This window comes from Methylophilus sp. 42, assembly GCF_000384155.1.
Classification (GTDB): Bacteria; Pseudomonadota; Gammaproteobacteria; order Burkholderiales; family Methylophilaceae; genus Methylophilus.
The window spans coordinates 921,195-1,035,439 of the sequence record NZ_KB913031.1 but is presented as its reverse complement, the minus strand read 5'-3'; the positions used below and the strand labels follow the sequence as shown (position 1 = coordinate 1,035,439).

Annotated in this window: 121 protein-coding genes and 2 tRNA genes (2 of these 123 cut by a window edge); 49 read left to right on the top strand and 74 right to left on the bottom strand. The window is 51.7% G+C overall.

All coding sequences use genetic code 11. The features are described 5' to 3' along the window. The 5 genes from MET42_RS0105065 to MET42_RS0105045 form a co-directional block, all read left to right on the top strand. Positions 1-140 carry the 3' end of an ATP-binding protein gene (locus MET42_RS0105065; RefSeq protein ID WP_019881726.1) on the top strand. The gene continues 718 nt to the left of window position 1, outside the view, so 140 of the gene's 858 nt are visible here — the last part of the coding sequence; its start codon lies beyond the left edge, outside the window; its stop codon occupies positions 138-140. Positions 141-212: 72 nt separating this feature from the next. Then, positions 213-1,163 carry a Nudix family hydrolase gene (locus MET42_RS0105060; protein WP_019881725.1) on the top strand — a complete coding sequence of 317 codons (951 nt, stop codon included), beginning with the start codon at positions 213-215 and terminating at the stop codon, positions 1,161-1,163. Between the two features lie 243 nt (positions 1,164-1,406). Next, a complete protein-coding gene (locus tag MET42_RS0105055; RefSeq protein ID WP_019881724.1) occupies positions 1,407-1,940 on the top strand; it encodes a hypothetical protein in 534 nt (177 codons plus the stop codon). Between the two features lie 133 nt (positions 1,941-2,073). After that, on the top strand, positions 2,074-3,057 hold the full coding sequence (locus MET42_RS0105050) for a heme-binding protein (RefSeq protein ID WP_019881723.1): 984 nt from the start codon (positions 2,074-2,076) through the stop codon (positions 3,055-3,057). 151 nt (positions 3,058-3,208) lie between these two features. Continuing rightward, positions 3,209-3,439 carry a VF530 family DNA-binding protein gene (locus MET42_RS0105045; RefSeq protein ID WP_019881722.1) on the top strand — a complete coding sequence of 77 codons (231 nt, stop codon included), beginning with the start codon at positions 3,209-3,211 and terminating at the stop codon, positions 3,437-3,439. Positions 3,440-3,478: 39 nt separating this feature from the next. Here the strand turns inward: MET42_RS0105045 and MET42_RS0105040 are convergent, their stop codons facing one another. From MET42_RS0105040 to MET42_RS0105025, 5 genes are all read right to left on the bottom strand, one after another. Continuing rightward, a complete protein-coding gene (locus MET42_RS0105040) occupies positions 3,479-3,922 on the bottom strand; it encodes a copper chaperone PCu(A)C (protein ID WP_019881721.1) in 444 nt (147 codons plus the stop codon). Between the two features lie 21 nt (positions 3,923-3,943). After that, on the bottom strand, positions 3,944-4,105 hold the full coding sequence (locus tag MET42_RS14560) for a DNA gyrase inhibitor YacG (RefSeq protein WP_369751528.1): 162 nt from the start codon (positions 4,103-4,105) through the stop codon (positions 3,944-3,946). A gap of 26 nt (positions 4,106-4,131) precedes the next feature. After that, complete coding sequence (zapD, locus tag MET42_RS0105035; protein WP_029512330.1) at positions 4,132-4,905, bottom strand: cell division protein ZapD; 774 nt, start codon at positions 4,903-4,905, stop codon at positions 4,132-4,134. 69 nt (positions 4,906-4,974) lie between these two features. Next, positions 4,975-5,574, bottom strand: coding sequence for a dephospho-CoA kinase (gene coaE, locus MET42_RS0105030; protein WP_019881719.1), 600 nt, complete (start codon positions 5,572-5,574; stop codon positions 4,975-4,977). A gap of 11 nt (positions 5,575-5,585) precedes the next feature. After that, positions 5,586-6,425, bottom strand: coding sequence for an A24 family peptidase (locus tag MET42_RS0105025; protein ID WP_019881718.1), 840 nt, complete (start codon positions 6,423-6,425; stop codon positions 5,586-5,588). Positions 6,426-6,673: 248 nt separating this feature from the next. On the opposite strand from MET42_RS0105025, the gene MET42_RS0105020 reads away from it, so the two are divergent. Beyond that, positions 6,674-7,090, top strand: a complete 417-nt coding sequence (locus tag MET42_RS0105020) for a hypothetical protein (RefSeq protein ID WP_019881717.1) — start codon at positions 6,674-6,676, stop codon at positions 7,088-7,090. Between the two features lie 40 nt (positions 7,091-7,130). On the opposite strand, the gene MET42_RS0105015 is transcribed toward MET42_RS0105020, so the two are convergent. The 7 genes from MET42_RS0105015 to recA form a co-directional block, all read right to left on the bottom strand. Then, positions 7,131-8,060, bottom strand: a complete 930-nt coding sequence (locus tag MET42_RS0105015; protein WP_019881716.1) for a polyprenyl synthetase family protein — start codon at positions 8,058-8,060, stop codon at positions 7,131-7,133. A 229-nt stretch (positions 8,061-8,289) separates the two neighbouring features. Beyond that, positions 8,290-8,366 (bottom strand) — tRNA-Arg (locus tag MET42_RS0105010). A gap of 120 nt (positions 8,367-8,486) precedes the next feature. After that, positions 8,487-8,580 (bottom strand) — tRNA-Ser (locus MET42_RS0105005). Positions 8,581-8,870: 290 nt separating this feature from the next. Next, the gene (locus MET42_RS0105000; RefSeq protein WP_019881715.1) at positions 8,871-10,100 is read right to left on the bottom strand and encodes an aspartate kinase; all 1,230 of its coding nucleotides are present in this window, start codon (positions 10,098-10,100) and stop codon (positions 8,871-8,873) included. Between the two features lie 25 nt (positions 10,101-10,125). Then, positions 10,126-12,777, bottom strand: a complete 2,652-nt coding sequence (gene alaS, locus MET42_RS0104995) for an alanine--tRNA ligase (protein WP_019881714.1) — start codon at positions 12,775-12,777, stop codon at positions 10,126-10,128. Further along, positions 12,752-13,240, bottom strand: coding sequence for a recombination regulator RecX (recX, locus tag MET42_RS0104990; protein WP_019881713.1), 489 nt, complete (start codon positions 13,238-13,240; stop codon positions 12,752-12,754). The genes alaS and recX overlap by 26 nt, the downstream gene beginning before the upstream one ends. A gap of 5 nt (positions 13,241-13,245) precedes the next feature. Further along, the gene (gene recA / locus MET42_RS0104985) at positions 13,246-14,274 is read right to left on the bottom strand and encodes a recombinase RecA (protein ID WP_019881712.1); all 1,029 of its coding nucleotides are present in this window, start codon (positions 14,272-14,274) and stop codon (positions 13,246-13,248) included. Between the two features lie 272 nt (positions 14,275-14,546). Between recA and MET42_RS0104980 the strand changes: the two genes are divergently transcribed. Then, positions 14,547-14,906, top strand: a complete 360-nt coding sequence (locus MET42_RS0104980; RefSeq protein WP_019881711.1) for a hypothetical protein — start codon at positions 14,547-14,549, stop codon at positions 14,904-14,906. Between the two features lie 6 nt (positions 14,907-14,912). Here MET42_RS0104980 and MET42_RS0104975 read toward each other — a convergent pair whose 3' ends face one another. The 5 genes from MET42_RS0104975 to mog are packed head-to-tail and all read right to left on the bottom strand — an operon-like array spanning position 14,913 to position 17,832. Continuing rightward, complete coding sequence (locus MET42_RS0104975) at positions 14,913-15,416, bottom strand: CinA family protein (RefSeq protein WP_019881710.1); 504 nt, start codon at positions 15,414-15,416, stop codon at positions 14,913-14,915. Then, positions 15,413-15,922, bottom strand: a complete 510-nt coding sequence (locus MET42_RS0104970) for a phosphatidylglycerophosphatase A (protein ID WP_019881709.1) — start codon at positions 15,920-15,922, stop codon at positions 15,413-15,415. The genes MET42_RS0104975 and MET42_RS0104970 overlap by 4 nt, the downstream gene beginning before the upstream one ends. After that, positions 15,906-16,853: a thiamine-phosphate kinase gene (gene thiL / locus MET42_RS0104965; protein ID WP_019881708.1), complete on the bottom strand. Its 948-nt coding sequence runs from the start codon at positions 16,851-16,853 to the stop codon at positions 15,906-15,908. Before thiL ends, MET42_RS0104970 begins: the two co-directional genes overlap by 17 nt. Then, positions 16,846-17,202: a hypothetical protein gene (locus MET42_RS0104960; protein ID WP_019881707.1), complete on the bottom strand. Its 357-nt coding sequence runs from the start codon at positions 17,200-17,202 to the stop codon at positions 16,846-16,848. The genes thiL and MET42_RS0104960 overlap by 8 nt, the downstream gene beginning before the upstream one ends. A gap of 30 nt (positions 17,203-17,232) precedes the next feature. Further along, positions 17,233-17,832 carry a molybdopterin adenylyltransferase gene (gene mog, locus MET42_RS0104955; RefSeq protein WP_029512327.1) on the bottom strand — a complete coding sequence of 200 codons (600 nt, stop codon included), beginning with the start codon at positions 17,830-17,832 and terminating at the stop codon, positions 17,233-17,235. Between the two features lie 171 nt (positions 17,833-18,003). On the opposite strand from mog, the gene MET42_RS0104945 reads away from it, so the two are divergent. After that, positions 18,004-18,720, top strand: coding sequence for a PDZ domain-containing protein (locus tag MET42_RS0104945; RefSeq protein ID WP_019881704.1), 717 nt, complete (start codon positions 18,004-18,006; stop codon positions 18,718-18,720). Between the two features lie 97 nt (positions 18,721-18,817). Continuing rightward, positions 18,818-20,788, top strand: coding sequence for a site-specific recombinase (locus tag MET42_RS0104940; protein ID WP_019881703.1), 1,971 nt, complete (start codon positions 18,818-18,820; stop codon positions 20,786-20,788). 57 nt (positions 20,789-20,845) lie between these two features. Here MET42_RS0104940 and MET42_RS0104935 read toward each other — a convergent pair whose 3' ends face one another. Next, positions 20,846-21,097, bottom strand: coding sequence for a sulfurtransferase TusA family protein (locus tag MET42_RS0104935; protein WP_019881702.1), 252 nt, complete (start codon positions 21,095-21,097; stop codon positions 20,846-20,848). A 77-nt stretch (positions 21,098-21,174) separates the two neighbouring features. Further along, the gene (gene yjgA, locus MET42_RS0104930) at positions 21,175-21,735 is read right to left on the bottom strand and encodes a ribosome biogenesis factor YjgA (protein WP_019881701.1); all 561 of its coding nucleotides are present in this window, start codon (positions 21,733-21,735) and stop codon (positions 21,175-21,177) included. A 73-nt stretch (positions 21,736-21,808) separates the two neighbouring features. Between yjgA and pmbA the strand changes: the two genes are divergently transcribed. After that, positions 21,809-23,131, top strand: coding sequence for a metalloprotease PmbA (pmbA, locus tag MET42_RS0104925; protein WP_029512326.1), 1,323 nt, complete (start codon positions 21,809-21,811; stop codon positions 23,129-23,131). An 81-nt stretch (positions 23,132-23,212) separates the two neighbouring features. Here pmbA and MET42_RS0104920 read toward each other — a convergent pair whose 3' ends face one another. The 6 genes from MET42_RS0104920 to panC form a co-directional block, all read right to left on the bottom strand. Continuing rightward, the gene (locus MET42_RS0104920; protein ID WP_019881699.1) at positions 23,213-24,292 is read right to left on the bottom strand and encodes an MlaA family lipoprotein; all 1,080 of its coding nucleotides are present in this window, start codon (positions 24,290-24,292) and stop codon (positions 23,213-23,215) included. A 220-nt stretch (positions 24,293-24,512) separates the two neighbouring features. After that, entirely contained in the window at positions 24,513-25,946 is a 1,434-nt protein-coding gene (locus MET42_RS0104915) for a deoxyribodipyrimidine photo-lyase (protein ID WP_019881698.1), read from the bottom strand. Positions 25,947-25,948: 2 nt separating this feature from the next. Continuing rightward, on the bottom strand, positions 25,949-26,416 hold the full coding sequence (gene rlmH / locus MET42_RS0104910) for a 23S rRNA (pseudouridine(1915)-N(3))-methyltransferase RlmH (RefSeq protein ID WP_019881697.1): 468 nt from the start codon (positions 26,414-26,416) through the stop codon (positions 25,949-25,951). 21 nt (positions 26,417-26,437) lie between these two features. Next, a complete protein-coding gene (rsfS, locus tag MET42_RS0104905; RefSeq protein WP_019881696.1) occupies positions 26,438-26,809 on the bottom strand; it encodes a ribosome silencing factor in 372 nt (123 codons plus the stop codon). 14 nt (positions 26,810-26,823) lie between these two features. Then, positions 26,824-27,204 (bottom strand): aspartate 1-decarboxylase, encoded by a 381-nt coding sequence (gene panD, locus MET42_RS0104900; RefSeq protein WP_024929679.1) that lies wholly within the window; start codon positions 27,202-27,204, stop codon positions 26,824-26,826. A 105-nt stretch (positions 27,205-27,309) separates the two neighbouring features. Continuing rightward, the gene (panC, locus tag MET42_RS0104895; protein ID WP_019881694.1) at positions 27,310-28,164 is read right to left on the bottom strand and encodes a pantoate--beta-alanine ligase; all 855 of its coding nucleotides are present in this window, start codon (positions 28,162-28,164) and stop codon (positions 27,310-27,312) included. A gap of 171 nt (positions 28,165-28,335) precedes the next feature. Between panC and mscL the strand changes: the two genes are divergently transcribed. After that, positions 28,336-28,749, top strand: coding sequence for a large conductance mechanosensitive channel protein MscL (mscL, locus tag MET42_RS0104890; protein ID WP_019881693.1), 414 nt, complete (start codon positions 28,336-28,338; stop codon positions 28,747-28,749). A gap of 74 nt (positions 28,750-28,823) precedes the next feature. Here the strand turns inward: mscL and MET42_RS0104885 are convergent, their stop codons facing one another. Together MET42_RS0104885 and MET42_RS0104880 are read right to left on the bottom strand one after the other, a co-directional pair. Beyond that, a complete protein-coding gene (locus MET42_RS0104885; protein WP_019881692.1) occupies positions 28,824-29,216 on the bottom strand; it encodes a hypothetical protein in 393 nt (130 codons plus the stop codon). 65 nt (positions 29,217-29,281) lie between these two features. Next, positions 29,282-30,142 carry an HlyC/CorC family transporter gene (locus tag MET42_RS0104880; RefSeq protein WP_019881691.1) on the bottom strand — a complete coding sequence of 287 codons (861 nt, stop codon included), beginning with the start codon at positions 30,140-30,142 and terminating at the stop codon, positions 29,282-29,284. 197 nt (positions 30,143-30,339) lie between these two features. On the opposite strand from MET42_RS0104880, the gene MET42_RS0104875 reads away from it, so the two are divergent. Beyond that, positions 30,340-33,990, top strand: a complete 3,651-nt coding sequence (locus MET42_RS0104875; protein WP_019881690.1) for a DUF748 domain-containing protein — start codon at positions 30,340-30,342, stop codon at positions 33,988-33,990. 57 nt (positions 33,991-34,047) lie between these two features. Here MET42_RS0104875 and MET42_RS0104870 read toward each other — a convergent pair whose 3' ends face one another. The 3 genes from MET42_RS0104870 to MET42_RS0104860 all read right to left on the bottom strand — a co-directional run bounded on the left by MET42_RS0104870 (position 34,048) and on the right by MET42_RS0104860 (position 36,249). Continuing rightward, a complete protein-coding gene (locus MET42_RS0104870; protein ID WP_019881689.1) occupies positions 34,048-34,686 on the bottom strand; it encodes a site-2 protease family protein in 639 nt (212 codons plus the stop codon). Between the two features lie 73 nt (positions 34,687-34,759). Then, positions 34,760-35,371, bottom strand: coding sequence for an L-threonylcarbamoyladenylate synthase (locus MET42_RS0104865; protein WP_019881688.1), 612 nt, complete (start codon positions 35,369-35,371; stop codon positions 34,760-34,762). Between the two features lie 14 nt (positions 35,372-35,385). Then, entirely contained in the window at positions 35,386-36,249 is an 864-nt protein-coding gene (locus MET42_RS0104860) for a 3',5'-nucleoside bisphosphate phosphatase (protein ID WP_019881687.1), read from the bottom strand. A 126-nt stretch (positions 36,250-36,375) separates the two neighbouring features. Between MET42_RS0104860 and MET42_RS0104855 the strand changes: the two genes are divergently transcribed. The 13 genes from MET42_RS0104855 (at position 36,376) to MET42_RS0104800 (ending at position 49,721) form a co-directional block, all read left to right on the top strand. Then, positions 36,376-36,921, top strand: a complete 546-nt coding sequence (locus MET42_RS0104855) for a septation protein A (RefSeq protein WP_019881686.1) — start codon at positions 36,376-36,378, stop codon at positions 36,919-36,921. Positions 36,922-36,937: 16 nt separating this feature from the next. After that, entirely contained in the window at positions 36,938-37,237 is a 300-nt protein-coding gene (locus tag MET42_RS0104850) for a YciI family protein (protein WP_019881685.1), read from the top strand. A gap of 1 nt (position 37,238) precedes the next feature. Beyond that, positions 37,239-37,502 (top strand): BolA family transcriptional regulator, encoded by a 264-nt coding sequence (locus tag MET42_RS14330; protein WP_033425676.1) that lies wholly within the window; start codon positions 37,239-37,241, stop codon positions 37,500-37,502. Positions 37,503-37,557: 55 nt separating this feature from the next. After that, complete coding sequence (locus MET42_RS0104845; protein WP_019881684.1) at positions 37,558-38,367, top strand: peptidylprolyl isomerase; 810 nt, start codon at positions 37,558-37,560, stop codon at positions 38,365-38,367. Between the two features lie 162 nt (positions 38,368-38,529). After that, complete coding sequence (locus tag MET42_RS0104840; protein ID WP_019881683.1) at positions 38,530-38,787, top strand: FeoA family protein; 258 nt, start codon at positions 38,530-38,532, stop codon at positions 38,785-38,787. Then, on the top strand, positions 38,784-40,574 hold the full coding sequence (gene feoB / locus MET42_RS0104835) for a ferrous iron transport protein B (protein ID WP_019881682.1): 1,791 nt from the start codon (positions 38,784-38,786) through the stop codon (positions 40,572-40,574). Before MET42_RS0104840 ends, feoB begins: the two co-directional genes overlap by 4 nt. A 127-nt stretch (positions 40,575-40,701) precedes the next feature. Then, complete coding sequence (purL, locus tag MET42_RS0104830; RefSeq protein WP_019881681.1) at positions 40,702-44,613, top strand: phosphoribosylformylglycinamidine synthase; 3,912 nt, start codon at positions 40,702-40,704, stop codon at positions 44,611-44,613. Between the two features lie 79 nt (positions 44,614-44,692). Next, positions 44,693-45,178 (top strand): ankyrin repeat domain-containing protein, encoded by a 486-nt coding sequence (locus tag MET42_RS0104825; RefSeq protein WP_019881680.1) that lies wholly within the window; start codon positions 44,693-44,695, stop codon positions 45,176-45,178. A 169-nt stretch (positions 45,179-45,347) separates the two neighbouring features. Further along, on the top strand, positions 45,348-45,698 hold the full coding sequence (locus MET42_RS0104820; RefSeq protein WP_019881679.1) for a c-type cytochrome: 351 nt from the start codon (positions 45,348-45,350) through the stop codon (positions 45,696-45,698). Further along, the gene (locus tag MET42_RS0104815) at positions 45,698-46,993 is read left to right on the top strand and encodes an NAD(P)/FAD-dependent oxidoreductase (RefSeq protein ID WP_019881678.1); all 1,296 of its coding nucleotides are present in this window, start codon (positions 45,698-45,700) and stop codon (positions 46,991-46,993) included. Before MET42_RS0104820 ends, MET42_RS0104815 begins: the two co-directional genes overlap by 1 nt. Continuing rightward, a complete protein-coding gene (locus MET42_RS0104810; protein ID WP_019881677.1) occupies positions 46,990-48,201 on the top strand; it encodes a PQQ-dependent sugar dehydrogenase in 1,212 nt (403 codons plus the stop codon). The genes MET42_RS0104815 and MET42_RS0104810 overlap by 4 nt, the downstream gene beginning before the upstream one ends. Before the next feature lie 33 nt (positions 48,202-48,234). After that, positions 48,235-48,819, top strand: a complete 585-nt coding sequence (locus MET42_RS0104805; RefSeq protein WP_019881676.1) for a hypothetical protein — start codon at positions 48,235-48,237, stop codon at positions 48,817-48,819. Positions 48,820-48,827: 8 nt separating this feature from the next. Next, entirely contained in the window at positions 48,828-49,721 is an 894-nt protein-coding gene (locus tag MET42_RS0104800; RefSeq protein ID WP_019881675.1) for an SMP-30/gluconolactonase/LRE family protein, read from the top strand. A gap of 173 nt (positions 49,722-49,894) precedes the next feature. On the opposite strand, the gene MET42_RS0104795 is transcribed toward MET42_RS0104800, so the two are convergent. Beyond that, entirely contained in the window at positions 49,895-50,080 is a 186-nt protein-coding gene (locus tag MET42_RS0104795; RefSeq protein ID WP_019881674.1) for a hypothetical protein, read from the bottom strand. Between the two features lie 196 nt (positions 50,081-50,276). On the opposite strand from MET42_RS0104795, the gene MET42_RS0104790 reads away from it, so the two are divergent. The 3 genes from MET42_RS0104790 to MET42_RS0104780 are packed head-to-tail and all read left to right on the top strand — an operon-like array spanning position 50,277 to position 53,157. Beyond that, a complete protein-coding gene (locus tag MET42_RS0104790) occupies positions 50,277-50,954 on the top strand; it encodes a response regulator transcription factor (RefSeq protein ID WP_019881673.1) in 678 nt (225 codons plus the stop codon). 15 nt (positions 50,955-50,969) lie between these two features. Next, the gene (locus tag MET42_RS0104785; RefSeq protein ID WP_019881672.1) at positions 50,970-52,409 is read left to right on the top strand and encodes a sensor histidine kinase; all 1,440 of its coding nucleotides are present in this window, start codon (positions 50,970-50,972) and stop codon (positions 52,407-52,409) included. After that, positions 52,360-53,157: a ferritin-like domain-containing protein gene (locus MET42_RS0104780; protein WP_019881671.1), complete on the top strand. Its 798-nt coding sequence runs from the start codon at positions 52,360-52,362 to the stop codon at positions 53,155-53,157. Before MET42_RS0104785 ends, MET42_RS0104780 begins: the two co-directional genes overlap by 50 nt. A gap of 7 nt (positions 53,158-53,164) precedes the next feature. Here the strand turns inward: MET42_RS0104780 and infA are convergent, their stop codons facing one another. From infA to serB, 3 genes are all read right to left on the bottom strand, one after another. Next, on the bottom strand, positions 53,165-53,401 hold the full coding sequence (gene infA / locus MET42_RS0104775) for a translation initiation factor IF-1 (RefSeq protein WP_019881670.1): 237 nt from the start codon (positions 53,399-53,401) through the stop codon (positions 53,165-53,167). An 80-nt stretch (positions 53,402-53,481) separates the two neighbouring features. After that, positions 53,482-53,688 carry a cold-shock protein gene (locus MET42_RS0104770; RefSeq protein ID WP_019881669.1) on the bottom strand — a complete coding sequence of 69 codons (207 nt, stop codon included), beginning with the start codon at positions 53,686-53,688 and terminating at the stop codon, positions 53,482-53,484. A 245-nt stretch (positions 53,689-53,933) separates the two neighbouring features. Beyond that, on the bottom strand, positions 53,934-54,773 hold the full coding sequence (gene serB / locus MET42_RS0104765; RefSeq protein ID WP_029512324.1) for a phosphoserine phosphatase SerB: 840 nt from the start codon (positions 54,771-54,773) through the stop codon (positions 53,934-53,936). A gap of 149 nt (positions 54,774-54,922) precedes the next feature. Between serB and MET42_RS0104760 the strand changes: the two genes are divergently transcribed. Further along, positions 54,923-55,699 (top strand): elongation factor-1 alpha, encoded by a 777-nt coding sequence (locus MET42_RS0104760; RefSeq protein ID WP_232411324.1) that lies wholly within the window; start codon positions 54,923-54,925, stop codon positions 55,697-55,699. A gap of 108 nt (positions 55,700-55,807) precedes the next feature. Here MET42_RS0104760 and MET42_RS0104755 read toward each other — a convergent pair whose 3' ends face one another. Continuing rightward, positions 55,808-56,293, bottom strand: coding sequence for a PEP-CTERM sorting domain-containing protein (locus MET42_RS0104755; RefSeq protein ID WP_232411322.1), 486 nt, complete (start codon positions 56,291-56,293; stop codon positions 55,808-55,810). A 254-nt stretch (positions 56,294-56,547) separates the two neighbouring features. On the opposite strand from MET42_RS0104755, the gene sucC reads away from it, so the two are divergent. The 7 genes from sucC (at position 56,548) to MET42_RS0104720 (ending at position 62,709) form a co-directional block, all read left to right on the top strand. Further along, on the top strand, positions 56,548-57,717 hold the full coding sequence (gene sucC / locus MET42_RS0104750; RefSeq protein WP_019881665.1) for an ADP-forming succinate--CoA ligase subunit beta: 1,170 nt from the start codon (positions 56,548-56,550) through the stop codon (positions 57,715-57,717). Positions 57,718-57,719: 2 nt separating this feature from the next. After that, on the top strand, positions 57,720-58,601 hold the full coding sequence (gene sucD, locus MET42_RS0104745) for a succinate--CoA ligase subunit alpha (RefSeq protein WP_019881664.1): 882 nt from the start codon (positions 57,720-57,722) through the stop codon (positions 58,599-58,601). 14 nt (positions 58,602-58,615) lie between these two features. Next, a complete protein-coding gene (locus MET42_RS0104740) occupies positions 58,616-59,632 on the top strand; it encodes an ankyrin repeat domain-containing protein (protein WP_232411319.1) in 1,017 nt (338 codons plus the stop codon). Positions 59,633-59,661: 29 nt separating this feature from the next. After that, positions 59,662-61,263 carry an NAD+ synthase gene (locus MET42_RS0104735; RefSeq protein ID WP_029512322.1) on the top strand — a complete coding sequence of 534 codons (1,602 nt, stop codon included), beginning with the start codon at positions 59,662-59,664 and terminating at the stop codon, positions 61,261-61,263. Between the two features lie 78 nt (positions 61,264-61,341). Next, complete coding sequence (locus MET42_RS0104730) at positions 61,342-61,680, top strand: P-II family nitrogen regulator (RefSeq protein ID WP_019881661.1); 339 nt, start codon at positions 61,342-61,344, stop codon at positions 61,678-61,680. A gap of 64 nt (positions 61,681-61,744) precedes the next feature. Continuing rightward, positions 61,745-62,089, top strand: a complete 345-nt coding sequence (locus tag MET42_RS0104725) for a DMT family protein (protein ID WP_198289760.1) — start codon at positions 61,745-61,747, stop codon at positions 62,087-62,089. A gap of 125 nt (positions 62,090-62,214) precedes the next feature. After that, entirely contained in the window at positions 62,215-62,709 is a 495-nt protein-coding gene (locus MET42_RS0104720; protein ID WP_019881659.1) for an FxDxF family PEP-CTERM protein, read from the top strand. 71 nt (positions 62,710-62,780) lie between these two features. Here MET42_RS0104720 and kdsB read toward each other — a convergent pair whose 3' ends face one another. The 9 genes from kdsB to MET42_RS0104675 form a co-directional block, all read right to left on the bottom strand. After that, on the bottom strand, positions 62,781-63,527 hold the full coding sequence (kdsB, locus tag MET42_RS0104715; protein WP_019881658.1) for a 3-deoxy-manno-octulosonate cytidylyltransferase: 747 nt from the start codon (positions 63,525-63,527) through the stop codon (positions 62,781-62,783). Positions 63,528-63,529: 2 nt separating this feature from the next. Then, positions 63,530-63,712, bottom strand: a complete 183-nt coding sequence (locus tag MET42_RS0104710; protein ID WP_019881657.1) for a Trm112 family protein — start codon at positions 63,710-63,712, stop codon at positions 63,530-63,532. Continuing rightward, positions 63,702-64,745 (bottom strand): tetraacyldisaccharide 4'-kinase, encoded by a 1,044-nt coding sequence (lpxK, locus tag MET42_RS0104705; RefSeq protein WP_019881656.1) that lies wholly within the window; start codon positions 64,743-64,745, stop codon positions 63,702-63,704. Before lpxK ends, MET42_RS0104710 begins: the two co-directional genes overlap by 11 nt. Further along, positions 64,745-66,499: a lipid A export permease/ATP-binding protein MsbA gene (msbA, locus tag MET42_RS0104700; RefSeq protein ID WP_019881655.1), complete on the bottom strand. Its 1,755-nt coding sequence runs from the start codon at positions 66,497-66,499 to the stop codon at positions 64,745-64,747. The genes lpxK and msbA overlap by 1 nt, the downstream gene beginning before the upstream one ends. A gap of 89 nt (positions 66,500-66,588) precedes the next feature. Further along, positions 66,589-67,017 (bottom strand): biopolymer transporter ExbD, encoded by a 429-nt coding sequence (locus MET42_RS0104695; protein WP_024929650.1) that lies wholly within the window; start codon positions 67,015-67,017, stop codon positions 66,589-66,591. A gap of 68 nt (positions 67,018-67,085) precedes the next feature. Then, on the bottom strand, positions 67,086-67,691 hold the full coding sequence (locus MET42_RS0104690; protein WP_024929649.1) for a MotA/TolQ/ExbB proton channel family protein: 606 nt from the start codon (positions 67,689-67,691) through the stop codon (positions 67,086-67,088). 84 nt (positions 67,692-67,775) lie between these two features. Next, the gene (locus tag MET42_RS0104685; protein WP_019881652.1) at positions 67,776-70,238 is read right to left on the bottom strand and encodes a DNA internalization-related competence protein ComEC/Rec2; all 2,463 of its coding nucleotides are present in this window, start codon (positions 70,236-70,238) and stop codon (positions 67,776-67,778) included. Between the two features lie 9 nt (positions 70,239-70,247). Next, on the bottom strand, positions 70,248-70,952 hold the full coding sequence (lolD, locus tag MET42_RS0104680) for a lipoprotein-releasing ABC transporter ATP-binding protein LolD (RefSeq protein WP_019881651.1): 705 nt from the start codon (positions 70,950-70,952) through the stop codon (positions 70,248-70,250). Continuing rightward, the gene (locus tag MET42_RS0104675; RefSeq protein WP_019881650.1) at positions 70,945-72,249 is read right to left on the bottom strand and encodes a lipoprotein-releasing ABC transporter permease subunit; all 1,305 of its coding nucleotides are present in this window, start codon (positions 72,247-72,249) and stop codon (positions 70,945-70,947) included. The genes lolD and MET42_RS0104675 overlap by 8 nt, the downstream gene beginning before the upstream one ends. A 204-nt stretch (positions 72,250-72,453) precedes the next feature. On the opposite strand from MET42_RS0104675, the gene MET42_RS0104670 reads away from it, so the two are divergent. Next, entirely contained in the window at positions 72,454-72,657 is a 204-nt protein-coding gene (locus MET42_RS0104670; RefSeq protein WP_019881649.1) for a CsbD family protein, read from the top strand. Between the two features lie 56 nt (positions 72,658-72,713). Here MET42_RS0104670 and ppc read toward each other — a convergent pair whose 3' ends face one another. Next, positions 72,714-75,509 carry a phosphoenolpyruvate carboxylase gene (gene ppc / locus MET42_RS0104665; RefSeq protein WP_019881648.1) on the bottom strand — a complete coding sequence of 932 codons (2,796 nt, stop codon included), beginning with the start codon at positions 75,507-75,509 and terminating at the stop codon, positions 72,714-72,716. Positions 75,510-75,793: 284 nt separating this feature from the next. Here ppc and MET42_RS0104660 point away from each other — a divergent pair, with 284 nt between their 5' ends. After that, positions 75,794-76,015, top strand: coding sequence for a hypothetical protein (locus tag MET42_RS0104660; RefSeq protein ID WP_019881647.1), 222 nt, complete (start codon positions 75,794-75,796; stop codon positions 76,013-76,015). A gap of 8 nt (positions 76,016-76,023) precedes the next feature. On the opposite strand, the gene MET42_RS0104655 is transcribed toward MET42_RS0104660, so the two are convergent. Genes MET42_RS0104655 through rsmD form a run of 5 tightly spaced genes read right to left on the bottom strand, consistent with a single transcriptional unit; the run spans position 76,024 to position 78,107 of the window. Further along, positions 76,024-76,287, bottom strand: a complete 264-nt coding sequence (locus MET42_RS0104655; RefSeq protein ID WP_019881646.1) for a hypothetical protein — start codon at positions 76,285-76,287, stop codon at positions 76,024-76,026. Continuing rightward, the gene (gene gloA, locus MET42_RS0104650) at positions 76,280-76,687 is read right to left on the bottom strand and encodes a lactoylglutathione lyase (RefSeq protein WP_019881645.1); all 408 of its coding nucleotides are present in this window, start codon (positions 76,685-76,687) and stop codon (positions 76,280-76,282) included. Before gloA ends, MET42_RS0104655 begins: the two co-directional genes overlap by 8 nt. 60 nt (positions 76,688-76,747) lie before the next feature. Beyond that, positions 76,748-77,002, bottom strand: coding sequence for a YfhL family 4Fe-4S dicluster ferredoxin (locus MET42_RS0104645; RefSeq protein WP_019881644.1), 255 nt, complete (start codon positions 77,000-77,002; stop codon positions 76,748-76,750). A gap of 38 nt (positions 77,003-77,040) precedes the next feature. Continuing rightward, the gene (coaD, locus tag MET42_RS0104640) at positions 77,041-77,529 is read right to left on the bottom strand and encodes a pantetheine-phosphate adenylyltransferase (protein WP_029512320.1); all 489 of its coding nucleotides are present in this window, start codon (positions 77,527-77,529) and stop codon (positions 77,041-77,043) included. A gap of 38 nt (positions 77,530-77,567) precedes the next feature. Further along, positions 77,568-78,107: a 16S rRNA (guanine(966)-N(2))-methyltransferase RsmD gene (gene rsmD, locus MET42_RS0104635; RefSeq protein ID WP_019881642.1), complete on the bottom strand. Its 540-nt coding sequence runs from the start codon at positions 78,105-78,107 to the stop codon at positions 77,568-77,570. 131 nt (positions 78,108-78,238) lie between these two features. Here rsmD and MET42_RS0104630 point away from each other — a divergent pair, with 131 nt between their 5' ends. Further along, complete coding sequence (locus MET42_RS0104630; protein WP_019881641.1) at positions 78,239-78,436, top strand: PLDc N-terminal domain-containing protein; 198 nt, start codon at positions 78,239-78,241, stop codon at positions 78,434-78,436. A gap of 41 nt (positions 78,437-78,477) precedes the next feature. Here MET42_RS0104630 and MET42_RS0104625 read toward each other — a convergent pair whose 3' ends face one another. Together MET42_RS0104625 and MET42_RS0104620 are read right to left on the bottom strand one after the other, a co-directional pair. Next, positions 78,478-79,788 carry a pitrilysin family protein gene (locus tag MET42_RS0104625; RefSeq protein ID WP_019881640.1) on the bottom strand — a complete coding sequence of 437 codons (1,311 nt, stop codon included), beginning with the start codon at positions 79,786-79,788 and terminating at the stop codon, positions 78,478-78,480. A 64-nt stretch (positions 79,789-79,852) separates the two neighbouring features. After that, entirely contained in the window at positions 79,853-81,253 is a 1,401-nt protein-coding gene (locus MET42_RS0104620; RefSeq protein WP_019881639.1) for a pitrilysin family protein, read from the bottom strand. A 189-nt stretch (positions 81,254-81,442) separates the two neighbouring features. Between MET42_RS0104620 and ftsY the strand changes: the two genes are divergently transcribed. The 3 genes from ftsY to MET42_RS0104605 are packed head-to-tail and all read left to right on the top strand — an operon-like array spanning position 81,443 to position 84,042. After that, entirely contained in the window at positions 81,443-82,429 is a 987-nt protein-coding gene (ftsY, locus tag MET42_RS0104615) for a signal recognition particle-docking protein FtsY (RefSeq protein ID WP_019881638.1), read from the top strand. Between the two features lie 19 nt (positions 82,430-82,448). Continuing rightward, entirely contained in the window at positions 82,449-83,126 is a 678-nt protein-coding gene (gene ftsE / locus MET42_RS0104610; RefSeq protein ID WP_019881637.1) for a cell division ATP-binding protein FtsE, read from the top strand. Positions 83,127-83,151: 25 nt separating this feature from the next. Continuing rightward, positions 83,152-84,042, top strand: a complete 891-nt coding sequence (locus MET42_RS0104605; protein ID WP_019881636.1) for an ABC transporter permease — start codon at positions 83,152-83,154, stop codon at positions 84,040-84,042. Positions 84,043-84,744: 702 nt separating this feature from the next. Here the strand turns inward: MET42_RS0104605 and MET42_RS0104595 are convergent. Both MET42_RS0104595 and MET42_RS0104590 read right to left on the bottom strand, forming a co-directional pair. Next, positions 84,745-86,391, bottom strand: coding sequence for an electron transfer flavoprotein-ubiquinone oxidoreductase (locus tag MET42_RS0104595; protein WP_019881634.1), 1,647 nt, complete (start codon positions 86,389-86,391; stop codon positions 84,745-84,747). Between the two features lie 14 nt (positions 86,392-86,405). Next, positions 86,406-87,344: a LysR family transcriptional regulator gene (locus MET42_RS0104590; RefSeq protein ID WP_019881633.1), complete on the bottom strand. Its 939-nt coding sequence runs from the start codon at positions 87,342-87,344 to the stop codon at positions 86,406-86,408. A gap of 150 nt (positions 87,345-87,494) precedes the next feature. Here MET42_RS0104590 and MET42_RS0104585 point away from each other — a divergent pair, with 150 nt between their 5' ends. From MET42_RS0104585 to MET42_RS0104575, 3 genes are all read left to right on the top strand, one after another. Then, positions 87,495-88,247 (top strand): electron transfer flavoprotein subunit beta/FixA family protein, encoded by a 753-nt coding sequence (locus MET42_RS0104585; protein ID WP_019881632.1) that lies wholly within the window; start codon positions 87,495-87,497, stop codon positions 88,245-88,247. After that, complete coding sequence (locus MET42_RS0104580) at positions 88,244-89,173, top strand: electron transfer flavoprotein subunit alpha/FixB family protein (RefSeq protein WP_019881631.1); 930 nt, start codon at positions 88,244-88,246, stop codon at positions 89,171-89,173. Before MET42_RS0104585 ends, MET42_RS0104580 begins: the two co-directional genes overlap by 4 nt. A 65-nt stretch (positions 89,174-89,238) precedes the next feature. After that, the gene (locus MET42_RS0104575) at positions 89,239-90,021 is read left to right on the top strand and encodes a ferredoxin--NADP reductase (RefSeq protein WP_019881630.1); all 783 of its coding nucleotides are present in this window, start codon (positions 89,239-89,241) and stop codon (positions 90,019-90,021) included. Positions 90,022-90,073: 52 nt separating this feature from the next. Here the strand turns inward: MET42_RS0104575 and MET42_RS0104570 are convergent, their stop codons facing one another. Beyond that, the gene (locus MET42_RS0104570) at positions 90,074-91,495 is read right to left on the bottom strand and encodes a DHA2 family efflux MFS transporter permease subunit (protein ID WP_019881629.1); all 1,422 of its coding nucleotides are present in this window, start codon (positions 91,493-91,495) and stop codon (positions 90,074-90,076) included. 254 nt (positions 91,496-91,749) lie between these two features. Between MET42_RS0104570 and MET42_RS0104565 the strand changes: the two genes are divergently transcribed. Beyond that, positions 91,750-92,400, top strand: a complete 651-nt coding sequence (locus MET42_RS0104565; protein WP_029512319.1) for a tetratricopeptide repeat protein — start codon at positions 91,750-91,752, stop codon at positions 92,398-92,400. 27 nt (positions 92,401-92,427) lie between these two features. After that, positions 92,428-92,982 carry an outer membrane beta-barrel protein gene (locus MET42_RS0104560; protein ID WP_019881627.1) on the top strand — a complete coding sequence of 185 codons (555 nt, stop codon included), beginning with the start codon at positions 92,428-92,430 and terminating at the stop codon, positions 92,980-92,982. Between the two features lie 39 nt (positions 92,983-93,021). Here the strand turns inward: MET42_RS0104560 and MET42_RS0104555 are convergent, their stop codons facing one another. The 18 genes from MET42_RS0104555 to MET42_RS0104470 all read right to left on the bottom strand — a co-directional run bounded on the left by MET42_RS0104555 (position 93,022) and on the right by MET42_RS0104470 (position 111,636). Next, complete coding sequence (locus MET42_RS0104555; RefSeq protein WP_019881626.1) at positions 93,022-93,954, bottom strand: response regulator transcription factor; 933 nt, start codon at positions 93,952-93,954, stop codon at positions 93,022-93,024. Then, positions 93,941-97,381, bottom strand: coding sequence for an ATP-binding protein (locus MET42_RS0104550; protein ID WP_019881625.1), 3,441 nt, complete (start codon positions 97,379-97,381; stop codon positions 93,941-93,943). Before MET42_RS0104550 ends, MET42_RS0104555 begins: the two co-directional genes overlap by 14 nt. A gap of 185 nt (positions 97,382-97,566) precedes the next feature. Next, positions 97,567-98,142 (bottom strand): HupE/UreJ family protein, encoded by a 576-nt coding sequence (locus tag MET42_RS0104545; RefSeq protein WP_019881624.1) that lies wholly within the window; start codon positions 98,140-98,142, stop codon positions 97,567-97,569. 63 nt (positions 98,143-98,205) lie between these two features. Further along, entirely contained in the window at positions 98,206-98,859 is a 654-nt protein-coding gene (gene ureG, locus MET42_RS0104540; protein WP_019881623.1) for an urease accessory protein UreG, read from the bottom strand. Further along, the gene (locus tag MET42_RS0104535) at positions 98,856-99,539 is read right to left on the bottom strand and encodes an urease accessory protein UreF (protein WP_029512317.1); all 684 of its coding nucleotides are present in this window, start codon (positions 99,537-99,539) and stop codon (positions 98,856-98,858) included. The genes ureG and MET42_RS0104535 overlap by 4 nt, the downstream gene beginning before the upstream one ends. Further along, positions 99,532-100,023 (bottom strand): urease accessory protein UreE, encoded by a 492-nt coding sequence (gene ureE, locus MET42_RS0104530; RefSeq protein ID WP_019881621.1) that lies wholly within the window; start codon positions 100,021-100,023, stop codon positions 99,532-99,534. The genes MET42_RS0104535 and ureE overlap by 8 nt, the downstream gene beginning before the upstream one ends. A gap of 2 nt (positions 100,024-100,025) precedes the next feature. After that, positions 100,026-101,729 carry an urease subunit alpha gene (gene ureC, locus MET42_RS0104525; protein ID WP_019881620.1) on the bottom strand — a complete coding sequence of 568 codons (1,704 nt, stop codon included), beginning with the start codon at positions 101,727-101,729 and terminating at the stop codon, positions 100,026-100,028. Beyond that, complete coding sequence (locus MET42_RS0104520; RefSeq protein WP_019881619.1) at positions 101,726-102,049, bottom strand: urease subunit beta; 324 nt, start codon at positions 102,047-102,049, stop codon at positions 101,726-101,728. The genes ureC and MET42_RS0104520 overlap by 4 nt, the downstream gene beginning before the upstream one ends. Positions 102,050-102,205: 156 nt before the next feature. Then, positions 102,206-102,508 (bottom strand): urease subunit gamma, encoded by a 303-nt coding sequence (gene ureA, locus MET42_RS0104515; RefSeq protein ID WP_019881618.1) that lies wholly within the window; start codon positions 102,506-102,508, stop codon positions 102,206-102,208. Between the two features lie 27 nt (positions 102,509-102,535). Continuing rightward, positions 102,536-103,405 carry an urease accessory protein UreD gene (locus MET42_RS0104510; protein WP_019881617.1) on the bottom strand — a complete coding sequence of 290 codons (870 nt, stop codon included), beginning with the start codon at positions 103,403-103,405 and terminating at the stop codon, positions 102,536-102,538. A 158-nt stretch (positions 103,406-103,563) separates the two neighbouring features. Beyond that, positions 103,564-104,253 (bottom strand): urea ABC transporter ATP-binding subunit UrtE, encoded by a 690-nt coding sequence (gene urtE / locus MET42_RS0104505; protein WP_019881616.1) that lies wholly within the window; start codon positions 104,251-104,253, stop codon positions 103,564-103,566. 26 nt (positions 104,254-104,279) lie between these two features. Beyond that, entirely contained in the window at positions 104,280-105,023 is a 744-nt protein-coding gene (gene urtD / locus MET42_RS0104500) for an urea ABC transporter ATP-binding protein UrtD (RefSeq protein ID WP_019881615.1), read from the bottom strand. Then, positions 105,020-106,306 carry an urea ABC transporter permease subunit UrtC gene (gene urtC / locus MET42_RS0104495; RefSeq protein ID WP_019881614.1) on the bottom strand — a complete coding sequence of 429 codons (1,287 nt, stop codon included), beginning with the start codon at positions 106,304-106,306 and terminating at the stop codon, positions 105,020-105,022. Before urtC ends, urtD begins: the two co-directional genes overlap by 4 nt. 115 nt (positions 106,307-106,421) lie before the next feature. After that, positions 106,422-107,339 carry an urea ABC transporter permease subunit UrtB gene (gene urtB, locus MET42_RS0104490; RefSeq protein WP_019881613.1) on the bottom strand — a complete coding sequence of 306 codons (918 nt, stop codon included), beginning with the start codon at positions 107,337-107,339 and terminating at the stop codon, positions 106,422-106,424. A 107-nt stretch (positions 107,340-107,446) separates the two neighbouring features. Continuing rightward, positions 107,447-108,685, bottom strand: a complete 1,239-nt coding sequence (gene urtA, locus MET42_RS0104485; protein WP_024929617.1) for an urea ABC transporter substrate-binding protein — start codon at positions 108,683-108,685, stop codon at positions 107,447-107,449. An 87-nt stretch (positions 108,686-108,772) separates the two neighbouring features. After that, positions 108,773-109,111 carry an FmdB family zinc ribbon protein gene (locus tag MET42_RS0104480; RefSeq protein ID WP_019881611.1) on the bottom strand — a complete coding sequence of 113 codons (339 nt, stop codon included), beginning with the start codon at positions 109,109-109,111 and terminating at the stop codon, positions 108,773-108,775. Between the two features lie 72 nt (positions 109,112-109,183). Continuing rightward, positions 109,184-110,407 carry a formamidase gene (gene fmdA, locus MET42_RS0104475; RefSeq protein ID WP_019881610.1) on the bottom strand — a complete coding sequence of 408 codons (1,224 nt, stop codon included), beginning with the start codon at positions 110,405-110,407 and terminating at the stop codon, positions 109,184-109,186. Between the two features lie 53 nt (positions 110,408-110,460). After that, a complete protein-coding gene (locus MET42_RS0104470) occupies positions 110,461-111,636 on the bottom strand; it encodes a hypothetical protein (protein WP_019881609.1) in 1,176 nt (391 codons plus the stop codon). A 162-nt stretch (positions 111,637-111,798) separates the two neighbouring features. On the opposite strand from MET42_RS0104470, the gene MET42_RS0104465 reads away from it, so the two are divergent. Then, the gene (locus MET42_RS0104465) at positions 111,799-112,410 is read left to right on the top strand and encodes a hypothetical protein (protein WP_232411317.1); all 612 of its coding nucleotides are present in this window, start codon (positions 111,799-111,801) and stop codon (positions 112,408-112,410) included. Positions 112,411-112,591: 181 nt separating this feature from the next. Next, on the top strand, positions 112,592-113,041 hold the full coding sequence (locus MET42_RS0104460) for a hypothetical protein (protein ID WP_019881607.1): 450 nt from the start codon (positions 112,592-112,594) through the stop codon (positions 113,039-113,041). Positions 113,042-113,547: 506 nt separating this feature from the next. On the opposite strand, the gene MET42_RS0104455 is transcribed toward MET42_RS0104460, so the two are convergent. Further along, positions 113,548-114,245, bottom strand: the 3' portion of a protein-coding gene (locus tag MET42_RS0104455; protein ID WP_019881606.1) for a LysR family transcriptional regulator. The gene runs 184 nt beyond the window's last position; only the last 698 of its 882 coding nucleotides appear in the window; its start codon lies beyond the right edge, outside the window; the stop codon is at positions 113,548-113,550.

The window sequence follows — 114,245 nt, the reverse complement described above, 5'->3', positions numbered from 1 at the left end:
TGCAAACCTTTGGCATCACTATGGATGACGCCGCCCGCCACGCCGCCCTGCAGTTTTACCACACGCGTGGCGCCCGTAGTGGCCGTGTCGCCTACCAGTTTGCCAAAGACTACGCAGGCAAGCTGCAACTAGGCGCATAAAACACTGCGCATAGAGGCATTCATCTTTAAACCATTTGCGCTTATCCGCATTGAAACGCATCTAAAAACAATATGACCAAACTCGTACAAGTCGCCGTTGCCATCCTGATCAAACCCAATGGCGAATATCTACTCGCCAGCCGCCCCAATGGCAAAGGTTGGGCGGGCTGGTGGGAGTTTCCCGGCGGCAAAATCGAAGCTGGCGAAACGTCAGAACACGCATTGATCCGCGAATCCCAGGAAGAACTCGGCATCACCCCCACGCAAATACAGCCGTGGATCAAACGCCGCTACGACTACCCGGCCACCCATGATGCCGAAGCCAAAACCGTGCTCCTGCACTTCTTTTTTGTGCATGCATGGCAAGGTGAGTTACAAGCACGCGAAGGCCAGCAATTCGCCTGGCAACATCCGCAAAAGCTCAACGTCACCCCTGTGCTACCCGCCAATGCGCCAATTATGCAAGCCCTGAGCCTGCCACCGGTTTACGCCATCAGCAATGTGCAAGAAATGGGCGAACCCGCCTTCTTGCAAGCGCTAAAACAACAATTAGACCAAGGCCTGCAACTGCTGCAAATTCGTGAACCTCAACTTGATAACGAAGCCCTCGCTCAACTAAGCGAAAAAGTACTGACACTGTGTGCCCCTTACAATTGCCGATGCTTGCTAAATAGCAGCCCAGAACAAGCCCAACAACTTGGCTACCAGGGGGTGCATTTAAACAGCCAGCGCCTGCTTGCACTCACGAAAAAACCGGATCATTTATTAGTCGGCGCCTCTTGCCACGATGTAGAGCAATTGCAACAAGCACAAGCTCTGCAACTAGACTTCGCCCTGCTCTCGCCCGTGCTATCAACAAAAAGCCACCCTGAAGCCACTGGATTAGGCTGGGAGAAGTTTGGTGAAATGCTGAATGGTTTAGAAATCCCAGTCTATGGGTTGGGCGGTATGCACTCAGAACATCTGTCACAAGCACAAGCCTGTGGTGCGCGTGGTATCGCGATGCAGCGGGCACTGTGGTAAACATCAACAGAAGATAAGCACTACTGAATTCGAATTTTTCCACTTAGCTGCTAAAGTAATTTAAGCAGCTGAGTTGACGCATCGATATTTGTATTTTAGGATGCACTAAAACTTAATAAATACCTACAAGTGTTTATTGTGATTAATCAAGCCTCAATCCCAACTGCATCGTTGACGGAAAATAAACCGACAAATTAGGCTCTCTACCTCTAATGAGATACTACAGACAAATTGGAATTACTAATGAAAAAAATTTCAATCTTGCTACTCATAATCTCCTTCTCAAATCCTGTACTTTCCGGTAACTTCAAAACAGGCTCTTACTATGTAAAAGAAACAGTACTTGAAGAGCGATTGGCGCCAAACTCAAAAGGAAAAGTTACAAACAAAATATATCGCCAGCAGAAAGTTGATGTGCTGGAGGTTAAGGGAGGCTGGGGAAGAGTTTCCAGATACTATGATGGTGAAGTCGCAGGTGAAAAAGGACAAGTTGCTCGTTGGGTTCTAATTAGTGGACTTTCACCCAAGCTGCCATCCGACCTTGCTCAACCGACAATTAAATCAGACCCTCGCATATTAAAAGACGCCATACCTAAAGTTGGCGAAAACGGCCTCAACGAAAACGATATTAAAATACTTAATAAAGGCGCTACGAAAATCCTAAATTCAGGACAGTGCGCAATTATTCAATATGCTGATAAAAGTGCCAGCAAACCAAATACTTATTTTGTCAATTGCGGTGGTCCCAATATATTCTTCACTCCCAGTGATTTATAGCCACCACCTCATCCATCAAGCGTACTCACTATGTTAGATGCTAGATCTTCTAAAAGACCTTAAATTTAAACGGCCAGAACGTCGACATCTGACCGATTATTGTTAGTCGACACTATCCAGATAGGAGGAAGGCATGTTGAACAGCAAAGGCATTACAGAAATTCTTTCCGTTGGGCGTTCCATAAAGGCAGCTACCTCTGGTGATCCAGCTCTCGGACCATTATCACTATTACCGGGAGTATGGAAAAATCTTCCAAGCCTACCTGGACGTGGATGGAATCTGATTGCCTTGCCTTTTGCGACACCTCGTGACTCTCAGTTCCCCTTCAACTATCGTTTACTTATGAATCAGTATAACGAGGAGCTAAGATTCTCGCTGATTGACAAAGGCATTCCGAACCGGGGGATTAACAGAACAAATTCTGGCACTGTTGAATCTGACCAACTCTTAGTAGCGCTTGATTATGAACAGTCCATCGTACAAATAGCTGCAGATGATGCGCCCAATAGTAGCTTAGCTGGAAACCCTGGAGCAGCAATTCACCATGAACCTGGTCTCTGGTTACATATACTAAACGAGACAGAAAGTGGTTTAGATATTGCACGTCTAGCAACGATCCCTCATGGAGACTCTGTCCTTGCAATGGGGCGCGCATCCACCATAGATGGCCCCCCCAATATACCCGACATTTCCGGGCTACCAACAGGCGTCCGAGCAGACATTAACAACAACCCATATCTTGGCCCATACAAAGCATTTCATGGTACCAACAAATTCAGAGGTCTTTTCGACCCTGCGACGCCTAACGACTTACTAAGAGAAGCAAACACTGGAGTTAAAATCACTAGAACCACGATTCTTGATGTCGATACAGATATTCCAACAGGCGGAATTTCTAACATACCGTTTATTGTTAAACAGGCTAATGCAACATCAATGCGATCTACGTTCTGGATTCAAGAGTTGTCAGACCTTGATGAGAGCGGGAAACCAAAACTTAGACTGCAATACTCACAAACCGTAATGCTTGATTTCTTCCCCCGCACAGATGGTACTTCTGGATTAATCCGTTGGCCGCACATTAGTATTAACACACTTGAAAAGGTTAGCGATTAAAACAATCTCACTGAACATTTAGGGAGGGAGGCGCCAAAAATACGCCTCTTACTTTAATAGGTTGAGCTTAAGATAAAGAATCTAAAATTCCGCACAAAAATGATCCAAGATCTCGCTAGTACACCAGCAATGAGGAGTCCAAGCCACAATAATGAATACACAACAACCAAATAACCCTTTGCATGGCCTCACGCTTGAGCATGTCGTTGAGCAACTAGTCGAGCATTACGGCTGGGACAAACTCGCACAGAGAGTGAATATCAACTGCTTTAAGAGTGATCCTTCTGTGAAGTCTAGCTTGAAATTTTTGCGGCGGACGCCATGGGCGCGGGCCGAAGTAGAAAGCTTATATCTCGCGACTTTTGCTAAAAGTCACGGCTGATATTGATCGGGGTTTAACCCCTCATGGATTGCCTTTAAATCAGGGCGCGGCTTTTACCGGCATGATGACAAACTGGTCGGTGATCTTGCCTTGTTTGTCTTTGAAGCACAGTCTGAATTTGACTTGCTCGCCTGCTTTAAACGGCGTGGGCAATTCAAACAGCATTAAATGCAAGCCACCTGGCGCTAATTTAACTGGTTTGCCAGCAGGTACTGGCAACTCTTCCATGCTACGCATCTTCATGACACCGTTTTGCATGGTCATGCTGTGCATTTCTACCGTGCCAGCACGCTCTGTTTCTGCATAGACCAGGGTGACATCCTGCGCGCTGGATAATGTAACGTAGGCGGCGCCGACAGATTGGCCTGGATTGGAGGCACGCACCCAGGCATCGCTTAGTTTGACCTCTGCATGTGCAACACCCAGCCAGCCGATCAGGCAAACGCTGGTGACGAGGCGGAATAAGAAGGCTGTTTTTTGCATATTCAGAATCCTGGCAGCCAGTTATTCTGGCTCGTATAAATCTGGCGGGGTGCTATCAGGAATACGAAACTTCTCCGTGGCCCAATCGCCGAGGTCAACCAGTTTGCAACGCTCACTGCAGAATGGGCGGTATGGATTAGCGGTAGAGTACTCTGAAGTTTCGCCACAAGACGGGCAAGCCACCTTGCGGGGTTTAACGGCGGGCTGTGTCAATTGTGTCCAGCCCCGGTAAAGTTACAGACGATCATCTTAAACGGGATGTCCTGCTCGCAACCTTTGGGGCGTTGCACGAAATCCAACTTTTGAAAGCGGATATTGATCGCGTATTTATTGGCACTGACTTCAGGGAAGCATTCGTCGTGGTCGATTTCGATGCGTAACAATTGTGCCGGCTTATGACCGGACAATTGCTGCTGGTAAGCGCCATGATGCGCCACCAGTGACAATACCTGGCCGCTACCGCGCAACAATTGCAGAATCAGTCGAATCGACTCATACATAGGCATCAATTTGGTCAGCCAGTTGTCAAAATCGTCCTTACGACGCTCTACGCCCAGGTACAGCCAATGACGGTAAGAGGGCAAATCAAACTCGCACACGCCACCAGGAATACTGGTGCGCTGTTTGACGCTCATTAACCAGTCATTTTCACGCAACGACTGGCCGAGTTTCTGATGGTCAGAACGCAAAGCGGTGGCACAGCGATCCAGGCTGGACAATGTGCTCGCCAGTGCATTGCGGTCAATATTAGGATTGGTTTGCAGAAAGGATAACTGGACTTTGTGTCTGTCCAGCTCTTGTAGCAGATCGACCTTCAAATCCCCGCGATCAATCAAATCCAGGATTTGCAACATGGAAATCAGCGCGACATGATGACTGATCTCATGCCCAATCTCAATATGGTGCAACATCTTGACGAACAGATCTTCTAGGCGGAGATAAGTTCTGATGCGCTCGTTAAATGGAAACTCGTAGCTCGACACGGCAGCCTTTTCTGTCAGCTGATACTTGAAAAGTATGCAATAAAAGCCTGATTATGAAACCCTTTTCACTCACTGGCAAGTCTTAGAGAAATTTTTATGAAACTCTAGCACTTTTTCCTGCAATTTAGCCAGTGTTTGATCGTTTTCGATCACCGAATCTGCAATGGCTAAACGCTCCTCGCGGCTGCTTTGCGCAGCGATCATGGCCTGTGCCATGCCTTCTGATAGCTGGCTGCGCTGTATCACACGCGCGAGTTGCGTCTGCTCATCGCAATCGACGACCAGCACGTGATCAATCATGCGCCAGTCATCACGGCTTTCTACCAGCAACGGAATCGCCAGCACCACGTAAGCATCGGCATATTGTGCTATCTGCCGGATAGCTTCCAAACGAATGGCCGGATGCATAATTTGATTGAGTTGATCCAGCGCATCTGGCTCAGCAAAGACCAATTCGCGTAATTTTGCCCTATCCAGCTGGCCATCAGCATTAAACATGGCATCACCAAACTGCGCGCGTACCGCCTGCATGGCCGGGCTGCCAGGCGCGCTCATATCACGGGCGATATGGTCTAAATCGACGACGGGCACGCCTAATGCCATAAACGCGTTGCATACTTCGGTTTTACCACTGCCTATGCCGCCAGTCACGGCCACGACTTTGCTCATGATGGTGCTCGTTACGGTATCAGGTAATAGGAAGCCAGCGCTTGCCCGTAAAACAAGGCAGCAATACCCCCCAGCGCTAAAAATGGGCCAAACGGGATCGCGGTTTGGCGTGTTTTGCCTTTAAGCAAGATCAGGCCGATGCCAATCACACTACCCACCACCGAGCTCAGTAAAATGACGGCAGGCAATAACTGCCAGCCAAACCAGGCACCAATGGCGGCCAGGAGTTTAAAGTCACCATAGCCCATGCCTTCTTTGCCGGTAACAAGCTTAAATAGCCAGTAGACTGACCATAACACCAAATATCCTGCCATCGCGCCGACGACGGCTGAAGTCAGGTCGGTAAAGCCGTATTTGATATTCAGCAACAAGCCCAGCCACAACAAAGGCAGCGTAATATCATCGGGGAGCAACTGGGTGTCAAAATCGATAAACGTCAACGCCACCAACGCGAATACAAACACCAGGGCAAATACCGTCAGCATGCTGTAGCCATACTGTACGGCCACCCCCAGCGACAGCAAACCAGTTAATAACTCGACCAATGGATAACGCACAGAAATCGAGGCTTGACAGCCGCGGCAGCGTCCACGCAGAAACAGGTAACTGATGACAGGAATATTTTCAATGGCGGTAATCCGGTGTCCGCAATGCGGGCAAGCCGAGCGCGGGGTCACAAGGTTATATTTGGGCTGCTCCGGTGCAGTTTGCCCTTGCAAATCCAGGCAACTGGCATGCCACTCACGCTCCATCATTCTCGGTAAACGATGGATCACCACATTGAGGAAACTCCCCACCAGCAAGCCAATCAGCAGGCACACGGCTTGTAAAAAATGGGGTTGCGTCTGCATTAAACTTAAAACGGGTTCAAGGATTTCTGACATGATACCGATAACATAGTTAAGGTTGCTGCATGATCGCATCGTTAATGCAAGTAAGCAAGGCTAAAAGACGGCAAAACCTGTTTAAAAGCCGCTTTCCCTGCCTTGAAAACCACTTGCCTGGCACCATTTATGTGTAAGATGGATACTACAGCGCAACCGATCAGGTCTGCAGCTGTGTTTAAGTGACATCCGTTATCAAGTGAAGGAAGTTGCCTATGTCTGATCAAATCAAATTTACGCCACCGACCGAAGCAGGCCTCAATCAGGTCGAGTTAAATCAAGTCGAGCATCCTGCCTGGGATGAGCCCGTCATTTGCCGGGTAGAAGTTGACTTGCCAGGCTGGCTGACAAAACTGACCGGACAATCACACTGGGAAGTCTACAGTGAAGAGGAAGAGGAAAACTGCATCAGCTTTGGCATGCGCTCACTACAAACACGCGGCTTGCACAAAGCGGCCGAGCTGATTGCTGAAAAGGATATGCAGGCAGAAGTGACGTTGTACCACAACGGCTACGCAGTGGTCGACGTCAATGGACAGTCATTGTTTGATGGCGCGCTCACCAACGCCACCAATGATTGTGCACGGCTGAGCTACTACCATATCAGTGGCGAGCCGATCGCATTGAATTAATAAGCTAAACAGTCAGCCTGCTCACAGGCTGGCTGTAAGATTATTGCTGGCGACTGACAGAGAAGTTAGCCAAATCCAGCAAGGCCTGCTTGGCTGCTGTTGGCGCGAATACGGATAAGGCCTCACAGGCCAGCCTGGCTTCTTTTTGCGCGACGGCGCGCACGTAATCAAATGCTTTCACCGCATGCAAAATTTCCAGCACAGCCCCTAACTGAGACACCTGCCCTTCCAGCAGGGCCTGCTTCACCAGATCGGCTTGCGCTGCTGGCGCTTGTTGAATCGCATATAACATCGGCAGCGTCACTTTACCTTCTGCCAGATCATTGCCTAAGGTTTTGCCTATTTTTTCGCTGTCGCCGGTTAAGTCCAGCACATCATCAATCAGCTGAAACGCGGTGCCCAAATGCATGCCATAGGTGGCCAAACCCTCTTCCTGCTCAGCGTTGGCCTGGCACTGCACAGCGCCCAAACGTGTCGCTGCTTCAAACAGCTTGGCGGTCTTAAAATGGATCACCTGTAAATAATCCTGCTCACTGACGCCAATATTGCGCACATTAAGCAGTTGCAATACTTCACCTTCAGAAATCACATTGGTCGCATCGGCCAAGATCTCCATCACGCGCATGTTTTGCAACTTCACCATCATCTGGAAGGCGCGTGAATACAAGAAATCACCCACCAACACACTGGCCGGGTTGCCATAGACATGATTAGCAGTCGACTTACCGCGACGCAGCTCAGACGCATCTACCACGTCATCATGCAGCAAGGTCGCGGTATGAATAAATTCGATAATGGCGGCCAGCGAATGGTGCGCTGGAGTCACCGCGCCAGCCAAATCGCCGGACATTAATACCAGTGCCGGACGCAAGCGCTTGCCACCACTGTGGATGATGTATTCCGAAATTTGATTAATCAGCGGAACTTGAGATGACAAAGACTGGCGAATAACGGCATCCACCTGCTGCATATCGCCTGCAATCCGCGCCAAACAAGCATTTAGAGACACTGAAACACCAATGAAAAAACAAAGTTAAAGCATACCATACCTGCCCCGCCTCTCGCTACGCTCAACGCGGCAGAATATACATACAGACAGCCTTGATCATGCAGCAAGTCCGGCGAATAAGCGGCAAATACATGATGGATGACAGAAAAGAAAAAAGCCTTGCTTCCGAAGAAACAAGGCTTTTTATTTTTGGCGCGCCCGGAGCGATTCGAACGCCCGACCCTTTGGTTCGTAGCCAAATACTCTATCCAACTGAGCTACGGGCGCCAAGGTTTGCTGCTATGCAACAAAAACAGCATTATAACACTATTTTAAGCTTTGTGGCGGTGCAGATTCACATCCAACAACCAATCTACCAAAAACAATACCCGCACGGAGCAAGGTTTTTGGCGGTGAGCGAGGGATTCGAACCCTCGATACAGGTTTAAGCCCATATGCTTCCTTAGCAGGGAAGTGCCTTCGACCTCTCGGCCAGCTCACCTTATTAAAACAATCAAGTCCTAATAAAACCAACACAGCTTATGCTGCTCTCTTTGCAGTATTGCTACTGCATCGAAGGGCGCCATACTACGTGAAAACCCTTCAGAAATCAACGTCAAAAACAAGAATGTTTTATTTCTTTACATAAAGGAAACGTGAAATCAGCGAGCGAGCGGGATGAAGTGCAAGGCGCACGGAACGCAGAAACCGGAATGTACTGTAGTACATGAGGATTTTGAGTACCGCGTAACGCAGCAATTCGCCCGCGCAGCCGCTGATTCGGCGTTTCTATTAAGCGTTTTCTAAACCGAACGCTTTATGCAGCACGCGTACCGCCAGCTCCATATATTTCTCTTCGATCACCACGGCGATTTTAATTTCGCTGGTAGAAATCATCTGAATATTAATACCCTCTTCGGCCAGTGTGCGGAACATCTGGCTGGCAATGCCTACGTGTGAGCGCATGCCGACGCCGACCACAGACACTTTGGCGATTTTATCGTCGCCACTGATTTCACGTGCCTGGATATGCCCTTGCACCTTGTCGCGTAACAAGGCCAGCGTCTTATTCATTTCATTCTTATGCACGGTAAAGGTAAAGTCAGTGGTGCCATCAGCGCCGACGTTCTGGATAATCATATCGACATCGATATTGGCATCTGCCACCGGGCCCAGGATTTGATAGGCGATGCCTGGTTTATCAGGCACGCCAGTCACAGTAATTTTCGCCTCATCGCGGTTAAAAGCGATGCCGGAGATAATTGGTTCTTCCATGTTTTCCTCATTTTCTTCGAATGTGATCAGTGTGCCGTCGCCTTCTTCTTCAAAGCTGGACAACACACGCAATTTGACTTTGTATTTACCGGCGAACTCCACAGAACGAATCTGCAGCACTTTAGAGCCTTGAGATGCCAGTTCCAGCATCTCTTCAAAAGTGATTTTTTCCAGGCGGCGCGCTTCAGGCACTACGCGAGGATCGGTGGTATACACGCCATCCACATCGGTATAAATCTGGCATTCATCGGCTTTTAAAGCAGCAGCCAAGGCCACACCAGTGGTATCAGATCCACCGCGACCCAGCGTGGTGATATTGCCATTGGCATCTACGCCCTGAAAACCTGCCACGACACAGACATAGCCATCATCGAGGTCTTTTTTCAGGTTGTGCTGATCGATGTCCAGAATGCGCGCTTTGTTATAGGCATCATCCGTCAGAATCTTGACCTGTGTGCCGGTATAGCTTTTTGCCTTAATACCAAGCTCCATCAGCGCCAGGGCAGTCATGCCTATGGTCACTTGCTCACCGGTGGACACCATCACGTCCAACTCACGTGGATCCGGATCCGGCATGATTTCCTTGGCCAAGGAAATCAAACGGTTGGTTTCACCGGACATGGCAGACACCACGACCACCACTTGATGCCCCATGGCTTTATAGCGCGCAACACGACGCGCCACATGACGGATACGCTCGGGATTGGCGACTGAGGTGCCACCATATTTTTGTACGATTAATGCCATTATTTCGCTCTGTTAATCAATTGAATTAATTTAGTTTTGCTTCTACCCAGGCCTTCACGCTTGCCAGTGCCTGCGGCAAATTGGCAGGCTCGGTACCACCAGCCATCGCCATATCAGGCTTGCCACCGCCCTTGCCACCGACCTGGCCTGCCACATGATTCACCAGCTCACCTGCTTTCACCTTGGCCGTTAAATCAGCAGTTACGCCTGCTGCCAGGCTGACTTTACCGTCAGCCACACTGGACAAAACAATGACGGCAGATTTGAGTTTATCCTTGAGCTTGTCCATGGTTTCGCGCAAAGCATTGGCATCAGCACCTTCCAGCGTTGCCGCCAGCAGTTTGACGCCATTGATATCCAGGGCTTGTGCCGCCAGGTCATCGCCCTGCGAAGATGCCAGTTTGGATTTCAAGCGTGCAAGTTCTTTTTCCAGCGACTTTACGTTATCCATCACTTGGGTGATCTTGGCAGGCAGCTCATGCGCTGGCGCTTTCAACTCACCAGCCACCTGATTAATCAGGGCTTGTTGCGTCTGCACCAGCTTCAATGCACCCTCGCCTGTGGTCGCCTCCACGCGACGCACGCCAGCAGCCACACCGCTCTCAGCGGTGATTTTAAACAAACCGATATCGCCGGTACGACTGACATGGGTACCACCACATAATTCACGGGAAGTACCGATATCCAGCACGCGCACCTCGTCACCGTATTTTTCACCAAACAGCATCATAGCACCGGTTTGCTGCGCAGACTCAATGTCCATCACACGTGCTTGCGTGGCTGCGTTGGCAAGAATCTCCGCATTCACCAAGGCTTCCACTTTGGCAATCTCTGCATCCGTCATCGGCGCATTATGCACAAAGTCAAATCGGGTTTTTTCCGTATCCACCAGGCTGCCTTTTTGCTGCACGTGTTCACCCAGCACTTCACGCAAGGCTTTGTGCATCAAATGCGTAGCAGAGTGGTTACGCATGGTGTTGGCACGCGCTTGCAAATTGACCTTGGCAGCTAACGTATCACCGACTGACAAGCTGCCGGTTTTTAGTACGCCATGGTGACCAAATACCGCCGCCTGGATTTTTTGCGTATCTTCGACGGCAAAAATACCGTTGGCAGACTTAAGCTCACCGCTGTCGCCAATCTGGCCGCCAGATTCAGCATAGAAAGGCGTATGGTCCAGCACCACCACGCCCAGATCCCCTTCATTCAAGATATGGACTGCGCTACCATCCTTATACAGCGCCAGTACTTTGGCCGGAGTTTCCAGTTTATCGTAACCATGGAATGTCGTCGCCGCGCCATCATATTCAAGATTCAGCGCCATTTTAAATTTACCGGCCGCGCGTGCCTGTTCCTTTTGACGCGCCATGGCAGCATCAAAACCAGCCGTATCCACGGTCACACCACGCTCACGGCAGATATCTGCGGTCAAATCCAGCGGAAAGCCGAAGGTATCATGCAACTTAAACGCCAGGTCGCCATTAAAAATAGCAGGTTTGGTCGCCAGTTCGGCTTCCAGAATCTGCATGCCGTTTTCAATAGTTTCAAAGAAGCGGTCTTCTTCCTGCTTGAGGATATCGGTGATGCGTGCCTGGTTACTCACAAGCTCAGGATACGCCTCACCCATTTCAGCCACCAGATCCGCGACCAGCTTGTGGAAAAACGCGGCTCGACAGCCTAATTTGTAACCATGACGAATCGCGCGGCGGATAATCCGGCGCAGCACGTAACCACGGCCTTCATTGCCGGCAATCACGCCATCGGCAATCAGGAAGGAACAGGCACGGATATGGTCAGCCAGCACTTTGAGTGAGGGGCTATCCAGATCAGCGGTATGGGTTTCGCGGGCTGCTGCTTTAATCAGTGCCTGGAACAGGTCGATTTCGTAGTTGGCATGCACACCCTGCAACACGGCAGAAATACGTTCCAGGCCCATACCGGTATCAACGGAAGGTTTAGGCAGAGGATGCATCACGCCCGCTTCATCGCGGTTAAACTGCATGAAGACGTTGTTCCAGATTTCGATGAAGCGGTCGCCATCTTCATCAGGCGAACCCGGAGGACCACCTGGAATATGCGCACCGTGGTCATAGAAAATCTCGGTACAGGGGCCGCAAGGCCCAGTATCGCCCATCATCCAGAAATTGTCAGACGCATAACGGGCGCCCTTATTGTCGCCAATGCGTACAATTTTATCCGCAGGCACGCCGACTTCTTTATTCCAGATATCGTAAGCTTCGTCATCTTCCGCATAGACGGTGACCATCAAGCGCTCTTTGGGCAAGGCATACACCTCGGTCAACAACTCCCAGGCAAACTTGATCGCATCTCGCTTGAAGTAGTCGCCAAAGCTGAAGTTACCCAGCATCTCAAAAAAGGTGTGGTGGCGGGCGGTATAACCGACGTTTTCGAGGTCGTTATGTTTACCGCCTGCGCGCACGCATTTCTGGGCTGACGCCGCACGTGTATAAGCGCGCTTGTCAAAGCCGAGGAACACATCCTTAAACTGGTTCATACCCGCATTGGTGAACAGCAGGGTCGGGTCACCATGTGGCACCAGCGAACTGGAAGTCACCACCTGGTGGCCTTTGGAAGCAAAGAAATCCAGGAAAGCCTGGCGGATTTGCTTGCTGGAAGGGTTACTTCCGTAACTAACTGTAGTCTTCTGGACTGTCATCTTCTGCGTGTCTATTCAAAATATGTTTAATCACTTGAAACGTAAAACCGCGGCTTTGTAAAAAACGGGCTTGTTTCGCCCATTCTTCACGCGTCGTCGCGGCCGCTTTAAACTTTTTGCGCCAGACTTCTCTGGCGCGTGCTACTTCATTCTCTTGCAAACCGGCAACGGCTTCGGCAATCAGAGCGTCATCCACCCCTTTTTCGCGTAACTCGTTAGCCACCCGTGCCGCACCAAATTTGGTCTGGCGCGCATGCACCATTTGTTCGGTGTAGCGTGCATCACTCAACCAGCCGCGCGCTTGAAAATCTGCGATCAAGGCCGGTATATCATCGGCTTCATCGGCGTAAGCCTTAAGCTTTTGCGCCAGCTCAGCCGCAGAATACTCCCGCTTACTTAATAGCTCCAGCGCACGCTGGCGTAAGGATTTTTCTAACGGCTTTTTTGCTGGGGGTGGTGGCAACGGAATTAATCGTCCTCGCCTCTGGCTGAAGGCATGCTATCGGCCAGCACATTCGAGTTGTCGCGAATCTTGGCTTCGATCTCTGCCGCAATCGCTGGATTTTCACGCAGGAACTCTTTGGCGTTTTCTTTACCCTGGCCGATTTTTTCACCGTTGTAGCTATACCAGGCACCGGCTTTTTCCACCAGCTTGAGGTTGGTGCCAAGTTCAATCACTTCGCCCAGGCGTGAAATGCCTTCGCCGTACATGATGTCAAATTCGGCCTGCTTAAATGGCGGCGCGACTTTGTTTTTAATCACTTTGACGCGGGTTTCAGAGCCAATGACTTCATCGCCCTTTTTAATCGCGCCGGTACGCCGGATATCCAAACGTACAGAAGAGTAGAACTTCAGTGCGTTACCGCCTGTGGTGGTTTCCGGGTTGCCAAACATGACGCCAATTTTCATACGGATCTGGTTAATGAAAATCACCAGCGTATTGGTACGCTTGATATTGCCGGTCAACTTGCGCAGTGCTTGCGACATCAAGCGTGCTTGCAAGCCCATATGGCTATCGCCCATTTCGCCTTCAATTTCAGCACGAGGTGTCAGCGCCGCAACCGAGTCCACCACCACGATATCGACAGAACCAGAACGCACCAGCATGTCTGCAATTTCCAGCGCTTGCTCGCCGGTATCCGGCTGGGAAATCAGCAACTCAGGCACATTCACGCCCAGCTTGGCCGCGTATTGCGGATCCAACGCATGCTCGGCATCGATAAACGCGGCCACGCCACCCAGCTTTTGCATTTCTGCAATGGCGGACAAGGTCAGTGTAGTTTTACCCGAGGATTCCGGGCCATAAATCTCCACAATCCGGCCACGCGGCAAACCGCCTACGCCCAGCGCGATGTCCAGGCCCAGCGAACCGGTGGAGACGACTTGCAAGTCCTCACCGATATCGCCGTCGCCCATGCGCATAATGGAGCCTTTGCCGAACTGTTTTTCAATTTGAGAGAGTGCGGCGGCGAGCGCTTTGCTTTTGTTGTCATCCATGCTGATTGCTTTCTTTGACCAATAAAAATGCGTTGTTTACACAAACGCTATATACTTCAAACAATAACTTCTAATTATTTCATAAATCGACCATCAGTGAAATGGCGAAGCCATGAATTAGGCGAGTGAATGCCAACTGCGAACGCTCACCGGCGACTGTCAGTGAATAACGACAAGATCGCCGATTTGAACGCAGTGGCTGTCAACCGTTAGATGACAGGTGCGTTAAAGCTTCAGGGAGCATTAATTTGTTTTCCGTGTGAGGAGAATTTATGAAAATCGTAAAATATATTTTGACATTCACGCTGGGCAGCCTGGCTGCCTTTGGCGCACAAGCACAGGACAACTGGTCTGTTGGCGTGGTGGTCGGCAATCCGTACCCTCCTGCTTACTACGCACCACCTCCGGTATATTATGCGCCACCACCAGTGGTCGTTTACCGCCATCCGCAAAGTAACTTCTATGGCGTGCCAGCAGTGGCTTATCCGCAACCAGCGCCTGGCTTTATCCAGTTTTCGTATGGAAACGGCGGCTATGGCGGTTACAACTACGGCCCGAGAAACTTTTACGGTGGTGGCTGGAATGGCGGCGGCGGACATGGCCATGGTCACGGCCACCATCATCACCGCTAGTTCTGATTACAAAGCATTAGCTATCTTAAGCAAGCCAGCCAGCAAATAGCTGGCGGCCTGCTCACGCACTTGCGTTCTATCGCCTTCAAAATGACGGGTTTCTATCACCGTAGTATTGCCTCTGTCATCATCACCGCGAGATACCCAGGCAAAGCACACAGTGCCGACCGGCTTGTGCGGTGACCCGCCACCTGGACCGGCAATGCCGGTGATAGCAGCACTGAGGTGTGCTTGACTGTGTTGCAATGCCCCCAGCGCCATGGCTTCGGCCACTGGCTCGCTGACTGCACCAAACTCGGCAATCAATGCAGCAGGAACACCCAGCATTTCAGTTTTTGCCGCATTGCTGTAGGTGACGAAACCACGGTCAAACCAGCCTGAACTACCGGCGATGGCAGTTACCGCTTGCGCCACCATCCCGCCAGTGCAGGACTCGGCGAGCGCCAGTTGCCAGTGTTTTTCTTGCAGCGCCTGCCCCAGGCTAGTGCTTAACTCAAGCAGCATGCTCATGACAAAAACCCTTGCGCGACTTGCAATACCAGCATGGCCATGATTGCGGCCAAGACATCATCCAGCATCACCCCAAAGCCACCTTTTACGCGCTGATCCACCCAGCCGATCGGAAAAGGCTTCCAGATATCAAACAAGCGAAAGCTGGCAAACGCAGCTAGGCCCCAGCCCAAGGTGAAGGGCACCGTGATCAACACCGCGGCCATCGCCACCACTTCATCCCACACAATGGCACCATGGTCACTGACACCTAGTGCGCGCCCTGTCACTTCACAACACCAGACGCCGAGCAAGAACAACACGCCTAAACTTAAGCACTGCTGTGCGAGTGGCAAATTCATCAATAGCCAATACAGTGGAAAGCCCAATAATGTGCCGACGGTACCGGGCGCTTTGGGCGACAAGCCGGTGCCCAGGCCAAAACTCAGGCAATGTAAAGGATGTGAAAACAGCAAGCGCCAACTTGGCGGCTGCGGTGGCTGACGGTCATTAGCCAAAATGCGCATATCCTTTCTGCGATAAGTCGATGCGAGCCTCACCGTTTAACACCTGCAAACCTGCATGCGCAGTCACTTTCCCGATACGGCTCAAGTGCAACCCCAGTTGCGTTGAAAGTGCCTGCAAAGCATCCCTGTGCTGCGGCGCAGCAGTAAAACATAATTCATAATCATCGCCACCGGCCAACACTGCCTGTTGCAACACAGCGTCAGTCACTGACGACAGCGGCAACAATGGCTTGGGCATTGCCGCCCAATCCAGTTCAGCGCCAACGGCAGACGCCTCTAGTATGTGCGCCAGATCTGCCAGCAAGCCATCTGAAATATCCAGTGCGGCACTAGCTATGCCACGCAACGCCAGCCCTAACGCCACGCACGGTTGCGGGTGGTGCATGGCCGTGGCCAGCGCAGCGAGTTCTTCGGCATGCACATCCAGCTTGCCTAAACGATGCTGCAACCATAAGGTAGCTTGCCCCAATACGCCACTGACCCAGATATCATCGCCCGCTTGCGCGCCATTGCGCTGCAATGCCTGGCCTTGCGGCACTTCACCCATGATATTAATCGCGATATTCAATGGTCCGCGCGTGGTGTCACCGCCAATCAGTGACACGCCAAAAGCATCAGCACAGGCAAACAGCCCGTCACTAAACCTTTGCAACCAGGACCCATCAACCTCTGGCAAGGCAATCGACAAGGTGGCCCATTTTGGCTCGGCGCCCATGGCGGCCATATCACTGACATTCACCGCCATCGATTTCCAGCCGATGGCAAATGGGTCAATATCGGCAAAAAAATGTGTGCCTGCCACTGACATATCTGCCGACACCGCTAACTGATAGCCAGGTCGCACGCGAATCAGAGCCGCATCATCGCCCACGCCCAGATCAGCTTGTACCGGCCGGGTAAAATATTTGGCAATCAGCGCAAATTCAGCCACGACGACCCTGCCACCAGCGCAACCACACCGTGGCTATGCCCCAAGCCAGCAAAATACCAACGACATCCGCCAGCCAGTCATAGACGCTGGGCTGCCTGGTGGTAGTGAGTATGCCTTGCAATACTTCCATCAGCGCACCAAATGCGGTCAGCCCGAACAAAGTCGTTTTAGGAAAACGTTGAAATGCCAACAAGCCCCAGAAAGTGACACCACCAAAGGCAATCACATGCTGAATTTTGTCTTTGTAAATCGAGCCATCGTTTGTTGGCGCCATTTCCATCAGCAACAAATAGGTCAGCAAAGCAAAACAACTTATAAAAATCAGCCGGGAAATGGTGTGGTAACGCATGCAATGTCTTTAATTACTGAAGAATTGAGTTTATTTACGAATGGCAGATTTAGGACGAAAAGATTTGACGATGGTTTCGTCAGTTTCCAGATAAGGCATCGGTTTGTCGCTGGTCGCCAGCAAATCCAGGCAATACGGCACTGCCGCAAAAATACCCGGCACCAGCGTATTGCCTTCGTTATCTTTAAGGCCTTCCAGCGTTTCCTGTATCGATTTGGGCTGTCCCGGCAAGTTAATCACCAGGCATTGCTTGCGGATCACCGCCACTTGGCGCGACAAAATCGCCGTCGGCACAAAACGCAGGCTGATTTGCCGCATTTGCTCACCGAAGCCTGGCATGTCACGGTCGGCAATCGCCAATGTCGCCTCCGGCGTTACATCCCTGAGCGCAGGGCCGGTGCCGCCCGTGGTCAGCACCAGGTGGCAACCTTCTTCGTCCACCAGTTGTTTGAGAGCCTGGGAAATAGTCGCTTGATCATCGGCAATCAGGCGGCTGGAGACGGTATATGGAGAAACCAGGGCTTGTGCCAGCCAGGCGGTAAGCGCCGGGATGCCCTTGTCTTCATATACGCCCTGCGAGGCACGATCACTGATAGAAACTAATCCAATGCGCGCGAATTGTTCTTGCATAACCTGGTCTATGTCAATGGTGACTGTGTTAATGTACCAATACATCATAACATTACAACCTGTCATTCGATCATGGAGAATTCGATGAACCCCCTGTGCAAGCCTGGACAGTCCGTTATGCCCGCCCCTTCCTTATCAAGCAAGTGGTCCTTATATGTTAAGCATGCTGCCATGCTGGCAGCCCTCGCCTTCAGCCCTGCCACCTGGGCAGAAGATAACCCTTACAGCAACCATTACCAGGCACAAAATCAGGGTGATTTACACTCGTTGCAAGCGAACCCAGAACCGCAGCTGTTCAGTGGTACGCGCCGCGATGAAGACAATATCAGGATGCTGGAAAACGGCTATGACCTGATGGGGTTCAGTAGCTTTGAAGCGGGCGAAGTCGATGCCGAGCAAGCCCGCAACCATGGCCGTGCTATCCAGGCCGACAGCATCCTGGTTTATATGAAAAAGGCAGGTGGTGCTTCGCCATCATCCAGAATGGAAGTCATCAAAGAAGCGGTTAAAAAAGGGCAATCGTTGACCGAAAAAGATGTGGCGGCAACCGCCGGCAGCTATCGCTATTACGCCACCTACTGGGCAAAACTGCCACCTCCGCTGCTGGGTATCCATGTGATTAAACTGGTGCCTAAACAGGCGACGCAGGGTGAGAATGTGCCAACTAGCACTGCCAGCAGTGAGGGCGTACGCGTGATCGCAGTGATCCATGGCTCTGCAGCTGAAAAAGGCGGTGTGGTGCGTGGCGATCAATTGCTGAGCCTCAACAACGAAAAAGTGGATGATGCGGCCCAACTCTCCAACCTGGTGAGAAAATACCGCGGCAAAGCCGTCAAATTGCAATTGGAGCGTCAGGGAGAGCCACTGGCGACTGATGTACAGTTATAACGGCCACGACTTTAGTAGCCCCCGAGCGATTGCCACCCTACTCCCCATGTAAGCGGCAATCCCTTTGTTAAAAATAGAATTACAGAAAGTGTTGTGCATGTTTCAACCTACCTTCGAGCATCAGGCAGCCCGTGAAGCTGCCGGTGACCTGGACGATATCCAATTCTTGCGGACGCTGTTCGACGATATCCGCCCCAAGGTGTCCACCGACATCGAGAGCGCCAGCAAGGCGTTACAGGCTTTGTGCTTTCTGCTGCAGCAACATCCACAGTATGCCTTGTCATTGCGTAACAGCCTGCTCAGGTTACTGGACGAAAAAAGTGTGATTTCGCTCTATTCCGACCATGGCATCCAGTCTGACCTTGGTTTTTTCACCGAAATCTACCGTCGCCTCTGGCACAAGCTACTGCCCGATGTGCCAGACCCCAAATACCTGAAAGATGTGTTTGGGCAGATATTTCACAAAAACAGTGATGTCGACTGGGTCATTGGCATGCCGGACACCGTCTGGCGCGACTTCATGCAGACGCTAGACATCAGCCAGGGTGACGCGCAGCAACAGCAAAACTGTATCCAGGAAGTCAAAGATGCACTACAGGTGCTGTCATATCGTTTATCTGCTTCTGGACTGGATCCCGAGCTGATTTTACAGCATGAAGACCTGGAGTCGAATGGCTCGCCGTTTATTACGCAGAACATCGAGATTCAACAGTTTCTGGCACTGCCGGCGATTCAGGCAGAAGACATCCAGCATTTGTACAGCGTGCTTAAACGCTGCGAGCAACTGACGTATGAAATCCGCAAATCGAATGCCAAAACCGGGACCAGCATTTCGCTCACGGCACTGATGCAACGGATATTGCAGCAAATTCAACGCATGCAGTTATTGCTGGATATTTTGCATGGCCTGATCCTGAAGCATGATGTTAGCCACGCCATCACACGTTTGCTCAAACAATTGGTGGATGCCGAATGCAAGAAAAACAACCTGTCTGAATACTGGCGCCAAAATACAGAATTACTGGCCCTGCGCGTGACTGAAAACGCCAGCCACACCGGCGAGCATTACATCGCGCAACACCGCAATGAATACTTCAAACTGATGGGCTCAGCCATGGGCGCGGGCATTATTATCGCCATCATGGGCATGATTAAAATCATGATTGCCAGCTACCACCTGCCGCCGCTGACAGAAGCAATATTGTTTAGCCTCAATTACGGCCTGGGCTTTGTCATTATCCATTTGCTGCACTTTACCGTCGCCACCAAACAACCGGCGATGACGGCGGCAACCATCGCTTCCACCATAGATGACCATGGCCACGATAGCAAAAACATCCATAACCTGGTGAATATCGTCGCGCAAACCACCAGCAGCCAGACCATTGCCATTCTGGGTAATGTGGTGGTGGTAATTCCGATGGCGATCCTGATTGACTGGCTGATCATGCAAGCCACCGGCCATCATTTTATTGGCGCCGAAAAAGCGCATGCCTTACTGGATAGTAATAACCCGCTGATCAGCCTGACAGTCATGTATGCCGCGGTAGCGGGTGTCTGCCTGTTTTTATCCGGGCTGATCGCTGGCTACCACGACAATTTAGCCGCTTACAACCGGATTCCGGAGCGTTTAGGCCATTTGCACTGGCTGCAAAATCTTCTAGGCAAAGATCGCCTGTGGCGCATTACCGAATATATCCGCCACAACCTGGGCGCACTGGCGGGTAACTTCTACTTTGGCTGCTTGCTGGGTTTTGCGTCCGGCTTGGGCGTTATGTTGGGCTTGCCGCTGGATATCCGCCACGTCACTTTTGTGGCGGCATTTGCCGGCTACGCTTTGCCAGCCCTGGACTTTCAGGTCAGCCACTACATTATTGCAACCACCATACTCGGCATCGCATTAGTCGGTACCACCAACCTGATCACCAGCTTCGGCCTGGCGATTTATGTGGCGATGAAATCGAGAAAAGTACGTTACCGTCACTGGAAAGCTTTTTGGCTGGAACTGTTGACGGCGTTGTATCGTCAACCTGGCAAGTTTTTACTACCGCCAAAAAAACCGGAATAAACTTGAAACAGCAGGCTGTTTTTTACAGCCTGCTTATAAAACATGATGCGCAGTCTCTTATTCACCCGCCAATACAGCTTCTTTTGCGATCAAAAAATGAAATACGCCATTATCCTTGTTTAAGGACAATAATTTGACCGGGTGATTATTGATCAAATTACGAATATTCTGCTCACTGCCAGCGGCGGTGGTTTTTACCAGCATGACCTGCCCTGGCAACAAGTGATCCAGCGCATCCTTTGTTTTCAACATGGGCAGCGGACTTTCCAGACCCGTTAAATCAAGTTCCAGATCAATATGGCTGTGCATGTTGCCTCCCCTCTTTCATGTCATTAGCAAGTCGTTGACCCAGAGTCGCCACTCGCTAATTCAATCTTGTTTTATGATTAATCGTCCAAAGACTCGTCTTCTGGCATCTCTGCATCAAACGCATCATCTTCGGCACCACTTTTACCCTCCATCACTTCGCGAATCACTTTAAACAGTTCGCGGCTACTTTTGGGTGGCTTGCCTGCGGCATGCTCTTTTTGTGCATTGCGAATCAGGGTACGCATTTGCTGCACATTGGTTTGCGGAAACTCAGCAATAAACAACTCGATCACTTTAACATCCTCAAGCAAGCGCATACGCCAGCGCTCCATGTGATGAAAGCGGGCATTTTCTTCCTTGTGTTTGCCGTCCCATTTTTGCAGTTGCTCGACGATAGGCGCCAAATCAGTGTCACGCATCAAACGGCCAATATATTGCATCTGGCGACGAATGGCGCCATTCGCAGTAATGCGCTTGGCTTCGGCAATGGCATCCAGCAAGGATTCCTCTAATTGAAGTTTCTTCAATCTATCCTTAGGTAGCGCAACCAATTGACGGCCTATTTCCTGCGCAGCATCCGCCTCTGCTTTCAATCTGGTTTTACTGGGTTGGGAATCATCAAAGGTTTCAGATGTCATGGTAAAAGCAATCTCTGCCAAATCGGGTATGATAACAGTTTTAACTGCCAAGCAAGAAACAAGCGCGTACAGCATGCAATCGGATCAACTTCAACAAATCGCCCAAGACATTATTCAACTGACACGTAAAGCAGGTGCCAGCAGTGCCGAAGCAGAGGTCAGTTTTGGCACCGGCCAGAATGTGTCCGTCAGGCAAGGCGAGACTGAAAATATTGAATACAACCGGGACAAAGGCTGTTCAGTCACGGTATATTTTGGCCAGAGAAAAGGCTATGCCAGCACCTCTGACTTGAGTCCTCAAGCCTTGAAAGACACGGTTGAGGCCGCCTGTAATATTGCAAAATATACCGCGCAGGACCCGTTCTGCGGCTTGGCCGATGCCGATTTGATGGCGACAGAATTTCCAGATTTATCCTTGCACCACCCCTGGCAGATTGACGTCGACGCCGCACTGGCATTGGCCAAGCGTTGTGAAGCCGCCGCCCTCGCCGTAGATACACGTATTAGCAACAGCGAAGGTGCCAGCATTTATAGCCAGAGCGGTGCATTTGCTTATGCCAATAGCCATGGTTTTATTGGCGGTTACCCAAGTTCGCGCCATAGCATTAGCTGCTCGGTGATTGCCGAAGCAGATGGCCTGATGCAACGTGATTACTGGTATAGCAGCGCGCGCGATGCGCACGACCTAGCCACACCGGAGCAAGTCGGCCAGACGGCGGGCTCGCGCACCGTCAAGCGCCTGGGTGCTCGCCCGATCAAAACCGGGCAATACCCGGTCTTATTTGAGGCGCCATTGGCAAGCGGCCTGATCGGCACCTTGATTAGTGCGATCTCTGGCGGCAACTTATACCGAAAATCCTCTTTCTTGCTCGACAGCCTGGGGCAGCCCATTGCCAGCGCATTGCTGCAGATTGATGAAAACCCGTTTGTACTCAAAGGTGCTGCCAGCAGTGCCTTTGATAGTGAAGGCGTGGCTTGCCGCCCACGCACACTGGTTGAAAACGGTGTGCTGCAAGGATATTTACTGGGGAGCTATTCTGCCCGCAAGCTGGGCATGCAGTCGACAGGCAATGCCGGTGGTGCGCACAACATCATAGTGCGTTCAACAGGCCATAGCCTTGAGCAACTGTTGCATACCATGGGCACCGGCTTGCTGGTGACAGAGCTATTGGGGCACGGTATGAATATGGTGACAGGTGACTATTCCCGAGGGGCTGCTGGCTATTGGATAGAGAACGGGCAGATTGTGCACCCGGTAGAAGAAATCACCATTGCGGGCAATATGAAAGACATGTTGAAAAGCATTGTTGCGATTGGTAACGATACCATTCCGAACAGCTCAAGACTGACTGGATCGATACTGATTGAGCGTATGACCATCGCGTCTGCGGAATAAATACCGCGGTCACAGTGACAGCAAATAAAAAAGGCTTTGCACAACGCAAAGCCTTTTTTGTATCACCGAAGATGTCGGCTACTATTGCGCGGGCGCCGCAGCATCCAGGGTCAACAATGTTTCATCAACACCCGCAACCATGGCTGCAGTTGCAGCTTCGTTTTCAACCACGGGTTCTTGATCTGCTTGAGACTGATCCAGCATCGGCGGCAATGCCTCAGGCTCGATTTCCGCAGATTCGCTTAACTCGATGACCATTTCAGCAGCGGTCGCCTCAGAAACGACAGACTCAGAGGCATCCACCGCTTGCGCTGGCTGCGCTACCGGTGTACCTTCAGTGACTGCATTCTCAGTCGCAGTGCCTTCGATTGGCGCGGCAGATTGCAACAATACGGCATCCGTGGTGGCTGGCGTTTGTTCTGAATGGTTAGGCGTATCTTCATCTGCAGGCTCAAACTCATCTTCCAGCAACTCTTTAGGTACCAGGCCATCCTGGATCAGGCTGGCACGGCGTTGCAGGTAAGCATCACGCATAAATGCATAGGGATCAATCGACGCGTTATCCACCAAATCGGTCGCATCCAGCAATTGCGTGCGTTTATCCAGCAACTGTACCGCACGTACCTGGTTGTGGGCACGGATCTGGCCAGTATTATGCAAATAGGTAATCGGGTCGGAAGTCACGGTATCAATGAACAAACCGCTGGCATCACGCACGGTGCTCGGCCCAACAATAGGCAGCACCAGATACGCGCCGGAACCTACGCCCCAGTAACCCAGTGTTTGACCAAAGTCTTCCTGGTGTTTTGGCACATTATCCATGCTGGCCACATCAATAAAACCGGCAATACCAAAGGTAGAGTTGATGACAAAGCGGCCAGCATCGGTAAAGGCCTGGGCAAACTTCAGTTGCAACAGGTCATTCACGACGGTGGTCAAGGTGCCGAGGTTGCTAAAGAAGTTGCTGATGCCAGTACGCACAGGCGTAGGCGCAACGGCTTTGTAGGCTTTGGCAACGGGTTTCATGGCATAACGGTCAGCCACATCGTTAAATTTATAAATTCCCCGGTTGATGCCTTCCAGTGGGTCTTTATTGGTTGTGGCGCAACCAGAGACACTCACCAAAACTGCAGTCAGTACGATCGCTCTTAATGTTTTCATATTTGTCATTATGTTTAGAAGCTTTTCAAGCGCATTTAAATTGTTGTATCCCCAACACAGCTTGCAGTGCGTACTTCGCAAATGTGTGTCATCTCAGTTAACGGAAATCTCTTCTAAAAGTTGAAGGGATCATTGTTAAAAAGTCGGTTAAATTAACCAGCAGGCGTGATGCAGACCTCACCTTAGCACGAAGTAAAACGATCTTATTCTACATCAAATGTCATCTTTGCTTCACATTATTTTTGTATAAGCGCAAGGCCTCTTCGCGCTGTTGCGCATGATCCACCACAGCCACCGGGTAGTCGAGCACTAAGCCTTTATCAAACAAGCATTTTTTACGAAATTTCTCTGCCCATGGCGCATGAATTTGCTGATCATCAAGACCAGCAAGCTCCGGCACATATTTACGGATAAATTTGCCTTGCGGATCAAATTTTTCTGACTGCGATTGCGGGTTAAAAATCCTGAAATAAGGTTGCGCGTCACAACCGGTCGAGGCTGCCCATTGCCAGCCACCATTATTGGCTGCAAAGTCAAAATCGATTAACTTTTGCTCAAAATAACGCTCACCCCAACGCCAGTCTATGAGCAGATCCTTGACCAGGAAACTGGCGACTACCATGCGCAAACGGTTATGCATATAACCGGTCTGATTTAACTGCCGCATGGCCGCATCCACAATCGGGAAGCCGGTGCGCCCTTCGCACCACGCAGCAAACCAGTCAGCGTCATTGGTAAAAGGCAGCGCCTCATACTCCGGCTTATAAGAACGACCTTGTTGCAGATCTGGCCGGTGAAACAGAATCTGGAAATAAAAATCACGCCAGATCAACTCACTCAACCAGATCGCCGCCCCCTTATTACCCGCCAGGGATAATTGCCACGCTGCATGCGCCAGTTGGCGGATGGAAATTGTGCCGAAACGCAAATGCACCGACAGATAAGACACGCCTTTGACCGCCGGGTAATTACGCGCGTCATGATACTGGTCGATACGGTGCAGAAAATCCTCGAATAACTGCTGCGCACCAGCCATACCGGTTGGCAAGCGCAATGCGGCAAGATTGGTGCGCTCAAACCCCAGCGATGCCAGCGTCGGCATGGGCGCTGGCGCCACGGGCGCAAGATGACTGATATATTTTTTGACCGGGTAAGCTTTTAAATAAAAGGCATTCAACTTGGCCAGATGGGCATTTTTATACGGGGTGAACACCCCATACGGCTTGCCGGTTTGTGTCATCACCTCATCTTGCTCAAACAGCACCTGATCTTTGAATAAATGCAGGGTTTGACCAGCCTCAAGCAGCGCCTGCGCTACTATTTCATCGCGGGCAATCGCGACCGGCTCGTAATCTTTGTTGGCATAGACTGCGCTGACATTGAGTGCGCGCGCCAGCGCCGGGATTTCTACTTGTGCGCGGCCATGACATACGATCAGGTCACTGCCGTGCGCTTGTAAGGACTGCTTGAGTTCGCGTACGCTTTCCCAGATAAATTCAACCCGGCGATCTTGTTTATCCGTTAATGCATGCAGAATATCCGTATCAAAAACAAAAGCGACAATCACTTGCGTATGCCGCTTCAAGGCGTGATACAGCGCGGCATGATCATCATCGCGCAGGTCGCGACGCAACCAGACCAGGGCTTTAGACATCGTTACTCTCGGTGATAGGGATGACCACTTAGAACCGTGTGGGCGCGATAAAGTTGCTCGGCCAGCATCACACGCACCATGCCATGCGGCATGGTCAATTTAGACAAGCTGAACAGCCATTGCGCTTGCGTTTTGAGTTGTGCATGCAAACCATCGGCCCCACCAACCACCAGTGAAACATCACGCCCCATTTCCTGCCAGCTTTTGAGTTTTTCTGCCAGTTGCAAGGTAGTCACGGTCTGGCCACGCTCATCCAGCGCCACCAGGTAATCTTTACCGGCCACTTCCAGGATACGCTTGGCTTCGGCTTCCTGCACCACTTCACTATTCTTACCGGCCGCACGCTTATCAGGTTTGATTTCGATGATGCGTGTTTCAAGCTCACGCGGCATGCGTTTCAAGTATTCCGCGCAGGCGGTTTCAACCCAGTCGGGCATTTTATGGCCGACCGAGATGATATTGAGTTTCATACCTGGAGGAGTGTCGTGCTTTTAGGCAGCAGACGCTGTACGGCGCGTCTGTGACTCGGTCCACAGTTGTTCAATGTTGTAATAAGCGCGGGTGGTTGGCACCATGACATGCACCACGATATCGCCTAAATCGACCAATACCCACTCGCCTTCTTTTTCGCCCTCTACGCCGCGCGCTTCCAGGCCTTTTTCTTTCAGCTTTTCACGCACATTATCGGCGATGGCCTTGCATTGGCGGGTAGAGTTACCACTGGCGACAATCATGTAGCTGGTCACCGCCGTCATACGGCGCACGTCCATCACAGTGATGTCAAAGGCTTTAATATCTTCCAGCGCGTCGACGACGGCCAGTTTCATCTCTTCAAGAGACAGGGTATCAATGTTTGGTTGCATAGGTGTATTCAAAATCAGGCGGCTTGCGCAGGAATATGGTTTTTTTGCTCGACAATGCGGTTTTGCGCATCGACGTAAACCAGTTGCGGATGGTAGTGAGTCAATTCGGCTTCGGTATACTGGGAATAGCTGGCAATAATAATCAAATCGTCAGGATCCGCTTTGTGCGCCGCAGCACCATTCACCGAAATCACGCCAGAGTGACGCTCGGCACGAATGGCATAAGTTGTGAAACGCTCACCATTGTTGATGTTGTAAATCTGGATTTGCTCATATTCATGAATATTGGCGGCCTCCAGCAAGGCTTCATCAATCGCACAGCTGCCTTCATAGTGCAGCTCGCTATGCGTCACACGCACTCGATGCAGCTTTGATTTCAACATGGTTCTTTGCATTGCGTCCCTTAGCTCGAACTTCCACTCGCGCGGAAAAGGTCGTAATTATAAAGTTATCAATGGCTTAGCGCAAAATAAATTTATCAAAAAACGCATGCAATTGCATCAGGCGCTGACTTCGCAGTTATCGATGAGCCGCGTCTTGCCCAACCTGGCTGCAGCCAGTATCACCCATTCACGGGTCTGCGCATCCGGCAAGGTCAGTGACTGTTGACGCCGAACCTCTACATAATCTACCTGCCAGCCCTGCTGGCTTAACGCTAAACGGGCTTGCGTTTGCAAAGCCGCATAGTCACGCTGGCCAGTCAGCAAGGCTTGTTTCATGACTTGCAACTGCTGATTTAACTGCGCGGCCTGTGTTTTTTCTGCTGCGGTCAAATAGCCATTTCTTGAGCTCATGGCCAGGCCGGAAGCCTCACGTGCAGTTTCCCCGGCGATGATTTCAATCTCAAAATTGAGTTGCCGCACCAATGCGCGGATCACCATTAGCTGCTGGTAGTCTTTTTTGCCAAACACCGCCACTTGCGGTTGCACCATATGAAACAGTTTGGCGACTACAGTCGCCACACCAGCAAAATGGCCAGGACGGCTGGCGCCACACAAATCATCGGCCAACGGCGGTGGTTGAATCACCATCTGCTGGTGCAAATCCTGACCATCAAAGTCGGGGTACATCTCCTCCACTGCTGGTGCAAACACCACATCAGCGCCCACGGATTGCAGTTTGTCACAGTCAGACTGCAAGGTACGCGGATAACTGCCGAAATCCTCATTGGCACCAAATTGCAGCGGGTTTACAAAAATACTGACCACCACCAGGTCCGCATGCTTCTTCGCCAGCGTCACCAGCTGGCAATGCCCCGCATGTAAATTACCCATGGTTGGCACAAACCCCACGCGTTGGTCGCGGCGACTGGCCAGAAATGCGCGCAACTCGCGCAAGCTGTGAAACAACTGCATGTAGACTCTTTTTAATCCATCAAAAACCAGAATGATTCAATATATCACACAGCACCCTATTCAACCGTGACAGGTAAAAGATCAGCGCCCCGGCAATTGACAAGCTGGCAAGTCCGCGCCTATAGTCATCATTTGCAACTATCTACAATTATTAACATCAGGAGTAAGTGAATGAGTGTGATGACCGAGTTTAAACAATTTGCGCTGAAGGGCAATGTCATGGACCTGGCGGTCGGTGTCATCATTGGCGGTGCCTTCGGCAAGATCGTTGATTCCATGGTGAACGACATTATCATGCCGGTCATCGGCCGAATTTTTGGCGGTTTTGATTTTAGCAACCTGTATGTGCCACTCAACGGCCAATCGGCTGACCTGGCCCTGGCAGAAGCCAAAAAACTGGGCGCGGTACTGGCTTACGGTAATTTCATCACCATTGTGCTCAACTTCGTTATTCTGGCATTTATCATTTTCCAGATGGTTAAATTCATGAACAGCCTGAAACAGGCCGAACCAGCGCCTGCGCCAGCAGCGACACCGGAAGATATCGTCTTGTTACGTGAAATTCGTGACAGCCTGAAAAAATAATTTTCTGGCGATAGTGATATGACAAAGGGCGCTGTGGCGCCCTTTGCTTTTTAACTACCCACAAAAATCAAAGATTACAAATCGGCGGGATTCGGTTGTACTTCATACGTCTGACCAGCATTGGCATCAGACCCATCATTATTCAGAAACACCACCACACTGACCTGGTCATCAATCAGATCCAGCTCTGTGGTTGGGTAATAAGCCCCCGCGGCATCTTTATTGATATTGTGATAATGCCAGATAGAAGCCACCACGCGCCCACTGTCTTTTAACTTCACATCTTCCGCGCGCGCTGGCTCGCCCAATAATGCAATTAACTGCGCGCGATTCAACTTGCCCACCGCATCCACAAAGCCCTGCTCGTCCTCAGGCAACTTACCAGCCGCCGCACCTGCCAACACCGCCCCGCTTAAAGACAATAATGCAACAGCCAATACCCCGTTTAACCAAGTTTGTGCTCTCATCATGACTCTCCTTTATATTCAGAAACTCAGGCAATTAAAACAGCAATAGGTTCATACAAGAGGCACTACACAGACTCGATAGGATACGCCTCTTCCGGCAACTGTTCGACCAGTAACACATGTACACGGCGACTGTCGGCATGTACCACGGTGACACTTAGATTATCAATACGGATATGCTCGCCTCGCTTGGGCAAATGACCGAAGTGATTCACCACCAGGCCACCCACGGTAGAAAACTCTTCGTCGCTAAACTCTGTGCCTATGGCTTCATTAAATTCAGGAATCTCGGTCAAGGCTTTGACGCGATAAATACCTGGCTCCTGCTGAATGATATTACCTTCGCCTTCGTCATCATCGTATTCGTCCTCGATGTCGCCGACAATTTGCTCCAGCACATCTTCAATCGTCACCATCCCGGCTACGCCACCATACTCATCGACCACAATGGCAATGTGGTTACGGTTACTGCGGAACTCTTTTAACAACACATTCAGGCGCTTGGACTCGGGAATAAACACCGCCGGACGCAGCATATCGCGCAGCTCGAATGTCTCGTTGGCGTAATAGCGCAACAAGTCCTTGGCCAGCAAAATGCCGATCACATCGTTTTTATTATCTTCAATGACAGGGAAGCGGGAGTGCGCCGTTTCAATGACAAACGGCAGAAAGCTTTCTGGCGGCTGGGCAATATCAATGACGTCCATTTGCGAACGCGGGATCATGATATCCCTGACCTGCATTTCACTGACTTGCAGGACACCTTCAATCATGGCCAGCGAATCGCTGTCCATCAGGTGATTTTCATAAGCCCCATGCAGCAACTCGACCAGTTGCTCGCGGTCTTCTGGCTCGCGCAGAAGAAAATGGCTTAATCGTTCTAAAAGTGAGGGTTTGTGAGACAACTTATCCGGCTCTGAAGCCATAGTTACTGCTGAAAACAGCATCCTGTATAACGCGTTAACTTAAGCATACATGAAAACGGATGGCAATGTCACCTTCATGACATGGGTTGCCTGACTTATTCGTGGCTATCCCTGGCCGTGTGTGGCACGCAAAGATTTGTCACTTTCCGGTGTCAACAAACGATATAAAAGATTTAATTTCTGCTAAATTAACACTTATGTTGAATCGCCTGCCCCCTTCCTTACGTCCCCTGGTGCAATCACTGACTTTCAAGGTGCTTACCGGGCTTACTGTCTTCTACTTTGCATTTGCCTGGCTGGCTATCAATCCGCTGGCAAAATGGCTGTTACCATGGGTAGCCGAACACCAATTGGCCAGTAAAGCCAGTGTAGAAAAAGTCACGTTTGACCCGTTGCGCCTCACCGCAACCATCGAGAAGCTGGCGCTGACCGAAACAAACGGTGCGCCACTGGCGTCGTTTGACAAACTGGTGGTCGATCTTGAAGCCAGCGGCCTGTTCAACTGGGCCTGGAAACTCAAGCAAATTACGCTGACAGCGCCGCGCGTCGATGTGCATATCTCCAAACAGGGCCGCCTCAACTGGGCTGACCTCATTGCAAAACTCAACGAGGACCCAACGCCGCCAAATAAAGACTTGCCGCGTGTCATCATTGAAAATATCGCGATCAGCCAGGGCAATATCGATTACCAGGATGCGCAACACGCCACGCCGCTACAAGCCTCACTCAAGCCACTGGATTTTGAACTCGAAGGCTTTTCCACGCTACCTAAAGACCGTGGCGACTACCTGATTGCCGCCAAACTGCCGTACCAGGGCGCGACCATCAAGTGGAAAGGCAATTTTGGCGTCAATCCACTGGCATCACAAGGCTCACTGGCGATCGAAGGTTTGCAAATCGCCAAAGTCATGCAATGGATAAACACGGCCAAGTTGCCGCTGCAAGTCACGGCAGGTACGTTTACCAGCCAGTTTAACTATGACTTTTCTTTGCCGAATCAACAACCGAAACTGTTGGTCAGCGATGCACAGCTGCGCGTGAACGATTTGGCAGGCACATTGGCGCAAGGCGATCAACTCGCTTTTTCGCAGTTGGAAGTCAAAGCCAAACATCTGACGCTAGATCAACAAAAACAGTTATTGGTCACGACACAAGACATCAACATTCAACTTGATCAACTCAAACTGCATAAACCACAGGCAGACGTTTCAATTGCCAAAAGCAGCCTGGCTTTGCCCAAGCTGGTCTTCGAGCAGGACAAGCAGGCACAACTCACATTTGACAACCTGAACCTGCATATTGAGCAAACTCAGTTACAACAAGCACAAAAAACATTATTTATATTGCCAGAACTGGCGATCGAAAATGTCAGCCTCAATTTGGCCGAACGCCGGGCCAATGTGGCACACATTTTATTAAACAAAGGGCAATTATCGGCGACACAAACGGCTGCCGGGCTTGATTGGCAACATGCGTTTGCCGAACCTGCAGCAGCCACGCCCCCGCCTGCTGAGGCACCTGGGGTGCCAGATGAAAAGGTCGATGAAAAGGCCAGCGCCCCCTTCCAATTTGCGATAGACGACATCGCCCTGACGCACTGGCAGCTCGCTTATACCGACCAGCAATTTGCCAAGCCCTTGCAAGCCACGGTTGGCGACCTCAATCTACAGCTGGCGGTAGATAATACGTCAGGCTTGGCGCTAAAAAATGTGCAACTGGAAGCAACACAACTCAGCGTCCAATCAGATAAAAAACCCGCCGCACAATTAGCCAGATTTGCGCTGAATAATGCGCAACTGGCGCTGGACCAGCAAAAAGTTGATATTGCCGCGATTCAATTACAAGGACTTAAAACAACGGTCATCAGGCAAGCGGATCAACGCCTGAACTGGCAAGCCATGCTGGCACCTGCCCCAGGCAGCCACACGGCGACTGCCAAGACAAGCACACAGGCAGCGGCGCCCGCGAAGCCATGGTCTTACGCCGTGAAGCGGCTGGCCTTGCAACAAGCAGATATTCATATTGAAGATCAATCGACACCGACACCTGTGGTGCTGGACGTGGTGGATGCCAGCGTGGAAGCTAGCAACCTGAGCCAGAATATGGCAAGCTTGCTGCCGGTGAAAGCTGGATTCAAGGTCAAACAAGGCGGTCAGTTCAACCTGCAAGGCAAACTGGCTGCAACCCCTTTTAAAACCGAGTTGCAATGCACACTTACTGACCTGTCACTGAAGCCCTTTGCCCCTTATATCCAGCAAGCTGCCTTACTGCAACTGGAAAACGGTTCTGCCAGCCTGCAGGGTAAACTGCAACAAACCAGCAGCGGGGCAACCAAGTTTGACGGCGGCTTTAGTGTCAACCAGCTGTCCATCCTGGAGGAGGCGAGCCAGCAACCGTTTTTACGCTGGGAGAAACTGCAAGGAGACGGCTTGGCGCTATCACTGGCGCCCAACAAGCTGCAATTAAGCACGCTGACACTGAGCAAGCCGCAAAGTAAATTTATCATTTATCCTGACCGCAGCCTGAATATCACCAAGGTCATGCGCACGGCTACGCCAGACCAGACAGCGGCAACCGCATCGACCACAACGAAGGCGGCGCCAGCCCCCGTGAGTCAAACCACCGCAACGTCAACGCCTGCCAGCACTAGCAGCGACTTCCCGGTTGCAATTGATACGGTACGTATCAATAACGCCGAACTGGAATTTGCTGACTTATCACTGCCACAACCGTTTGGCACGCACATCCACACCCTGGGCGGCGTCATCAACGGCATTTCCAGCGATCCGTCATCGACTGCGCAAGTCGAACTGGACGGCAAGGTAGATGATTACGGTGCAGCGCGCATCCGTGGCTCGTTGCAACCGTTTAAAACCACAGAGTTTACCGATATCAAACTGGCATTCACCAACCTGGAGATGAATCGCCTCACGCCCTATTCCGGTAAGTTTGCCGGGCGCAAAATTGAATCCGGCAAACTCTCTGTAGACTTGGGCTATAAAATCAAACAGCGTGTACTGGCGGGTGAAAACAAGTTTGTCATCAACAAACTCACCCTGGGTGAAAGAGTTGATAGCAAAGACGCGCCCAACCTGCCCCTGGACCTGGCGATTGCTATCCTCGAAGACAGTGACGGGGTAATTGACCTGGACTTGCCGGTCAGTGGCAGCCTGGACGACCCCAAGTTCAGCATAGGCGGTATTGTCTGGAAAGCCTTCACCAATGTGCTGACCAAAATCGTGACCGCGCCTTTCAGTGCGCTGGGCAAACTGTTTGGCGGCGGTGAAAAGCTGGAGGCAATTGTGTTTGACCCTGGCAATGCCACGGTTGCACCACCAGAACTGGAGAAATTACACACGGTAAGCAACGCGCTCGCCAAACGCCAGCAATTAGCGCTGGGCATTGTACCTGGCTACGATGTAGCCGCAGATACACGCGCCATTCAGGAAGCCAGCTTGCGCAAACAAGTGGCAGCAGAAGCAGGTGTACGCCTGGAGCCTGGGCAGGCAGCGGGACCAATTGATTTAAATAATCCCAAAGTGCAATCGGCCATACAAACATTGCATGACCGCCTGAACAATAAAGGCTTGCTCAAACGACTGGCAGCCAAACTGGAAAAAGCGCCCGAAGGTTTTTACGCGCAAGCACAGGAAGCACTGACCACCAGCATCCAGGTCACCGACGCTGACTTGCAAACCTTGGCCAAGGCACGCGCCGACGCCATCCAGAAAGCGTTACTGGCTGCGGGCGTTGGTGCCGAACGGGTTACGGTCACTACCCCAACAACCGTGAAGGCAGACCGCGATCACGTGCCAAGCAAACTGACGCTGGATGCTATCAAGCACTAACTGCAAATAGCATGAAGCCGCTGATTCAGCGGCTTCATCAATACCTCACCAGCGCAGCTACATGACCAGCATGGTCAATACCTGCTGAAAAAACTTGAGCACCGGCGACAATAAAACACCCAGAATGCCGGTGAATAATAAGGCAATAAGAATCAGCATGCCATAACGCTCTATTTGTGCAAACTTGATCGCGGCTTGCATGGGTAACAGGCTGACAGCAATGCGGCCGCCATCCAAGGGTGGCAGCGGAAACAAGTTCAGCACTAGCAAGACCAGGTTAATCTGGATGCCTGCCAGGCTCATCTGTGCTAAAAAAGCCTGGGCGGACTCCGGGAATAATGCAATCCGCGCCAGTATCAATCCCCACACAATGGCCATGGCAAAGTTAGACGCCGGACCCGCCAGTGCCACCCACAACATATCCTGCTTGGGGCGACGCAATTGACCAAAGTTGACAGGCACCGGTTTGGCCCAGCCGAACAGCACGCCCCCTAGGATAATGCTGAGCGCAGGCAGTAAAATCGTGCCAATCGGGTCTATGTGCTTGAAAGGGTTGAGGGTAATCCTGCCCATGCGCTCGGCGGTCAGGTCACCAAAGAACTTGGCGGCATAGCCGTGCGCCGCCTCATGTACCGTGATCGCAAACAGGATGGGCAAGGCGTAAGCGGCAATTTTCTGTACAACAGTGAGTTCCATGTAACACTTCCAGCTAAAGTCAACACTCTGTCACAGCGTCTAAGAATAAATGTCCGGCCAAATCAAGCACCTATCAAGGCCAAGGCGCAACGCCCGCGCGCACTAGCTCGGGCGGGTCTTGCGTCAAATCGACCACCGTAGTGGCGCCCACATGCACAATATCACTGTCGATCACCGCGTCAATCTGATGTTCCAGCGCTTCGCGGATTTCCCAGCCAACAGACATAGGCGCTTCATCGCCAGGCAACTGCAAGGTCATGCTGAGCAAGGGCGAATCCAGCGACTCCAGCAAGGCTTGCGTGACGACATGCTTAGGCACGCGCAAGCCAATGGTGCTGCGCTTGGGATGCTGCAATCGGCGCGGCACTTCGCGGCTGGCCTCTAGCAAAAAGGTATAAGCGCCCGGTGTCATTGCCTTAAGCAAGCGGAACTGGCTGTTATTCACTTTGGCATAAGTGCCAATCTCAGCCAGGTCACGGCAAATCAGGGTAAATGGATGCTCATCATCAACGCCACGCAAGCGGCGGATACGGGTTTGTGCCTCTTTAAACTCCATCAGGCAGACCAGGGCATAACTGGAGTCAGTAGGACAGGCCAGCACTCCACCCTGCTTTAACCACTGCGCAGCTTGCTGGATTAATCGGGTTTGCGGGTTCTCCGCATGAATCACAAAATACTGTGCCATGATTAGAGGATGCGCTAACTCGCTACTGCTTGCAGTTGACTGGCTTCGGGCCAGTCCTGCCACACAGGCACGCAACCGGCGGGCAATGCGGGCAAACGCCCCATATCCATATAAGACATACCCGGGCCGTGGTAATCAGAGCCTTGCGAAGCTTTTAAATCGAAACGATGCGCCAGCTTGGCAAATTGCTCATACTGCGGCGGTTGGTGGCTACCAGTGACCACTTCAATCGCTGCACCGCCCAGATTTCTGAATTCATTTAATAGCAGATGCATATTCACAAACCCCAAGTCATAACGACCCGGGTGAGCCAGCACCGCCACCCCGCCGCTGTCACGAATCAGCTGCATGGCTTCTTCCAGGCTCATCCATTCATGGTTGACATAGCCTGGCTTGCCTTTGACCATATATTTTTTAAACACTGATTTGATGTTTTTGGCATGGCCACGTTTCACCATAAACTGTGCAAAATGGCTGCGCGTCATCACGCTGTTGCCCGAGAGTTCGCGCGCGCCTTCATAAGCATCTGCGATACCTGCCTTGGCCAACCCTGCGGCAATTTGCCTGGCGCGGGCATCACGTCCCTCGCGCACTTTAGCAAAGGCAGCTAACAATTCTGGATGTTGCGGATCGACACGCAGACCGACAATATGCAAGGTACGATTTTTCCAGGTGACGGAAATCTCAACGCCATCAATAAAAGAGACACCCAGTTGCTCGGCCGCAGCGCGTGCCCGTGCCAACCCGCCCACTTCATCGTGATCGGTCAGCGCGAGCACCCGCACCCCCCTGCTCGCCGCATGCGCAACCAGGTCTTCAGGCGACAGCAGCCCGTCTGACAGGGTGGAGTGGCAATGTAAATCAATGGGAACAGACATGATGGATATGGGGCGCCGTTTGAATAAAAAGGATGACAACAAAGCGACTAACTTTACATTTTGACAGAAATCATAGCAAAATAGTGCCCTCACAGATAGCAGGAATTCAGTCACCTGAAGCCAGTCATGCAAGTCATTACCGATTTACTCCCCGTTATTCTCTTTTTTATTGCCTATAAAAAAGCAGGTATCTTTACTGCAACCGCTGTCGCCATGATCAGCACCCTGGTCCTGATGCTGATACTCTGGATCAAACGCGGCAAGATAGACAAGATGCTGGTGATTAACGGCGCGGTGATTACCGTGCTCGGCGGCATCACCTTATTGCTGCATGACAAAACCTATATTATGTGGAAACCCACTGCAATTTACTGGATCGGTGCACTGGTATTGCTCTTCAGCCGCTACGCGCTCAAACGCAACCTGATCGAAAATATGCTGGGCAAAATGATGGCACCGCCGCTGACCATCTGGGACCGACTCAACCTGTGCTGGATTGCTTTTTTGGTAGGCATGGGCATACTTAACCTCTATGTGGCTTTTCATTTCAGCGAAGATGACTGGGTCAATTTCAAACTGTTTGGTGCCACCAGCCTGATGTTTATCTTTATTATTGTGCAAGTGTTTGCGTTAAAAGAACATTGGATTGAACAAAACACCCCGTCTGCCTGACTAAGAGAAAACCACCATGCTTTACATGATTTACGCCCAAGACACTGCGAACAGTTTGCCGCTGCGGCTGGAACATCGCCCGCCACATCTGGCACGCTTGCAACAGCTACAGAATGAAGGACGCTTGCTACTCGCCGGGCCATTGCCCGCCATTGATAGCGTAGACCCTGGCGCAGCCGGGTTTAGCGGTAGCCTGATTGTGGCAGAATTCGATTCTTTACAGGCAGCCACCAACTGGGCCAATGACGACCCTTTCGTGCATGCAGGCGTCTATGGCAAGGTAGAAGTCAAACCATTCAGAAAGACGCTGCCATAACATGTTAAAAGCAGAAATCGAGCAACGTTTGCAGCCGCTGGCACCCACACTTCTTGAGATACAGGATGACAGTGAACTGCATCGCGGACATGCAGGGAACACGGGCGGCGGGCATTTCACGCTCACGGTAAAAAGCTCGCTATTTTCAGGAAAATCACAGATAATGCGGCATCGCATGGTCTATCAATGCTTACAAGATTTAATGCCTCATCGCATACACGCGCTCAGTATTCAGGCCCTATCGACTGATGAGTCATTTAGTTGAAACATTTCTGTTTTTTAATATCGCACCAACTCAAATCGTTATATAAGGATATTGCATGAAATTTTTGAAAGTAATGTTGGCGATTGCTTGCTTAAGCGCACTGCCACATGTATACGCGGCCGATGCCGATGCGGTTGCCACAGTCAATGGCAAACCAATTAAAAAAACCTGGGTAGACTTTATTTTACGTGATGCTGAAGCACGTACCGGCCAGAAAGCCAATGACGGCATGAAAGCCGCCGTGGTCAACGAGTTGGTGGGTTCAGAACTGGCTTACCAGGAAGCGCAAAAAGCTGGCATCGACAAACTGCCTGACTTTATCGCAAGCGAAGAACTGGCACGCCGTAAATTGCTGGTCAACGCATTCCTGGCTGATTTCATCAAGAAAAATCCAGTGACCGATGCCGAGAAAAAAGAAGGCTACGAACAGTATAAAAAAGAGCTGGGCGACAAAGAATATAATGCGCGCCATATTCTGGTAAAAACTGAAGCAGAAGCCAAAGCCATTATTGCCGACCTGAAAAAAGGCACTGACTTTGCGAAAATTGCTAAAGAGAAATCACAAGACCCAGGCTCTAAAGACAAAGGTGGCGATCTGGGCTGGTTTTCACCGGCTGGCATGGTAAGACCATTTGCCGAAGCGCTGGTTGGTTTGAAAAAGGGCGAAACAACGCCTGAGCCAGTACAGTCACAATTCGGCTGGCATGTGATCAAGCTGGTGGATACACGCGCACTGCAAGCACCGCCTTATGAAAAAGTGCAAGAAGGTATTGAGCGTACTTTGCAGCAGCGTAAACTGGAAAAATACATGCTGGGCCTGAAAGACAAAGCAAAAATTGATGTCAGCGGCATTGAGAAGAAGTAATCAAAACCGCTTGTAACAAATCAATAAAAAAGCCAGTTTAGACTGGCTTTTTTATTTGCCGCGCATCGCCTCTGCATGAGGCGATCACCCGCCAGACCCGCACAGAAACATTCCTTTGCCCGTCAATCTGAGATAAAATCAAGAATTATTCTCATTTGTAATATGCACATGCATCTTGACGCCCTCAAACCCGGCCAGTCAGCCATGATTGATCGCATCCATGCTGAACAGGCCTTGTCACAACGCCTGAGCGCTTTGGGTTTCCGGTCTGGCAAACAGCTGGAAGTCATCCGCCAGGCAGCGTTCAATGGCCCATTGCATGTACGCATCGGCTCGACAGACGTCATTATCCGTCTGCAGGATGCCAAAGCCATCCATGTGCACCTTCTCTCCAACCAGACAGAATCCATCACTGCATGAAACGTGTTGCCCTGCTCGGAATGCCCAACACGGGCAAATCCACCCTGTTCAATCGCTTAAGCGGCGCGTCCGCCCGGGTCGGCAACTGGCCAGGGATTACTGTGGATTTAATGAGTGCCAAAATACTGCTGGGCGGCCATATTGCTGAACTGGTAGATTTGCCCGGCCTGTATGATTTGCATGGTTTCTCAGATGATGAGCACGTCGTGCGTCATTTTCTCAGCCACCACCCGGTCGACCTGGTGCTGATTATTTTAAACAGCGCCCAGATTGACCGCCAATTATCGCTCGCTTTGCAAATTCGCGCCCTCGGCTTACCTGCAGTATTGCTGCTGAATATGGAAGATGAAGCCAAACGCGCAGGGATTACGATTGATGCGCAGGCGATGAGTAAGCAACTGGGCATACCAGTACGCACCATTAGCGCCAAATATGGCCAGGGCTGCCCTGAGGCATTGCAACTGGCGGCACAAACCATCCTGCAGCAACCTAATCTGGTCGCGCCAGAAACCATCGCGGGCAAGTTGGAAATGGACAATGTCATAGAGCAGGAAATGCACCAGATTATTGACCGCACCGTGCATTTTCCGCTGCAACTCAACCACTCACTGACCGACCGCCTGGACAAGGTACTGTTACACCCATGGCTGGGCTTGCCACTCTTCCTGCTTTCAGTGTTCCTGCTGTTTCAGTTTATTTTTACCGTTGGCGCCCCACTACAAGAGGGCATGGCATGGCTGTTTGACAGCTTGCGCAGCACGGCGTTAGAACCACTGCTGGCCAGTTTGCCCACCTGGTTAAATGGCTTGCTACTGGACGGCCTGTATACAGGCTTTAGCACCGTAGCCGCATTTGTGCCGATTATTGTTCTGTTCTTTTTAGTCATGAGCATGGTCGAAGATAGCGGTTATTTATCACGCGCAGCTTTTCTCATGGACACCCTGATGGCAAAAATGGGCCTCGATGGCCGTGGCTTTGTCATGATGCTGATGGGCTTTGGTTGTAACGTGCCCGCCTTGATGGGCACGCGCGTCATGCGTAGCCGCCCCATGCGCTTGCTGACCATGCTGACTATCCCACTGTCCCTGTGCTCGGCCAGATTACAGGTATTCCTGTTTATCATTGCCATCCTTTTCCCGCCCTCACAAGCCGCACTGGTACTGTTCTCGCTCTACATGGTCAGTTTCGCCACGATTTTCATTACCGCCGTCCTGTTCAAAGCCAAATTTGCCAGCCGCGAACCGTTTGTACTCGAACTGCCGCCGTATCGCTTTCCTACCCCGCAACAAATCTGGATGCGTGGCTGGCAAGAGGTGAAACACTTTCTGTCACGTGCAACCAAATTTATCGTCATTGGCGTGGTCATGGTTTGGCTGCTCACACACCTGCCAACCACTGCCGTGCCGGCCAGTGCCGAGACTTGGGCGGGCAGCATAGGCCGTTTCTTTGCGCCAGTGCTGGACCCGATTGGCATTGACACCCATCTGGCAATTGCTTTGATCTTTGGCTTTGTCGCCAAGGAAATCGTCGTCGGTTCGCTAGCCGTCATTTACGGCTTGCAAGGCGATGCGCTCAGCCAGCAGATCGCAGCCAATATCGACTGGGTACAAGGCATGAGCTTTATGCTGTTCACGCTGATTTATACGCCCTGCCTATCCACCATTGCTACCCTTAAATCCGAAAGTAAAAGCAGCGGCTTTATGTGGCTATCACTCACCTGGTCATTAGCACTGGCGTGGGTTGTGAGCTTTGCGTTCTACCAAAGTGCCCGCGCGCTGGGTTACTAGTGCCTACCATTCTCAATCGGCCACCTGTGCGTGGCCGATTTTATTTGGGATTCGATTAGCCCTGCGAGACGACGCGCTTTCTGTTAAAATGACGGTTTGAATTTTCATTGAAAAATCCAACCGTCACATGTCCAGTCAAGCGCATTTTTTTAGTCTGCGCGGCAGCGCCGCCCTCTCGCAATTCCGTCTCGATAAACTGTATAGCGCCCTCAACATCAGCGCACCGAATATCGCCCATATTTATACCGAATTTGTGCATTTCGCCTTTAGCGAAACGGCATTGAGTGCCACTGAACAAGACACCTTGCGCCAGATTCTGACTTACGGCCCGCATACGGATATCGAATCACCGACTGGCGAATTGCTGTTGGTGACACCACGCATAGGCACCATTTCACCATGGGCCTCACGTGCCACTGATATTGCCCATAACTGCGGCCTCAGCAGCTTGCTGCGCCTGGAGCGCGGCATTGCCTACTATGTGACAACAAAAAATGGTCAGCCACTCACAGAGACCGAAAAACAGGCCTTGCGCACAGCAATTCAGGACCGCATGACTGAAACAGTGATCTACCGCCTGGCCGATGCCGAAAAACTGTATCACCACGCAGATCCTAAACCGTTATCCAGCGTGGACATCCTGGCCGGTGGCAAAGCCGCGCTCGAAGCTGCCAACAGTGACATGGGGCTGGCTTTGTCGCCAGACGAAGTCGACTACCTGCTGGAAAATTACACAAAAATGGGGCGTAATCCGACCGATGTCGAGCTGATGATGTTTGCCCAAGCCAACTCTGAACACTGTCGCCACAAGATTTTCAATGCCGACTGGGTGATTGATGGCGTACAGCAGGAATTGTCGCTGTTCAACATGATCCGCAATACGCACAAACTGCACCCTGGCCACACCGTTGTAGCCTATTCGGATAACTCGTCGATTGTGCAAGGCCAGAAAACCAAGCGTTTCTACCCTTCTGCCGACCAGAGCTACCAGTTTGTAGAAGACAATATGCACTACCTGATGAAGGTAGAGACGCATAACCATCCGACCGCGATTTCACCGTTTGCAGGTGCTGCGACAGGTGCAGGCGGCGAGATCCGTGACGAAGGCGCCACCGGTATTGGCTCGAAACCCAAGGCAGGCCTGGCGGGTTTCTCGGTGTCTAACCTGAATCTGCCTGACTTCAACCAACCCTGGGAAACCAACTACGGCAAACCAGGCCGTATCGCCAGCCCGCTGCAAATCATGATAGACGGCCCCTTAGGTGGTGCCGCTTATAACAACGAATTTGGCCGTCCCAACATTGCCGGTTATTTCCGTACCTTTGAGCTGGAAACAAGCACCACAGACGGACAATCAGAAGTGCGCGGTTATCACAAGCCCATCATGCTGGCCGGTGGTGTCGGTAATATTTCTGACAGTCATAGCTTTAAAAATAGCATCCCTCCTGGCTCAGCCCTGATTCAACTCGGTGGCCCGGCCATGCTGATTGGCCTGGGTGGCGGCGCAGCCTCCAGCATGGACACCGGTGCCAACACCGAAAATCTGGACTTTGACTCGGTGCAACGTGGCAACCCTGAGTTGCAACGCCGTGCACAAGAGGTGATCGACCGTTGCTGGCAAATGGGCGACAAAAACCCGATTTTGAGCATTCACGACGTCGGCGCTGGTGGTATTTCTAACGCTTTCCCAGAGCTGGTGAACGACGCCAAAGTCGGTGCAGTGTTCCAGCTGCGTGACGTACACAACGAAGAGCCTGGCATGAGCCCGCGCGAATTGTGGAGCAACGAAGCGCAGGAGCGCTACGTACTTGCCGTCACACAAGACCAACTGCCATTATTTGAAGCGATTTGTGAACGCGAGCGCTGTCCTTTCGCGGTGGTGGGTGTGACCACGGAAGAACGCCACTTAACCGTTGAAGACACGCACTTTGCCAACAAGCCTGTCGATATGGAATTGTCCGTGTTGTTGGGCAAACCACCAAAAATGTTACGCGACGTCAAGTCCGTGCAGAAGTCACTGCCTGCCTTTGATACCAGCAATATAGACTTGAACGATGCCGTGGCACGCGTACTGCGTTTGCCGGGGGTGGCCGATAAAACCTTCCTGATTACCATCGGTGACCGCAGTGTGACTGGCCTGATTGTACGCGACCAGATGGTCGGCCCATGGCAAGTGCCGGTCAGCAACGTGGCGGTGACTTGCGCCGGGTTTGAAACCAATATTGGCGAAGCCTTTGCCATCGGCGAAAAAGCGCCACTGGCGCTGATTGACGCCCCGGCCTCCGGCCGCATGGCGATTGGTGAGGCCATTACCAACATTGCTGCCGCCTCGATTAGCGAGATCGGCAACCTCAAACTGTCTGCCAACTGGATGGCCCCTGCTGGCCATGTTGGTGAAGATGCCGCACTGTACGCCACCGTGAAAACGGTAGGGATGGAATTGTGCCCGGCACTGGGCATCAGCATCCCGGTCGGTAAAGACTCCATGAGTATGAAAACCGTGTGGCAAGACAATGGCGAAAATAAAGCCGTTACCGCCCCCATCTCGCTGGTGATTTCTGCATTTGCCAATACGCCAGACGTACGCAAAACACTGACGCCACAACTGCGTACCGACTTAGGCGACAGCGAACTGATCCTGATCGACCTCGGTAACGGCCGTAACCGCATGGGTGGTTCGGCCCTGGCGCAAGTCTACAAGCAACTGGGCAATACCGTGCCGGATGTCGATCAACCAGCGCAATTGAAAGCGTTTTTTGCCGCTATCCAGCAATTGAACAGTGACGGCAAGTTACTGGCCTACCATGACCGCTCTGACGGCGGCCTGTATGTCACCCTGGCAGAAATGGCCTTTGCTGGCCATTGTGGCCTCAATATCGATTTGTCCAGCCTCGGTGGTGACACAATCAGCACCCTGTTTAACGAAGAGCTGGGCGCCGTGGTACAAGTGCGTGCAGCGGATGCTGCCGCGATTGCAGCGCAACTGCAACAAGCGCTGGGCGCCTGTGTACACCGTATTGGCCAGGTCAACGCGGGGCATGACATTGCCATCAGCCAAGGCAACACACAATACAAAGCTTCGCGTATTGAATTGCACCGTATGTGGTCTGAAACCACTTACCGTATGCAAAGCCTGCGTGATAACCCGACCTGTGCGCAGCAGGAGTACGACCGCATCCTCAATGCTGACGACGCCGGTTTGCATGCCAAGCTGACGTTTGACCTCAACGACAATATCGCTGCGCCGTATATCAACACCGGTAAACGCCCGAATATGGCCATCTTGCGTGAGCAAGGCGTCAACGGCCAGACCGAAATGGCCGCGGCGTTTGACCGCGCCGGCTTTAACAGTGTTGACGTGCATATGAGCGACGTCATTAGCGGCCGTGTGTCCCTTAAAGACTTTGCTGGCCTGGTCGCCTGTGGTGGCTTCTCTTACGGTGACGTGCTGGGCGCCGGTGAAGGCTGGGCCAAGTCCATCTTGTTCAACAGCCGCGCCCGTGATGAATTCAGCGCCTTCTTTAACCGTGCCGATACCTTTGCACTGGGCGTGTGTAACGGTTGCCAGATGATGAGCAACCTGCACAGCATTATTCCTGGTGCAGAGCACTGGCCGCATTTCGTGCGCAACAAGTCCGAACAATTTGAAGCACGCGTGGCGCTGGTCGAGATTCTATCCTCGCCATCCATCTTTTTTGATGGCATGGTCGGTAGCCGTATGCCGATTGCCGTGGCACATGGCGAAGGTTTTACGGAATTTACTGATGCCAGCGCTGTCACAAGTGTGCTACAACAGCAACTGGCAACTGTGCGCTATGTTGACCATGCTGCGCAAGCGACCGAGGTCTACCCGTTTAACCCGAATGGTTCGCCACAGGGCTTGACCGGTTTCACTACGCAAGACGGCCGTTTCAGCATCATGATGCCGCATCCTGAACGTGTATTCAGGGCTGTACAACACTCCTGGCGCCCTGATGGATGGCAAGAGGACGGCCCTTGGATGCGCATGTTCAGGAATGCACGCAAGTTTGTGGGTTAAGCGAAACCGACTCACGTGGTTTCGCCATTAAAACAAAGTGGTTATTTTTAAAAATGAAAATCAGGTGTTTGGAGAGATTATGAAATCAGTTAAGTTTTTAGTGGCCTTGTTCTCACTGTCATTTGCCTTACAGGCATTTGCCCTGTCAGATGAGGAGTATATGGAGTTTACCGAGGCACTCACCGGTGGTAACGTGAAAGTGGTCAAAAAGTTTGTTGAAGCTGACCCGACCTTGGTAAAACAGAAATTCTTTGCCTGGGAACCACTGCAAATGGCGGCATCAAAAGGCAAGCTGGACGTGGTGAAATACCTAGTGTCCAAAGGCGCTGACCTGAACTATGTACACCCGGCCAGCCATAATACGGCTTTCCATATGTCTGCATTTATTGGCGATACCGCTACCATGAAATACCTGGCCTCTGCCGGCGCTGATGTGAATATCAAACTCAAAGGCGATGTCTCTCTGGTGCGTTATTTCAAAGAAGAACACGACCAGAAAATGGTCGACCTGCTGACTGAACTTGGCACCAAAAACGATGGCTGTCAGGAAGAAAAATGCTTTTAATCGCTGGCAACTCGCTACGATATTAAACAAAAACGGTCATGAGATTCATGGCCGTTTTTGTTTTAAGGCAATTGTTTTGAGGCTGTGTAACCATAGTCACTCACGCCTCGGCATCCATTTAGAATAATGTGATACATCAATATCACTCACAATCAATCCTGGGGGAAGCATGAAGCAGATATACGCGCGTATTCTATGGGCTTGCATTGCAATATGGTCGCTATCGACGCATGCAGAAGACTCTTCGGCGACTCATACCCTGGCGGCCTCTTGCGCTGCCTGCCATGGGCCCAATGGCAATAGCCTGGGCGGCACACCTACGCTTGCAGCCCTCAATCAAGCCTATTTTGTGCAGCGCATGCAAGGCTTTAAAGATGGCTCGGTGACTTCTACCGTCATGCATCATCACGCCAAAGGGTTAACTACAGAAGAAATAACCGCACTGGCCAGCTATTTCGCACAACAGCCCAGACAAACAGCGCATGCCTTGCCACATCAATCATTCCTGGGGGCACAATAATGCAGCCGGATTCTATCTTGACCACCCATCCCGTCAGCGCAACACGCAGGCAATTTGTGCGCTCAGTGATTTATGGCGGACTCGCCTTTTATGGCCTGCCCGCTTTTGCGCGTGCCAGCAAACCACCCCTAGGCCATGTAGTGATAGTCGGCGCAGGATTTGCAGGCCTCACCGCCGCCAAATACTTACGCGCCTGGAGCATGGGCAACCTCAAAGTCACCATCATTGAGCCCAACCCGCAATTTATCTCCTGCCCGCAAAGCAACCTGGTGCTAGGTGGTAGCCGCACGCTGGATCAATTAAGTTTTGCTTATGATTTATCACGCAAACAACATGGGCTGCACTGGATACAAGACAGTGTGACGTCAGTTGACCTTGTGAATAAACAAGTGCAACTCGCGCGTGGCAATCTCAGCTACGACCGCCTGATACTCGCACCTGGTGTTGATTTCAATTACAGCAAGATTCCAGGCATGTCTGCCCCGGTCGCCGATATTCCACATGCATGGAAAGCGGGCAAACAAACGCTGCAACTGCGGCAGCAACTGGAGAGCATGCCTGATGGAGGCGTGTTTGTGATGACCATTCCAACCGGCGCTTACCGCTGCCCACCCGGCCCATATGAACGGGCCTGCCAGGTTGCGCATTATTTCAAACAGCACAAACCGCGCAGCAAAGTGATTATCCTGGATGCCAATGCCGACATCACCTCCAAAAAAGGCTTGTTTTTGCAAAGCTTCAATGGTGCCTACCAGGGCATCATTGAATACCATAACAATAGCGAAATCCTGCGACTGGATGCTGCCAGCAAAACCATTAAAACTGATTTTGAAACGGTGAAAGCAGACGTGCTGAATGTGATTCCGCCGCAATTGGCCGGCAAAGTCGCGCAAGTGGCGGGCCTGAATAATGTCGATGGTCGCTGGTGCGAAGTCGACTTTGTGACGTATGCATCGAGCCTGCAAGCTGATGTACATATCATCGGCGACAGTATTTCGGCAGGCTTGCCAAAATCGGCGCATATGGCCACCTCGCAAGCCAAAGTGTGCGCTGCCGCCATCATAGACCTGCAAACTGGCAATGCCCCTAACCCGCTGCCTGTGTTCGCAAACACTTGCTACAGTTTTGTCGACAACCAGCAAGCCATGCACGTGGCCAATGTGTATCGTTATGACCCAGCCAAGAAATCCATGGTATCAGCCGAAGGTGGTGGCGTTTCGGCCAAAGCCAGCGTGCAGGAAGGCGAATACGCACAAGCCTGGGCAGAAAACATCTGGGCAGACACATTGACATGACGGCAGCACACGCCCAAACCTCTTCCCCCAATAAAGTTTCGCGCTTACTGTTGATCGCATTGACAGGTTTGTGCATGGCAATTGGTTTGCACTATGCCATGGCACAAACGCCAGAGGTGGATGCTGCTTTATCGACGCTGGAAGTCCCCGCCGGGCTCAAGATAGAGCGATTTAGTGATGTCAGTACTTTAGGCGCTCCACGCATGCTGGCGCTGGACACACAGGGACGGCTATTGGTCAGCTTGTCTGATACCGGCCGTATCGTGCGTTTAAACGCACAAGGGGAAGCAGAAGTCATTGCCCAAGGCCTCAATGCGCCACACGGCCTCACCTTGCTAGGAGAGGACTTGCTGGTGGCTGAACAGACCGGCGTGGTCAAACTGCCCAAACAAGGTGATGGCTGGGGCGCCCCGCAACCGTTTATCCGCAACCTGCCTAGCGGTGGCCATAGCCTGAAAACACTCAAAATCTCGCCGGACGGTTATCTGTTTATCAATGTCGGCTCCAGTTGCAATGTCTGTGTCGAAGATAATCCGATGCGCGCAACAATACTAAGATATACGGCAGATGGCCGCCCTGCTGGCGCGCTGCTGACGGTCGGCCGTCATGCGCAAAGTGCAATCTGGGCCCGTGGGCTGCGTAACAGCCAAAGTTTTGCCTGGCAACCACAAAGCGCAGAGATGTTTGCCACCAACAATGGCGCTGATAATCGCAGTGGGCAGAAAAATGGCCATGTCGATGATGACTTGCCACCAGAGCACCTGAACAAGATTGAAGCAGGCCAGCACTATGGCTGGCCGTATTGCTGGAGCGACCCCGCGCAGCCCGGGCAACTGATGCAAGACCCCAATTTTGTTGGCGAAACAGGTGCTTGCCAACAGGCGCAAGCGCCCGTACTAACACTCCCCGCACACAGTACGCCCATAGGCATCACTTTTTTGCATCAAAGCCGGTTAGCAGGCGACATCCAACAGGATGCGATTGTGGCCTTGCATGGTTCGTGGAACCGCAAACAACCCAGCGGCTACGCCTTGCTGCGTGTACAATTCAGGAACCAACAGCCCGTGGCAAGCGTCCCATTCATTAGTGGCTGGCTGCAAGGCAAACGCGCCTGGGGACGACCGATAGATGTGATCGTCGGTGCCGATGGCTGGCTATATGTGTCAGATGACCTGACCGGCTGGATTTACCGTATTCGCAACCTGTAGCCACCGCTGCAAGGATATTTTCAGGAGTAATATATGAAACGCATTTTGTTGTCTATCAGTAGCGCACTCTGCCTGGGCTGGATCAGCCTTAGCCAGGCGGGTACGCAACCGGCTTTGGTCATTCAGGTGCCAGAGTCTTTTTACCAGCATCCGGTACGCCTGTTGAATCCCTACCTCAACTATTGGCATAACCGTGCCGAAGCAGCTGAAGCTGTCGGCTTGAGCAGCTTTCAGGCGCAAAACTTTACCACCTCCAGTTGTGAGGCCGAAGCCAAAGGCCAGGCGCTGGTAGTGATTGAACCCAATATGTTCTATAACCCGCAAACGGGTGTGTTTTACAGCGAAATCACTGCCAAGGTGTATAACCAGCCTGCCGCAGACAGTGCTCTGGGAAAACCGCTGCTGACAGTCAAGGGCGAAGGCCAATCACGTGGCTGGCTGACTTACAATGTGGAGCACTCGACACATAAGTCTTACCAGCAAGCATTTGACCAGGTGATTCAGCAATTGCAGCAAAATCCTGCTTTCCAGCAATCCCTGGCACAAGCACCGGTACAAACCTACGAGGCTTTGTGCAATAGTATTAATACCTTATCCCAACCTAAAGCCTTTTTCTAGGAGTGTTTATGTTGTTTTTCCAGCCTCGCCGTGTCTTGACCTCTAGCGCAATCTCAAGCTTAGTCGCTGCCTGCTTACTGACGATCACCAGCCACAGCCACGCGCATGGCTTAGCGCCTGTAAGTGGCTTGCTGACGCCGGAATCTGTTGTGCAAGCCGCCGACGGCAAAATCTACGTGTCTGAAATCAATGGCTTTGGCCAGGATGGTGACGGCCAAATTCGCGTCATCGACCATGGTAAAACCTCGGTCTTGGTACAAGGCCTGGATGACCCTAAAGGGCTGGTGCTGATCGGCAATGATTTATATATTGCCGACAAAACGCGTGTATTGCGTGTCGCACTGAACCAATCCCCTGCCAGCGCGGAGGTGTTTTTAGCAGCGACTGATTTTCCCAAAGTGCCACAATTTCTCAACGACCTGAGCGCAGATGCCAATGGCAACCTGTATATCAGTGACAGTGGTGATATTCTGGGCAGCGGCAAAGGCGGCATTATTTATAAAGTCACACCTCAACGTCAGCTGAGTTTGCTGCTAGACGGCACGATCGATGCACGTATTTTAGCCCCAAATGGTTTGCTGGCCGATGCCAAAGGTGAGCATTTGCTGCTGGTCGACTTCACTTCTGGCGTGCTTTACAACTACAACCTGTTGAGCAAAAAACTGGATGAAGTGGCCAGCGGCCTGGGTGGTGGCGATGGCATTGTCAAACAGGCAAATGGCACGATTTATGTCAGTGACTGGAAGTCAGGCAAAGTATTCCGCATTGACCAGCAACATAAAGTCACCCTGATCAAAGAAGGTTACCAATCTGCCGCAGATATTGCGCTGACACAAGATGACCACCATTTGCTGGTGCCGGACATGAAGGCAGGCAAGCTGGATATTATAGATTTACGTTAGACGTTGACTTGGTGGGCTTGCACCAGGACCTGGCGCAAGCCCAAATCCACATATTCCAAATCACACATAAAAAAAACCACGCTTGCGCGTGGTTAAAGTGAGAGGATACACACGAAACCGCTGATTGCTTCAACGCACTGCAGGGAATTCAGTACGCTTAGGCAACTTCGCAGTTACTTGGTTTGCGCAGTTTTTTTGTCAACCTCCTTTTGGGAGTTGACCGCTGGCTGCGCAACAGCGTGTCTGGCTACTTTCAAATGTTTCTGCATTTCAACCTGATCATGTGGCGAGGGGTTGGTCCCGGCCAGGGCATAGGCTGAAAGAATGAATCCCGACATGACTAACAGGGTCTTGATCATGATCGCTCCTTAATCGCTGCTGCTCATTTAATATTCTGTGTTTAATGGCATCGTGGCTTGTATTGCGCTGTCCACCCTTGCACAATACGCTGCTCTCCTTACAGCTAACTTACGTCTGGCTTGCAGCAAACTTACAAACGAAAAACCCGCCAGCATTGAGGTACACTGGGCATATTCAGACCAGCGGATATCAGCGATGCGTTTATTAATTGTGGAAGATGATTTAGTGATTGCGAATGGACTGGTGCGTGCCCTCAGCCAGTCACAATACGCGGTTGATCACGTCACCGATGGCAAACAAGCCTTACGCGCCATTCAGGATGACGTATACGATATGGTGATTCTGGACCTTGGATTACCCACGATGGATGGCATGCAGTTGTTATCGCACCTGCGCCAGCAGGCTAACGCGATTGCGGTGCTGATTTTGACCGCACGTGAGGATGTAGCCACGCGTGTGCAGGCGCTGGATCTGGGCGCTGATGACTTCCTGACCAAACCATTTCACCTCGAAGAACTTGAAGCACGCGTACGTGCACTGATACGCCGTAGTAAACTGGGCAACAACCTGCCATTACAGTGTGGCAACCTAAAACTCGATGTCGCTAATAAACTAGCCAGTATTAATGACCAACTGATTACCCTATCGGCACGCGAACTCAACCTGCTGGAAACACTGATGATGCGTATGGGTAAAATCATTGCCAAAGAGCAAATCATGGAGTCTTTATGCAATTGGGACGAAACCCTGGGTGACAATGCCATTGAGGTGTATATTCACCGCCTGCGCAAGAAAATTGAACCCAGCGGCGCCCACATCCGCACTGTGCGTGGTTTGGGCTATATGCTGGAAGCCGAACATTTAAGCCTTTAATGACTCATTGAATACATGGGACCACGTTCACTCAAAAACCAGCTGCGTTTGTGGCTACTGTTGCCCATGCTGCTGGTACTCGGGGTGTCTGCCGCCCTCTCTTACTCACGCGCCTTGCACTATGCGACACAAGCTTATGACCAGTCGTTGTTGCGTACCGTGCTTGCCTTGGCTGATGAAGTCATTATCGACGCCAACAACGAAGTCAAAATTGAAATTCCCGAAGTCGCCAGCCACCTACTCAGTTACAACGAAGGTGACCGCATTTATATCCGCATTATCGGGCCGCGCGGCAAACTGGTGTTCGGTGAAGCCAATCTGCCACTCCCCACCAAACCGCCCGCGGGCAACCAGCAGATTTATTACAACAGCCTCTACAAAGGTGAAGCCATTCGCGCCGTGACCTTTGGCCTGCCCGAAAGCAAAGCGATCAATGCGCGCAATATCCTGATCACTATGGCAGAAACTACTGGCAAACGCGATGCCATGGTGGCAGAAATGGTGGAAGAAATGCTGCTACCGCAAGTGCTGATGATGCTGTTGGCAGCGATTGTGATTGAACTGGGCATCCACTTTGCGCTAAAACCCATGCAAGACCTCAGGGAATCTTTACATCAGCGCTCCCACCGCGACCTCAGTCCGCTAGACACCAGTTACTCGCCATTGGAGCTGCACCCCCTGTTGCATGCCATGAATGCCCTGCTGTCGCGGGTAAAAGCGGGTTTGCAGCAACAACAGCAATTTATTGCCGACGCCTCGCATCAATTACGCACACCGATTGCAGGCTTGCAAACACAAGCGGAACTCGCTCTCAGAAGCCATCCACCAGAGGCGGTGCAGGAACCATTGAATTACATGCTACGCAGCACAACACGTTTATCACACCTGATTCAACGCTTGTTGAGCATGGCCAGAACCGATGCCGCCAGTAGCCAGCTGATCGTTCAGCCCGTGTCGCTGACCAGTATTATTTATGAAGAGTGCGCGCGCTGGATAGGCCCGGCTTCAGATAAACAACTGGAACTGGAAGTGCTGATTGAAACGCAGCAGGACAAGGTGTTGGGGGATGCCTTGATGCTGTCGGAAATGCTCAATAATTTGCTCGAGAACGCCATCCAGTACACGCCAGAACAAGGCCTGCTTGCCATCCGCTTATGGCAAAGTGAGCAGTCTCTGCTGTTACAAGTGTCTGACAGCGGCGTCGGCATCCCTGCCGACCAGACAGCGCTGATCTTTGAGCGTTTTCACCGCCTAGACCCCAATCAGGGCAACGGTTGTGGGCTGGGATTGGCCATCGTCGCCGAAATTGCAGAACACCACAATGCCAGCATCACCGTCTCGGCCGGGCTGCCTCACCCAATCACGCATCACATCGGCAGCCAATTCACGGTAAAATTCCAACGCTATGACATCCTGCCTGAGAACCCTCGCCCTGCAAGCACTGACCCTCAGTGATCCGCAACAAAAATGCCAGCAAGTGACTTTGCTTTGGGAAACTAATCTCGACTACAACGCCCATCTCACGCTGACCGCGCCAGTACAATCCATTCCAGGCCGGCCGGAAAAGCCTCATCTGGTGCCGCCCAAGCAAGTACAGCGTCGCGCCATGAATACGGCCGAAGGCCGTGCGGCGCTGATACATGCATTAGCGCATATTGAATTCAATGCCATTAACCTGGCGCTGGATGCGGTGTGGCGCTTTGCCGATATGCCGGAAGACTATTACCGTGACTGGCTGCAAGTCGCCAAAGAAGAGGCTTACCACTTCTCGCTGCTACGCGCGCATCTGCAAACACTGGGCTTTGACTATGGTGACTTTGATGGTCACAACAGCCTGTGGGAGATGGTCGAAAAAACGCAATCCGATGTACTGGCGCGCATGGCGCTGGTGCCGCGTACCATGGAAGCGCGCGGCCTGGATGCCACGCCCCCGCTCAAACAGAAACTGTCGCAAGCAGGTGACCATGCCGCCGCCGCGATTCTGGATATTATCCTGCGTGACGAAATCGGCCATGTCGCCATTGGCAACCGCTGGTTTCAATATTTATGTGACCAACGCGGATTAGATATCGTCGCGACGTTTGAAACCTTGCGCCAACAATATCAAGCGCCCAAGCTGCGGCCACCGTTTAACATGGAAGCGCGTAAGCAGGCGGGGTTTAGCGAAATTGAACTGGCCTACTTAAATGCAGAGACCCACTAAATGTTTTTTATGAAGGCTTGCGTGGCGGTAGATGACGGAAAGTAATGCGCCCTTTACCCATATCATAGGGTGACATTTCAATGGTGATTTTGTCGCCAGCCAGAATACGTATTTTATGTTTGCGCATTTTGCCGCCAGTGTAAGCAATCAGCTGATGGCCGTTATCCAGCGTCACGCGATAGCGCGCATCTGGCAATATTTCCGTCACTGCGCCCTGCATTTCAATCAACTCTTCCTTAGCCATGAGGTATCCTTAAAATAAAAAACAAAAAAGCCCGTACAAACGGGCTTTATCCGGGGGTGAATTCACCCAAACGCACGTGCTTAAGCAATCACTTGAATGGCTGACGCTTGTTTACCCTTAGGGCCTGTTGTTTCTTCATAAGAAACACGCTGATTTTCTGCCAGGCTTTTAAAACCAGCAGATTGAATCGCTGAGAAATGCGCAAATAAGTCATCGCCACCTTGATCTGGCGTAATGAAACCAAACCCTTTTGCATCGTTAAACCACTTCACAATACCTGTTGCCATAATAATTCCTTAAAAAATGAATGGGTTTCCCCTAATTAAAGGCGAGGGTCAAGTAGCGGGATTAACGATAGAACCGAAAGATAACACCAGAGAAAACAACAATGCTTGAACTTCGCGTGGGCACACTATGCACGTTAATCGCCACAATAGCAAACGATTTTTTAAGAAAAGTATAAATAAATCAATTATTTATTTAAAAAACCATCCTAGCAGACTGCCTCTCATTGATCGACTGAGCGCAGCAACTAGATGGTCAACAGATTGGCGACGCCATCCAGGCCTACCACATTCAGTGCATACATGGCTTGCTGCTGCACCACTGGTTTGGCGTGATAAGCCACACCGACCGCAGCCACGGCCATCATAGTCAGGTCATTGGCGCCATCACCAATGGCGATGGTTTGCGTGGCATCCAGACCGAGTGCTTCGCGCAGATTCAATAACTCATCGGCCTTGCGCTGGGCATCTACAATATCGCCCAGCACCTGGCCGGTCAATTTGCCATCGACAATTTCCAGCGTATTGGAGACGGCATAATCCAGCCCTAGCGTATCTTTGACATAATTGGCGAAAAAGGTAAAGCCGCCAGACACCACCATGGTTTTAATGCCATGTTGCTTGCAGGTATTAATCCACTCTTGCGCGCCTGGATTAAAGGTTAAGCGCTCCTCGATCACGCGTTGTAGCGCTGTCTCTGGCAAGCCTTTGAGCAAGGACACACGCTTGCGCAAACTGGCAGCAAAATCCAGCTCACCGCGCATGGCAGCCTCGGTGATCTCGGCCACTTGCGGCTTGAGGTTCATCATGTCGGCAATTTCATCAATACACTCAATGGCAATCAGGGTCGAGTCCATGTCCATGACGCACAGACCTATGTTTGGCAGGCGGTGGGCATCCTGCACAATGGCGCAATCAATCTGCTGGCTGGTACAAAATGCCTTCACATCGAGGTATTCCCCCTCTGCGACCGGTAGGTAATACGCATGTTGCGCCACTTGCATAAACTGCGTATGCCCACCGACCAAGCCATGAATATGAGACAAATGTGCCATGCTGATGGCAGGACCTTGAACCACTAAACGCATGATAAAAATCACTAATTAAACAAAAGCGCGATTATACCAGTTGCCTACATAAACGCTGAGAACAGGCTGTTTTTAAGGAGTATTTCTGTTTTTGGAATGCCACAAGCGATGGTATGCTTGCAAGCAAATTAAAAAACCCCGGGAAACGTATGAAACAAGACTCACAAATATTGCCATGGCTGAACCTGCCCAACCTGCCATTGCCACTTAAAGCGCTGTTTATCGGTTACCTGCTAGTGATTGGCGTTGGCTTGTGCATGGCTGGTTTGCAAATCATGCTCACACACGGTATGGCTGATGGCAAATTCGGCTTATCCGTCAACGATATTGTCTACAGCTATTATGGCGACCGCAGCGGTACTAAACTGGCCAGCAAGTTAAATGGCTCCATGTCTGACAAAGCACCGCTGGAAGTGCGCCAGGACATCATCAAATGGGCACAGCAAGGTGCACCAGAAGACCAGTGGGAATCACATTACAAGCAAATCTTTGCCCAGCATTGTATTGTCTGCCACAGCAACATTCCCGGCATTCCCAACTTCACCAAGTATGAAGAAGTGAAATCACGTGCTGAAGTGAATGAAGGCGCCACGATTAGCGGCCTGACCCGTGTCTCACATATCCACCTGTTTGGCATCAGTTTTATTTTCTTTTTTATCGGCCTGATTTTCAGCTTTGCGGTTAACGTGCCTAAAACCGCCAAAATCGTCGCCATCGCCTTCCCGTTTGCGTTCCTGATTGTTGACGTCATGTCCTGGTGGCTGACCAAGCTGTCACCGCATTTTGCCTGGCTGACCATTATCGGTGGTGTTGGCTATAGCCTGGCTTCCAGCTATATGTGGGTAGTCAGCATGTATCAGATGCTGGTGCTGTCACGTAATGGAAAAGTGTATGGCAATGCCTGGGCGCAGGATTTGAACCAGTAACAATCTGGACTAGTGGCGCGATTGAATCGCGTGCCAGCCCACCGCAACAAAAAAGCCGTTTAACGCTAAGCGTTAAACGGCTTTTTTACATACAAGGAGATAAATCAATCAAATCAGTTTGCGACGGCTCACTACAGCCCCCATGACACCCAGGCCTAATATGATCATGCTGTAAGTGTTAGCTTCAGGCACAGGTGTGGTCACCGTATTGATCGTAGAGGTCAAAGCATAGCTACCGCCACCAGTCACGTTAAAACGCAAGCTGTAATCACCAGCTGCCAGGTTGGTGAAATTAAAACTGTAAACATCACCGGCAGACGCAGTGAAATCAGCAAGTGGTTTCAGCAGCGTTCCTGTGCCAGGCGTGTTTAAATACAAGCCAAATACTGCACCAGCATTATTGCTTTCCTGTAATTTTTTACTGAGATCCAAGCTACCAAAAAAATCAAAAATAGTACTTTGGCTAGGAAGATTAATAATGGTCGTTTTATCGAGCGAGGCGCCGTTCACATCGACACCAGAAACATTCAATACCAGCGCATTCGCGTGCATTGATACAGCCATTGCCGAAACTAATAGTAGTTTTTTCAACATGATCACTCTCCAATAATTTTTTATGTATAAAATATTACTACGATAACTATATTGAAAGCGATGACGAATGCCAATAGTCAATATGGGCTAACGCTTTAACGCAGGCATTTTTTGCAAAGTCTTACATACCTGACACCAGCAACGATATACGTATAAAATCGCATACTCGCATCACGGTTTTTTTGCCTGTGGTCTAGCCTTGAGCGCCCATTTGCGCGAAAATAGGCGCTTAATCATAAAAAGCGCTCACGCTCATGAATCTGCACGAATACCAGGCCAAACAATTACTGCAAAAGTATGGTTTGGCAACCCCGGCCGGTCTGGTCGTCCAATCCGAAGAAGCTGCTGCCGCTGCCACCAAAGAATTAGGTGGTGAAGCCTGGGTCGTCAAGGCACAAGTGCATGCGGGCGGGCGTGGCAAGGCAGGTGGCGTCAAGGTCGTGAAATCCGCGCTTGAAGCACAAACAGTTGCCGGTAGTTTGCTTGGCAAGCATCTGGTGACCTACCAGAATGCCCCTGATGGTCAACCGGTGCATCAGGTGCTGGTTGAACAGACGTTGCCGATTGCACGCGAGCTGTACTTGTCCATGCTGGTTGACCGCACGCTGGAACGCGTGGTCATGGTCGCCTCCAGTGAAGGCGGTATGGATATCGAAGAAATTGCTGCCACGCAGCCGGAAAAAATCCTGCAGGAAGTCTGCGACCCGCTCAATGGCCTGGTGGATTACCAGGCCCGCAACCTGGCATTTAGCCTGGGGTTAAGTGGTGAGCAGATTGGCGCGTTTACCAAACTGGCCAAAGGCTTGTACAAACTGTTTAAAGACAATGACCTGGCACTACTGGAAATCAATCCGCTGATTGTCACCGCAGATGGCAAGTTGGTCGCGCTCGACTGCAAAATGACCGTCGATGACAACGCACTGTATCGCCAAAAACCCTTTGCCGAAATCCGCGACTGGTCGCAGGACGACACCAAAGAGGCCGAAGCCCACCACAGTGGTCTCAACTATATTGCCCTGAATGGCAATATTGGCTGTATGGTCAACGGTGCTGGCCTGGCCATGGCGACCATGGACCTGATCAAGCTGCACGGCGGCATGCCTGCCAACTTTCTGGATGTGGGCGGTGGCGCCACGGCAGAGACTGTGACTAAAGCCTTTAAAATTATTCTGGCAGATAGCAATGTTAAAGCCATTCTGGTCAACATTTTTGGTGGCATCATGCGTTGCGACATTATCGCGACCGGCATCATCACAGCCGTGCGCGAAGTCGGCATGACGATTCCTGTTGTGGTTCGCCTTGAAGGCACCAATGTTGAACTGGGCAAGCAAATGCTGCGCGACAGTGGCTTGAATATTATTTCTGCGGAGGGCCTGACGGATGCGGCCCAGCACGCGGTCAAAGCAGTGAGTAAAGGTGTGTAGTCATGGCGATTTTAGTTGATAAAAATACCAAAGTATTGTGCCAGGGCTTCACCGGTAAACAAGGCACCTTTCACTCTGAACAGGCACTGGCCTATGGCACCAAAATGGTGGGCGGTGTGACGCCAGGCAAAGGCGGCCAACAACACCTGGACCTACCTGTATTCAACACCATGCGCGAAGCGGTGAAAGCAACCCAGGCCAATGCCAGCGTGATTTACGTGCCACCGCCATTTGCGGCTGACTCTATCCTGGAAGCGGCAGATGCTGGCATTGAGCTCATTGTGTGCATCACAGAAGGCATCCCGGTACTGGACATGCTGAATGTAAAAGCCGCTTTGCGTGCCAACGGCACCAGGCTGATTGGCCCCAACTGCCCGGGCATCATCACGCCTGGCGAATGTAAAATAGGCATTATGCCGGGCAGCATTCATCAACGCGGTAAAGTTGGCGTGGTATCCCGCTCTGGCACCCTGACCTATGAAGCCGTGCATCAAACGACTGCGTTGGGCTTGGGTCAAACCACCTGTGTCGGCATTGGTGGCGACCCGATCAAAGGCCTGAACTTTATTGAGTGCCTGGAACTCTTTCAGAAAGACCCTGAAACTGAAGCCATTATTATGGTCGGCGAAATTGGTGGTAGCGATGAAGAGGCTGCGGCTGACTTTATCAAGCATCACGTCACCAAACCAGTGGCCGCTTATATCGCAGGCCTGACTGCACCAAAAGGCAAGCGCATGGGCCATGCCGGTGCCATTATTTCGGGCGGCTCAGGTAAAGCGGAAGATAAAATCTCCGCCCTGGAATCCGCTGGCTGCGTGGTTGCCGCCTCCCCTGCTGGCCTGGGTGAAGCAGTACTCGAAGCCATCAAACGCGCGACAACATAAACAAAGGAAACGGCATGAAGCATCGTCCTCAGACCACCCATCGGCTTGGCGCTCTTTGCATGAGCGCCAGCCTGTTGCTGGGGCTATCCTTGCCGCTGCCTGCACAGGCTGCCAAAAAAGCACCCGTTGATGAAACCAGCATAGAACCAAGCGCCAATATTTCCTACCTGTTGATCGCGTCGTCCAAAGGCGACCTTGCCACGGTCAAGGCACTGCTTAAAAGTGGTGCCAACCCCAATGTGACTGACAGTGAAAAAATCACGCCCATCATGTATGCCGCCCGCAAAAACCAGGCTGAAGTCATACGTGAACTGCTGGCCCATGGCGCCGACATCAATGCCAAAGATCAAGGTGGTTGGACCGCACTGATGTTTGCGGCGAAAAAGAATAATATTGACGCGGTGAAAGCATTGCTGGAAAAAGGCGCGGACGTCAAAGTACGCGATCCGGCTGGCTGGAGCGCGCTCGGCCTGGCGGCGACCTCTGGTTATAGCGAAGTCGTGGGCCTCATTATTGAACGTGGCTTTGACGCCAATGTACGTTCTTCAGATGGTAAAACCGTGCTCATGTATGCCGCAAAAAGTGGTGATGTGCCTACCATCACCTCAATTTTAAGCCACGGCGCAGATGCCAACCTCAAAGACAAACTCGGCACCACCGCTTTAATGATCACCGCCAGGGAAGGCTTTACCCCTGCTGCCATTTACCTGCTGGAGCATGGCGCCAAAGTGGATGAAGAGGACGAGCACGAATGGACGGCATTGACCTGGGCGGTCACTAAAAATCAAACCGAAGTCGCCAAAGCATTACTGGAGCATAAGGCGGATGTTGACCACAAAGACAGTGAAGGCACGCCATTGCTGCATTTGGCGGTGAGCAACAACTCACCTGACATGGCGCGCCTGTTATTGGAACATGAGGCCAATGTCAAAACCCGCGACCAATATGGACTCACCGCTTATGTCTACGCACTGAAAGGCCAGAATCCTGCCATGGTAGAGCTGATTAAAGCGGCTGGTGGCAAGTACTGACCACTCAAGCACTCAATAAATAGGGCATCATGAAACTCGCAATTGCTCAAATGAACTGCATGGTTGGTGCCATGCAGCAAAATGCAGAACGTATCCTGGCGCTCGCTAATCAGGCCCATGAGGCAGGTGCAAGACTGTTACTCACACCAGAGCTGGCACTTTGCGGTTATCCGCCTGAAGACCTGCTATTCAGGCAAGATTTTTATGCCGCCAACCAGCGCGCCCTGCAGTGGTTAGAACAACAGTTGCCAACCGATATCGCAGTGGTGATCGGTCATCCACACACGGTCGCAGGCAAACGGTATAACGCGGCCTCGGTGATCCACTCTGGCAGAATCCAGGCCACCTACCACAAACACAACCTGCCCAACTATAGCGTCTTTGATGAAGAGCGTTATTTTGAAGCGGGCGATCTGCCCGTCGTATTTGAATGGCATGGCGTACGTTACGGCATTTTAATTTGTGCCGATAGCTGGGAACCAGCACCGGCGCTGCAAGCCTTGCAAGCGGAAGCACAAGTGCTGTTGACCATCAATGCCTCCCCTTACCACTTACACAAGCAACAAACCCGTTATCAGGTACTGCGTGACCGTATCAAGGAAACCGGCCTGGCGATAGTTTATGCCAATATGGTTGGCGGCCAGGATGAACTGGTGTTTGACGGTGCCTCGTTCAGCATGAATAGTCAGGGTGCGTTAGTACAAGAACTGCCGATGTTTGAAGAACACCTGGGTTACCTCACCCTGCAACAAACGCAACCAATACTGACAGACATCAGCCAACCATTATCGACAGAGGCAACTGTATACAAAGCCTTGGTGCTGGGCTTGCAGGATTACGTCAACAAAAACAAGTTCCCGAGCGTCGTGCTGGGACTGTCCGGCGGTATAGACTCTGCGCTGACGCTGGCGATTGCCGTCGATGCGCTGGGCAAAGAACGCGTCAAAGCAGTGATGATGCCATCAGAATTTACCGCCGGGATCAGCGTCGAAGATGCTGCTGAAATGGCGCACCTGGTAGACGTCGATTACAGCGTATTACCCATCAAGCCGCTGTTTGAAGGCTTTTGTGCCACCTTGGCTGATGAATTCGCGGGCAAAGCATTTGACACCACTGAAGAAAATTTGCAGGCACGTATACGCGGCATGTTACTCATGGCGCTCAGCAACAAATTTGGCAGCCTGGTGCTCACCACCGGCAACAAGTCTGAAACGGCCGTTGGCTATAGCACACTGTATGGCGATATGGCTGGCGGCTTTGCCCTGATTAAAGATGTGCCAAAAACACTGGTATATCGACTGGCCACTTATCGTAATCAGTTAGGCCCGGTGATTCCAGAGCGCATTATCACGCGCGCGCCAAGTGCAGAACTGCGCGCCAACCAGACCGACCAGGACAGTTTGCCAGCCTATGAGGTACTGGATGCCATTATGGAAGCCTACGTTGAAAAAGACCTCAGCGTAGAGGCCATTATCGGCCTGGGCTACACACAGGCTGACGTACAGCGTGTCACGCGCCTGATAGACCGCAACGAATATAAGCGCAGGCAAGCCGCTGTGGGCGTGCGCATTACCGAGCGTGGCTTTGGCAAAGACCGCCGCTACCCAATTACCTGCAATCTGGCTTTTTAATTCGAAATCACTGTGACATTTGAATAAAAAGCACTGCTTGCGTAGAATACTAGACAAAGATTTATCCACGGAGCGCGTATGAAAAAAGTAGAAGCCGTCATTAAACCCTTTAAACTGGATGAAGTACGTGAAGCCTTGTCTGCCATTGGCGTCAATGGTTTGACCGTCACAGAAGTCAAAGGGTTTGGTCGTCAAAAAGGCCACACCGAGCTTTATCGCGGTGCAGAGTATGTGGTGGATTTCCTGCCAAAAATCAAAATTGAAGTTATTTTAGCCACTGACATGGTAGATGGCGCGATCGAAGCAATTATCAAAGCTGCACACACCGGCAAAATTGGCGATGGCAAGATTTTTGTTACTTCTGTCGAACAGGTCATCCGCATCAGAACCGGCGAAACTGGCGAAGCTGCTATTTAATTCAATCAATATATCGTGTGACGCAGCGCAATGCGTCACACAGTGACGTGGCATGGCGCCTGGTATGTCTTACACCCTGATTAAAACCGTACTGTTACTCTCGGCAGCCAACCTGTTTATGTTGTTTGCCTGGTATGGCCATTTGCGCGACCTGCACCAAAAGCCACTGTGGATTGCCATTATTGCCAGCTGGAGCATTGCCCTGATTGAGTATTGCTTTCAGGTGCCCGCCAACCGCATTGGCTTTACCCAGCTCAACCTGGCACAGCTCAAGATCCTGCAAGAGGTGATTACGCTGGTCATCTTTGTCCCCTTTGCGGTGATGTATATGCAGCAACCACTTAAATGGGACTATGTGTGGGCAGGCCTGTGCATGATGGGCGCAGTCTACTTTATCTTCAGAACCTGACGCTCGATAGCGCCATCCCCAAGACCCCAGCCATGTGCTGACCCTAACGGGCTATTTCCCTGCTGACGCCAGGTTGTCATAATCCGTCTCAGCAACATTTTAAAAATATCAATCGGGGAAAAATCATGTTTAAGAATCTGTTAGTCGCAGCATCACTGTTGGCCAGCACCTCTGCTTTTGCCACCACTACAACATTCAGCGGTAATGATCACCCAGGTACCAGCTTATCCCACACTGTAAAAATCAACATTTCTTACCTGGACGGCAGCTTTGATCTGACCGGCGTGTTGGACCCAAGCCTGAGATTGCTGCACGAAAACAACTCCGGTTTGTATCAAGGCCTGACAATCATCAGTGATGCAGACGATACATTTACTTATGCGCCTATCCTGACACCATTGGTAGACCTGGACTTGACCAGATACACATTCAGCGTGTCTAACCTGGCTGCAGGCAACTATACACTGCAGTTCAACCTGATTGCCGGTGGTCATTACGAAGGCAGCTACACCATCAACCCAATCACTGTACCAGTGCCAGAACCAGAAACTTACGGCATGATGTTCGCCGGTTTGGCTTTGATGGGTGCGATTGCTGTACGCCGTCAAAGAAAAAACTAATAATGCGTGCTTAAAAAGCGCCAATAAAAAAGCCTGCTGATGCAGGCTTTTTTATTTTGGTCGGCTGGCAATCAAGCAAGCGACGCAGCAAATACTTCCCTAACCAAGTCTAAATCATCTTGCGTATCGACTCCGCTCGCAGGAGCATGATCCGTGACCGTGACTGCAATCTGGTAACCGTGATACAACACGCGTAATTGCTCCAGGCTTTCAATTTTCTCCAGTGTAGTCACTGGCAGGCTGGCATATTGTTTTAAGAAGCCCACACGATAGGCATAGATACCAATATGGCGATAGGCAGCAGGACTTTGCCTGTATTCCGCATCACGCGGAAACGGGATTGCAGCACGGCTAAAATACAAAGCTTGTTGTTTTGCATTTAATACCACTTTGACCACGTTTGCGTTATCGAAAACTTCTGCCTCATGGATAGGATGGCAGGCGGTGGACATCACGGCTTGCGGGTCATTCGCCAGGGTTTGTGCGACCTCATTAATCAATAGCGGATCTATCAGTGGCTCATCGCCCTGCACATTAACCACGATCACATCGTCCGGCCAAGCCATTTTTGCGACCACTTCAGCAATACGATCCGTGCCAGACACATGATCCTCACGCGTCATGACGGCATTAAAGCCATGCTGCTGAGCAGAATGCATAATGTCTAGATGATCTGTCGCAATCACGACTTCATTCGCCAGACTTTTTGCCGCCTGCGCAGCGACCCGGATTACCATCGGCTTACCAGCGATATTCAGTAAGGGTTTACCCGGTAAACGGGTGCTGGCAAAACGGGCAGGAACAACCACCTTAAACATCGTTATTCGCTATACTCGTGCTCATCCAGGCGGCGAGCTTCGTCTTCGAGCATGACCGGGATACCATCCCGCACCGGATAGGCTAGGCGTGCATTTTTTGAGACCAGCTCCTGCTTTTGCTTGTCGTAAACCAACGGCCCTTTGGTCACTGGACAGACCAGGATTTCCAGTAATTTAGAATTCATTTTTGACTTCCTTTGCATGCTTGTGTTTCAACAGGCCAATGACAGACTCTGCCAGTGATTGATCATGGCCGACAGGACTTAGTTCAGCCGACATGGGCAGAAACCAGGCATTTTCCAAGCCCAGATGCTGACATTTTACGGCATCTTTCTCTGTCATCAGTATGGTTTTTCCGCGCAACGCTATAAAGTCGGCCTGGCTATAGGCATAATGATCTGCCAGCGGACGTTGTTCGCAGTCCAGGCCCATGGGCGCCAGCAGGTCAAAAAAGCGCTGCGGATGCCCGATACCAGCCATCGCCACCAAGGTCTGCTCAGCGTACTGCCCACGCAGTCGCTCAGTGCTGGTCTCGCTGGAAAAATCAGCAACCGACGTCCAGGTACCCATGCGCAAGCCCAACTGGTAAGTGTTCACAGGCTCGGGCGTGGCAGGCAATTGCCCGGTTTCGACCACCAGGTTGACCGAGCGTAAACGACGCAATGATTCACGTAAGGGGCCGGCAGGCAATAATCGCCGATTGCCTATGCCCAATGGCCGCTGCACTACTGCAATTTCAATATCGCGCTGCAAAGCATAGTGCTGCAAGCCATCATCACAGATCAACACATTCACCTCGGGATGTGCCTTGAGTAATGCCAGGCCACCAGCAGCGCGTGTAGGGTCCACCCACACCGGACAGCCCGTACGGCGGGCAATCAATACCGGCTCATCGCCGCACAGTGCTGGCTCGCTTTCAGGAGCAACCTCCCCCTTATGCTGACCACCGTAACCGCGGCTCAAGATTCCAGGCACATACCCGGCAGCACGTAATTGCTGCGCCAGGTAAATCACCAACGGCGTTTTACCAACACCACCAACAGAGATATTGCCAACAATGATCACCGGTACTGGCAAGGCCTGGCTTGAAAATAAGCCGATGTGGTAGCCATAACGCCTGCCCGCTGCCAGTAGCGCAAATAACCACGATAACGGCAACAGCAGGCATTGCGCCCAGCCGTTTATTTGCCATTGCCGCTCAAACCAGGTGCGCAACATTAGTCGTCTTGAAACTGCTTGTGATAAAGCCTGCTGTAATAGCCGTTTTGTGCCAGCAAGGTTTGGTGTGACCCGGTTTCAATAATGTCACCATGATCCATGACAAAAATTCTGTCGGCGTTCTCCACCGTACTCAATCGATGCGCAATCACAATCGTCGTGCGGTCACGCATCAGGCGATCCAGTGCCATTTGCACATGCAATTCTGATTCACTGTCTAACGCAGAAGTCGCTTCATCCAGCAGCAATACCGGCGCGTTCTTTAAAATCGCACGCGCAATCGCCAAACGCTGTCGCTGTCCGCCAGACAGGCGTACGCCACGATCACCAATCTCGCTTTGCAGGCCTTGCGGCATTTGCTGGATAAACTCCCAGGCATTGGCCGCTTTTGCCGCATCTATGACTTCCTGCTCGCTGGCATCGCGCAAGGCACCATAGGCAATATTATTAAAAATGCTGTCGTTAAATAACACAATATCCTGGCTAACCAGTGAAAACTGCGCGCGCAAATTGTCGAGCTGATAGTCCCGCACATCATGGCCATCCAGCAACACGGTGCCGTGCTGTGACTCGTAAAACCGCGGCAACAAATTCACCAGCGTGGTTTTACCGCTGCCAGAGCGCCCAACCAGTGCGACCTTTTCACCCGCGGCGATCTCAAAACTCAAGGCAGACAAGGCATCTTTTTTGGCTTGCGGGTAACGCACGGTGACTTGATCAAAACGCAATGCGCCCTGGGCGCGAGCGACCTGATAGCGACCTTGATCGACTTCGTTATCAATATCCAGCACATCAAATACACTTTGTGCCGCCGCCAGGCCAATCTGCAAATCTTCATTGGCGGCGGTGATGTGTTTGATTGGTGCAATCAGCATCATTAACGCACCGACAAAGGCAGCAAATTCGCCGACTGTAAACTGTGCCAGCGCATAAAAAACCACCAGGCCCAAGGCCACAGCAGACAGAATTTCAATGACAAAGCTATTGAGGCCGGAGATTCTGGCGGTACGTAATTCCAGTTGGCGGTTACGGCTCACCACTTCACCAAAGCGGTCATTCTCGAACGCCTGTGCCCCAAAAATCTTGACGATACGCTGTGCAGCAATGGCCTCCTCTGCCGTTTTGGTAATCTCGCCAACCGCCTGTTGTACCTTTTTAGCATTCGCCCGTAACTTAGGCGTGGTGCGCGCAAGGTACAAACCCATCAATGGGGCAACCAAGGCAAAAATCAGCGTCAGGCGCCAATCCAAATACAGCATGTAACCAATGAGGCCAACCACCGTCAATACATCGCGCAACACGTTAAGCGCAGAGCGTGTAACTACCGTAGACAGGCGTTCAATATCGTAGGTCATTTTGGAGACCAACAAGCCATTGGAGTTGGCATCAAAAAAACTCACCGGCAACATCAGCAATTTGGCAAAAATTTGCTTGCGCAAGACTTCCACCACGCGCCTGGCCACCGTGCGCAGGCTGTACACAGAAAAGAATCCGGCCACGGCCCTGATCGCCATCAGGCCAAACAGCATCACAGGCAGCACATAGGCATCATGATCGACAGACTTGGCAAAGCCTTCATCGGTGACCTTTTTAATCAAGGCCAGGAATAGCGTATTGCTGGAGGCGAGAATGCCGGTAGACACCATGGACAATGCAAAATGCATCTTGTAGTGCCAGGCATAGGCAAACAAGCGCTTGTAGAGCAAGACAGGATTAGTAACGATGACTGATTCAGAAGCGGGCTTACGCGCCATGCGATTTTCTCGGGCAGACTAAAAACAAACAGCCCGCCATGATTGACGGGCTTGTTGAGGGATCACAACCATGTGTGCCCAGTGATACATTAGCGGGAATTCACCTGCGTCGCAAACGTAATATGCGTGTAATTGGCCATACGCGAAGCTTCCATAATATTCACCACGGACTGATGCGTGGCTTTGGCATCGGCATTGATAATAATGGTGGGCTCTTTACCTGTTGGCCCTTCGGAGCCCACTTGCGTCAGCACCGCAGCCAGGTCAGAGACGACTGCACCATTGGCTTCTTTGCCATTCACCAGGTAGCGGCCATTCGCATCCACCTCTACCGTAATGGTCAATGGCTTTTCCTGCGGCGCACTGGCATCGGCAGTTGGCAAGTTAATTTGCAGTTCGCTGGTGCGAGAGAACGTCGCACTCACCATCAAAAAGATGATAATCACCAGTAGTACGTCGATCAGTGGAATAAAGTTGATTTCCAACTCTTCGTTGCGGACACCACGTTTGAAATTCATGAAATTGCCTTTGTTTTCAATATGCGGTGAAGCCGCCGAGCGCAGCAATCACCTTATCCACGATGATCCTAGCCACGGTCACCATGGATGATTTCTACCAGTTTAATCGCTTGCTGCTCCATATCGACCAGGAAGCCATCAATCTTGCCACGGAAATAACGGTAGGCAATCATGGAAGGCACCGCCACCACGATACCAGCCGCCGTGTTGTACAGCGCCACAGAAATACCGCGCGCAAACTGCGCTACGTCATGGCCGCTGTTGGTAAACGAACCGAACAATTCCACCATACCGATCACCGTGCCCAGCAAACCGAGCAAAGGCGCCACAGTCGCAATGGTGCCCAGTGTTGGCAGGTATTGTTCCAGTTTGTGCGCCACCGCACGGCCGGTTTCTTCAATCGCCTCTTTAGTCACTTCACGTGAGTTATTCATATTGGCCAAAGCACTGGCGAACACTTTACCCAACAAGGAGTGCGCTTCCAGGCGGCTCAACGTTTCACGCGTCACACCACCCTGCTTGAGCCAGTTTTGTACTTCTGGCAGCAATTGCTCAGGGGTGACGACCGAGGCTCTTAATGCCCAGAATCGCTCGACGATAATAGCCAAGGCAATCACGGAAGCAATAATCAGAGGCCAGATGGGCCAGCCGGCCGCTAAAATAATTTCCCACACAGCAAACACTCCAGTTGTTTTTAAACTTTCGCTACTTTAGCGTTAACCAGGCCAGAGGGCAAGTTTTGTCCGGTATCTACCCCGTTACAATGCGCCTGCTACAGCTTGATCAGTAGTCTCCCAATAATGCGGCTCGACTGCGCGCCAGCGAATGACTTGTGGTCGTTGGCCGTGCGTAAAATCCAGCACAATGGCGCCATCATGGTCTGAGCGCAGTGTTTGGCTGCCCAATGCCTGATACCTGGCCATCACTTCAGGCTTGGGATGGCCAAAACGGTTGCGGTATCCAACGGTGGCAATCGCTATCTCGGGCTGTACCTGCCGGATAAAGGCAGGGCTAGAAGATGTTTTACTGCCATGATGCGGCATGGTCATGACATTGGAACGCAGCGCCTCAGGCGAAGACTCAAGCAAGACATGCTCGGCATATTGCTCAATATCGCCCGTCAACAACACACTGCCATGCGCTGAAACCACCTGAATCACACAGCTTTTGTCATTATCTTTCACCTCGGACGACCATGCCTGCGTGGGATAAATCACCTTAAAAGAGACTTGGTCCCATTGCCATTGCTGACCAGCATAACACGCGATGTGTGGGATAGCACTTGCCGGGATGCCGCTCGCAGAGTGAATCTGCTGCAACTGCGTAAAGAAACTAGCATCAGATGTCAGCGAGCTCACTATTTGCTTAGCCGCGATGCCCGACAACACAGAGGCCATGCCACCGACATGATCATTATCATCATGTGAGACTACCGCCAGATCCAGCTGCCTGAGCCCTAAATGGCGGAGATAAGGCAAGACGATGCGCTGACCAGCGTCACTTTGTGCGTTATAAACAGGCCCGGCATCGTACAGCATGGCATGTTGTGCCGTTTGTACCAGCACACTCAGGCCTTGGCCGACATCCAGCACGGTGACACGCATCTGACCGGGCGGCAAGCTTGAAGAAACCGGCAAACAGAGCGGCAACCACAACAGCAAACCGGCCCAGCGCAAGGGCCAGCCGCGCGGCATCAGCCAAACCAACGTGCCCAGCATCGCCAGCAGCCATGCCCACATGGGAGGCGTCGCCAAATGAGCCACCGCCCAAGGTAATTGATGCAGCCACACTAATGCGTGCGCACAAACCTGCCACAATCCGGCCGCCCACTGCAGCAAGAAATCGAATGGCAACACCGCCCCGGCAATCGCCAACGGCACCACGCCCAAACTCACCAGCGGGATTGCCAGCCCATTTGCCAGCGGTGAGACCAGAGATAGTTGATTGAACAGCATGACCAGCACCGGCACAAATGCCAGTGTAATGATCCATTGCGTGTGTATTGCTGCCCGCCACCAGCGCGCCGGGCGCAAACGCCCACCCATGGCAAACGCCAGTATTGCCACCGCACTAAAAGACAGCCAAAACCCCGGCGCCATGACCGCCCAAGGATCCAGTAATAGCACCACCCACATGACAACGCAAAGTATCCATGAAAAGGGCAATCTATGTTTGAGGCTCAGCATCGCCAACACCGTGAGCAGCATATAGAGCGTGCGCTGGGTCGGAATAGAGAAACCGGCCAGTGCAGAATAGGCGACTGCCACCAACGCACCGCCTGCACTCGCGGCTAATGTAGAGGGTAAGCGCAGGGCCCACTGCGGCCGTAAACGCCATAACCAGCCGGTACACAAATACCCTAACGAAGCCAGCATCGTAATATGTAGGCCTGAGATCGAGACCAGGTGATTAATGCCTGTATCGACGAATAACTGCCAGTCCGCGCGTGCAATCTGGCTATCATCACCGATCACCAGCGCACGCACTACTGTACTGGCTGGCGTGGTGCCCAAGACCTGTTCGATACGGTCGCCGACACTGGCGCGCCAGCGTGCAATCAATGCGGCAGGCTGCCAGACCAGCGCTTGCAATCTATGCATAGGCGCTTTGGTGATAATCGAACCGCTAGCCCCGATTTGGTTAGCCAGGCACCAGGCGGCATAATCAAATCCATGCGGATTACGCGTGGCGTGTGGCCGTTTAAGCCGGACGCTGAATTGCCAGCGCTCACCCGCTTGCAAACGCGGCATGACGGCGACCGGTTTTGCAGCGTCACCGCGATAAGACTGCTCATATAAATTGAGGCGCACTTTTGCCGGTAGTGGGCAGGAGGGATTAAAACTACGCACTATCGCCACATCTATATGTTGGCCGCGTGCATCACGCTCGGGCACGCTGACAATATCACCCTGTACGGTGATCACCTGCTGCTCGCAAGCAACAGGTAAAGCCGATTGTAATCGCCACCAGGCACGTGCCTGCGCATAGGCAAATGCCAGTGCAGCAATCAGTACGACCAGCCACAAGCTGCGCAGTAATGTTTGAACGGGAAAAGAAAAAGGAACGCCTGAAACACGGGCCGGTATCCGGCCGAATCGGCATAGACTCAGCGTAGTGAGCGCGGCCAACCACCCGGCCCAGACTGTCAGCGACCACAGCTGGGGTTGTTGCTGAAATAGCCAAACTCCAAACAGTAATCCGACTGTGGCGCCTGGCAGCATACGGTCGCGCTAACTGGCAGTCACATCCTGTGGCGAAGATGCCATGGCTTGCAGCGTGCCATCCTGCAAACGATATTGCCGGTGCATGCGCGCTGCCAGTGCCAAGTCATGCGTGACGACCACCAGCGCAGTGCCTTGTTGCGACTGTATTTGCAGCAACAACTCAAACACCTGTTCTGCCGTTTGCCGATCCAGGTTGCCGGTCGGCTCATCGGCCAGGATGCAACGCGGCTGTGTGACCAGGGCACGTGCCAGTGCTGCGCGCTGACGCTCCCCCCCGGAGAGCTCACCAGGCGTATGTTCCAGCCGGTGTGACAACCCAACCAGCGACAAGTAATGTGCTGCCTGTGCCAACGCGTCTGCTCTTGGCATGCGGCGAATCAACAATGGCATCGCCACATTTTCCAGCGCGCTAAACTCGGGCAGCAAATGGTGAAACTGGTAGACAAATCCCAGATACTGGTTACGCATGGCGCTCTTGTCACGTTCGGACAAACTGGTCAGCGGTTTGCCCAACCACTGTACGTCGCCTTGCGTAGGCGCATCCAGTCCGCCCAGCAAATGCAGCAGGGTACTTTTACCGCTACCCGAAGCACCGACAATCGCCACATGGTCGCCCGCCGCCAATTGCAGATTGACGCCGGTCAACACCGAAGTATCCAGGCCTTGATAGGTTTTCGCCAGGCCCTGGCATTGCAATATCAACTCACTCATAACGCAAGGCCTCCGCCGGATTCATGCTGGCCGCACGCGCACTTGGATACAAAGTGGCGACCAGGCTGAGCAAAATAGACAAACCGACAATTGCCGTCACATCTGACCACATCAGTTTGGAAGGTAAATCACTGATGTAATACACATCTTTGGACAAGAACTGTACATTAAATGTGCGTTCTATCCATGGCACCACGGTTTCAATATTCAAGGCCAGTATCACGCCCAGCACCGCACCAGACACCGTGCCTATGATGCCTATCATCGCGCCCTGCACCACAAACATCTTGCGGATGGCTTGCGGCGTGGCGCCCATAGTGCGCAAAATCGCAATATCCGCGCGTTTATCCGTCACCGCCATCACCAGCGTAGACACAATATTGAACGCCGCCACAGCCACAATCAGCGCCAGGATAATAAACATCACACGCTTCTCCAACTGAATCGCTTTAAAGAAGTTGGCATGCTGTTGCGTCCAGTCTGTCACATAATAGTTAGGACCCAGCGCCTGGATCAGCTCACGGCTGACACGATCGGCCATAAACAAATCGTCCAGTTTCAGGCGCAGGCCAGACACCTGGTCCCCCAGGCGATACAATTTGGCGGCATCATCGAGGTGGATCAATGCCAACCCGGCGTCATACTCATACATGCCCACCTGGAAAATCCCGGCCACGGTGAATTGCTTGATGCGCGGTACCAGCCCGGCTGGCGTCACCTGCCCTTGTGGCGCCATCAATACAACCTTTTCACCGACACGCACACCGAGGGCCATAGCGAGGTCTGAGCCAAGGACGATATTGAATTGCCCGGCCTGTAAATCTTTTAACTGGCCAATTTTCATCTGGCTGGAAAGCTCTGACACACTGGCTTCCTGCGCAGGCAATACCCCGCGAATGAGCACGCCCTGCACCGCCTGGTCATAGGTCAGCATGCCTTGCGCCATGATATAAGGCGCGACGCCTTCAATCGGGCTGGCGACGAACTTGGGCGGAATGGACCGAATCTGTTGCTGCAAACTTTGCCAACCCGCCAGGCCGGCCTCAAAACCACGCACTTCGATATGCGAGGCAACGCCCAGAATGCGTTTGCGCAATTCATCCTGAAAGCCATTCATGACTGACAAGACAACAATCAGCGCCATCACGCCCAGCGCAATACCCACCATGCTGGTCAGCGAAATGAATGAAATGAAATGGTTGTTACGCTTGGCACGAGTATAGCGCCAGCCTATCCAGTATTCATAAGGTAAACGTTGCAGCAGCGATTGGCCCAACGCAGAAAGTATGTTCTTCATGCCCGAATCTTAACAGCTTTCAATGGCGCAGCGGAACCCACTCAAGCGTAAAGTCACGCTTAAAAACAGGTTTTCTGACCATGCATGTCAGTCTCCTCTGACCTCAAGTTAGTCCAGGCGCCGACTGAATCCATGCCGTTTTATCTTTAACATGCAACACAGGTTAATGACCTGAACACCATTCTTAAATTGAGGAGATTCGACATGAATAAAGATATTTTCGAAGGCAACTGGAAACAACTCAAAGGCAAAGTGCAGGAACAATGGGGTAAGTTAACCAACGACGACCTGGATGTGATTGAGGGCAAGCGCGATCAAGTCGCCGGTAAAATCCAGGAACGTTACGGCATTACCAAAGACGAAGCCGAAAAGCAAATCAAAACCTGGGAAAGCAAGCATAAGCACTAGGCTTATGTGAAAAAAGGACAAGCCAAGCTTGTCCTTTTTTCGCATACAAGTGACAATCAACCGGTGTTGCGCAAGCTGGTGGCAATGCCGTTAATCGTCAGTGGTATCGCCCACTTCAGTTTTTCATCCGTTTCACCATTACGGTAGCGCTGAATCATTTCTACCTGCAAATGATTCATAGGATCAAGGTAGGGCAAACGGTCACGGATGGATTTTGCAATCACCGGCTGACTGGCCAGGCGTTGCGTGGTGCCCAGTAACAGATTGACGGCATCCGTAGTCAGCTTGTGCTCCTGCGCAATCCGGCTGAAAATCTCTTCGCGCAGGTCGCGGTCTTCGAGCAAATGGGCATAATGGCGTGCCACAATCAGGTCAGTTTTAGCCAGCACCATGTCCACATTCTGGATTAAGGTATTAAACAAGGGCCAATGCGCCTGCATTTCATGCAACATAGCCAGCCGCGCTTCTTTTAATGCAGGATCCTGCTGCAAAAAATGATGAATGGCGCTGCCTAGGCCGTACCAGCCGGGCAAGAGTAAGCGGCATTGCCCCCAGGAGAATCCCCATGGAATCGCACGTAAATCCTCGATGCGACGCGTCGATTTACGCGCCGCCGGTCGACTGCCTAAATTGAGTTCGGCAATTTCGTTAATCGGTGTGGTATTAAAAAAGTATTCGGCAAAACCAGGAGTTTCATAAACCAGGCTACGATAGCTGGTCATGGCGGTGGCAGACAATGTTTCCATCACACCTTCGAAAGCGCGTCGTTTGCCGGACTCCAGTTGGTCAGCCGGGAATAATGTCGCATCCAGCGTGGCGGCAATCAGGGTTTCCAGATGCTGCCGACCGACTACCGGATCCGCATACCGTGTGGAAATAATCTCGCCCTGCTCGGTCAGGCGAATCTGGCCATCCACTGTGCCTTTGGGTTGCGCCATGATGGCCTGGTAAGTAGGGCCACCCCCACGACCCACCGTACCACCGCGGCCATGGAACAGGCGCAATTTGACATTGGCCTGGTTGAACAGCTCCACCAGTGAGATTTCTGCTTTATATAGCTCCCAGTTGGAGGTTAAAAAGCCGCCGTCCTTATTGCTATCAGAATACCCCAGCATGACTTCCTGCTCACTGCCCTGGTAGCGAATCACGTGGCGGATGCCAAGTAGGCTCAGCCATTTGCCCATAATCATGGGCGCATCGCGCAAGTCCGCAATGGTTTCAAACAAGGGCACGATATTCAAATCGACCTGGATATTGGCCGAACCCCACACACCGCGCAACAAACCGGCTTCTCGTTGCAGCAAAGCCACTTCCAACATGTCAGACAATGTTTCAGTATGCGAAATAATATATTGCCGCACCGCATACTCACCAAAGCGCTCGCGCATCTCACGCACCGCCACCAGCACACCAATTTCTTTATGCACCAATTCGGAATATTGCTGGAAGGGTGAAAACAGTAAACGCGGCTGCTTCAGTTCTTCCAGCAAAATGCCGATTTTTTCATCCTCATTAAAGCCCGCATAGTCAAAGTCATGGCCGGCCTTTTGCAATAATTCTGTAATCACCGCTTCATGCACGTCTGAGGACTGGCGGATATCGACCGTCGCCAGATGAAAGCCAAAAGTGCCAATCGCCTTGATCAGCTTGCCCAGCCGCGGGTAGATCAGGGCTTCGCCATGATGGTTGCGCAACGAGTCGGCAATGGTTTGCAAAGGCGCCAGCAAGGCCTCTGGCGTATCGTAAGGGTCAGCCGTCATGTCTTCAGGCAGCACCCAACCACCTTGCGGCAGCAGCGTATTGGCCGTGGCCAGCAAACCATCGTGAATACCGTTTAGCGCCAGGCGATAAGGTTCATCCAGCCGGTGTTGCGATTGGTCACGCGACGCTTTGGTCATTTGCAGCACAGCCTCGTCCACGCCGACCACCCGCGTTGAAACTGCCAGTTCGCGCTTTAATGCCGCCAGTTCCTGTAAATAAAACCTGAATAAAGTAATGGCCTGCAAGCGCACGCTTTCGCGCAACGTCGCCCCGTTCACAAACGGGTTGCCATCCCGGTCACCGCCTATCCAGCTGCCCATACGCAAAAAGCTGGGCAATGCTACATTGGGCAGCAAGTCACACAAGTCGCGCTCAACGTCTTGCAGAATTTCGGGGATGACATGCAAAAACGTACTTTCGTAATAAGTCAGTGCATTTTCGATTTCATTGAGCACACTGAGTTTGGAGTAACGCATCATGCGAGTTTGCCACAACGCCGACACCGCGCCTTGCAACAGCAGGCTATTGCGGGTGCGCTGGCGTTCGGACACCATTTGCGCACGATCTGCCAACAGTTCGGCAATCAGGCGTTCAATATCCAGCACGCTTTTGCGCTGCACTTCGGTGGGGTGCGCGGTGAGCACAGGGGAAATCAGCGCATCCTGTAACAGATGTTTAATCGTATCTGCCGGAATCCCGGCCGCCTTGATTTGCAACAAGGTATATGAAAGCATGCCGGGCGCAGGTGTATTCTGCTGGCAATGCCCTAATTGCTGGCCGTATAAATCCTCAGCCAGGTTCACCAAATGCTTGAAATAGGCCAATGCCCGTACCACACGCACGGTATGCTCCAGACTCAGGCCAGCCAATAACTGCTCCAGGTCTAGCGAGGCTTGCTGGTCATGTGTCTGGTGAAAGCGCAGGGCGGCTTGGCGAATAGACGCAATCTTCTGCGCAACCTCGTCACCTTCAACCTCCAGAATCGCTTTATCGAGCAACTCCCCCAGTAATTGAATATTGTCAGTCAATTGGCTGTCTGCCGAAATCATGGCGGCTGACATCGTTGCGCTGGCCGCAAGTTTTTTTATCATGGTGCCTCTCCTCTAGCTCAGTGCTAGACTAGCAACAAGCAGGCCATATTCAAGGTAACTTTTTTTACTTAAAAATCATGGCGTTAAAGAATAAGAATAGCGCACACGCACCGACATCAGGCGAGGGAGTGCACTGATTTGGCTCTTGTGATTAAAAGTCCGACTGAAAAGCCGAAAAGGGACGAAAAATGGGAACCCGTAAAATGATGCAAAATATTGGCTGTACACATCCATGCATGCGCTGACTGATTACATGCCTGAGTTTGCTCAGGCATAATAAACACATGGCGCTTATCAACCTCGATCATTGGATACAGCAAATACTGACTGTCTGGCAGTCACTGTCTGCGCTGGGTCTGTGGCAGCAAGATGCCTTCTTGCTGTTGGTGTGTCTGCTCGCCTGCCTGTTGCTATTTATCACCGGCACCGTGATTGGCCTGTTTGTGCAGTCGCTATGGGGGATTTTTATTTCCAGCCGCCGCCCTGCTGACGAAGATCATAAGTAAGCAATCAATTATTGCGCAGCAGCAGTGCTCAGCCATTGCTGAATGGCCACCAGCTCTGCGGCCACATCCGGGCCGAAATCTTCATATTGGTGACCACCGGTTCTGGCATACCAGTACTTGCTATTCCAGGTATCGCCTTCAATCTTATGCAGCACGGCGTGAATCCAGTTCGCCGTGGTGTCGCTATAGTCCTGCGCGATATTGTGGGCCGCATCCCAGTTGCCAGCTTGCGCCTGTGTCACAGCCTCTAATAACTGTGCCTGGTTAGACATTAACGGGGTACTCAATCGTCCCCTTCTGGATGAATTCGATTTTATAGCCGTCCGGGTCTTCGATAAACGCAATGACAATCGTGCCGTGCTTCATCGGCCCCGCTTCGCGTACTACCTTGCCACCTTTGGTTTTGACCAGTTCACAGGCTTTGTAAGCATCGTCGACCTCAATCGCCATATGACCATATGCGCCACCCATGTCATAGGCTGTTTTGCCATAGTTGTAAGTCAACTCCAGCACGGTGTTATCGTACTCATTGCCATAACCGACAAACGCCAATGTAAATTCGCCATCCGGGTAATCCTGAGTGCGGATCAACTTCATACCCAGCACCGCGGTATAAAAATCAATCGAACGTTGCAAATCGCCTACGCGCAACATGGTATGTAATACTCGCATTATTGACTCCTTGAAATCCGTGTAACTTCTTTTTTAATGTTGGTTTTAATTATTTTCGTTTTAATGATTGAGTGCAGTGATCCGCACATACTTTTCCATCAGCTGTTCCTGTGTTTCAGGTCGATCCGGGTCTAGCGGAATACAACTGATCGGGCATACCTGCTGACATTGTGGCTTATCGTAATGCCCAACACATTCCGTGCACAAATCAGGGTTGATTTCATAGATTTCTGCGCCTTGCGAAATGGCCTCATTCGGGCACACTGGCTCGCAAACATCGCAGTTAATACATTCATCGGTAATAAATAGCGCCATGACTCTTTAAAATAAGGGATTCTCTATCTGGTATAGCGTTAAGCAGCGACCAGTTTTTGCTTGATCGCAGTTTCGACGCCTGGCGACACAAACTGGTTCACATCACCGCCCAGGCGCGCAACTTCGCGCACCAGGCTGGAGGAGATAAACATAAATTCTTCGGCTGGCGTCATAAACAGGGTCTCAAGTTTTGGATACAGCTTGCGGTTCATGCCTGCCAGTTGAAACTCGTATTCAAAATCACTGGCCGCACGCAAACCACGAATCACCATCTGTCCGCCTTGCGCCTGCACGAACTGCATCAGCAGGCCATCAAAGCCCACCACGCGAATGTTGCTGCCATTAAACACAGACTCGGCCAACGCCACGCGCTCTTGCAGGCTGAACAAAGTCTGCTTGCTGGTACTGCCGGCCACCGCCACAATCACCTCATCAAACAGATTGGCGGCCCTGCGCACAATATCTTCATGCCCCAATGTAATCGGATCAAATGTTCCCGGATACACTGCCACTCTGACTTTACTCATTCACCTTTACCCCGAATATTTTTTAAGGTGTCCTCGACCTATGCTTTTACGGGCTGCAGCAGATGATAAAACACCTGCCCCGCCTTGCCGGACTTGATCACTTGCCAGCCCGAGTCGGATTTTAACGCATATTCCGCCTCCACATACAGCAAACCATCGTCGGCCAGGTGGCTGGCCAACTGTGGCAACAACTTATCCAGCCACTGTTTATGGTAGGGTGGATCGCAGAAAATCACATCATAGCGCTGTTTGTTTTGCGCCAAAAACTGCAAGGCATCCATTTGCCGGATCTCGGCCTGCGTCGCGCCCAATAAGCGCTGGTTTTGCAGCAATGCCTGAAACGGCGCTTTGACCAGCTCCAGCATGGTCACCTGCCTGGCATTACGCGATAGCGCTTCAAAGCCCAGGGCGCCCGTGCCCGCAAACAAATCCAGGCAGGCTTTACCTGTCATCTCCTGCCCTAACCAGTTAAACAAGGTCTGGCGCACGCGGTCAGACGTCGGGCGCAAGCCTTCTGCATCTGGAAACTTGAGTATGCGGCTACGCCAAACGCCGGCATTCAGGCGAACTTGATTCATGAATATTGTTCTATTCGTTAGCAACGACAAAGCATGATTATAAAGGCGTTCTTGCTAGCAGCCACATTTACATGATCATCCATGCAAATGGATCGTGCTATGATTCATGGCAATTAACAAAGGAAAACAGCATGGAATTCTTATTTGGGTTTGGCATATTAGGCAGCCTGATTGCACTGGCACTAGGATTATTTTGGGTATGGATGCTGGTCGATTGCCTGGCCAATCAAAGCGAAGACAAACTGGTCTGGTTTCTGGTGATTTTCTTCCTCAACCTGTTGGGTGCGTTTTTATACTACCTGCTGGCGCGTAAAAAACGCATCGCCTGATACACCCGATAAAAAAGCCGACCATGTGGTCGGCTTTTTCATTATTCGGCCCCGACAATCACGGTGGCAAAACTTTCCGGGTGAACACGTCGCTTAAATGCATCATTCACTTGCTGTACCGTCACCTTGGCCACATGGTCATTAAAACTATCCAGGTAATCCAACGGCAGCTGGTAAAAACCAATCATATTCAGGTACTCCAGAATCTTGCTGTTGCTATCTATGCGCAGCGGAAAACCGCCGATCAGGTTATCCTTGGCCGCAGCCAGCTCTTTTTCCGTCACGCCTTTATCCACAAACTGCTGCACCGTCTCTTTCACCAGTTTAAGTGCTTCATCTGCCTGCGCCTTCTTGGTTTGCAGGCCGATCTGGAACGGGCCTAACTGGCTCATCGGCATAAAATAACTATACACACTGTAGGCCAGGCCGCGCTTCTCACGCACTTCTTCAGTCAGGCGCGACACAAAACCGCCGCCACCCAGAATATAGTTACCCACATACAAAGGGAAAAAGTCCGCGTCACCCCGTTTATTACCCGGCTGTCCCAGCAGGATATGCGCTTGTACCGCCGGATGCGGCAATTTTTTCACGCTGGCCGAGGCAGGCGCTGTCACTGGCGGCACAGGCGCTACCGCAGCGCTTTGCGGCAAACCAGCACTCAGCCGTGCGGCAATCTGCCTGGCTTGCTCGGTGGTCAAATCTCCCATCATGGCAATCACCGCCGACTTGGCCGTGTAATAGGTTTGGTAAAACTGGCGTAATTGCGCCACCGTCAGCGACTGCACAGTGGAAATTTCACCGTTTTGATCCAGGCTGTAAGGATGCATGCCATACACGGACTGCATAAACGCTTTTTGTGCGATGCTGTCAGGCTCGGTTTCGGCCTCCTGCAGGGCCGCGACGATACGCGCCTGCTCGCGCGCAAGCACTGCTGGCGGAAAATCCGGCTGATGCAATACCAATGCAAACGCATCCAGCGCCGCCTGCTGCTCGCTGGTCAACGTGCGTAACTTGAAGCTGGCACGGTCAGCATCAAAACTGCCGCCCAGCACGGCACCAATATCGGCAAAACGATTGGTCAGTGCCTCCTCCTCAAGCCCGCCCGCAACCAACGCCATCAAATGGTGCGTCACCGCCGCCGTACCGCCGGTTTCAGGCTTATCATAGGCACTGCCAGCACGAAAATTAATGCTGACATCCATCATCGGCAGTGAGTGATTTTCAACAAAGTAAACTTCGCTGCCTTCCGCGGTTGTCCAATGCTGAATGTTCAGGGCGGCCAGGACGTTGGCGGCATACCCTTGCAACACCAGCGCCAAGAGGGCCACTTTCAAAAAACCAATTACGTTCATGCTGTTCCTTGATTCGCCTGTGATGCAGGCGCATTAAATAAAACCAGTAAAAAATAAAATCAAATTAGTGCTGATGCGGACGACCAGCCGGTTTCAGATCAGTGGTCATCGGTTGCGGATCCAGGCTGACCAGAGTTAGTTGATCCGGCAATAAATACTTTTTAGCCACCGCCTGCACTTGTTCCGAGGTCACCGCCTGCACCCTGGCGGCATTGCTCTGTAACAATGACAGCGGATAGCGCATGGTTTCCAGTTGCCCGATTTGCATGGCCTGATAGAACACAGAGTCACGTTTATACACATCCGCCGCAATCACTGCGGCTTTCACGCGATGCAATTCAGCAGCCGTCACACCATTATTCTTAAGCTCATCAATTTGCCCCCAAATGGCCTTGATCAAGGCTTCCTGCGAGATGCCATCACTTGGCGAAGCCGCAACTTCAAACGTTGACGTCTGGCCTCGGTTGGTGCTGTCATAGGCGGTATCAATTTCCAGGGCAATGGCCTGCTCGCGCACCAGCTTCTGGTTGAGACGCGAAGCACCGTTGCCACTCAAAATGCTGGATAACACTTCCAGCGCATAAGGCTCCCAGTCCTGCTCGCTATACGCTTCGCCACTTTTGAGCGCTGGCGCATGAAAGCCCATCACAAAATACGGCAGTTTGGCCGGGGCTTTGACTATGGCGCGGCGCTCGCCCAACTGCACAGGCTCTACTTGTGGTTTGCGCGCAGGCAAGGCTTTTGCAACTAGTTTGCCAAAGTTTTTTTCAGCCAGCGCAAACACCTCCTGCGCCTTCACATCACCGACCACGACGATCGTCGCATTATTTGGCGCATACCAGGTACCGTACCACTCGCGCGCATCTGCGGCGGTCATGTTTTCCAGGTCATTCATAAAACCAACCACCGGGCGCCCATAAGGATGTGCCCGGTACACAGACGCTTCAAACTGTTCGTTCACGCGTGACTGTGGCTTATCTTCAGTGCGCCAGCGCCGCTCCTCTTTAACCACTTCAATCTCTTTGGCAAACTCTGCGTCAGTAATTTGCAAATTGGCCATGCGGTCAGCTTCGAGCTGAAACGATAATGGCAGTCGGGACTTTTCCAGTTGCTGGAAATAACAGGTGTAGTCTTTGCTGGTAAATGCATTTTCCTTGCCGCCTGCCGCAGCTACCTGGCGCGAAAACTGCCCGGCAGGGACTTTTTTGGTGCCCTTGAACATCATATGCTCCAGCACATGCGCCACGCCGGTTTTGCCATTCACCTCATCCAGCGAGCCCGCGCGATACCACACTTGCGACACCACTACCGGCGCCCTGTGGTCTTCCTGCACAATGACCTTCAAGCCGTTTTTGAGGGTGGTTTGCACAATCTCGGCATGACCCGGTAACGCGTAACTGCTGATCAGCACAGCCAGCAAACAGGGACGCGTTAAATGCCGCGCTAATTTGAGTGGGGTTTTCATGTTGTCCAGATTCAAAATGGAAGGAGAATAAAAAGGATTCAAAAAGTCTTGTTTGTGACCAGCCAGCGCCTGGGTTAGTTCTAGCGCTGCTTAAACAATCACTGCCTGAACAACCATCGCCTGCGCCTAATCGTGGCAGGAAACGCCGATTCAGCTTAAAATGACGATATTACCGAGTTTTCAGCCGCCATGTTCAATCCATTTGCTAAAAAAACCGAGCCCGTCACGCCCCCCGCAACAGAAGCCACCAGCCTGAGCTGGACGCAGCGCTTAAAAAACGGCCTGGCCAAAACACGCCAGCAGTTGGGTGGGCAACTAAGCGCGCTGTTTGGTGGCGGCAAAATTGATGAAGACATTTACGAAGAGCTGGAAACCATCCTGCTCACTTCTGACGTCGGCGTGAACGCCACGCAATACTTGCTGGAACAACTGCGCAACCGGGTCAAAAAACAGGACTTGCAAGACACCATTGCGTTAAAACAGGCGCTTAAAGACACCTTGCTTGATCTGTTATCACCGCTGGAGTCGCCTCTGGAGGTGCGTGGTCACCAGCCGTATGTGATGATGATGGTCGGCGTTAACGGCGCCGGTAAAACCACCACCATCGGCAAACTGGCCAAATACCTGCAAGCGCAAGGCCATAGCGTGCTGATTGCGGCAGGCGACACCTTCCGTGCCGCTGCGCGCGAGCAATTGCAGGTATGGGGCGAGCGCAATGATGTGTATGTGATTGCGTCTGAAAGTGGTGACCCGGCTGCTGTGATTTACGATGCGGTTAATTCAGCGATCGCTAAAAAAATCGACGTGGTAATTGCTGACACGGCCGGCCGCCTGCCGACGCAATTACACCTGATGGACGAAATCAAGAAAGTGCAACGCGTCATCGACAAGGCATTGCCTGGCGCACCGCACGAAATTTTGCTGGTGCTGGATGCCAACACTGGCCAGAACGCCGTCAACCAGCTCAAAGCGTTCAACGAGGCGCTGGGCGTCACTGGCCTGGCCTTGACCAAACTAGACGGCACCGCCAAAGGCGGCGTGATTGCAGCCATTGCCCACCTCAGCCAGCAATCCGCCAGCAAGATCCCGGTACGCTTTATTGGCGTGGGCGAAAGTATTGATGACTTACGCCCATTTAGCGCCAATGATTTTATTGATGCCCTGATTGATGACTAGCCATGACAGTGTTTAAACTATGATTGTTTTTAATAATGTCAGTATGCGCTATCCCAATAGCGCACACTTGTTCCGCCAGGTCAGCTTCAGCATAGACAAAGGCGATTTTGTGTTGGTCACCGGCCACTCAGGTGCCGGCAAAAGTACCTTACTCAAACTCATGGCGGGCATAGAATTACCTTCCAGCGGCCATATCCTGATTAACCAGCAGGACATCAGCCAGTTGCACCCGAATGCGGTGCCTTACCTGCGCCGCCGCTTTGGCCTGGTGTTTCAGGATCATAAGCTGCTGTATGACCGCAACAGTTTTGAAAACGTGGCCCTGCCGCTGAGCATACAGGGCATTACCGGTGAAGAAGCCGCACGCCGCGTGCGTGCTGCGCTGGATAAAGTCGGCTTGCTGAATAAGGAAAAAGCCATGCCGATTACGCTTTCCGGCGGTGAGCAACAACGGCTTGCCATTGCGCGCGCGGTCGTCAGCCGCCCTTCGATTGTCATTGCTGACGAACCTACAGGCGGATTGGATCAAGCCGCCTCACTGGAAATCATGCAGTTGCTCAAAGCCTTTAATGATGTCGGCGTGACCGTGGTGATTGCCATGCATGACGTGAGCCAGGTCAGCACCATCGCCTATCGCACCTTGCATATCGACCAGCAAACCATCAGCGCCATGCCTGCGCAAACGGCAATGTTATGAGTGCCCCATTAACGAGAATAAGTGCATGAAAAACTGGCTCAATCAACACGCGCTGGCCATAGATTTGGTCCTGCAGCGCTTAAAAAGTCACTGGCTGAATACGCTTACCATCTGCATGGTGATCGGCATCACCGCCACCCTGCCCGGCCTGCTGTTTGTCGGTCTGGATAACCTGCAAGATATGTCGCGCTCAATTAAACAGGATGCGCAAATCAGCGCATTCCTCAAGTCATCCACCAATGCCAACCTGATCCAGCGCCTAATTAACGACGTCCAGGCTTTGCCGCAAGTCAAAGTGGTGCGTTACGTGCCCAAGGAAGATGCCATCAAGCAGTTGGGTGCGCAGTTTTTGCAAAAAGACCTGCTCGTAGACCTGCCACAAAACCCGCTGCCCGATGCACTGTTTATCACCCTGACGGACACGCAACCTGCTTCAGTCAAACCGGTGCAGGACTTGCTGCAAAAACGCGGAGAGGTCGAAGAGCTAGTCATCGACAGCGTCTGGATTGAGCGCCTGCATTCCATGCTGGTGTTGGGCAAACGCATTGCTATCATTTTTGCCAGTCTGCTCGGCATTGCCATGATCACCGTCATCAGCAACACCGTGCGCATGCAGGTACTCACTCACGAAGCCGAAATTGAAGTCAGCCGCCTGATTGGCGCTACGCATAGTTTCATCCGCCGTCCGTTTTTATATATGGGAGGCGCTTACGGGCTGGGGGGTGGCCTGATTGCCATCGCGCTATTGTTCATGATTGTGTGGAACCTGAGACAACCGGTGCAACTGCTGGCGAACAATTACCAAAGCAATTTTCACTTGGTGTTCCACCTGTTTAATGTGGGCGGACTGATGCTGCTCACCACCATTGCGATTGGCTGGATTGCTGCTTTTATTGCGCTGACGCAGAAGCGCTGAACGGTCTTCTTTCGTCTATAGGTGAGTGTGACTTTTCTTTGTTTGCTCAAAGGGAAGGTTGTTTGATGAACTATCTATTTCGCCTTTTCGGCGACCATTCTTTCTTATGCTTGTCCATAAGAAAGAAGGCAAAGAACAAGACACCCCAACTTCCGCTTGATTCCTGTGCTACTCGAATTGCCGGGCGGCAATCAAAAACTCGCTCCTACGGAGCTCAAACAGTTACCCCCCGCCAATCCTGCGTTGCTCGGCGCGGCAGATGGGGACCCCGAAAACCTAATGAGCGCAACGGCAGGTGATTGTAAGAAATGAATTTGGTTTTCTAACTTTCCAAATTGCTACGATGTAAGTTTGGCGAGATAAATCCCATTCCATCACGCTGAGTAGCGGAGACAAAATAAGGAAGAAGGGAGCGACTGTCTGAGCTCCGCGGCAGCTTGCGCAGTGTGCAAGCTGCTAGGGCGAGTTTCGTGACCGCTTGTTTTGTTGAGCAACGCAAGGAAGCCGAAGGCCGTGATGGCTGGGTGTCTTCCTCTTTGGTTACTTTCTGGGGGACAAGCACCAGAAAGTGACTCGCCTAGAGGCGAAAGAAACTTTACATCACTGCGCCAACATTAAAGCCAAAGAGTACCTGTATTCACACGCAAAAAATAAAAAAGGCGTTACCCCTCAGCATATTCGCCGGAGCAACGCCTTTTCCAATCACTGCGAAACGTAATTCGGTCCGCTACCGCCCTCTGGTGGCACCCAGTTAATATTTTGTGTCGGGTCTTTAATATCGCAGGTTTTGCAATGAATGCAGTTTTGCGCATTGATCTGCAAGGCTTTTTCACCGGCCTGCTCAACAAACTCATACACCCCAGCCGGGCAATAACGCTGCTCTGGCCCAGCGTAACGCGGCAAGTTCACACGTACCGGCATATCCGCTACGCCCAGTTTCAAATGGCAGGGCTGATGATCATCATGCGCAATATTGCACAAACTGACCGAACTGAGTTTATCAAACGTCAGCACACCATCAGGTTTAGCGTAGACCGGCTGACGGCTTTGCGACGCCTCAGCCAGCGTGGCGTGGTCGGCGTAATTGTGTTTGAGCGTCCACGGCAAACTGATATTCCAATTCGCCAGCCACATCTCAGCACCTCCCAGCACGGTGCCTGCCCAAGTACCCCAACGGGATAAATACGGTTTCACATTGCGCACCGCATACAACTCTTGCCAGACCCAGGAAGCGCGTAGCTTTTGCACATAACTGGTCAGCACTTCCGGGCTGCCCTGCGCAACAGCTTCAAAGACAGCTTCCGCCGCCAGCATGCCGGATTTCATGGCGTAATGCGTGCCCTTGATTTTGGGCACATTAACCAGGCCAGCACTGCATCCCAGCAAGGCGCCACCCGGGAAGGCCATTTCCGGTAACGATTGCACGCCACCTTCAGAAATCGCCCGTGCGCCGTAGCTCAGGCGTTTGCCATCCTGCAATAAAGCCTTAAGTTTTGGATGTGTTTTATAGGTCTGGAACACATCAAACGGGGACAAATAAGGATTGCGGTAATCCAGGTGCACCACGTAACCGACGGAGACCAGGTTCTCGCCATGGTGATAAATAAAACCACCGCCACCGGTACTGGCATCTAGCGGCCAGCCCAAGGTGTGCTCAATCAGGCCTTTCTGGTGCAACTCAGGCTTCACGCGCCAGACTTCCTTGAAGCCGATGCCATATTTGGCCGGGCTGGAGGCGGTACGCAAGCCGTAACGCGCTTCCAGCTGCTTGGTCAATGAACCACGTGTACCTTCAGCCACCAGCGTATATTTGGCGCGAATTTCGATACCTGGCGTGTAATTCGCCGTTGGCTCGCCTTGTTTGTCCAGACCCATATCACCAGTAATCACGCCTACCATACGGCCATGCTCATCATAGCTGGGCGATTGCGCAGAAAAACCGGTATAAATTTCCACACCCAGCGACTCTGCCTGCCCCGCCAACCAGCGGCAGACTTCGCCCAGGCTGATAATGTAATTACCATGATTACCCATGAGCGGCGGCAAGGCCCACTCAGGCATGTCCCAGGCTTTTTCTTCACCCAGCACGACAAAGGTATCTTTATTCACTGGCGTATTCAAAGGCGCACCTAAGGCCTGCCAGTCTGGAAACAGCTCCTGCAAGGCTTTCGGATCCAGCACAGCGCCCGAAAAAATATGGCTACCGACTTCGGCGCCTTTTTCCAGCACGCACACGCCCAGCTCCTGGCCTTGTGCCTGTGCTAATTGTTTGAGTCGAATGGCTGCGGACAAGCCGGCCGGGCCTGCCCCGACAATCAGCACATCGTATTCCATGACATCTCTTTCCATCTCTGCTCCTTCTGTCAGGCAATGGCCGGGATATCGATCAGGTCGCTACGCGTCGCCCCTTGGGTGAACGCCTGGCAAAATGCCAAAAACTGACGGATGCCACCGGTCTGATATTTTTGCCTGTGCCATAAAAAATAAAAATTGCGGTGAAACTGCAAACTGTGGTTTTCAATCGGCACCAGGCTACCGCGCCTGAACGCGTCCTTAAGTGCCAGCCTTGAAATGCAGCCAATGCCGAGCCCAGACTCCACCGCGCGTTTGATCGCTTCGGTGTGCTCCAGCTCCAGCGTAATATTGAGCCGTGAATAATCCTGCTTGAAGGCACGGTCAAACGTCTCGCGTGTGCCCGAACCTCTTTCACGCACGATCCACGGTTGCAACAATAAATCTGACTTGTGGATGGTTTTTCCTGTTTGCGCAATCTTTGCCAGCGGATGGGCAGGCGCCGCAAAAATCACCAGTTCGTCGGCAATCCACGGTGCGACGGCAATATCCGGGTGATTACACTCGCCCTCTATCATACCCAAATCCAGTGTATGATTTGCAATCTGCTCGACGATAGTACGTGTGTTTTGGACCTGCAATTGGATGTGGCTTTGCGGATATTGCTGCAAAAATTTAGCTACCAGCAAGGTGACCAGGTAATTTCCCACAGTCAGCGTCGCGCCGATTTTGAGATGGCCATAGCCCTGCTGTCCCTGCAACATACGCTCAATTTCGCGCGCCCTGTCCAACAACTCGACCGCTTTGGGCATCAGTTGCTGACCGGCCTCATTGATACGCAAAGACTTGCCGACACGGTCAAACAACTGGATATCAAATTGTTTTTCCAGCTCGATCAGGGCAGTGCTGGCGGCAGATTGCGACAAGGCAAGCTGATCACAGGCGCGCGACACACTGCCCGCGCGACTGATCGCAACAAAAATTTCCAGCTGTCTGAGTGTGTACTTCATTGAAGGATAAAGGATTGCACGACATTTGCGCCGCGTCAAAATCAATCTAAAAAATAGATATATATTATTATAATAATCAATTTAATAAATATTACAAGCTGGCTTAAAATACGCGGTTACGAGTAAAACCCCAACAAAGGCAAACGTTTTATGAAAGCACTGGTAGCGATCAAACGGGTCGTTGATTATAACATTCAAGTCCGCGTCAAAGCGGATGGCTCAAATGTAGATATTGATGGCGTCAAAATGGGCGTCAATCCGTTTGATGAGAACGCGATTGAAGAGGCGATCCGCCTCAAGGAAAAAGGCATTGTGACTGAAATCGTTGCCGTCACCATCGGTGCCGCAGTGAATCAGGACATCCTGCGCCATGCGTTGGCTATGGGTGCTGACCGTGCTACGTTGATTGAAACCACGGACAGCCTGCAACCGCTGGCCGTCGCCAAGGTGCTTAAAGCCATGGTCGAACGCGAACAGCCATCGCTGATCCTGCTGGGCAAGCAAGCGATTGATGATGATGCGGGCCAAACCGGCCAAATGCTGGCCGCTTTATTGAAACTGCCACAGGCCACTTACGCTTCACAAATCACGATTGCCGACAATCAGGCCACCGTGGTCAGAGAAATTGATGGCGGCACGCAAACATTAAGCGTGACTCTGCCAGCCGTGATTACTGCAGACTTGCGTTTGAACGAACCACGCTATGTCAAATTGCCTAACCTGATGATGGCCAGAAAAAAACCGATTGAAACCATTGCACTGGATTCCCTCAACCTTGCACTCACCGACAGCGTGCAGCAACTGAAAGTGGCGGCACCGCCAGAGCGCCCGGCCGGCATCATGGTGAAAGACGTGAATGAGTTATTGAGTAAATTGCGTACGCATGAGGGGATCATTGCATGAGAACACTGATTATTGCCGAGCATGACGGCCAACATTTGAATGAGCAAGTCGCGCGTGCCGTGACAGCTGCACAACAGTGGCAGCAACCGGTAGATGTCCTGATTGCCGCGGCACAAACCGATGCATTGGCTGCCCAGGCAGCCGCCTTGCAAGGCGTGAGCAATGTACTGGTTGCCACGGATGCCGCCCTGCAACACCCGACTGCTGAACACGTGGCTGACCTGATTGTGCCACTGGCCGCTAATTACAGCGTGGTGCTGGCGGCGCACAGCGCGTTCAGCAAAAACGTATTGCCACGAGTAGCCGCCTTGTTGGATGTCAACATGCTGTCCGACGTACTGGAAATCGTCAATACCAATACTTATGTGCGTGGCATTTACGCAGGCAACGTGCTGGCGACCGTGCAAAGCAGCGATGCCATTCAAGTGCTGACCGTGCGCGGCAGCAAATTTGCCGCCGCAGCGGCTGGTGCGACTGCCGAAGTCAAATCTATTAATACGCCAGCAGCCCCACAAGGCAGCCGTTGGGTATCAGAAGCCTTTAATAAATCAGAGCGCCCCGCACTGACAGCCGCCAAAGTCGTGGTTTCCGGCGGCCGTGCATTGGGCAGTGCTGATGCATTTGCACAAGTCATTGCACCATTGGCAGACAAACTGCATGCCGCTATTGGCGCCAGCCGTGCCGCGGTAGACGCAGGCTATGCGCCTAACGACCTGCAAGTGGGCCAGACTGGCGTGGTGGTTGCGCCTGAGCTATATATCGCTGTTGGTATTTCCGGTGCCATCCAACATGCTTACGGCATGAAAGATAGCAAGGTCGTTGTGGCAATTAACCAGGATCCGGAAGCGCAGATCTTCAAGATTGCAGATTACGGCCTGGTGGCTGACTTGTTTGAAGTCGTACCACAACTGACAGCTGCGCTATAATAGTATCTTAGAATAAACCCTTTTAAATTCAATCCCTTTGCCTAGTCGCGAGTAAAAGAAAAGACATGAGTAATAAAAAATATTCCACCGAAACGATTTTGAGCGTTCATCACTGGAACGACACCTTATTCAGCTTTAAGGCCACTCGCGACCCAGGTTTGCGTTTTGAAAACGGCCAGTTTGTCATGATTGGCATGGAAGTAGATGGCCTGCCACTGACACGTGCTTACAGTATTGCCAGCCCGAACTATGAAGAACATCTGGAATTCTTCAGCATCAAGGTGCCAAACGGCCCGCTGACTTCACGCCTGCAACACTTGAAGGTAGGCGATCCGCTGTTGGTCAGCCGCAAGCCAACCGGCACACTGGTGACTCACGATTTGAAACCAGGTAAAAACCTGTACTTCTTCTCGACTGGTACTGGTCTCGCCCCTTTCATGAGCCTGATCCAGGACATCGAAGTCTATGACCGTTTTGAAAAAGTCATCCTGATTCACGGCGTACGCTATGTCAACGAACTGGCCTACGAAGAGTTCATCACTAAAGATTTACCGAATAATGAATTCTTTGGTGAAGAAGTGCGTAACAAACTGATTTACTACCCCACCGTGACGCGTGAGCCGTTCAGAAACCAGGGCCGCCTGACGGACCTGGTGGAAAGTGGCAAACTGTTCGAAGATATTGGCTTGCCGCCATTGAACCCAGAAACGGATCGCGCCATGATTTGCGGTAGCCCGGCCATGTTGGTTGATACGGCCGCGATGCTGGACAAACGTGGCTTCAAAGTTTCACCACGTATTGGTGAACTTGGCGACTACGTGATTGAGAAGGCTTTTGTAGAGAAGTAAAGTTCTTCACCTGGCTGTTATCCCTTGATAACAGCCAGCAGCCCCTGCCTTACTATTCGCGCTTCGCGTCCTTCATCCCCAGCGCAGCAATCATCGCCAGCGCAAACACCACCGATAACAGTAAAAAGCCTTGTGCATAGGCCTCAAAAATGCCTGGCGTCACCATGCCTAACACGCGTTCGCGCCATTCCATAAACACCGCCATCATAGTCACACCAACCACGCCACCTAACTGCCTGGCATAACTGACGACCACCGAAGACTGTCCTAACTGGTGCGGTTCCATTTCATGCAAGGTCGCCAGGTTGAGCGCAGGTAAGATCAGGCCCAGGCCGATGCGGCCAACCACCGTTGCAGCCACAATGTCCCAATACTGCACCTGCCTGGCCGCCAGCGCAAATACCAGGAATGACGCACCAAATACCATCAGCCCTGCCAGCGTGATGCGTCTGGGTGAAAAGCGGTCAGCCATGCGCCCGGCAAATGGAATCGTCAACACCAGCGCCAAGCCGGAAGGGAGCAATAACAATCCTGCATCCGTCGCCGAATAAGCCATCGCATTTTGTAAAAATACCGGAATCAGGTAAGTCGACGCATACAAGCCAAAACCATAAGCAAATGCCACCAGCGTGCCGCGGCTAAAGGTGGGCCGGTTAAATAGATGCAGCTGGATAATGGCGTGTGGCAACTGATGGGCATGGCGCAGGTAACAGATCATGGACACCACAGTCAGTGTCGCCTGCCCCCAGGTCCAGGCCGACGCTAGCCCGCTATGGTGCAAACTGGAGACAAATTCCACCAGGCCGATGGTGGCGGCCGACAGCCAGCCCAGACCCGGCCAGTCGAATGGTTTGATGGGATTTTTGCGCGGCGCGGGTAGCCAGCGCCAGGCGCATAATAATGCAATGAGCGCAAACGGTACGCCAAGCAGAAAAATGGCATGCCAGCCAAACTGGTCGAGTAACCAGCCACTGATAGACGGTGCAACGGCTGGCGTAAACGCAATCCCAACAATCAGAATGCCAGAGGCGCGCCCCTGGATGTTAGGCGGAAACAAGCGCATCAGCGCCATGACGCCCAGTGGCTGTAACACACCAGCGGCCAGGCCTTGCAACAAGCGCGCAATCACGACCTGTACAAATGAATGTGCATAAAAACCACCGACGCTGGCGGCAATCAGTAGCCACAACGTAGTGATGAATACGCGACGCAAACCGAAACGTTCCAGCCACCAGGCTGCTGGTAGCATGCCTATGGTCATGGCCGCCAGAAATGCCGTCATCGCCCACTGTACATGGTCTTGCCCCAGGTGGAAGGTATGCGTCAACGCAGGCACAGCCACATTGAAGCTCGACGTACACAGGACGCCCGCAATCGTGCCAACGCCGATAATCAGCAGCACCATCCATTTATACCGCTCACCATAGCGCTGCGACAGCGCCTCAAACGAAAGAACTTGTGTATTAGCGTACATGATGACTCACGATTTATTGATGGATGATTGTGATCTGACCTCACGCGGACCATAGCATGCATTTTTTGCAGAGTCACCTGCTGAGACCCTGCAAAAAAAGCAGGGTTCGCTTGCCTTTTAAGCGATCACTCCCTCATCTTCTGCCGGAAACAAGTTGTAACCATATGATTTATTTGAATAACGTTCAAACCCACTTATGCCTTGCAGGTTGGCATTCTTATTGCAAAAAAAGCTTATTTAAACTGGGAGCCATTGTGAAACGTTTGATCATGTATACCTGCCTGGCCTTGCTGACCGGTGCCGCGTTTGCCGACGAAGCTCTGGATAACGAATTGGCCGGCCTGCAACATGCCTGGGCAAAAGCCACCTACCACACCAGCAAAGACCAGCAAGAAGCCTCTTTTAAAACCCTGAGTGAACAGGCACACCAGCTGACGGCGAAAAACCCGGAGGCCAATGAGGCGCAGATATGGGAAGCCATCGTCCTCAGTGGCTACGCCAAAAGCATGGGGCCACTCCATCCGGTCAATGCCCTGAAAGCCGCCGAGCAGGCACGCGACTTGTTACTCGCCAGCATTAAAACCAATCCACAGGCACTCAATGGCTCAGCCTACACCACATTGGGTTCATTGTACTTTCGCGTACCCGGCTGGCCGATTGGCTTTGGTGACAAGAAAAAAGGCCATGAATACTTGGAAAAGGCTCTGCAACTGAATCCGACAGGCATAGACAGCAATTACTTTTATGCGGACTACCTGCGCGCGCAGGGTGATTACAACCAGGCGGTGACGTATTACCAGAAAGCCTTGCAGGCACCCTCACGCCCGGGCCGGGAAGATGCGGATGCTGGCCGCAAGCAGGATATCGAAGAAGGCCTGAAACTGGCACAGAGCAAACTTAAATAAGATTTATCAATATCCATTGGAGCAATCATGATGCGTAAACACGCCCTCTTATTTTTAATCAGCAGCCTGACCTTGGCAACACCGTTGTGGGCCAGTGCAGAAGGCTTTTATGCCGGGGCGAACCTGGGGATAGGCATGCCAAACTTAAAAACACCCAACGGGGTCGACAAAGATAGTCAAGCTGTCGCCGGGCTTGTAGCAGGCTACAAATTCAACCCTTATTTTGCTGTAGAAGGCCAATATACTGGTATTGGCAAGGTCACTGACAATGCGCATGGCAGCGTCAAGGCCGATGCCCTCAGCCTGACCGCAGTAGGCACATTGCCACTGAACGATGCTTTTGATGTCTATGGAAAATTAGGGGGTGCTGCCACCAGCAGCAAAGTATCGGGCTTAAGTGCTTATGACGATGCAACCCGCATGGGGGCCACGTATGGCCTGGGCGCAGAGTACCATTTCGACAAGGCTATTGCCATGCGTGTGGGCTGGGATCACTACCAAGCGGAAGTGGACGTTAACGGCGGTGGCAGCAAATCTTTTAATTCCAACGTCACCAGTGTCGGCTTTATCTACAACTTTTAACGCTAAAACTGGCTAAAGCACCCGGCCTTTAGCCAGCGATTAGAACTTGATTTTGGATGCTACCAGTGACGCAGCAGCAGTCCTGGTTTCAACCCCCAGTTTCTGGAAGACATGTTCAAGGTGCTTATTGATGGTGCGTGGACTGGTGCCCAGTATTTCACCAACGTCTTTATTAGTCTTGCCCTTGACGGTCCAGTACAACACCTCTGACTCACGCTTGGTGAGCTGGAACAACTTACCCAGTGATTCAATCTGCGCTTCGTCCGAATGCTCGCGTAACACCACCACCCATTGCTCTTCACTGGTATTGGCCACTGTCAGGCTCAGGCGTGCATTGCCCTGATTCACACTGAGCGTTTGCATGGACTGGCCGCTGGAGAATTGCTGTATACAGCTTTCCAGCCACTGATAAATCATGGGCGGCAAGGTTTGCACAGCACTGTAAGCCTCTTTGGCTGCCCACTCGGCAAAATACTGCTCCAGGTATTGTTTGGCCAGCGGGGTTTGCCATACCAGGCGTTTATCCGTAGGCAAAATCGCAATCGTTGCCTGGCCAAAGGCATCCAGCGCTGAAGTAGCCTGATGCATTTTGGTGGCATTCTGCACATGTGCCTTGAGGCGCGCCAACACCTCTGCCGGGCGTACCGGCTTGGTGACGTAGTCCACACCACCAGCATCGAACGCCATGGTGACGTGTTCGATCTCGGTCAGGCCGGTCATGAAAATCACCGGGATATGCTGGGTTTCTGCCGCGGCCTTAATGCGACGACAAGTAGCAAAACCATCCAGGCCAGGCATCATCGCATCCATTAAGATCACATGCGGCTGCATCAGATGCGCCACTTGCAACGCCATCTCACCGGAGTTGGCGACATAGACCTGGTAGCCGGACTCATCCAGTGCGTCATGCAGATAGGCCAGGTTTTCTGGCACATCATCCACAATTAACACGGTATGGCTATGGCTGGTCATTTTTGGTGTACTCCTCAATCAAGCGTTGCAGTTTAGCAAAATCAAAGCGCTCCATGGCCTGTTGCAGGTCATGAATAAATGTTTGATGTTGCGAATGTTCTCTATTCAGGGTGGCTAATACTTCGCGCACACCTTTGACGTAACCCATACGGGCGAACTGGGCCATATTTTCCAGCAAGATCGCTGGTACAGGGTCAACATCACTCGCAGGCACCACAGGTTTAAGGGCAAGTGCCGACTGGGATGCCGCGCTATCGACATAACGCCAGGTCAGGCCGAGCTGATTGCCTATCCAGTCCAGCACCTCGTCCAGGTTAACCGGTTTGACAAAAAAGTCTTGTGCCGGAATCTTGGCCTGGTTATCCAGGCTGCGGTCATAGGCATTGGCGGAGATAATCGCAATCGGCAGTTTGGATTGATGCACCTGGCGGATGATATAAGCCGCCTCCCAGCCATCCATCACCGGCATGGCCAAGTCCATCAGGATCAAGTCTGCATGCACCATCTGGTACTGGTTAACACAAGCCTGGCCGTTACCTGCTTCATGCACAATAAAACCCAGCGGCTGCAAGGCATCGCGCAATAACTCACGGTCGACCTCTTCATTATCCACTACCAGCACGGTCTTGATCGGCCCTTCGTAACCAATACGCTGCCGCACGGCCTTTTTCGATAAATGTGCTGTTTCACGAATCTGCGGCAAGAATAAGCGAATTTCAAATCGCGTACCACGTCCCAGCACACTATCAAACTGCATTTCGCCGCCCATTAGCTGCGTCAGCAGTTTGCTGATGGTCAGGCCCAAACCGGTGCCACCGATCCCAACCACATCGGCTGCACTGCCGCGCTCAAACGGCTCAAAAATCTTCTCCACCTCATTCGGCGCAATGCCAGGGCCGGTATCCTCAATATCGATCTGTGCAATCTCCCGCGCGTAGCTCACACGGAAAGTCACACTACCCTTGGTGGTGAACTTGACCGCATTGCCCAGGATATTGACCAGAATCTGCATTAGCCGCTTGTGGTCAGCACGCACATACTCCGGCAAGTTGCCGGACTGCTCAAAATAAAATGCCAGGCCTTTGTTTTGCGCCTGGATTTCAAACATGCTGACCATCTGGCTGATAAATTCCGGGAAATGCAGCGGCTTGACATCAAACGTCATTTTGCCGCTTTCAATCCGCGCGATATCCAGCGTGCTTTCAATCAATGACAGCAAGTGTTCGCCGCCACGGCTAATGGTTTTAATCGCCTGCTTGCGGTGGTCGGGGATGCTGTCGTCATTGGTCAGCAGTTGCGCATAACCCAGAATACTGTTGAGCGGTGTACGTAACTCATGGCTGATGCCGGTGATGTAGCGGCTCTTGGCCTGGTTCGCCTCTTCGGCCAAACGGCGTGCTTTTTGCAATTGCGTATCGGTTTTTTTGTGCGACTCGATCTCTTCCAGCAACAAGCCGGTTTGCCGGTTAGACTCTTCCTGTGCCACCCGTCGGCTGGCCGAAGTCAGCACCAGCCACCAGGCCACAATGCCGCCCAAAAACAGCAAGGCGACAAACACCTTTAAATAACCAGAACGGAAATGCTGCATCAGCCCGGGATACTCACGGCCAACAGTCAGGGCATCATGCAGGTAAATCAGGCCTATGGTGGCTCCAAACAAAATCATGGCGATCAGCATGAGCAATAAGAAATGCGCCACCCCACCATTTAAATGCGGCCACAAACGTGGTGGTAAAAACTTCTTGTTGAGCGCCTCCCACTGCGCGCTGAGCCTGGCCTGCGGTTTGCAAGCATCATGGCAACGCGCATCCAGACAACAGCACAAAGAACAAATGGCGCCACCATAAGCCGGGCAATGCGCCATATCACTCACCTCATATTCGCGCTCACAGATCACACATTGTTTGGTGGTCGAGGGTTGCAAATAGGTCGGACGTTGCCTGGCCAGGTAATATTTACCTTTGGTATACCAGGCAATCAGCGGCGACATTAACAACGCAGTTACCAGCGAAATAAAGGTAGAGAATGACTGTGCCAGCACACCCATGATGCCGGTATACGCAGCAATCGACACCGCCGAGGCAATAAACATGGCCCCGACACCCACTGGGTTAATATCGTATAAATAAGCACGCCTGAACTCAATGCCTTTAGGACTTAAACCCAAGGGCTTATTGATCACCAGATCGGCCACCACGGCGGCAATCCAGGCGATGGCGATATTGGCATACAGGCCCAAGATTTCTTCCAGCGCCTGAAATACATTGAGCTCCATCAGCACAATGGCAATCATGACGTTAAACGCCACCCACACAATACGGCCGGGGTGGCTATGCGTGAGGCGGGCAAAAAAGTTAGACCAGGCCAGTGAACCGGCATAGGCATTGGTCATATTGACCTTGATTTGCGACACACAGACAAACAGCGCCGTCACCGCCAGTGCCACCTGATGGTTACTGAAAACATGTTCAAACCCGACCCAGTACATATGGGTAGGGTTCACCGCCGAGCTCAGTGGCATATCGCGGTTATACACCAGGTAAGCGAGCAAGGCGCCTGCCAGCATTTTGAGCATGCCCAGAATGACCCAGCCCGGCCCGGCCATCAGCACGCCCAGGTTCCAGCGCCAGTAATTCTCCTTGTTGCGCACTGGCATAAAACGCAAGAAGTCGACCTGCTCACCGATTTGCGGAATCAGCGCCACACCCACCGCCGTCGCGGTGCCGAACATGACCCAGTTAAAGTGGCCACCATCCGTAGACACGCCGGCAAAGCTACTGAGCCTATGCAACACATCCGGATCCATCTGCAAGATGGCAAAAAACGGCAAAAACATGAGCGCAATCCAGAGCGGCTGCGTGATCATCTGGATACGGCTGATCAAGGTCACGCCGTGCGTCACCAGCGGAATCACAATCAGCGCACTGACCAGGTAGCCGAGATAGAGCGGCAAATGAAAATACAGCTCCAGCGCATAGCCCATAATCGCCGCTTCGAGCGAAAACAGGATAAACGTGAACGAAGCGTAAATAAACGAGGAAATAGTCGACCCGATATAGCCAAAACCGGCACCTCGCGTCAGCAAATCCATATCCAGGCCATATTTGGCGGCGTAGTAGCTGATCGGCAAGCCGGTCAGGAAAATAATCAGGCCGACGGCCAGAATCGCCCACAAGGCATTGGGAAAACCATAGTTAATGGTAATCGTGCCGCCAATCGCCTCCAGCACCAGGAAAGAAATCGCCCCCAGCGCCGTATTCGAGACACGCAAAATTGACCACTTACGGAAAGCCCGTGGCGTATAGCGCAGCGCGTAATCTTCTATGGTTTCGTTAGCGACCCAATTGTTATAGTCGCGACGAATCTTGACGATACGCTGTATCGGCTCGGCATGCGGTGCCTGTGATAGCTCGGAAGGGTTAGACAATCAACAATCCTTAAAAAGACGGGACCGTAAGAGGAAAATAAGCGCCCCAGCGTATGCTAGAGCGTGAGATGAAATCAATCACTACGTTAATTGACGTAGCATAACTAAAGCATGCCACAAATAAAAAATGCGGATAACAAACTTATCCGCATTTTACGTTTGCTGTCTCGCCACAGCCTGTTATTTTAAGCCCAGAGCAAGCTGGCTCCCAAGTAGGCACCTAAGACCAGCATGACTCCGCCCAACCCTCTGGACACCGAGTTCGCCCACGACTGCGGCTGACGCCCTAATGCCCAGCCAACCCCATGCAACAGCGCAGTCGCCACCACCATACCGGCCAACGCAGCCCAGTGATTGCCTAACTCCACACCGTGCAAATACCCATGTGCAGCCGCAATCACCGCAACACCAGCAAGCTGGATGCTACGCGATAGCTTGATCTCTGCCAGCAACAAAGCCCCCATCACCAACACACTAAACGCCACCAGCAACTCAGCCATGGAGACAGATAACCAGGTCATCGCTGTGAGCGCAGCCACCGCCATCGCCAGCACAAATAACACTGGCAATTGCCAGCCTTGCCCTTGGGGCCGACGCGCGGCCCACACGCCAAGTGACAGCATCACCAGCAAATGATCCCAGCCGGTAAGCGGGTGCAGGAAACCCGTCGCAAACCCAGTCGTCAGGCCATGCCCTGGATGCGCCCAAGCCACGCCAGATACCAGGCTAGCTGCGACACCCCAAACAATACTTTTTTTCATTCAATCTTCTCCAACAGAATTAAGTTAGCTATGTATGATGAATTCATAGAGGCAGCGATGTCGCTATAACATCAGGCCCTGCTTTTCTATAAACCTCACAATCTCCTCCAGGCCCTGCCCACTTTTCAGGTTGCTGAACACAAACGGCTTCTCGCCACGCATACGTTTGGCATCCTGGTCCATGACTTCCAGCGATGCGCCTACCATAGGTGCCAGGTCGATCTTATTGATCACCAGCAAATCTGATTTGGTAATGCCAGGGCCGCCTTTACGTGGAATTTTCTCACCTGCAGCCACGTCGATCACATAAATGGTCAGGTCAGACAACTCCGGGCTGAACGTCGCCGCCAGGTTATCGCCACCACTTTCGACAAACACGATATCCAGCGTTTTAAAGCGTTTGCTAAGCTGATCGACGGCTTCGAGATTCATAGAGGCATCTTCACGAATCGCCGTATGTGGGCAACCGCCAGTTTCGACACCGATGATACGTTCTGGCACCAGCGCTTCATTACGCGTTAAAAATTCGGCGTCTTCCTTGGTGTAAATATCGTTGGTGACGACGGCAATGTTATATGCCTCGCGCAAGCGCTGGCACAGCGCCAGGGTCAGAGCGGTTTTACCGGAACCAACCGGGCCGCCGATGCCTACGCGCAAAGGTTCTTTGTAGTCGGTAACGGCGGGCGTGGGGGTGTCGAATTGGGTATGTATTTTCATGATCTAAATAACCTGCTGTATTGTGTTTCATGTTGACAGCCAGCAATGCTGAGCAGCGGGTTGAAATTGCTCATTTCATCCTCAGGCAGTTGCATCGCAGCCTGTATTACTTGCGGCAATTGCTCACCCAAGGCGAGCAGAATGGTCTGGCCAGCGACCTGTCCTAATGGCACGGCTTTCATGGCAGCGCTGGCCTGGTTTTCCAGCCAGCCCCAGGCGTAACCGTGTAACATCTGCTCAGGCGCAATCTGCCAGTGCTGGGCAATGGCCGCATAGAGCGTCGGAAAAGCAGGTGACGCCAGCGTATTCACCTGCGCAACCAGTTCGGCAGACATCGGCTTTAAATCATTCAACAGCCGCCGCAACGAATATCCCATTTGCCGCGTTTCCGCCCAACCTTCAGCGGTATCGCGCCCGGCCTGGTAAAAACTGTCCCAGGCTTGCACTTGCTGCATGTTGCCTGCCTGCCAAGCTTGATATAAACGGTATAACACTGGCAACTCAAAGCGCGCATGATAGACCTGTAAACTGTCGCCTATCCAGCCCTGGGCCGAAGCAACATCTTTCACCTCGCCAGACTCAATGGCCCATTCCAACCCTTGCGAATAGCCATAAGCCCCCACCGGCAGCAACGGACTTGCCAGTTGTAGCAACCGACTCAGTGCCAGTGCACTAGCCATGCGCATGACCATCCTGCCGCGGGCGCAATGAATGTAAGGCATCCTCACCATGCCGGTGGCCGCCACCATAAGCCCCGGCTTCCGGCTCAAATGGTGCATGCACTTCACTCACCTGCATACCTAAACCCAGCAGCATATCCCTGAGCACATAATCCTGCTCCAGGCGCAGCCAACCATCGCCAATCTGCAAGGGCACATGGCGATTGCCTAAATGATAAGCAGCTCGCATTAAATCTCTTGGGGTAGGCGCAATCACGTTATAGACAGGCTCTTGCGCGGCCACAATCTGCACCACCAGACTGCCATCCTCTGATTGAATCAAATCGCCACCGCGTAAAATAATGCCACGGCTTAGAAACAGGGCAGCTTCACGACCAGACACCAGCGCCACACGCAGACGACTTTTCTGGCGTTGATCAAAAGGTAACTCTAATTGATCGTCGATACGGCCGCTGACAGTAATACGTTCGGTTAAATGAATCATGATTAAAACAGGAAATAACGTTGCGCCATCGGTAGCACTTCCGCCGGTTCACACACCAGCGGCATGCCATCAGCCAACACTTCATAGGTTTCCGGGTCGACCTCGATTTTAGGCATCCAGGTGTTATGTATCATGTCTGACTTTTTAACATCGCGTGTGCCTTTCACCACGATAAGCGGTTTTTGCAGGCCTAATGCGTGCACTTCAGGATTATCCAGCCCGGCTTGCGAAATAAAGGTCACTGCGGTTTTCAAACCACCACCATAAGCACCAAACATCGGCCGGTAATGCACCGGTTGCGGCGTCGGAATAGACGCATTCGGATCGCCCATCGCCGCTGCGGCAATCATGCCACCTTTGATAATGGTAAATGGTTTCACGCCAAAGAATGCGGGTTTCCAGACGACTAAATCGGCCAGTTTACCAACTTCCACGGAACCCACTACATGCGAAATACCATGTGTCAGCGCCGGGTTAATGGTGTACTTGGCGATATAGCGTTTAATGCGGAAGTTGTCGTTGCCGGGAGTATCCTCAGCCAACGGGCCGCGCTGGATTTTCATTTTATGTGCGGTCTGCCAGGTGCGGATAATCACTTCACCGACGCGCCCCATGGCCTGTGAGTCAGATGACATCATGGAAAACGCACCGAGATCGTGGAAGATATCTTCAGCGGCAATCGTTTCGCGGCGGATACGGCTCTCGGCAAAAGCGATATCCTCGGCAATGGCTGGATCCAGGTGATGGCAGACCATAAGCATATCCAGATGCTCGTCAATCGTATTGACGGTGAATGGCCGCGTCGGATTGGTCGAAGACGGCAACACATTCGGATGGCTGGCCGCTTTGATAATATCCGGCGCATGGCCGCCACCCGCGCCTTCGGTATGGAAGGTATGAATAGTGCGGCCTTTAAAGGCACCTATGGTGGTTTCAACAAAGCCGGATTCATTGAGCGTATCACTATGAATCGCCACCTGGATATCCATCTCGTCAGCCACACTCAGGCAGTTATCAATCGCTGCGGGCGTCGTGCCCCAATCTTCATGCAATTTAAGGCCGATCACGCCTGCGCGCACCTGCTCACGCAGCGGCTCAGGCAAACTGGCATTGCCCTTGCCAAGAAAGCCTAAATTCATAGGGAACGCATCCGCAGATTGCAACATACGGTGGATATGCCATGGCCCCGGCGTACAGGTGGTCGCAAATGTGCCAGTGGCTGGCCCAGTACCGCCACCTATCATGGTGGTGACACCAGACATCAATGCTTCTTCAATCTGCTGCGGACAAATAAAGTGGATATGCGTATCAATGCCGCCGGCGGTGATAATCATGCCTTCACCGGCAATCACCTCAGTACCTGCACCAATGGCAATGGTCACGCCGGGCTGGATATCCGGGTTCCCGGCTTTGCCAATGGCAGAAATATAACCGCCCTTGATACCGATATCGGCTTTAACAATGCCCCAATGGTCAATAATCAAGGCATTGGTAATCACGGTATCAGCTACTTCCGCCGCCAGGCCCTGGCCTTGGCCCATGCCATCACGAATGACCTTGCCGCCACCAAACTTGACCTCTTCACCATAAATGGTGAAGTCTTTCTCCACCTCTACCCATAACTCGGTATCCGCCAGGCGCACTTTGTCGCCCACAGTCGGGCCAAACATTTCGGCATAGGCACGTTTATCCATTTTAATGGTCATTGCTTACTCCCATCCTTGAGGCTCCCCATCACCCGTGCAGCAAAGCCATATACTTTTCGATCACCAGCCAGTTGCACCAATTGCACGGTACGCGTCTGACCAGGCTCAAACCTCACCGCCGTGCCTGCAGCAATATTTAACCGGCAGCCATAAGCCAGCGCACGGTCAAATGACAAGGCGTCGTTGGTCTCATAAAAATGGTAATGCGAACCAACCTGAATCGGCCGGTCACCCTTGTTCGCCACATCCAGCGTCACGGTTTCGCGCCCTGTGTTTAGTTCGATGTCGCCTGCTGCGACCTGCATTTCGCCGGGAATCATATTATTTTTCCTATTGAACCTTTTAGATGCGTCAGTGAATGATCAAAATGGATGAAGTGCAAGGCGCACGGAACGCAGAAACCGGAATGTACATGTAGTACATGAGGATTTCGAGTACCGCGCAACGCCGCAATTCGCCATTTTCATCATTCACACCTATGGAATGGGGTGATGGACGGTCACTAATTTCGTCCCATCCGGAAAAGTAGCCTCCACCTGTATATCCGGAATCATTTCCGGCACGCCTTCCATCACGTCATCACGCGTCAGCAAGGTGGTACCAAAACTCATAAGCTCAGCGACCGTATTGCCATCGCGTGCGCCTTCCATAATGGCTGCCGTGATATAGGCGATCGCTTCGGGATAATTGAGTTTTAAGCCACGTGCCTTGCGCCGCTCTGCCAAAAGTGCGGCGGTAAATATCAGTAACTTGTCTTTTTCTCTGGGAGTCAGTTCCATCGCTGCGTCTCTTTAATCGTTATTGTTCTAAGTGTTCCAAATGCGCGGCCTGATCGCTGCGCGGCCGTAATACCAGGGTCGCAGCAGCTGCCAGCATTGTTCGAAGTATTGTCTGGCCTGCTGTGAGGCCTGCCCGACGTAGCGGATCGCCAGCACTTCCGGCAAAGCAGTGATGCCGGTCTTGGCATCGGCAGGCACGAGTTCCCTGCACGCCTGCACCACATCAGCAGGCACAGCTCCCGCGCATATAATGAATGTCCCAAACACCACCGCGCCACCCAAACCAATGCGACTGCTCGTCAGCACATCGGCTGCACGCATATGCGCACGTTCGTTCCAGATCAGCCTGCCATCGCGGCGTATCTGTTGCTTTAACTGGTAAACGCCGGTTTGCCAGGCCTCTTGCTGCGCCTGACGGCCCAGGCAGGCAATATCCCAGGCAGCAAGTCTGGCATCGGCAGCCAGGTCTATCTCGGCACTAAAGCGCACTTCAGCCGCGTCGAACAAGATATTCTCTTGCGGCAACCACTCCAGCCCGCTACCTGCTGCCAACGTGAATTTTAAATCCTGCGAAGCCAGCGTGCCATTGGCTTTATACCATTTACCGGCACCCGGTGTCGTCAACAAGGCTTGCGCACCCTCACCCACATTGACCTGTAACTGTAAGGCGTCGCCGCCCGCCACGCCACCAGGCGGGTGCACAATCACCGCATGGCAAATGGCGTCACCCTCGGGATGTAATGATTTTTGCACGACTAGCGGCCCGCTATGCAGGCGATGTGCCAGGTAAGATCGTTGCTCGCGCAAGGCGAAGCCTAATTCGAGTCGCGCCTGCCAGCGCTTGTGTTGAAACTTGCTCAGGGAAGGCAAAGGCGTTGCCGAGTTAATATCATCCATACCGACGCATCATGCCACAGGCAAATCAAGAGTGTTTATTTTTTTATATTTGCCACAGAGGACACAGAGAGCACAGAGAAAAACCAACTTTTTGCCATCTCTGTGAACTCTGTGAACTCTGTGAACTCTGTGCTCTCTGTGGCTAAAACTATCCGAATCTAAACAGACAGGTAACTTTTCACCTTGGCCGCATCGACATTATCACGCGTATCCTCATGAATAAAACGGCCTTTATCAATCACGATAATACGGTCAGCGACCTCCATGGTGAAACTCAATACCTGCTCAGAGACAATGATAGTGATCTCACGCATTTTGCGGATTTCATTCAACACTTTGGCAATGTCTTTAATAATCGATGGTTGAATACCCTCGGTCGGTTCATCCAGCAACAATACTTTTGGATTGGTCACCAGCGCACGGGCGATGGCCAGTTGCTGTTGCTGGCCGCCGGACAAGTTACCGCCCTTGCGTTTGCGCATTTCATGCAAAACAGGAAACAAGGCAAAAATATCATCCGGAATTTCGCCAGAGGAAGACTTCTCCAGCCCCGTTTCGATATTTTCCTGCACGGTCATATTCGGGAAAATCCAGCGCCCTTGTGGCACATAGGCCAGGCCTTTCATGACACGGTCATGCGTGGCAGCACCTTGCAGATCCACCCCATCGACCGTCGCCTTGGTCGCCTTGCTTGGCAAAATGCCCATCAGCGATTTAAACAAGGTGGTTTTACCCATGCCGTTGCGACCCATAATCGCCAGGGTTTCGTTTTTGTTGGCTTTGAAGTTCAGGCCATGAATTACCTGACTTTGGCCATAACTCACCTGCAAATTCTCAATTTCAAACATGCTGTGCTCCTTTAATGGCCCAGTAATTAATGACCCAAGTAAACTTCAATGACTTTTTCGTCAGCCTGCACCTTTTCCATCGGCCCTTCAGCCAGAATCTTGCCTTGGTGCAATACAGTGACTTTGTGCGCGATTTTTTTCACAAACTCCATGTCATGTTCAATCACAATCACCGAACGGTTCTGGCAGATGCGGTTGAGCAAGTCGGCCGTCTGGTCACGCTCTTTCGCACTCATGCCCGCCACTGGTTCGTCCAGCATCAACAACTCTGGTTCTTGCATCAGCAGCATACCGATTTCCAGCCATTGCTTCTGGCCGTGGCTGAGCAAGGCAGATTCCATATCGAGAAACTCGGTCAACATAATGTCTTCTGCAACTTTACGCACACGGTCTTCAACCTCTTTGGTGCGTTTGAAGGTCAGGCTACCAAACACGCCACGGCCCTTGGGATAAGACACTTCCAGGTTCTGGTACACCGACAGGTTTTCGTAAATCGACGGGTTCTGGAATTTGCGGCCAACGCCGGAGCGTACGATTTCATGCTCTGACAGCTTGGTCAGCTCGGTATTGTTAAATTTGATCGAACCAGAGGTCGATTTGGTTTTACCGCAGATCAGGTCCAGCACGGTCGTCTTGCCAGCACCATTCGGGCCCACCAGCACACGCAGCTCATTTTTGTCGATATACATGGTGAGGCTATCCACCGCTTTAAAGCCATCGAAGGAGACGGTTAAATCTTCTACAGCCAAGACGAAGTCTGTATTACTCATGCTTCTGCTCCTCTCAATTTGTTACTCTCGATTGCAGGGCTTGCGTCTGCTTTCTTGCGTGTCACTTTTTTGCTGACCACACTGGTAGATTCAGTGGCCAGGGATGCTTCAGTGGCTGTGTCGGTAAGGACTGCTTGCGCTTCTACCTCAGAAGTACTTACCTCAGGCTTTTTTACAGGCTTGGCTTTTTCTTTGAACCAGCCGTATTTAGTCGCATATTTATCCCAGATACCCGCCAGACCGCTCGGGAAGAACATCACCACGGCGATAAACAAGCCGCCCATCAGGTATAACCACATTTCAGGGTAATTCTCGGAGAATACGGTTTTACCGTAGTTCACCAGTAAGGTGCCGTAGACTGCACCGATCAGTGACGCACGACCGCCAACAGCACAGAAGATCACCATTTCAATCGAAGGCACGATCCCGACGAAAGAAGGTGACATAAAGCCCACTTGCAGGGTAAACATGGCACCACCCACCGCAGACATCATCGCAGCCAGGCAGAAGATAAAGATTTTAAAATTGGAGACGTCGTAACCGGAGAAACGTACGCGCTCTTCTTTATCACGCATGGCCAGCAACAACATGCCGAACTTGCTGCTCATGATGTATTTGGACAAGAAAATCGCACCGAACAACAACAGGCCATTCACAAAGTACAGGATGTATTTAGCAGAGTCAGTACGGATATCCCAGCCCAGCATGGTGCGCAAGTCAGTCATGCCGTTGACACCACCGGTATAGCCTTGCTGGCCGACAATCAGGATACTCAGGATCAAGGCAACCGCCTGGGTGATGATGGAGAAATACACCCCGCCCACCCGGCGTTTGAACATGGCGTAACCAATGATGTAGGCGAATAATGCCGGGATCGTCAGCACGGCAAAGATGGTAAACGGCAAGCTCTTGAACGGCTCCCAGAACCATGGCAAGGCCGTGAGCTGGTTCCAGTCCATAAAGTCAGGGATGCCTGGCGTAGACTGGATTTTGGTACTCAGCGGATCAGAAGCCTCCAGCTTCAGGAACATCGCCATGGCGTAACCACCGAGGCCGAAGAAAATGCCCTGGCCTAAACTCAGGATACCGCCGTGCCCCCACAACATGACCAGCCCCACCGCAACAAACGCGTAAGTCAGGTATTTACCGATTAGATTGAGGCGGAAGATATCTACGCCCAGTGGCAATACAACGAAGATGATGGCAGCCAGCACAGCCAGGCCGATCACCCCCTCCTTACCGCCCAGTACAGGACTGGCTTTCATTTTTTCCCATAATGTCATCAAGATTTCTCCTCTGTTGATGCGTTGATTCTATTGCGGCAGGTAGAAACAATTAATACGTTCATTTACTTATGGCAACGCGTGAAAAACCTGTTCACACGTTGCCATCACCCTGCTATTTACGCAGTTTGGAGGCAAATAAGCCCTCTGGTTTCATCATCAAGATAGTGACGATAACGAGCAAGGTAGACACTTTGCCCATAGAGCTGGTCATAAAGAACTGCAGGACAGATTGCGCCTGGGCGATACCGAAGGCGGAGGCGATCGTCCCGACAATGCTGGCTGCACCACCAAATACCACCACCATAAAGCTGTCGACGATGTACAAGGTACCTGTGGTCGGGCCGGTAGAAGCAATGGTGGTAAAGGCCGCACCGGCGATCCCGGCAATGCCGCAACCCAGGGCAAAGGTCACACGGTCAACTTTGGCGGTGTTAATCCCCACCGCGCCCGCCATGGTGCGGTTTTGCACCGTGGCACGCACGCGTAGGCCCCAGCGAGACTTGAACATGAACATATAGACGCCAAAGGTCACTAGCGCAGCCAGCACCATCACAAACACGCCGTTAATCGGGATATCAATGTCAGGTGTCGGCTGGAACGAACCCAGCATCCATTCAGGCAGCTCAGCACTGACTTCTTTGGCACCAAATGAAGAGCGGAAAATTTGCTGCATGACCAGGCTCAAACCCCAGGTAGCCAGCAAGGTATCCAGCGGCCGCTTGTAGAGGTGCCGGATCATAATGAATTCAATAAAGTAACCAACCGCGAAGGCCAGTACAAAGGCAATCGCAATCGCAAACACGAAGTAATAATTCGTGAAGCCATACGTCGCAGCCACTTTGGAAATCAGTACCGTGGTATAGGCACCTATCGTCATAAACTCACCGTGGGCCATGTTAATCACACCCATCTGCCCGAAAATAATCGCGAGACCCAGAGCCATCAGTAGCAACACTGTAAACATGCTCAGACCCGAAAAGCCCTGCATCACCACAATATTGCCTATCTCAGCCATTGAATAACCAAACATATCGGTCTCCTTTAAATGCTACTTCTCTAAAATATTGTTTACTACTTGCGCCAAACGGTAGCCGGATATTCTCCGGCTACCGCTCAAGCTTTTAAGCCACTACCGGTTTATTGGTAGCCTTTTGGAAATGGATCTGGTTTGATGTAGTCAGAGGTGTAAACCACTTTGGCCTGGCCATCCTTACCCCATTGACCAATACGCAGCTTGGTCGTCAGGTGATGGTTAGCCTCAACAGTCACAGGACCTTCAGGTGCATCTTTGAACTCGTAGCCAGGCAATGCCGCTTGTACTTTATCGACATCGAAGCTACCTGCGCGCTCAACTGCCGCTTTGTACAACCATGGACCCAGGTAAGCCGCTTGTGTCACGTCGCCGATCACAGCATCTTTACCCCAGCGTTTTTTGAATGCTTCAACAAATTTCTTGTTGGAATCATTGTCTTGCGACTGGAAGTACTTCATCGCTGAGTAGAAACCAGCCAGGTTTTCACCGCCAATACCCAACACTTCATCTTCAGTCACGGAGATAGTCAACATGGTTTGCTTGCTAGAGTTCAAACCAGCTGCGTTCAACTGTTTGAACCAGGCCACGTTACTGCCTCCCACCACCGCTGCGTAGATCACGTCAGGTTTTTTCAGTTTGATTTTGTTGATCACAGAACCAAATTGCGTGTCGCCCAGCGCGATGTACTCTTCACCTACCACTTTGCCGCCCAGATGTTGCTCGATATGTTTACGGGCAATTTTCATCGAGGTACGTGGCCAGATGTAGTCAGAACCAATCAGGTAGAAGGTTTTGGCTTTTTTCTCTTTAGCAATCCAGTCCAGACCTGCCAGAATTTGTTGTGTGGCTTCCTGACCTGTGTAGAACACGTTTTTGGATTGTTCCAGGCCTTCATAGAAGGTTGGGTAGAACAGCAAGCCGTTGTCTTTTTCAAACACTGGCAAAGCAGCTTTACGTGAAGCGGATGTCCAGCAACCCATCACAGAAGCCACTTTGTCTTTTTCCAGCAACTTCTTCGCTTTTTCAGCAAAGGTTGGCCAGTCAGAGGCACCGTCTTCCTGCACGATTTCAATCTTGCGACCCAGGATACCGCCCATGGCGTTAATCTGCTCGATGGCCAGCTTTTCAGCCTGGATAGACCCTGTTTCACTAATCGCCATGGTACCGGTGGCGGAATGCAGAATACCTACTTTTACCGTCGTGTCAGTCACTGCCAGGCCGGTGGTGTTTACTTTTGCCGTTGGAAAATCTGCAGCAAAAGCATGACCGCTGATGAGGCCTGCGGCCATCATAGCTCCCAGCAATGCGCCTTTCATAAAACCTCGTCTGTTTAAGGTACTCATTACATCTTCTCCTTTATGGATAAATCAATTAAGTTAATTGCTATTTCTGCTTACATACATGTGAATACTGGCGAGTGTCCGATCGGACTAATGTCCGATCATCCACGGTCTTGCTGTTTTCTTGGTTTGCATTTGCATCGCAGGTTTGCCGTTATCCGGATTCACCTTGGTCGTGGTCTTACAGGTATGTGACCCGGTACAACCACAACTGGAGCGGCGACCGCTGCGAGGCTCATGCGCAGATTTCTCGTTACGTTCATATGCGGAGCGTTGCTGCTTGCCCAGAATGGCCAGTTTGGGCACAGAAAGAATGCGCGGACTTTCGGCACCGCAACACTCACACTCTGCTGGCAAACTGGATTCACTCATTTTGCGTAGCGCGGTAAACACGCCACAACTGTCACACTCATATTCGTAAAGAGGCATCTGTACCCTTTCTTTGCCGGTTTGCCTGGGCAAACCTGGCCTGATGAAAACGTTTTCTTGTTAAGTACTGGCTTACGTACTCGGCGCCACGTTAATACCAGGTGGCACTTCAATCTTCGGTCCATCGGCATTTGGCCGGATATCAAACTCGAAGATTTCGGTCGGGATCCACAAAGTGGCGCAGGCGTTAGGAATATCCACGATGCCGCTGATATGCCCTTCTACTGGTGCCGTGCCGAGAATCGCTACTGCCTGCTCGCCGCTGTAACCAAATTTCTTCAGGTACTCGATCGCGTTCAGGCAAGCCTGACGATAAGCAACATGTACATCCAGGTAATGCTGCTTGCCCGCTTCATCCACTGAAATACCTTCAAAAATCACGTAATCACGGTAAGTCGGTGTGATCGGGCTAGGCTGGAAAATCGGGTTTTTGATCGCATATTTCTTCACACCGTCTTTGATCAGGCTGACTTTGATATCCAGGTAACCGGCCATCTCAATCGCACCACAGAACGTGATTTCACCATCGCCTTGTGAGAAGTGCAGGTCACCCATGGAGAGACCGCCATCCTTCACATAGACCGGGAAGAATATTTTCGAGCCTTTGGTCAGGTTCTTGATGTCGCAGTTACCACCGTGGTCACGTGGTGGCACGGTACGTGCACCCTCCGCCGCCGCCTTTGTGGCAGCTTCACCAGATAAACGGCCCATCACAGCAGATTTAGGCTCAGGTGGCAGTGCCAGTGCCGGCACGCGGTCCGGATCCGTGGCAATCAACGCAGCTTCACGCTCATTCCATGTCTCCAGCAATTCACGTGATGGCAGGCAGCCAATCAAACCCGGGTGCATGATGCCGGCATAGCGTACTTTCGGCACATGGCGGGAAGTGGTGTATACGCCGTGAAAATCCCAGATCGACTTGCTGGCTTTAGGGAAATGGTCAGTCAGGAAACCACCGCCATTCTCCTTGGCAAACAAGCCGTTAAAACCCCATTGCTGGTCGTCAAAGGTACCTACGTCCAGAATTTCTACTACCATCAGGTCACCCGGTTCAGCGCCTTCGACGCCGATTGGGCCGCTCAGGTAATGCACCTGAGTCAGGTCCACATCACGGATATCATCGGCGCTGTCATTGTTGCCAATCTGGCCACCGGTCCAGTCCATACACTCGACGCGGAACTCATCGCCAGGTTTTACCATGGCAATCATCGGCAGATCTGGATGCCAACGGTTATGAATCTGACCGTCCTGCTCCCAGGGCTTTTTATCCAAATCCAGCTTCACTATTGTTTTCATGTCACTCATCTCCTAATAAGAAAAGTTAGGTGAGAAAGGGTTATCAGTCTTGATTAGAATTGCATCTGCAAAGCGACTTTGAAGTCGTTGGTATCAGATGTGGTTGAAGTGTCAGTCTTACCGTAGCTGGCAGTAATCATGGCGTTGTATGGCGCGATCACATAGCTGGTACCGATCTCTACACGCTTGGTATCTGCGCCAGTACGGGTATTGGATGTACCGGTTGTCACACCATCCGCGTCAAACTTTTGATAGCGGACAAAAGGTTTGAATTTGCCCCAGCCGATTTCGTCCTGGAACAAATAGGCAACCGCAGCGGAGTAAGCTTTACCTTGTTCACCCAGAATGGCATTGTCGGTGTCGTAGTAGTAATAGGCAGCTTCAGCTGAGAATGTGCCTGGACCGACATCTTTCTTCTCTAACAAGAAGTCAACGCTGTAGGAGCTGTAGTCACCTACCGCGCCCAAGCCGCTGACCACACCGTCTTTTTTCACACGACCGGCCACACCAACAGACAGAATGTCTTTGGCACCAAAGTAGCTGCCTGTGCCGTAATAACCTGGTTCTGCGTCCCAGAAGTTGTATTGCACACGGCCTGCATACATTAATTTGTCTTTAGTACCCGCAGTTTCTGATTGCGCACCCACACCGCTCAAACGGAAGATGTTGTCACCTTCAAAAGCACCGAAGGACACTGCCAGATGGTCTTCCAGGAAGCTGGTCACCACTGCCACACCTTCATCACGGCCAATCACACCACCGTTGAAGCCATAACGTGAAGCGATGCCGCTCCAGTAGCCGCCACCCATGGAGTAGTAAGGACCCGCCATGTTGGCGCGATCACTTGGTGACAGGAAACGACCAGCCCAAATCGCCACTTCTGGTGTTAACTGGAACTGTACGTTGGCATCAATCACTTGAATGGTGTCACTGCTACCACCACCTGGTGCTGCAATGTTTTTCTCTGTATTCAACATGCCTTTGATGTACTTGTTGAACGAACCAGATAAATAAATACGGGCACTGTCTAAAGAAAAATCGTTAGAACGGTCTTTACCGTTAGCTGCACCGTCTTCTACTGAAGAATAACCGCCGATAAAACCAAAGCCAGCACTGATATACTTGTCCTCACCAAAAGTAATCGTGGCACCCGCGTTTGCCATTTGTGCACCCAGGCCGCAAGCCATTGCTACTGCTGTATGCAAGGCACATTTTTTCAAGTTCATCATTTAAAACTCCCTTTCTCGTTAAATTCAAACAATCACAGTTGATCAAAACTTGCGCTCAGCTTAACGAGAGGGGGGTGTAGGACAAATACGTCAATTTGCGTAGTGATAGTGACTGCGAAACACAGCTAGACTGCACATAACAAATTGATAACGGGACAAGCAATGCGTCTTTTAACTTACCTTCTTTTAACTGCTTTATTGGCGGGATGCGGCGAAGTATCTTATAAGCGTGGCGGCTCGCAACAAGACATAGACCGCGCGCACCAGGCTTGCCGCGGCAGCGGTGACCAGCTTGCTGCCTGCCTGGCCGAACACGGCTGGCAAAAACCGCAAGTAGATGCGCTAGACCCGCTATTTGCCACCATAGAAGTGACAGATAACAAGCAGGCCAGCCAGGCCAAACCGAGTCCATTTATAGAATTACCGGCGGATACCCTGCAAAAACCTGTTCCGCCAACTGTTGCAAAAACACCACAAGCAGCGCCGCCAGGGCAGAGTAGCAAACCAGCCATGAGCAATACGACAGCAGTTGATGAGGCGCCAAAAAGTGTGGCGAGTCACTCGACTGCCAATGATGGGCCGGATGTCACCTATCCCATCAACTCGTGGTGGAAGATGGGTGCTTTCCCCAATCAGCTGAAACAGGATCAGCTATCTTGTGAGAAAAAACTGGGACCGGACTATTTGCCGGATTACAAAACACAAACCTACAAACGGGCGTTTGTCGTGTGTATGCATGACCTGGGGTGGATGGCCATTCGCAACCTGAAATAAGCCGCCACCAACACATGTTCATCGATCGTTTTTTACTGTTAGCGTCGTCAGCAGATTCCGACATGACTATCAGAATCATGAGACTGTCATCAAATTATCCAGTTTTCTAAAATGCGCATACGCGTGAAATTTAATGCGTAAGTATCAGGCAACAATGCCTTATTTAGAGGGATAAACGATGATGAAAAAATTAGCGATGGGTGCAGTATTAATGGCTAGCGCAGTCACGGCCTTCGCAGAGGTTGGCGTCGCAGTGAGCGTAGGTCAACCAGGATTTTATGGGCAGATTGTGCTGGGGAATGCCTATCCGGCGCCACAACTCGTCTATGCCCAACCAGTGATTATTCAGCCACCGCCAGTGGCCGTCGTGCAACAGCCCATGTATTTGCGTGTGCCGCCTGGCCAAATGAAAAAATGGGGCCGTTATTGTGGTAATTATGGCGCCTGTGGCCGCCAGGTCTACTTTGTGCAGGACAGTTGGTACCAGAACGTGTATGCGCCTCGCTATAACGCCTATGGCGGGCCAGGTGGCAGACATGATGACCATGATCACGGTAACTGGCATGACGATGATCGTGGACACGGGCATGGGAATGGACACGGCAATGGTCGCGGCCGTGGGCGTGACTAAATAACACATGCCTGTCTGCACGCAGGCAGGTCGCATAGCAATGCGGATTCTTTGAAATTGTAAGGCGCCCGTCAGCTATTGCTGTTATGGTATGAAATCCAGAAATGCGCCAGTTCAAAGGCTGGCGCAGCTCTGCCAGATTTAAACGTCACAACTGATTGAAAAGCTATTGCTTGTTAACCACATGTTTAAAAAGCATGTAGCACAGGCAATTGCCCCTTGTTCAGCACGTTGTTTAACCAAGGAACAAGGACTTTGCAGCATCTTTTATTGAAACCATCATTGACCACGACAGTCAGCGATATTTCATGCCCGCCTTATGAATATCCGCCCGTATTCCCCAACCCCTTTCCTGCCCCGCCGCTGAAATAATCGTTTTAAGTTTAGACGCAGATTGGTCAAAGTTTACTCGACGCCGCAAAAATTCAGCGAATCATAGAGTTAGGCGCGTTACCAAGAAGCAATCCACTGTGTTATCCACAGTAATTGTGGAATGGAAAAGCTGATTACTTTAAATGCTCGACTAAATAATCCACAAACGAAGCCAGTTTAGGTGTCGTCTGCCGCTCTTTGGGATAAACCGCATTCACTGGCCGAGAGGGTGGCGTAAACGCTTTGAGCACTTCTACAAGTTGCCCTGTGTGTATATCGTTTTCCAACAGCACTTTTGGCATCATGATAATGCCGATGCCTTTTAATGCCGCCTCCCTCAATGCCTGCCCATTATTGGAGTCAAATCTAGAGTGACTGAAACTCTGGTTAGTCAGAGCTTTTTCAACCACCCTCCAGCCGCTTTGACTGCGCCAATTGGTAAAACCCAAACATTGATGACTTTTCAGATCTTCTGGTTTTGTTGGCGTACCATGCCTGCTCAGATAGGCAGGAGAGGCGCATATCGACAATTCAAACGTAGACAGTCTACGGGCGATGAGTGACGAATCTGACAGTTCGCCAATCCTGATTGCCACATCGAAGTGTTCATCAATAATGTCTACAAACCGGTCTGAAAGGGATAACTCCACACTCACATCCGGAAACTGATTTAAATAATCACACACAATTGGCGTCAGGGTAATAGACCCAAACCAGAGTGAGGCGGTGACTTTCAGTAAGCCCTTAGGTTTACCGCTTAAAATGGCCGTACCGGCTTCTGAATCTTCGACTTTCTTCAGAATCTCCTTACAGCTTTCGTAATAGGCTTTTC

Bases quoted from the DNA above. Each gene is read 5' to 3' on its own strand.
- urtB (WP_019881613.1), bottom strand. From the start codon at position 107,339: ATGTTTGGTTATTCAATGGCTGAGATAGGCAATATTGTGGTGATGCAG.
- MET42_RS0104725 (WP_198289760.1), top strand. From the start codon at position 61,745: ATGTCTTACACCCTGATTAAAACCGTACTGTTACTCTCGGCAGCCAAC.
- MET42_RS0104655 (WP_019881646.1), bottom strand. From the start codon at position 76,287: ATGTCTAACCAGGCACAGTTATTAGAGGCTGTGACACAGGCGCAAGCT.
- MET42_RS0104850 (WP_019881685.1), top strand. From the start codon at position 36,938: ATGCTTTACATGATTTACGCCCAAGACACTGCGAACAGTTTGCCGCTG.
- MET42_RS0104860 (WP_019881687.1), bottom strand. From the start codon at position 36,249: ATGTCTGTTCCCATTGATTTACATTGCCACTCCACCCTGTCAGACGGG.
- MET42_RS0104755 (WP_232411322.1), bottom strand. From the start codon at position 56,293: ATGTTGAAAAAACTACTATTAGTTTCGGCAATGGCTGTATCAATGCAC.
- MET42_RS0104920 (WP_019881699.1), bottom strand. From the start codon at position 24,292: ATGAAAACATTAAGAGCGATCGTACTGACTGCAGTTTTGGTGAGTGTC.
- MET42_RS0104800 (WP_019881675.1), top strand. From the start codon at position 48,828: ATGTTGTTTTTCCAGCCTCGCCGTGTCTTGACCTCTAGCGCAATCTCA.
- MET42_RS0104710 (WP_019881657.1), bottom strand. From the start codon at position 63,712: ATGAATTCTAAATTACTGGAAATCCTGGTCTGTCCAGTGACCAAAGGG.
- MET42_RS0104805 (WP_019881676.1), top strand. From the start codon at position 48,235: ATGAAACGCATTTTGTTGTCTATCAGTAGCGCACTCTGCCTGGGCTGG.
- MET42_RS0104535 (WP_029512317.1), bottom strand. From the start codon at position 99,539: ATGGCTAGTGCACTGGCACTGAGTCGGTTGCTACAACTGGCAAGTCCG.
- MET42_RS0104720 (WP_019881659.1), top strand. From the start codon at position 62,215: ATGTTTAAGAATCTGTTAGTCGCAGCATCACTGTTGGCCAGCACCTCT.
- rlmH (WP_019881697.1), bottom strand. From the start codon at position 26,416: ATGAAACTCAATATCATCTCGGTCGGCCATAAAATGCCCGACTGGGTT.
- serB (WP_029512324.1), bottom strand. From the start codon at position 54,773: ATGCGTTTAGTGGTTCAAGGTCCTGCCATCAGCATGGCACATTTGTCT.
- MET42_RS0104660 (WP_019881647.1), top strand. From the start codon at position 75,794: ATGGCGCTTATCAACCTCGATCATTGGATACAGCAAATACTGACTGTC.
- urtC (WP_019881614.1), bottom strand. From the start codon at position 106,306: ATGACATTATGGGAAAAAATGAAAGCCAGTCCTGTACTGGGCGGTAAG.
- MET42_RS0104735 (WP_029512322.1), top strand. From the start codon at position 59,662: ATGAAACTCGCAATTGCTCAAATGAACTGCATGGTTGGTGCCATGCAG.
- urtE (WP_019881616.1), bottom strand. From the start codon at position 104,253: ATGTTTGAAATTGAGAATTTGCAGGTGAGTTATGGCCAAAGTCAGGTA.
- MET42_RS0104760 (WP_232411324.1), top strand. From the start codon at position 54,923: ATGAAACAAGACTCACAAATATTGCCATGGCTGAACCTGCCCAACCTG.
- MET42_RS0104855 (WP_019881686.1), top strand. From the start codon at position 36,376: ATGCAAGTCATTACCGATTTACTCCCCGTTATTCTCTTTTTTATTGCC.
- MET42_RS0104915 (WP_019881698.1), bottom strand. From the start codon at position 25,946: ATGTCTAAAGCCCTGGTCTGGTTGCGTCGCGACCTGCGCGATGATGAT.
- MET42_RS0104670 (WP_019881649.1), top strand. From the start codon at position 72,454: ATGAATAAAGATATTTTCGAAGGCAACTGGAAACAACTCAAAGGCAAA.
- MET42_RS0104645 (WP_019881644.1), bottom strand. From the start codon at position 77,002: ATGGCGCTATTTATTACCGATGAATGTATTAACTGCGATGTTTGCGAG.
- msbA (WP_019881655.1), bottom strand. From the start codon at position 66,499: ATGGCGCGTAAGCCCGCTTCTGAATCAGTCATCGTTACTAATCCTGTC.
- MET42_RS0104880 (WP_019881691.1), bottom strand. From the start codon at position 30,142: ATGGCTTCAGAGCCGGATAAGTTGTCTCACAAACCCTCACTTTTAGAA.
- MET42_RS0105060 (WP_019881725.1), top strand. From the start codon at position 213: ATGACCAAACTCGTACAAGTCGCCGTTGCCATCCTGATCAAACCCAAT.
- purL (WP_019881681.1), top strand. From the start codon at position 40,702: ATGTCCAGTCAAGCGCATTTTTTTAGTCTGCGCGGCAGCGCCGCCCTC.
- recA (WP_019881712.1), bottom strand. From the start codon at position 14,274: ATGGATGACAACAAAAGCAAAGCGCTCGCCGCCGCACTCTCTCAAATT.
- MET42_RS0104480 (WP_019881611.1), bottom strand. From the start codon at position 109,111: ATGCCTCTTTACGAATATGAGTGTGACAGTTGTGGCGTGTTTACCGCG.
- MET42_RS0105025 (WP_019881718.1), bottom strand. From the start codon at position 6,425: ATGCAGACGCAACCCCATTTTTTACAAGCCGTGTGCCTGCTGATTGGC.
- MET42_RS0104885 (WP_019881692.1), bottom strand. From the start codon at position 29,216: ATGAGAGCACAAACTTGGTTAAACGGGGTATTGGCTGTTGCATTATTG.
- alaS (WP_019881714.1), bottom strand. From the start codon at position 12,777: ATGACAGTCCAGAAGACTACAGTTAGTTACGGAAGTAACCCTTCCAGC.
- MET42_RS0104460 (WP_019881607.1), top strand. From the start codon at position 112,592: ATGAAAAAATTAGCGATGGGTGCAGTATTAATGGCTAGCGCAGTCACG.
- MET42_RS0104605 (WP_019881636.1), top strand. From the start codon at position 83,152: ATGAAAAACTGGCTCAATCAACACGCGCTGGCCATAGATTTGGTCCTG.
- MET42_RS0104620 (WP_019881639.1), bottom strand. From the start codon at position 81,253: ATGAAAACCCCACTCAAATTAGCGCGGCATTTAACGCGTCCCTGTTTG.
- lolD (WP_019881651.1), bottom strand. From the start codon at position 70,952: ATGAGTGAGTTGATATTGCAATGCCAGGGCCTGGCGAAAACCTATCAA.
- feoB (WP_019881682.1), top strand. From the start codon at position 38,784: ATGAAACGTGTTGCCCTGCTCGGAATGCCCAACACGGGCAAATCCACC.
- MET42_RS0105020 (WP_019881717.1), top strand. From the start codon at position 6,674: ATGTCTGATCAAATCAAATTTACGCCACCGACCGAAGCAGGCCTCAAT.
- urtD (WP_019881615.1), bottom strand. From the start codon at position 105,023: ATGAGTAATACAGACTTCGTCTTGGCTGTAGAAGATTTAACCGTCTCC.
- MET42_RS0104730 (WP_019881661.1), top strand. From the start codon at position 61,342: ATGAAAAAAGTAGAAGCCGTCATTAAACCCTTTAAACTGGATGAAGTA.
- MET42_RS0104770 (WP_019881669.1), bottom strand. From the start codon at position 53,688: ATGGCAACAGGTATTGTGAAGTGGTTTAACGATGCAAAAGGGTTTGGT.
- MET42_RS0104590 (WP_019881633.1), bottom strand. From the start codon at position 87,344: ATGAAGTACACACTCAGACAGCTGGAAATTTTTGTTGCGATCAGTCGC.
- coaD (WP_029512320.1), bottom strand. From the start codon at position 77,529: ATGAGTAAAGTCAGAGTGGCAGTGTATCCGGGAACATTTGATCCGATT.
- MET42_RS0104810 (WP_019881677.1), top strand. From the start codon at position 46,990: ATGACGGCAGCACACGCCCAAACCTCTTCCCCCAATAAAGTTTCGCGC.
- mog (WP_029512327.1), bottom strand. From the start codon at position 17,832: ATGCAAGAACAATTCGCGCGCATTGGATTAGTTTCTATCAGTGATCGT.
- MET42_RS0104595 (WP_019881634.1), bottom strand. From the start codon at position 86,391: ATGGAAAGAGATGTCATGGAATACGATGTGCTGATTGTCGGGGCAGGC.
- MET42_RS0104465 (WP_232411317.1), top strand. From the start codon at position 111,799: ATGCGTCTTTTAACTTACCTTCTTTTAACTGCTTTATTGGCGGGATGC.
- MET42_RS0105000 (WP_019881715.1), bottom strand. From the start codon at position 10,100: ATGGCATTAATCGTACAAAAATATGGTGGCACCTCAGTCGCCAATCCC.
- MET42_RS0104740 (WP_232411319.1), top strand. From the start codon at position 58,616: ATGAAGCATCGTCCTCAGACCACCCATCGGCTTGGCGCTCTTTGCATG.
- MET42_RS0104875 (WP_019881690.1), top strand. From the start codon at position 30,340: ATGTTGAATCGCCTGCCCCCTTCCTTACGTCCCCTGGTGCAATCACTG.
- ppc (WP_019881648.1), bottom strand. From the start codon at position 75,509: ATGATAAAAAAACTTGCGGCCAGCGCAACGATGTCAGCCGCCATGATT.
- ureG (WP_019881623.1), bottom strand. From the start codon at position 98,859: ATGAAAATACATACCCAATTCGACACCCCCACGCCCGCCGTTACCGAC.
- MET42_RS0104790 (WP_019881673.1), top strand. From the start codon at position 50,277: ATGCGTTTATTAATTGTGGAAGATGATTTAGTGATTGCGAATGGACTG.
- MET42_RS0104675 (WP_019881650.1), bottom strand. From the start codon at position 72,249: ATGAAGAACATACTTTCTGCGTTGGGCCAATCGCTGCTGCAACGTTTA.
- MET42_RS0104845 (WP_019881684.1), top strand. From the start codon at position 37,558: ATGAAATTTTTGAAAGTAATGTTGGCGATTGCTTGCTTAAGCGCACTG.
- MET42_RS0105055 (WP_019881724.1), top strand. From the start codon at position 1,407: ATGAAAAAAATTTCAATCTTGCTACTCATAATCTCCTTCTCAAATCCT.
- MET42_RS14330 (WP_033425676.1), top strand. From the start codon at position 37,239: ATGTTAAAAGCAGAAATCGAGCAACGTTTGCAGCCGCTGGCACCCACA.
- MET42_RS0105045 (WP_019881722.1), top strand. From the start codon at position 3,209: ATGAATACACAACAACCAAATAACCCTTTGCATGGCCTCACGCTTGAG.
- MET42_RS0104685 (WP_019881652.1), bottom strand. From the start codon at position 70,238: ATGCTGCCAGGCGCCACAGTCGGATTACTGTTTGGAGTTTGGCTATTT.
- MET42_RS0104570 (WP_019881629.1), bottom strand. From the start codon at position 91,495: ATGTACGCTAATACACAAGTTCTTTCGTTTGAGGCGCTGTCGCAGCGC.
- MET42_RS0104695 (WP_024929650.1), bottom strand. From the start codon at position 67,017: ATGAATTTCAAACGTGGTGTCCGCAACGAAGAGTTGGAAATCAACTTT.
- pmbA (WP_029512326.1), top strand. From the start codon at position 21,809: ATGCAATCGGATCAACTTCAACAAATCGCCCAAGACATTATTCAACTG.
- MET42_RS0104940 (WP_019881703.1), top strand. From the start codon at position 18,818: ATGTTTCAACCTACCTTCGAGCATCAGGCAGCCCGTGAAGCTGCCGGT.
- MET42_RS0104630 (WP_019881641.1), top strand. From the start codon at position 78,239: ATGGAATTCTTATTTGGGTTTGGCATATTAGGCAGCCTGATTGCACTG.
- gloA (WP_019881645.1), bottom strand. From the start codon at position 76,687: ATGCGAGTATTACATACCATGTTGCGCGTAGGCGATTTGCAACGTTCG.
- MET42_RS0104580 (WP_019881631.1), top strand. From the start codon at position 88,244: ATGAGAACACTGATTATTGCCGAGCATGACGGCCAACATTTGAATGAG.
- rsfS (WP_019881696.1), bottom strand. From the start codon at position 26,809: ATGCAACCAAACATTGATACCCTGTCTCTTGAAGAGATGAAACTGGCC.
- MET42_RS0104545 (WP_019881624.1), bottom strand. From the start codon at position 98,142: ATGAAAAAAAGTATTGTTTGGGGTGTCGCAGCTAGCCTGGTATCTGGC.
- MET42_RS0104980 (WP_019881711.1), top strand. From the start codon at position 14,547: ATGAAAATCGTAAAATATATTTTGACATTCACGCTGGGCAGCCTGGCT.
- ftsE (WP_019881637.1), top strand. From the start codon at position 82,449: ATGATTGTTTTTAATAATGTCAGTATGCGCTATCCCAATAGCGCACAC.
- MET42_RS0104625 (WP_019881640.1), bottom strand. From the start codon at position 79,788: ATGAACGTAATTGGTTTTTTGAAAGTGGCCCTCTTGGCGCTGGTGTTG.
- MET42_RS0105015 (WP_019881716.1), bottom strand. From the start codon at position 8,060: ATGCAGCAGGTGGATGCCGTTATTCGCCAGTCTTTGTCATCTCAAGTT.
- MET42_RS0104825 (WP_019881680.1), top strand. From the start codon at position 44,693: ATGAAATCAGTTAAGTTTTTAGTGGCCTTGTTCTCACTGTCATTTGCC.
- MET42_RS0105050 (WP_019881723.1), top strand. From the start codon at position 2,074: ATGTTGAACAGCAAAGGCATTACAGAAATTCTTTCCGTTGGGCGTTCC.
- MET42_RS0104560 (WP_019881627.1), top strand. From the start codon at position 92,428: ATGATGCGTAAACACGCCCTCTTATTTTTAATCAGCAGCCTGACCTTG.
- MET42_RS0104585 (WP_019881632.1), top strand. From the start codon at position 87,495: ATGAAAGCACTGGTAGCGATCAAACGGGTCGTTGATTATAACATTCAA.
- MET42_RS0104975 (WP_019881710.1), bottom strand. From the start codon at position 15,416: ATGAGCATGCTGCTTGAGTTAAGCACTAGCCTGGGGCAGGCGCTGCAA.
- MET42_RS0104960 (WP_019881707.1), bottom strand. From the start codon at position 17,202: ATGCGTTACCACACCATTTCCCGGCTGATTTTTATAAGTTGTTTTGCT.
- infA (WP_019881670.1), bottom strand. From the start codon at position 53,401: ATGGCTAAGGAAGAGTTGATTGAAATGCAGGGCGCAGTGACGGAAATA.
- MET42_RS0104520 (WP_019881619.1), bottom strand. From the start codon at position 102,049: ATGATTCCCGGCGAAATGCAGGTCGCAGCAGGCGACATCGAACTAAAC.
- ureC (WP_019881620.1), bottom strand. From the start codon at position 101,729: ATGACCATTAAAATGGATAAACGTGCCTATGCCGAAATGTTTGGCCCG.
- MET42_RS0104870 (WP_019881689.1), bottom strand. From the start codon at position 34,686: ATGGAACTCACTGTTGTACAGAAAATTGCCGCTTACGCCTTGCCCATC.
- MET42_RS0104785 (WP_019881672.1), top strand. From the start codon at position 50,970: ATGGGACCACGTTCACTCAAAAACCAGCTGCGTTTGTGGCTACTGTTG.
- sucD (WP_019881664.1), top strand. From the start codon at position 57,720: ATGGCGATTTTAGTTGATAAAAATACCAAAGTATTGTGCCAGGGCTTC.
- MET42_RS0104865 (WP_019881688.1), bottom strand. From the start codon at position 35,371: ATGGCACAGTATTTTGTGATTCATGCGGAGAACCCGCAAACCCGATTA.
- ureE (WP_019881621.1), bottom strand. From the start codon at position 100,023: ATGATTCATTTAACCGAACGTATTACTGTCAGCGGCCGTATCGACGAT.
- MET42_RS0104510 (WP_019881617.1), bottom strand. From the start codon at position 103,405: ATGGATGATATTAACTCGGCAACGCCTTTGCCTTCCCTGAGCAAGTTT.
- rsmD (WP_019881642.1), bottom strand. From the start codon at position 78,107: ATGAATCAAGTTCGCCTGAATGCCGGCGTTTGGCGTAGCCGCATACTC.
- MET42_RS0104815 (WP_019881678.1), top strand. From the start codon at position 45,698: ATGCAGCCGGATTCTATCTTGACCACCCATCCCGTCAGCGCAACACGC.
- yjgA (WP_019881701.1), bottom strand. From the start codon at position 21,735: ATGACATCTGAAACCTTTGATGATTCCCAACCCAGTAAAACCAGATTG.
- panD (WP_024929679.1), bottom strand. From the start codon at position 27,204: ATGCAAAGAACCATGTTGAAATCAAAGCTGCATCGAGTGCGTGTGACG.
- MET42_RS0105040 (WP_019881721.1), bottom strand. From the start codon at position 3,922: ATGCAAAAAACAGCCTTCTTATTCCGCCTCGTCACCAGCGTTTGCCTG.
- MET42_RS0104780 (WP_019881671.1), top strand. From the start codon at position 52,360: ATGACATCCTGCCTGAGAACCCTCGCCCTGCAAGCACTGACCCTCAGT.
- urtA (WP_024929617.1), bottom strand. From the start codon at position 108,685: ATGAGTACCTTAAACAGACGAGGTTTTATGAAAGGCGCATTGCTGGGA.
- MET42_RS0104945 (WP_019881704.1), top strand. From the start codon at position 18,004: ATGCTGGCAGCCCTCGCCTTCAGCCCTGCCACCTGGGCAGAAGATAAC.
- fmdA (WP_019881610.1), bottom strand. From the start codon at position 110,407: ATGAAAACAATAGTGAAGCTGGATTTGGATAAAAAGCCCTGGGAGCAG.
- MET42_RS0104575 (WP_019881630.1), top strand. From the start codon at position 89,239: ATGAGTAATAAAAAATATTCCACCGAAACGATTTTGAGCGTTCATCAC.
- mscL (WP_019881693.1), top strand. From the start codon at position 28,336: ATGAGTGTGATGACCGAGTTTAAACAATTTGCGCTGAAGGGCAATGTC.
- kdsB (WP_019881658.1), bottom strand. From the start codon at position 63,527: ATGTTTAAGGTGGTTGTTCCTGCCCGTTTTGCCAGCACCCGTTTACCG.
- sucC (WP_019881665.1), top strand. From the start codon at position 56,548: ATGAATCTGCACGAATACCAGGCCAAACAATTACTGCAAAAGTATGGT.
- coaE (WP_019881719.1), bottom strand. From the start codon at position 5,574: ATGAGCAAAGTCGTGGCCGTGACTGGCGGCATAGGCAGTGGTAAAACC.
- MET42_RS0104795 (WP_019881674.1), bottom strand. From the start codon at position 50,080: ATGATCAAGACCCTGTTAGTCATGTCGGGATTCATTCTTTCAGCCTAT.
- MET42_RS0104470 (WP_019881609.1), bottom strand. From the start codon at position 111,636: ATGATGAACTTGAAAAAATGTGCCTTGCATACAGCAGTAGCAATGGCT.
- ftsY (WP_019881638.1), top strand. From the start codon at position 81,443: ATGTTCAATCCATTTGCTAAAAAAACCGAGCCCGTCACGCCCCCCGCA.
- MET42_RS0104555 (WP_019881626.1), bottom strand. From the start codon at position 93,954: ATGACCAGCCATAGCCATACCGTGTTAATTGTGGATGATGTGCCAGAA.
- lpxK (WP_019881656.1), bottom strand. From the start codon at position 64,745: ATGTTGCGCACCTGGTTTGAGCGGCAATGGCAAATAAACGGCTGGGCG.
- MET42_RS0104820 (WP_019881679.1), top strand. From the start codon at position 45,348: ATGAAGCAGATATACGCGCGTATTCTATGGGCTTGCATTGCAATATGG.
- MET42_RS0104970 (WP_019881709.1), bottom strand. From the start codon at position 15,922: ATGCGCATTTTGGCTAATGACCGTCAGCCACCGCAGCCGCCAAGTTGG.
- MET42_RS0104935 (WP_019881702.1), bottom strand. From the start codon at position 21,097: ATGCACAGCCATATTGATCTGGAACTTGATTTAACGGGTCTGGAAAGT.
- ureA (WP_019881618.1), bottom strand. From the start codon at position 102,508: ATGGAACTGACTCCCAGAGAAAAAGACAAGTTACTGATATTTACCGCC.
- panC (WP_019881694.1), bottom strand. From the start codon at position 28,164: ATGCAGTTGTTTCACAGCTTGCGCGAGTTGCGCGCATTTCTGGCCAGT.
- MET42_RS0104840 (WP_019881683.1), top strand. From the start codon at position 38,530: ATGCACATGCATCTTGACGCCCTCAAACCCGGCCAGTCAGCCATGATT.